This is a genomic window from Citrobacter werkmanii, assembly GCF_008693645.1.
Lineage (GTDB): Bacteria > Pseudomonadota > Gammaproteobacteria > Enterobacterales > Enterobacteriaceae > Citrobacter > Citrobacter werkmanii.
Genome location: NZ_CP044101.1, coordinates 459,400 through 574,742 on the forward strand (window position 1 = coordinate 459,400; position 115,343 = coordinate 574,742).

Genomic DNA, 115,343 nt, shown 5'->3' on the forward strand with positions numbered 1-115,343 from the left:
TCTCAGGACGTTGTATTGGGTCTGTACTACATGACCCGTGACTGTGTTAACGCCAAAGGCGAAGGCATGGTGCTGACTGGCCCGAAAGAAGCTGAGCGTATCTATCGCGCTGGCCTGGCCTCTCTGCATGCGCGCGTTAAAGTGCGTATCACTGAATATGAAAAAGATGAAAACGGCGAATTCGTTGCGCACACCAGCCTGAAAGACACGACCATTGGTCGCGCCATTCTGTGGATGATCGTACCGAAAGGTCTGCCTTTCTCCATCGTCAACCAGGCGCTGGGTAAGAAAGCCATCTCCAAAATGCTGAACACCTGTTACCGCATTCTGGGCCTGAAGCCGACCGTTATCTTCGCTGACCAGACAATGTACACCGGCTTTGCTTATGCAGCGCGTTCAGGTGCATCTGTTGGTATTGATGACATGGTCATCCCGGAGAAGAAACACGAGATCATCTCTGAAGCGGAAGCTGAAGTTGCTGAGATCCAGGAGCAGTTCCAGTCTGGTCTGGTAACCGCAGGCGAACGCTATAACAAAGTTATCGATATCTGGGCTGCGGCGAACGATCGTGTATCCAAAGCGATGATGGATAACCTGCAGACTGAAACCGTTATTAACCGTGACGGCGTAGAAGAGCAGCAGGTTTCCTTCAACAGCATTTACATGATGGCCGACTCCGGTGCGCGTGGTTCAGCAGCACAGATTCGTCAGCTGGCTGGTATGCGTGGTCTGATGGCGAAGCCAGATGGCTCCATCATCGAAACGCCAATCACCGCGAACTTCCGTGAAGGTCTGAACGTACTCCAGTACTTCATCTCTACTCACGGTGCGCGTAAAGGTCTGGCGGATACCGCACTGAAAACAGCGAACTCCGGTTATCTGACGCGTCGTCTGGTTGACGTTGCGCAGGACCTGGTTGTTACTGAGGACGATTGCGGCACGCTGGAAGGCATCACCATGACCCCGGTTATCGAGGGTGGTGACGTTAAAGAGCCGCTGCGCGATCGCGTTCTGGGTCGTGTGACTGCTGAAGACGTTCTGAAGCCGGGTACCGCGGATATTCTGGTTCCACGTAACACGCTGCTGCACGAACAGTGGTGTGACCTGCTGGAAGAGAACTCCGTTGACTCCGTGAAAGTCCGTTCCGTTGTATCCTGTGACACCGACTTTGGTGTATGTGCGCACTGCTATGGTCGTGACCTGGCGCGTGGCCACATCATCAACAAAGGTGAAGCAATCGGCGTTATCGCGGCACAGTCCATCGGTGAACCGGGTACACAGCTGACGATGCGTACGTTCCACATCGGTGGTGCGGCATCTCGTGCGGCTGCTGAATCCAGCATCCAGGTGAAAAACAAAGGTAGCATCCGTCTGAGCAATGCGAAGTCGGTTGTTAACTCCAGCGGTAAACTGGTTATCACCTCACGTAACACCGAACTGAAACTGATCGACGAATTCGGTCGTACCAAAGAAAGCTATAAAGTGCCTTACGGCTCCGTTATGGCGAAAGGTGATGGCGAACAGGTTGCTGGCGGCGAAACCGTAGCGAACTGGGATCCGCACACCATGCCGGTTATCACCGAAGTGAGTGGTTTCGTCCGCTTCACTGACATGATCGACGGCCAGACCATTACTCGTCAGACCGACGAGCTGACCGGTCTGTCTTCTCTGGTCGTTCTGGATTCTGCAGAGCGTACGTCGGGTGGTAAAGACCTGCGTCCGGCACTGAAAATTGTTGATGCTCAGGGCAACGACGTTCTGATCCCAGGCACCGATATGCCTGCTCAGTACTTCCTGCCAGGTAAAGCGATTGTTCAGCTGGAAGATGGCGTACAGATCAGCTCTGGTGACACCCTGGCCCGTGTTCCGCAGGAATCCGGCGGTACCAAGGACATCACCGGTGGTCTGCCGCGCGTTGCGGACCTGTTCGAAGCTCGTCGTCCGAAAGAGCCGGCAATCCTGGCTGAAATCAGCGGCATCATTTCCTTCGGTAAAGAAACCAAAGGGAAACGTCGCCTGGTTATCACCCCGGTAGACGGTAGCGAACCTTACGAAGAGATGATTCCGAAATGGCGTCAGCTCAACGTGTTCGAAGGTGAACGTGTAGAACGTGGTGACGTGGTTTCCGACGGTCCGGAAGCGCCGCACGACATCCTGCGTCTGCGTGGTGTGCATGCTGTAACTCGTTACATCGTTAACGAAGTTCAGGACGTATACCGTCTGCAGGGTGTTAAGATTAACGATAAACACATCGAAGTTATCGTTCGTCAGATGCTGCGTAAAGCCACCATCGAAAGCGCTGGTAGCTCCGACTTCCTGGAAGGCGAGCAGGTTGAATACTCCCGCGTCAAGATCGCTAACCGCGAGCTGGAAGCGAACGGCAAAGTGGGCGCAACCTTCTCCCGCGATCTGCTGGGTATCACCAAAGCGTCTCTGGCAACTGAGTCGTTCATCTCCGCGGCATCGTTCCAGGAGACCACTCGCGTGCTGACCGAAGCAGCCGTTGCGGGCAAACGCGACGAACTGCGCGGTCTGAAAGAGAACGTCATCGTGGGTCGTCTGATCCCGGCCGGTACCGGTTACGCGTACCACCAGGATCGTATGCGCCGTCGCGCAGCGGGCGAACTGCCAGCTGCTCCGCAGGTGACTGCTGAAGATGCGTCTGCCAGCCTGGCAGAACTGCTGAACGCAGGCCTGGGCGGTTCTGACAACGATTAATCGTTGCTGACCATAATAAAAAACCCGCTTCGGCGGGTTTTTTTATGTCTATGTTATGCCTGATGGCGCTGCTCTTATACGGTCTGTGAGGTTACGAAGCCGCCATCCGGCAGTGTTATTAATTTACCGGCGGCAACCGCCGATAAAGCTCAATCATGTCGCCCGCCAAATCCTGAATCACCATCGCGTTCATCAGGTGATCCTGCGAATGGACTGTGATGAGATTAACCGGTAGCTTGCCGGTACCTTCGTCAATGCCGATTAGCTGGGTCTGGATTTTATGTGCCTGTTTGACGTACTCGCGTGATTCCACCATTGCTTGTTCCGCACCAGTAAAGTCACCTTTACGCGCCAGTTGTAGCGCTGTCAGGGCCTGACTGCGGGCGGCTCCGGCGTTGACCAATAATTCCATGATGATCGTTTCTAACTCTTCCATGTCATCACTCCAGTAGCTTCAGCGCTTTTTCCAGTACGGCATCACCTTTCATCATGCCGTAATCCATCATATCGATAACGGCGACTTTTTTGCCTAGCGGGTCGGCGAGCGCCTGCAGCTTGGCCTGCTCATATTTAACCTGTGGACCAAGCAACACGATATCTGCAGTGACGATATTCTCTTCAAACTCAGCTACCGGGACAGCTTTGATCGTGACGTCGACACCTTTTTTCTGGGCGGCATCTTTCATCCTTTGTACCAGCATGCTGGTGGACATTCCGGCGGCACAGCATAAAACGATGTTTTTCATAAGCAGTCTCGCTCAACATGTGTGGGTTGATAATTATCGCGAGCCAGCTGTAGCAACAACTGCTTTGCAACGATTGTGTGCAAGGCATCACAAAGAAAACCACTTTTTCTGAAACCGGTTACAAAAAGAAGCAAAACTCAACGATCTGAACCGAGGCTGGCGGCTCTTTGGTACGCTTATCACATGCGGGAATATATAATTACTGGCAATAAAAACATGTTATAAAAAACAGTATTGACAGCGTTTTTTAAACCCGTATGTTAATGCTTAACAGCAGGGAAATAGTCGTTTGCTGTTAACGTAGTAAGTGTTAGTAAAGCTTTATTGGGGGTTGCGATAAAGGCCACGAAGTATTTTTTGTTTGGGGTAGTCGATGCTGAAAACGCTATTTTTTCACTTCGACAATGCTTTCAGGCCACGTAGTTGATTTATCTAATCGCAAAAAGTTAGTAAAGCGCGACGATGTAACGCCATGATTTAATAGTAAGTGTTTGTGATTTCTGTTTTTATGGTTATCGCAAGGGAAATAAGGCAACGCATCAAAGAGTATATGTCGCGAGGGGAAGTGTACTTGTTTAGGTCACCAGCCTTGAGTTTTATTATCAAGCCGGTGGAATGTGTTTAACGGTAAATAGAGGAAAGTTTTAGTTAGTATCAAAATCCAATATTATCTGTAGTAAACCTGTACATTTTAAAGTAGTACCATCAGCAGTACTAAATCGTTAAGTTTATTAATGTTAAATCTGAAGTTTGTAGTAACTTAAAGCCCTGACTGCACTAGTCGGGGCTTTTGTTTAATGCGATCGCTCCGGGCTTACGGCATCTGCGTAGCGCGCCCCAGATAGCTGTCCCAGTCTTTCCACACGGGCTGTAATCCCCGCGCCATGAGTGCTTCAGCAACGGCTTCAGGGCGACGGTCGTCGTGCGGGGAAAACTGCTCCAGTTCTGGATGGTTATCGGCATAACCGCCAGGCTGGGTTTTTGAGAAGGCGCTGACATTGTTGATCGCCAGTGGGATCACATGGTCACGAAACCAGGGTGATTCGCGGGTGGAGAGCGACAGCTCAATTTCTGGCGTCAGTAAACGAAACGCGCAAATGCTCTGGAGCAACTGTCGCTCGTCCATGATCGATGCGGGTTCAACGCCCCCGGTGCATGGGCGCAGACGAGGAAAGGAGATGGAGTAGCGGCTCTGCCAGTAATGCTGCTGCATCCACAGCAGATGTTCGGCGACCATATAACAATCCACCCGCCAGCTGTCAGACAAACCAATCAACGCGCCAAGACCGATTTTATCGATTCCAGCGCGGCCCAGCCTGTCCGGTGTTTCCAGCCGCCAGAAGAAATCCTGTTTTTTCCCCTTTAAATGATGATGGGCATAAGTCGCTTCATGATAGCTCTCCTGATACACCATCACCCCGTCCAGCCCCAGCCTCTTCAGCTCGGCATATTCCTCGGTTGCCAGCGGCTGCACTTCCATCTGTAACGAGGCGAACTGACGGCGAATGTCAGGTAAATGGCGGCGAAAGTAGTCCATGCCCACTTTGCTCTGGTGTTCACCGGTGACCAGCAGCAGGTGTTCAAAACCTAACTCGCGGATGGCGGCGCACTCGCGGGCGATTTCTGCCTCGTCCAGCGTCTTACGTTTGATGCGGTTGCTCATAGAAAAACCGCAGTAGGTACAGTCATTGGCGCAGAGGTTTGAGAGATAAAGCGGCACGTAAAAACTGACGGTGTTGCCGAAGCGCTGGCGAGTCAGCCTTTGCGCCCGTTGCGCCAGCGGTTCAAGGTAATCGGCGGCGGCGGGGGAGAGCAGTGCCATCAGGTTGTCACGACTTAGCTGTGGAGTGTTAAGCGCGCGTTCCACGTCAGCGGCGGTTTTACCGTTGATGCGCAGGCGAATGTCGTCCCACTCCAGTTGCCGCCAGCGGTCGGTGAAGGTTTTCATGCTAACGCCTCCAGAAAGCCGGTGAGCGGGCTGGTGGCGCTGGCCTGCGAACTTTTGCTTCCTGGCACAGCCTGCCGCGCCAGTAATCCGGCTTCCACCGCCAGACGAAAAGCGGTTGCCATCATCACCGGATCGTCCGCCACGGCAATCGCCGTGTTGACCAGCACCGCATCAGCGCCCATTTCCAGCGCCTGCGCCGCGTGGCTGGGCACGCCGATCCCGGCGTCGACCACCACTGGCACGGTGGCCTGCTGGATAATGATCTCCAGCATGGCTTTGGTTTCCAGCCCCTGGTTAGAGCCGATAGGCGCGCCGAGCGGCATCACCGCCGCGCAGCCGACCTCTTCCAGCCGCTTGCACAAAACCGGATCCGCGCCGCAGTAGGGCAGCACGACAAACCCCTGCTTCACCAGCGCCTCGGCGGCTTTTAGCGTTTCGATTGGATCCGGCAGCAGCCAACGGGCGTCCGGGTGGATTTCTAATTTCAGCCAGTGGGTGCCCAGCGCTTCACGCGCCAGTTGGGCGGCGAAGATCGCCTCTTCGGCGGTTTTCGCCCCAGAGGTATTGGGCAGCAGCGTGACGCCCGCTTCAATTAGCGGCGCCAGAATCGCATCGTTGTGCTGGCGCAGGTCCACGCGCTTCATCGCCAGCGTCACCAACTGGCTGCCGGAAGCGCGAATCGCCTCGACCATCAGCTGCGAAGAGGCAAACTTCCCGGTACCGGTGAACAGATGTGAATCAAACGTTTTGTCGGCAATACGTAACATCTCAACCCCCTGCAATAACCTGAAAAAGCAGGATCTGGTCGCCTTCCTGCACGATTTGCTGTTCCCACTGCTCGCGCGGCAGGATCTGTTGATTGAGCGCCAACGCTGCGCCCGGTTTGAGCTGGTTGAGCTGGATAAGCAGCCCGCTGACGGTTTGCCCTGCGGCGCACTGCATCGGCTCATCATTGAATTGAATTTGCATGCTGCCCTCCGCATACTGGACAGCCGTTGGCGCGACGCAGCGCGAGGCTGCGCCACTGGCTGGTTTTGCCGTCAAACAGACGTAGCTCCCCGCCCGGCGTCTCAATACCGCTAAGTAATTTAATCGCCTCCAGCGCCTGCAAGGTACCCATCACGCCAACCACCGGGCCGAGCACGCCAGCGGTGCGGCAGTTGCGTTCCGGCTCTACATCATCCGGCCACAGGCAGCGGTAACACCCTTGTTCCCACGGCGGCGTGAGCACCATCAACTGACCGCCAAAGCCGACAGCGCTGGCGGTGATGAGTGGGATATTGAGCGCTACGCAGGCGGCGTTGATTTCCTGGCGCGTGGCCATGTTATCGGTACAGTCGAGCACTACATCGGCCCGCGCGACCGTATGCCGGAGCGCATCGCATTTAAGTCGCTGCTGGAGTGATACCAGTTCGATATCCGGGTTGAGCCGTGTCAGGCGCTGCCGGGCAACCTGAGATTTTGAACGTGCGATATCATCGGTGGTAAATAGAATCTGGCGCTGCAAATTGCTCAGATGAATGTCGTCATCGTCTACCAGCGTCAGTTTGCCGATGCCTGCTCCCGCCAGATACAGCGCGGCAGGTGAACCTAACCCGCCTAAACCCACGATCAGCACATGACTCGCGAGCAGCTTTTGCTGGCCTTCAATGGCGATATCGCCGAGCAGGATTTGCCGGCTGTAGCGCATAAAATCGCGGTCATTCATCGCCAACTCCCGCAATATCCAGTAACTGCGCGGTAGCGGCGCGCCAGTCGGCGGCCTGAGTAATAGCGCTGACCACGGCAATACTGCCGACGCCAGTCGCCAGCACCGACGGGGCGCGTTCAAGGCTGATGCCGCCAATTGCCACGGTCGGGTAATCTGCCATGCGCGCAATATGGCTTGCCAGCTGCGCCAGCCCCTGCGGGGCGGAAGGCATCTGCTTGGTTTGCGTCGGGAAGACGTGGCCGAGTGCGATATAAGAAGGCTTAGCGGCGAGTGCGACGTTAATCTCCATATCATCGTGAGTGGATACGCCCAGGCGTAAGCCCGCCGCCTGAATGGCATTCAGGTCGGTGGTTTCGAGGTCTTCCTGGCCCAGATGCACGCCGTAGGCGTTGTGCTTAATCGCCAGCCGCCAGTAGTCGTTAATAAACAGGCGGGCGTCATAACGACGCCCCAGTGCGATGGCGGCGATAACGTCGGCTTCCACCTCTTCATCGCGTTTATCTTTGATACGCAACTGAATGGTGCGCACGCCCGCCTCCAGCAGACGTTCAATCCATTCAACGCTGTCTACCACCGGGTAAAGACCGAGGCGGAACGGGACGGTTGGGAAATCAGGCTGATACATCAGGCTTCCTCCCGTTTGAGATAAATTTCGCCGCCTTTGGCGCGGAAGTTTTCCGACATATCCGCCATCCCCACTTCAATGGTTTGCGCGGCGGCGTAATCACGCACTTCCTGGCTGATTTTCATCGAGCAGAATTTCGGCCCGCACATGGAACAGAAGTGGGCGACCTTGCCGGATTCTTGTGGCAGGGTTTCATCGTGATAAGCGCGGGCGGTGAACGGGTCGAGCGCGAGGTTAAACTGATCTTCCCAGCGGAATTCAAAGCGCGCTTTCGACATGGCGTTATCGCGGATCTGCGCGCCCGGATGTCCTTTGGCTAAATCCGCGGCGTGGGCGGCGATTTTGTAGGTGATCAGCCCCTGCTTCACATCTTCTTTGTTCGGCAGGCCGAGGTGCTCTTTCGGCGTCACGTAACACAGCATCGCACAGCCGAACCAGCCGATCATTGCGGCGCCAATGCCGGAGGTGAAGTGGTCATAGCCCGGCGCGATATCGGTGGTCAACGGCCCTAAGGTGTAAAACGGCGCTTCGTGGCAGCTCTCCAGCTCTTCGGTCATGTTGCGCTGAATCATATGCATCGGCACGTGGCCCGGGCCTTCAATCATCACCTGCACGTCGTATTCCCAGGCGATTTTGGTCAGCTCACCCAGCGTATGCAGCTCGGAGAACTGCGCTTCGTCGTTGGCGTCCTGGATGGAGCCGGGACGCAGGCCGTCGCCCAGCGACAGGGAAACGTCGTAGGCGGCGCAGATTTCGCAAATCTCGCGGAAATGTTCGAACAGGAAGTTCTCTTTGTGATGGGAGAGACACCATTTCGCCATAATTGAACCGCCGCGCGAGACAATACCGGTCAGGCGTTTGGCGGTCATTGGCACGTAGCGCAGCAATACGCCCGCATGAATGGTGAAGTAGTCGACGCCTTGTTCGGCCTGCTCCAGCAGCGTGTCGCGGAACGCTTCCCAGGTGAGATCTTCGGCGATCCCGTTGACCTTCTCCAGCGCCTGATAGATCGGCACGGTGCCGATCGGTACCGGGCTGTTACGCAGGATCCACTCGCGGGTTTCATGAATATAGCGGCCGGTGGAGAGGTCCATTACCGTGTCCGCGCCCCAGCGGGTCGACCAGACCAGTTTTTCCACCTCTTCTTCGATGGAGGAGGTGACCGCCGAGTTACCGATGTTGGCATTCACTTTGACCAGGAAGTTGCGGCCAATGATCATCGGCTCCGATTCCGGGTGGTTGATGTTGGCGGGGATAATCGCGCGGCCGGCAGCCACTTCATCACGCACGAACTCCGGGGTGATGTTTTCCGGCAGTCGTGCGCCGAAGCTCATCCCCGGATGCTGGTGGCGCAGCACTTCACTGCGAATGCGCTCGCGGCCCATATTTTCACGGATGGCGATAAACTCCATTTCGGGAGTGACGATCCCCTGGCGGGCGTAATGCAACTGGGTGACGCGCTTGCCTGCTTTGGCGCGTTTCGGCGTCAGCAGGCCGGTAAAACGCAGATCGTCCAGACCATCGTCGGCCAGACGTTCTTTGGTGTAAGCCGAGCTACGGTCGTCTAATTCTTCGCTATCATTGCGTGCGTCAATCCACGGCTGGCGCAGTTTCGCCAGACCCTGCTGGACGTTAATCGCCACCTCAGGATCGCCATACGGGCCGGAGGTGTCGTACACCGGTACGGCTTCGTTCGCCTCAAACTGCGGGTTATCTTTACTGCCGCCAATCAGCGTTGGGCTGAGCTGAATTTCGCGCATCGGGATGCGGATATCCGGCTGCGAACCGGTGATATAGATGCGTCTGGACTCAGGAAAGGCGGTCCCTTCCAGAGTATCGATAAAGTGTTGGGCCTGGGCGCGCTGTTCGCGGCGTGATGGTTTAGTAGTGGCAGACATAGCTCATTCCAAAAAAGTAAGGACGTGGCTTGTCAGACGACGGATGAAGCAAGAGAGACGATCGCCCAAGGCGATACGGCTGTAGATTGACTCTTGTTCCCTTCGCAGGTTTTAACCTGATCAGGTTCCGCGGATCCCGAATTAACGGTCTCAGCCTTTTCCACGTCATCCTTCGCGCTGCCTCTTTGTTGGCTTCGTCCGCTCACTCCAGTCACTTACTTAGGTAAGCTCCTGGAGATTCACTGACTTGCCGCCTTGACGCATCACGAATGCTTTTGTGGAAAATAAGCACTCCGACAAGAAGTAACCTCTATCTTAGAGGTAATGAATGTAAACTACGCGTTAATGCGGAAAATCTCAAGCCGGGCGTTTGAATTCGCTAAGCGTTTTAAAGGCCAGCATGATCAGCTGATCTTCCAGCCGGAAACGAGCCTCCAGCGCTTCGCCAATATCGGAAAGCGCCTGCTGGAGCTGGTGAACGTTATCCTCATCGATAGCGTTTTCCAGCGTTGAGTCATAGTAATCCATTATCAGCTGGGTATTGGCATCCAGCTGTGGCCAGATTTTACTGGCGTTTAAAAGCGGACTCTCACCTTCCATTTTATGGATAATGCGTTCATAAATACTGAAGTGACCGGCAGACAGATAGTCGACCAGACGCTGGCAAAAATTATCGAGCGCTTTCTCATTGAGGCGCATAAACGACTCTTTGCCCGGTTTCAGGCCAACCAGATCGTAGTAAGCCACGAGCAGGTGCTTACGAATATTCAGCCAACGGTCGACCAGTTTATGATGCCCATGGACACGCTCTTTCAGGTGTTCTAACTGGTTTAACATACGTTGACCCTCGTATCGATAAGTTTAAAATCTGCTCATGTCAATCTTGTAAAAATAATGTTAATAACATGCCTGTGAAGCAAAGGTAGCGCAAGAGATATGGATCGAATAATTGAAAAATGGGATCGCGGCTGGTGGATTGTGAGCCACGAACAAAAATTATGGTTGCCTGCTGGGGAATTACCCTATGGCGAGGCGATAAATTTCGATCTTGCGGGCCAGCGCGCACTTCAGATAGGTGAGTGGGAAGGCGATCCGGTCTGGCTGGTGCAGCAGCCGCGTCGCCACGACATGGGTTCGGTGCGCCAGGTTATCGACCAGGATGTAGGCCTGTTTCAGTTGGCGGGGCGCGGCGTACAGCTGGCCGAGTTCTACCGCTCGCATAAATTCTGCGGCTACTGCGGGCACACGATGCACCCGAGCAAAACCGAATGGGCGATGCTGTGTAGCCATTGCCGCGAACGCTATTATCCGCAAATCGCTCCCTGCATTATCGTCGCCATTCGCCGCGATGATTCGATCCTCCTTGCCCAGCATGTTCGCCATCGTAACGGTGTGCATACCGTGCTGGCCGGTTTTGTCGAAGTAGGCGAAACCCTGGAGCAGGCCGTGGCGCGCGAAGTCATGGAGGAAAGCGGGATCAAGGTGAAAAATCTGCGCTACGTGACCTCGCAGCCGTGGCCGTTCCCGCAATCGCTGATGACGGCGTTTATGGCAGAGTACGACAGCGGCGACATCGTCATTGACCCGAAAGAGCTACTCAATGCCAACTGGTATCGCTACGACGATTTACCACTCTTACCCCCGCCTGGCACCGTCGCGCGTCGTTTGATCGAAGATACGGTGGCAATGTGTCGGGCCGAGTACGAGTAAAGAACGAGTGGTGATACACTGTGGGACTGACGCAATAAGGAACTGCAAAAAATGACCGAACTGAAGAACGATCGTTATCTGCGTGCGCTGCTGCGCCAGCCCGTTGATGTCACCCCGGTATGGATGATGCGCCAGGCGGGCCGCTATCTACCGGAATATAAAGCCACGCGCGCCGAGGCGGGCGATTTTATGGCGCTGTGCAAAAACGCCGAGCTGGCCTGCGAAGTGACGCTGCAGCCGCTGCGTCGCTACAAGCTCGATGCGGCGATCCTCTTCTCGGATATTTTGACTATTCCGGATGCAATGGGGCTTGGGCTGTACTTTGAGGCCGGGGAAGGCCCGCGCTTCACCTCACCGATTACCAGCAAGGCCGACGTTGAAAAACTGCCGATTCCGGACCCGGAAGGCGAGCTGGGCTACGTGATGAACGCGGTGCGCACCATCCGCCGTGAGCTGAAGGGCGAGGTGCCGCTGATAGGTTTCTCCGGCAGCCCGTGGACGCTGGCGACCTACATGGTGGAAGGCGGCAGCAGTAAAGCCTTCACCGTGATTAAAAAGATGATGTATGCCGACCCTAAAGCGCTGCATCTGCTGCTCGATAAGCTGGCGCAGAGCGTCACGCTGTACCTGAACGCGCAGATTAAAGCGGGCGCGCAATCGGTAATGATTTTTGACACCTGGGGTGGCGTGCTGACCGGGCGCGACTATCAGCAGTTCTCGTTGTACTACATGCATAAAATCGTTGATGGTCTGCTGCGTGAAAACGAAGGCCGTCGCGTACCGGTGACGCTGTTTACCAAAGGCGGCGGTCAGTGGCTGGAAGCGATGGCGGAAACCGGCTGTGATGCGTTAGGTCTCGACTGGACGACAGATATCGCCGATGCGCGTCGTCGCGTTGGCCATAAAGTGGCGCTGCAGGGCAATATGGATCCATCCATGCTGTATGCGCCGCCGGCACGGATCGAAGACGAGGTAGCGACTATACTTGCAGGTTTCGGCCAGGGTGAAGGCCACGTCTTCAACCTCGGTCACGGCATCCATCAGGATGTACCGCCGGAACATGCAGGGGTGTTTGTGGAGGCGGTGCATCGGCTGTCCGAACAATACCACCGCTAAGGAGTCATTATGGATCTCGCGTCGCTACGCGCTCAGCAGCTTGAACTGGCCTCTTCAGTGATCCGCGAGGATCGCCTCGACAAGGATCCGCCGGATCTGATCGGGGGAGCGGATGTCGGGTTTGAGCAGGGTGGCGAAGTGACGCGGGCCGCGATGGTTCTGCTGAAGTATCCCTCTCTGGAACTGGTTGAATACACGGTGGCGCGGGTCGCCACCACCATGCCGTATATTCCCGGCTTTCTCTCCTTTCGTGAAACCCCCGCGCTGATGGCCGCCTGGCAACAGCTGTCGCAAAAACCGGATCTGCTGTTCGTCGACGGGCATGGTATTTCCCACCCACGTCGCCTGGGGGTCGCCAGCCATTTTGGTCTGCTGGTAGATGTCCCGACCATTGGCGTGGCGAAAAAACGTCTGTGCGGCAAGTTTGAGCCGCTCTCTGCCGAACCCGGTGCGCTCGCGCCGCTGCTGGATAAAGGCGAACAGCTGGCATGGGTCTGGCGCAGCAAAGCGCGCTGTAATCCGTTGTTTATCTCTACGGGTCACCGCGTGGGTATGGACAACGCGCTGGCGTGGGTGCAGCGCTGTATGAACGGTTATCGTTTGCCGGAACCGACCCGCTGGGCGGATGCGGTGGCATCAGAACGCCCGTCTTTTACGCGGCTTGCAGCAAAAACGCCCCATATCGGGTAAACTGCGGCTAATTTCCGTATTTGAGAACTCATCATGTTACAAAACCCGATTCACCTGCGTCTGGAGAAGCTGGAAAGCTGGCAGCACGTCACGTTTATGGCCTGCCTCTGTGAGCGCATGTACCCAAACTACGCCATGTTCTGCAAGCAAACTGAATTTGGCGATGGGCAGATTTATCGCCGAATTTTAGATTTAATTTGGGAAACGCTGACGGTAAAAGACGCGAAAATCAATTTCGACAGCCAGTTGGAAAAGTTTGAAGAGGCCATTCCTTCTGCGGATGATTACGATCTGTACGGCGTTTACCCGGCGATTGATGCCTGCGTGGCATTAAGCGAACTGATGCATTCTCGTCTTAGCGGTGAAACGCTGGAGCATGCGATTGAGGTCAGCAAGGCATCGATTACGACGGTTGCGATGCTGGAAATGACCCAGGCTGGTCGCGAAATGACCGATGAAGAGCTGAAAGAGAACCCTGCCGTTGAGCAAGAATGGGATATTCAGTGGGAAATTTTCCGACTTTTAGCCGACTGTGAAGAACGCGATATTGAGCTGATAAAAGGGCTTCGTGCAGACCTGCGCGAGGCTGGTGAGAGCAATATTGGTATAAATTTTCAGCAATGACACCATAAAACGTGATTTAACGCCTGATTTGTCGTGCCTGAAGGCTTCCCATCCGCCCCCGGTCTGGTCTACATTTGGGGGGCGAAAAAAAGTGGCTATCGGTGCGTGTATGCAGGAGAGTGCTTTTCTGGCATTTCCGTCGCACTCGATGCTTAGCAAGCGATAAACACATTGTAAGGATAACTTATGAACAAGACTCAACTGATTGATGTAATTGCAGACAAAGCAGAACTGTCTAAAACACAGGCTAAAGCTGCTCTGGAATCCACTCTGGCTGCTATTACTGAGTCTCTGAAAGAAGGCGATGCTGTACAACTGGTTGGTTTCGGTACCTTCAAAGTGAACCACCGTGCTGAGCGCACTGGCCGCAACCCGCAGACCGGTAAAGAAATCAAAATCGCCGCAGCTAACGTACCGGCATTTGTTTCTGGTAAAGCACTGAAAGACGCGGTTAAGTAATTCGCGTGGCAGTGAACAGTTTTATCGAAGGGGCGGTTTCGCCCCTTTTGTCCATCTGGCGTCATTCGCTTTGGCTTTCAGGTGTTCTGTTACTGTCAGCCTGTGGTAGCCATTCTGAGCTTCCTCCCTTCACGGCCAGCGGCTATGTTGGCGATCAGGGGGCGGTACGCATCTGGCGTAAAGATTCCAGCGACGATGTTCACTTGCTCTCGGTATTGAGTCCGTGGCGTAAAGGCGATACCACCACCAGTGAATACCGCTGGCAGGGTGATTCGCTCTCTCTGATAGAACTCAACGTATACAGTAAACCGTCGGAACATGTTCGGATACGCTTCGATGACCGGGGCGAACTGAGTTTCATGCAGCGTGAAGTCGACGGGCAAAAACAACAGCTTTCCAGCGATCAAATCGCGCTTTACCGCTATCGCGCCGATCAAATCCGCCAGACCAGCGATGCGCTGCGTCAGGGACGGGTGATATTGCGTCAGGGACGCTGGCATGCGAATAACACGGTGACGACCTGTGAAGGTGAAACGCTAAAGCCCGATCTGGAATCGTGGGCGATAAACCATATTGAGCGCCGCCAGCGCCATTCATCCGTAGAGGTGAGCGTGGCATGGCTGGAAGCGCCCGAAGGATCACAACTACTGCTGGTCGCCAATGAAGATTTTTGTCACTGGCAGCCGAAAGAGAAAACATTTTAACGCCGGATGGCGACGCACATGCGTCTTATCCATCCGTAGTCCGATTAGCGTAGCGCGATCAGGCATTAAGTCCTTTACCAGTGTCCCATTCCCATATGACCGCCACCGCGATAGTTACCGCCACCGCCGCATCCGCCGTAGCCCATTCCGGCACCACGTGGCACGCCTGCCTGCGCCAGCGCGACATCACGCTTAACGCGCTGCTCATCCAGAGACTGATTCAGAGCCTCCATTTCTTTTGCCACGGCATTAATTTTTGCCGTGTCTGGCGAACTGGCTGTTAACAAGGCGTTGTACTCATAACGTTTGGAGACCAACTGTTGGCGTAACGCGCTGGTCTGGGAGTAGTAATCATCATAAATTTTCTGCGCGGTAGCCTGCTGCTCGGTGGTCATTGGTATGCCGCCCCGTTGCTGCATACCATCCCCATATCCCCAATGATGTTGCGCCAGCGCCGGGGTGGAGCCCAGAGCGATAAGAGAGAGTGCAATCAGCGCCAGTTTGTTGTTCCGTTTCATTGTTCGTTCTCCTGTTGGTTAGCTTATATCCCCTTTTGCATCTTCCGTGCCAAAGCGGCAATCCAGGCCTTGCGGAGGTTGTTCTCGCCGTCTCGGGAGGAAAGCGAGTAAAAATGACTCGCCAGAATTCGCCTGTGAGTCATTTTTACCCGCTACTTTGTGTCTGAGGGCAGGGTTCTCAGGGAGAAAAAATGGCATGATTTCTGCTGTATACCGGCAACGAAGAAAGGAAACGGTGGGTAAAGGGAGAACGTATGCGTCTTTATAAGGACACGGTGGCAAAGTGGTTGAGCAGACTCTTGCTGGCGGCAATCCTGATGTTAGTCGGCTGGTTTTCGATTATGACCATACGAGACTATGGTCGGGAAAGTGATGCCGCCAGACAAACGCTCCTGGAAAAAGGCAGTGTGTTAATTCGCGCCCTGGAGTCCGGCACGCGGGTGGGTATGGGGATGCGCATGCATCATGCCCAGCAGCAGACGCTGCTGGAGGAAATGGCCGTACAACCGGGTGTGTTATGGTTTGCCGTCGTCGATGAGCATGGCGTCATTATTACCCACAGCAATTCGGCGATGGTGGGTAAATCACTTTATTCGCCCGATGTCCTGCAGCAGCTACACCCCGCGGAACAAGAACGCTGGCGGAAAATTGAGATACCAATGAGGGAGGGGGAAACAACGCCGGCTCTGGAAATTTACCGCCAGTTCCAGCCGATGTATGGGCCCGGACGCCATGGCATGGCGCGTTGCGCCAGCAATGACGGGCAGCTTATCACCCCAACGCAGACCATTTTTATCGCTTTCGATGCCAGCGACCTGGCCGCGACTCAGGCCAGAGAGTGGCGAAATACGCTGATTGTTTTGTCTGCGCTGGCGGCTGTGTTGCTGGCAACCGTGCTGACGTACTTCTGGTATCAGCGCTATCAGCGCTCGTATAAAGAACTACAGGATGCGATGAAGCGCAAAGAAAAACTGATGGCGCTCGGGCATCTGGCGGCTGGCGTTGCACATGAGATTCGTAACCCACTTTCATCCATCAAAGGTTTAGCAAAATATTTTGCCGAACGAACACCGGCAGGCGGTGAGTCTCACGAGCTGGCGCAGGTGATGGCGAAAGAGGCGGACCGTTTAAATCGGGTGGTGAGCGAACTGCTGGAACTGGTGAAACCCGCGCATCTGACGCTACAACACGTGGATCTCAACCAGGTCATCACTCATTCACTCCACCTGGTGAGTCAGGATGCGGCAAGCCGGGACATCCAGCTACGATTTGCGGCCAATGCCACGCTGCCTGCCATTGAGGCCGATCCCGATCGGCTCACCCAGGTTCTGCTGAATCTTTATCTGAACGCCATTCATGCAATAGGCCGTCAGGGCACGATTACGGTTGAAGCGAGTGAAAGCAGCGCCGATCGCGTTAAAATCGTGGTGACCGATAGCGGGAAGGGGATTGCGCCGGAACAGCTGGAGGCTATTTTTACGCCTTACTATACGACCAAAGCTGATGGTACTGGTCTGGGACTGGCGGTAGTGCAGAACATTATCGAACAGCACGGCGGCACTATCCAGGTGGCAAGTATTGAGGGCAAAGGTACGGTCTTTACTCTCTGGCTCCCGACGAAAGCGAAACGACAGGATTAACAAGGATGACGCGCGGAAAAATCGATATTCTGGTAGTGGATGACGATATCAGCCACTGCACTATTTTACAGGCGCTGCTGCGTGGCTGGGGTTATGACGTCGCACTGGCTCATAGCGGGCGAGCGGCGCTGGAACAGGTGCGTGAACGCGTATTTGATCTGGTGCTGTGTGATGTTCGCATGGCGGAGATGGACGGTATCGCAACGCTAAAAGAGATTAAAGCCCTGAATCCAGCCATTCCGGTACTGATTATGACGGCTTTCTCCAGCGTGGAGACCGCCGTAGAGGCGCTGAAAACCGGGGCGCTGGACTACTTAATCAAACCGCTGGATTTTGACCGCTTGCAGGAAACACTGGAAAAGGCGCTGGCGCATACGCGGGATACGAGCGCTGAAGTGTTGTCAGCGTCGGCTGCGCAGTTTGGCATGATTGGCAGCAGTCCGGCGATGCAGCTGTTGCTCAATGAAATTGCGATGGTAGCGCCCTCGGACGCCACGGTGCTTATCCACGGTGATTCCGGGACAGGGAAAGAGCTGGTTGCCCGCGCGCTACACGCCAGCAGCGCGCGCAGTGATAAGCCGCTGGTGACGCTGAACTGCGCGGCGCTGAATGAGTCGCTGCTGGAGTCCGAACTTTTTGGCCACGAGAAAGGGGCGTTTACCGGGGCGGATAAACGGCGGGAAGGGCGTTTTGTGGAAGCGGACGGCGGCACGTTATTTCTTGATGAAATTGGCGATATCTCACCGCTGATGCAGGTGCGTCTGCTGCGGGCTATCCAGGAGCGAGAGGTGCAACGGGTTGGCAGTAACCAGACAATTGATGTTGATGTCCGGCTGATCGCCGCCACGCACCGTAATCTGGCCGAGGAGGTCAGTGCCGGACGTTTTCGCCAGGATCTCTACTACCGTCTGAACGTCGTCACCATAGAAATGCCCGCATTATGTCAACGTCGGGAAGATATCCCGCTGCTGGCCGAACATTTTCTCCAACGTTTTGCCGCGCGTAACCGCAAAGCGGTGAAAGGCTTTACGCCGCAGGCGATGGATCTGCTTATCCATTACGACTGGCCGGGCAATATCCGTGAACTGGAAAACGCGGTGGAGCGGGCGGTGGTGCTGCTGACGGGCGAGTATATTACCGAGCGCGAGCTGCCGCTGGCTATTGCCGCGACGCCAATAAAAACGGAATACAGTGGCGAGATCCAGCCGCTGGTGGAAGTGGAGAAAGAGGTCATTCTGGCGGCGCTGGAAAAAACGGGCGGCAACAAAACGGAAGCCGCCCGTCAGTTAGGCATTACGCGTAAAACGCTGCTGGCGAAAATTTCGCGTTAGCGCTGTTCGCGTTCGATGGCGCGCCAGCCGATGTCGTTACGGCTGAAGCTACCGTCCCAGCGGATGTCGGTCATCAGGGCGTAAGCGCGTTTCTGCGCTTCGGCGACGGTGTGGCCCAGCGCGGTGGCGCACAGTACACGGCCGCCGCTGGTCAACACGCGGTCGTCATCGGCGAGTTTGGTGCCCGCGTGGAAAACCTTACCGTCAGCCACTTCTTCCAGCGGCAGACCGTGGATCTCGTCGCCGGTGCTGTAGCTGCCCGGATAACCGCCCGCGGCGATCACCACGCCTAATGAAGCGCGTTCGTCCCACTCGGAGGTTTTCTCATCCAGCTTGCCGTCGCAGGCGGCCAGGCACAGATCCACCAGATCCGACTTCATGCGCAGCATGATCGGCTGGGTTTCCGGATCGCCAAAGCGACAGTTGAACTCGATTACCTTCGGGTTGCCCTGCTTGTCGATCATCAGGCCCGCATACAGGAAGCCGGTGTAGGTATTCCCTTCCGCCGCCATGCCTTTCACGGTTGGCCAGATGATGCGTTCCATGGTGCGCTGGTGCACTTCATCAGTGACTACCGGCGCCGGGGAGTAAGCCCCCATCCCGCCGGTGTTCGGGCCGGTATCGCCGTTACCCACGCGTTTGTGGTCCTGGCTGGTGGCCATCGGCAGCACGTGTTCGCCGTCGACCATCACGATAAAGCTCGCTTCTTCACCGTCGAGGAACTCTTCAATCACGATGCGGTGGCCTGCATCGCCAAAGGCGTTACCCGCCAGCATGTCCTGCACGGCGGCTTCCGCTTCTTCAAGCGTCATCGCGACGATAACGCCTTTACCGGCGGCCAGACCGTCGGCTTTGATGACGATCGGTGCGCCTTTCTCGCGCAGGTAAGCCAGCGCTGGCTCAACCTCGGTAAAGTTCTGATACTCCGCCGTCGGAATCTGGTGACGGGCGAGGAAATCTTTGGTGAAGGCTTTGGAGCCTTCCAATTGTGCGGCGCCTTCGGTTGGGCCGAAGATCTTCAGACCTGCGGCGCGAAACGCATCGACCACGCCAATCACCAGCGGCGCTTCCGGGCCAACGATGGTCAGGTCAATCTTCTCGTTCTGGGCAAAGCTCAGCAGCGCCGGGATATCGGTTACGCCGATAGCCACGTTTTGCAGCGCGGGTTCCAGCGCGGTGCCCGCGTTGCCCGGTGCGACAAAAACGGTATCAACCAGCGGCGACTGCGCCGCTTTCCACGCCAGCGCGTGCTCGCGCCCGCCGTTGCCAATCACTAATACTTTCATCGTCTGCTCCGTGGATTAATGGCGGAAGTGGCGCATGTCGGTAAAGATCATCGCGATACCGTGTTCATCGGCAGCGGCAATGACTTCATCATCACGGATAGAACCGCCAGGCTGGATAACGCAGCTCACGCCCACGGCGGCAGCGGCATCGATACCATCGCGGAACGGGAAGAAAGCGTCGGAGGCCATCGCGGAGCCTTTCACTTCCAGACCTTCGTCAGCCGCTTTGATCCCGGCGATTTTCGCGGAGTAGACACGGCTCATCTGGCCTGCGCCTATGCCGATGGTCATGTTCTCTTTGGCGTAGACAATAGCGTTGGACTTCACAAACTTGGCTACCTTCCAGCAGAACAGCGCGTCACGCAGCTCTTGCTCGGTCGGCTGACGTTTAGACACCACGCGCAGTTCACCTTCGGTCACCATACCCAGGTCACGGTCCTGAACCAGCAGACCGCCGTTAACGCGTTTGAAGTCCAGACCCGGCACACGCTGTGCCCACTGACCACAGGTCAGTACGCGCACATTCTGCTTGGCAGCCGTGATTTTCAGCGCATCTTCGGTCGCGGACGGGGCGATAATCACTTCCACGAACTGGCGGGAGATAATCGCCTGAGCGGTTTCGGCATCCAGTTCGCGGTTGAAGGCGATAATGCCGCCGAATGCGGAAGTTGGGTCGGTTTTGTACGCACGGTCGTAAGCGTCGAGAATAGTGGAGCTCACCGCCACGCCGCACGGGTTGGCATGCTTGACGATCACGCAGGCCGGCTCGTTGAACTCTTTCACGCACTCCAGCGCTGCGTCGGTATCGGCGATGTTGTTGTAGGAGAGCGCTTTGCCCTGCACCTGCTGCGCGGTGGCAACGGACGCTTCTTTCACATTCTCTTCTATATAGAAGGCAGCCTGCTGGTGGCTGTTCTCGCCGTAGCGCATATCCTGCTTCTTAATGAAGGTCAGGTTCAGCGTACGCGGGAAGCGACCGGCGGCTTCTTTGCTTTCACTGTGGTAGGCCGGAACCATGCTGCCGAAGTAGTTGGCAATCATGCTGTCGTAGGCGGCGGTGTGTTCGAAGGCTTTAATCGCCAGATCGAAACGGGTGTCGAGGGTCAGAGAACCTTCATTAGCATCCATCTCTTTAATAATGGCGTCGTAGTCGCTGCTCTTCACCACGATTGCCACGTCTTTATGGTTCTTCGCGGCGGAGCGCACCATGGTCGGGCCGCCGATATCAATGTTCTCTACCGCATCTTCCAGCGAGCAGCCTTCACGGGCTACGGTTTCGGCGAAGGGGTACAGGTTAACGACCACCATATCGATAGGGGCGATGTGATGCTGTTCCATGATCGCATCGTCCTGGCCGCGACGGCCGAGGATGCCGCCGTGTACTTTTGGATGCAGGGTCTTCACGCGTCCATCCATCATTTCCGGGAAACCGGTGTAATCGGAAACTTCGGTCACTGCCAAGCCTTTTTCTGCTAACAGGCGGGCGGTACCCCCCGTAGACAGCAGCTCCACACCGCGTGCGGAAAGTGCCTGAGCGAATTCGATGATACCGGCCTTGTCAGAAACACTGAGCAGAGCGCGGCGGACTGGACGACGTTGTTGCATGGTAAATCCCCTGGATTTGACTATTACAGAGAGCGTTAGGTGAATTCTTGGCTAAAAACTCAGCTAACGCCCCTCACGGGGCATCCTTGTTGTGCGGTGGCATTGTAACGAAAACGTTTGCGCAACGCTCGCGAATTTTTCTCTTTCCTTTAATTCGACTATTTCAGCTGTATAGATGAGGGATGAATCGAAGTGATGATCGCAAGAGAACCTTATTTTTGTGGATAACTCTGTGTGTAAATGGGTATAAGGCGGGGTTCTGCTGTGGAATGCAGCAGTCAGTCATTTTTCTGTCATTTAGGGGTTGCGGGCTGAAGGAAACTCCCTATAATGCGCCTCCATCGACACGGCGGATGTGAATCACTTCACACAAACAGCCCGGTCGGTTGAAGAGAAAAACCTGAAAATGAGGGTTGACTCTGAAAGAGGAAAGCGTAATATACGCCACCTCGCGACAGAGCGCCAAGGCGCGTCGCAACTGCTCTTTAACAATTTATCAGACAATCTGTGTGGGCACTCGAGGATACGGATTCTTAACGTCGCAAGACGAAAAATGAATACCAAGTCTCTGAGTGAACACGTAATTCATTACGAAGTTTAATTCACGAGCATCAAACTTAAATTGAAGAGTTTGATCATGGCTCAGATTGAACGCTGGCGGCAGGCCTAACACATGCAAGTCGAACGGTAGCACAGAGAGCTTGCTCTCGGGTGACGAGTGGCGGACGGGTGAGTAATGTCTGGGAAACTGCCCGATGGAGGGGGATAACTACTGGAAACGGTAGCTAATACCGCATAATGTCGCAAGACCAAAGAGGGGGACCTTCGGGCCTCTTGCCATCGGATGTGCCCAGATGGGATTAGCTAGTAGGTGGGGTAACGGCTCACCTAGGCGACGATCCCTAGCTGGTCTGAGAGGATGACCAGCCACACTGGAACTGAGACACGGTCCAGACTCCTACGGGAGGCAGCAGTGGGGAATATTGCACAATGGGCGCAAGCCTGATGCAGCCATGCCGCGTGTATGAAGAAGGCCTTCGGGTTGTAAAGTACTTTCAGCGAGGAGGAAGGCGTTGTGGTTAATAACCACAGCGATTGACGTTACTCGCAGAAGAAGCACCGGCTAACTCCGTGCCAGCAGCCGCGGTAATACGGAGGGTGCAAGCGTTAATCGGAATTACTGGGCGTAAAGCGCACGCAGGCGGTCTGTCAAGTCGGATGTGAAATCCCCGGGCTCAACCTGGGAACTGCATCCGAAACTGGCAGGCTAGAGTCTTGTAGAGGGGGGTAGAATTCCAGGTGTAGCGGTGAAATGCGTAGAGATCTGGAGGAATACCGGTGGCGAAGGCGGCCCCCTGGACAAAGACTGACGCTCAGGTGCGAAAGCGTGGGGAGCAAACAGGATTAGATACCCTGGTAGTCCACGCCGTAAACGATGTCGACTTGGAGGTTGTGCCCTTGAGGCGTGGCTTCCGGAGCTAACGCGTTAAGTCGACCGCCTGGGGAGTACGGCCGCAAGGTTAAAACTCAAATGAATTGACGGGGGCCCGCACAAGCGGTGGAGCATGTGGTTTAATTCGATGCAACGCGAAGAACCTTACCTACTCTTGACATCCAGAGAACTTAGCAGAGATGCTTTGGTGCCTTCGGGAACTCTGAGACAGGTGCTGCATGGCTGTCGTCAGCTCGTGTTGTGAAATGTTGGGTTAAGTCCCGCAACGAGCGCAACCCTTATCCTTTGTTGCCAGCGATTCGGTCGGGAACTCAAAGGAGACTGCCAGTGATAAACTGGAGGAAGGTGGGGATGACGTCAAGTCATCATGGCCCTTACGAGTAGGGCTACACACGTGCTACAATGGCATATACAAAGAGAAGCGACCTCGCGAGAGCAAGCGGACCTCATAAAGTATGTCGTAGTCCGGATTGGAGTCTGCAACTCGACTCCATGAAGTCGGAATCGCTAGTAATCGTGGATCAGAATGCCACGGTGAATACGTTCCCGGGCCTTGTACACACCGCCCGTCACACCATGGGAGTGGGTTGCAAAAGAAGTAGGTAGCTTAACCTTCGGGAGGGCGCTTACCACTTTGTGATTCATGACTGGGGTGAAGTCGTAACAAGGTAACCGTAGGGGAACCTGCGGTTGGATCACCTCCTTACCTTAAAGAACCGACCTTTGCAGTGCTCACACAGATTGTCTGATGAATGATGAACTTCTGAATGTACTTTCGAGTGCATTAAGAAGTTTTGCTCTTTAAAAATCTGGATCAAGCTGAAAATTGAAACGACACACTGTTTCATTTCTCCGTAAACAAGAAATGAAAAGCGGTGTGTTCGAGTCTCTCAAATTTTCGCAATCAGAAGTGAAACATCTTCGGGTTGTGAGGTTAAGCGACTAAGCGTACACGGTGGATGCCCTGGCAGTCAGAGGCGATGAAGGACGTGCTAATCTGCGATAAGCGCCGGTAAGGTGATATGAACCGTTATAACCGGCGATTTCCGAATGGGGAAACCCAGTGTGATTCGTCACACTATCGTTAACTGAATACATAGGTTAACGAAGCGAACCGGGGGAACTGAAACATCTAAGTACCCCGAGGAAAAGAAATCAACCGAGATTCCCCCAGTAGCGGCGAGCGAACGGGGAGCAGCCCAGAGTCTGAATCAGCATGTGTGTTAGTGGAACGGTCTGGAAAGTCCGACGGTACAGGGTGATAGTCCCGTACACAAAAATGCACCTGTTGTGAACTCGAAGAGTAGGGCGGGACACGTGGTATCCTGTCTGAATATGGGGGGACCATCCTCCAAGGCTAAATACTCCTGACTGACCGATAGTGAACCAGTACCGTGAGGGAAAGGCGAAAAGAACCCCGGCGAGGGGAGTGAAAAAGAACCTGAAACCGTGTACGTACAAGCAGTGGGAGCACCTTCGGGTGTGACTGCGTACCTTTTGTATAATGGGTCAGCGACTTATATTCTGTAGCAAGGTTAACCGTATAGGGGAGCCGAAGGGAAACCGAGTCTTAACTGGGCGTTAAGTTGCAGGGTATAGACCCGAAACCCGGTGATCTAGCCATGGGCAGGTTGAAGGTTGGGTAACACTAACTGGAGGACCGAACCGACTAATGTTGAAAAATTAGCGGATGACTTGTGGCTGGGGGTGAAAGGCCAATCAAACCGGGAGATAGCTGGTTCTCCCCGAAAGCTATTTAGGTAGCGCCTCGTGAACTCATCTTCGGGGGTAGAGCACTGTTTCGGCTAGGGGGTCATCCCGACTTACCAACCCGATGCAAACTGCGAATACCGAAGAATGTTATCACGGGAGACACACGGCGGGTGCTAACGTCCGTCGTGAAGAGGGAAACAACCCAGACCGCCAGCTAAGGTCCCAAAGTCATGGTTAAGTGGGAAACGATGTGGGAAGGCACAGACAGCCAGGATGTTGGCTTAGAAGCAGCCATCATTTAAAGAAAGCGTAATAGCTCACTGGTCGAGTCGGCCTGCGCGGAAGATGTAACGGGGCTAAACCATGCACCGAAGCTGCGGCAGCGACACTATGTGTTGTTGGGTAGGGGAGCGTTCTGTAAGCCGTTGAAGGTGGCCTGTGAGGGTTGCTGGAGGTATCAGAAGTGCGAATGCTGACATAAGTAACGATAATGCGGGTGAAAAACCCGCACGCCGGAAGACCAAGGGTTCCTGTCCAACGTTAATCGGGGCAGGGTGAGTCGACCCCTAAGGCGAGGCCGAAAGGCGTAGTCGATGGGAAACAGGTTAATATTCCTGTACTTGGTGTTACTGCGAAGGGGGGACGGAGAAGGCTATGTCGGCCGGGCGACGGTTGTCCCGGTTTAAGCATGTAGGCGGAGGTTCCAGGTAAATCCGGTACCTTTTAACGCTGAGGTGTGATGACGAGGCACTACGGTGCTGAAGTGACAAATGCCCTGCTTCCAGGAAAAGCCTCTAAGCATCAGGTAACACGAAATCGTACCCCAAACCGACACAGGTGGTCAGGTAGAGAATACCAAGGCGCTTGAGAGAACTCGGGTGAAGGAACTAGGCAAAATGGTGCCGTAACTTCGGGAGAAGGCACGCTGATAGGTAGGTGAAGTGATTTACTCATGGAGCTGAAATCAGTCGAAGATACCAGCTGGCTGCAACTGTTTATTAAAAACACAGCACTGTGCAAACACGAAAGTGGACGTATACGGTGTGACGCCTGCCCGGTGCCGGAAGGTTAATTGATGGGGTTATCCGTAAGGAGAAGCTCTTGATCGAAGCCCCGGTAAACGGCGGCCGTAACTATAACGGTCCTAAGGTAGCGAAATTCCTTGTCGGGTAAGTTCCGACCTGCACGAATGGCGTAATGATGGCCAGGCTGTCTCCACCCGAGACTCAGTGAAATTGAACTCGCTGTGAAGATGCAGTGTACCCGCGGCAAGACGGAAAGACCCCGTGAACCTTTACTATAGCTTGACACTGAACACTGGTCCTTGATGTGTAGGATAGGTGGGAGGCTTTGAAGTGTGGACGCCAGTCTGCATGGAGCCATCCTTGAAATACCACCCTTTAATGGCTGGTGTTCTAACGTGGGCCCGTAATCCGGGTTGCGGACAGTGTCTGGTGGGTAGTTTGACTGGGGCGGTCTCCTCCCAAAGAGTAACGGAGGAGCACGAAGGTTAGCTAATCCTGGTCGGACATCAGGAGGTTAGTGCAAAGGCATAAGCTAGCTTGACTGCGAGAGTGACGGCTCGAGCAGGTGCGAAAGCAGGTCTTAGTGATCCGGTGGTTCTGAATGGAAGGGCCATCGCTCAACGGATAAAAGGTACTCCGGGGATAACAGGCTGATACCGCCCAAGAGTTCATATCGACGGCGGTGTTTGGCACCTCGATGTCGGCTCATCACATCCTGGGGCTGAAGTAGGTCCCAAGGGTATGGCTGTTCGCCATTTAAAGTGGTACGCGAGCTGGGTTTAGAACGTCGTGAGACAGTTCGGTCCCTATCTGCCGTGGGCGCTGGAGAATTGAGGGGGGCTGCTCCTAGTACGAGAGGACCGGAGTGGACGCATCACTGGTGTTCGGGTTGTCATGCCAATGGCACTGCCCGGTAGCTAAATGCGGAAGAGATAAGTGCTGAAAGCATCTAAGCACGAAACTTGCCCCGAGATGAGTTCTCCCTGAGACTTTGAGTCTCCTGAAGGAACGTTGAAGACGACGACGTTGATAGGTCGGGTGTGTAAGTGTAGCGATACATTGAGCTAACCGATACTAATGAACCGTGAGGCTTAACCTTACAACGCCGAAGATGTTTTGGCGGATTTGAGAAGACAGATTTTCAGCCTGATACAGATAAGATTAACCGGCGAAAAGCGGGTTAATAAACAGAATTTGCCTGGCGGCTGTAGCGCGGTGGTCCCACCTGACCCCATGCCGAACTCAGAAGTGAAACGCCGTAGCGCCGATGGTAGTGTGGGGTCTCCCCATGCGAGAGTAGGGAACTGCCAGGCATCAAATAAAAGCGGAAGGCCCGGTCGAAAGACCGGGCCTTTTGTTTTATCTGTTGTCTGCCGGATGGGCTTTTTTGCGTCTGTACGAAATGAAACCTGCCGGATGCAGCGTCCCGCCTTATCCGGCCTACGTTGTACTGAACGTATTTTGTAGGCCTGATAAGCGCAGCGCATCAGGCAATCCCGCACCACGTAAAAACTTGCCCTGCTACCCGCGCACGAGATTGAGCAACGGGTAGGGGCGCCCAAGATCGTCCACCTCTGTACGTCCCGTCACGCTAAATCCCATCTTCTTATAGAATCCAACCGCTTGTTCATTCTGTTCGTTAACGTTAGTTGTTAGCGTGGAACTCATTGATAAAGCATGTTCAATCAGTAGCTTACCAACGCCACTACCACGCACATCCGGATCGACAAACAGGGCATCTATATGCTGATCGGTCAGGAGCATAAAGGCGACTGGCTCATCCTGCTTTGTCACTGCAACCCATAGAGGGGCTTCTGGTAAAAAAGAACGTACCAATTGTTCCAGTTCAACCCGATAATCTGCAGAGAGGAAATGGTGCGTGGCATCCACTGAGCGACACCAAATAGAAACTAACTTGTCTCCTTCGTCCTGACGCGAACGACGGATGGTAAAGGTCATAGCATTCTCCTTTTTTCTTTACTGCACTATTCTACAGCAAGGAACCGTGAAACTTTCTCAACTTGAGGATGCAGACTCGACATTCTGCTGATTCCTGGGTATCTTCAGCTATCTGGATGTCTAAACGTTTAAACGTATGTAGTGAGGTTATCAGGTTATGCCAATTCGCGTGCAGGACGAACTACCCGCCGTCAATTTCTTGCGTGAGGAAAACGTCTTTGTCATGACGACATCCCGCGCTTCCGGTCAGGAAATCCGTCCACTGAAGGTACTTATCCTCAACCTGATGCCGAAGAAGATTGAAACGGAAAACCAGTTCCTGCGTTTATTGTCTAACTCACCGCTACAGGTAGATGTTCAGCTATTGCGCATCGATGCCCGCGAGTCACGCAACACCCCAACGGAGCATCTGAATAACTTTTACTGTAATTTCGAGGATATCTGCGATCAGAACTTTGATGGACTGATCGTTACAGGGGCGCCGCTGGGTCTGGTTGAGTTTAATGACGTGGCTTACTGGCCGCAGATAAAACAGGTTCTTGAGTGGGCTAAAGATCACGTTACCTCGACGCTGTTTGTCTGCTGGGCGGTACAGGCTGCATTGAATATCCTTTATGGCATTCCCAAGCAAACTCGCACGGATAAACTCTCCGGCGTCTATGAGCATCATATTCTGCATCCTCATGCGTTGCTGACACGCGGATTTGATGATGCATTTTTGGCCCCTCATTCGCGCTATGCCGACTTCCCTGCCGCACTTATCCGCGACTATACCGATCTCGAGATTTTTGCCGAAACGGAAGAGGGCGATGCCTATCTGTTCGCCAGCAAAGATAAACGCATTGCCTTTGTGACGGGTCATCCCGAGTATGACGCGCACACGCTCGGTAGCGAATATTTTCGTGACGTTGAAGCGGGCTTATCCCCGGAAGTACCCTATAACTACTTCCCGAAAGATGACCCGCAAAACAAACCGCGCGCAACCTGGCGTAGCCATGGCAATCTGTTGTTTACCAACTGGCTCAACTATTACGTCTACCAGATCACGCCATATGATCTGCGTCACATGAATCCAACGCTGGATTAATCTTCTGTAGCAGACGATCCTTAAGCGTTTCAGCATGTTGAATCAGGCACCTTCGGGTGCCTTTTTTATTTCCGAAACGCACCTCACTGTGTAATTAAATTTTATTCATATTGTTATCAATAGGTTAATCGATAATTAATTTAAAAATGGAAATTGTTTTTGATTTTGAAATTTAAATGAGTAGTCTTAGTTGTGCTGAACGAAAACCGCACAACGATCCTTCGTTCGCATTGGGGATGTGTTTGGATCACTGACGAGGAACTACGCAATGAATCAACAGGCAACGACAACCGATGAACTGGTCTTCACCAGGCCGCGTGGCGAACAGGAGCAGCAAATCCTGACCGGAGAAGCGGTGGAGTTTCTGACTGAACTGGTGACAAGATTTACGCCTAAGCGGAATAAGCTTCTGGCTGCGCGGATCCAGCAGCAGCAGGATATTGATAACGGTAAGTTGCCTGATTTTATTTCGGAAACAGCTTCCATTCGTGAGGGCGACTGGAAAATTCGCGGTATTCCTGATGATTTACTGGATCGCCGCGTAGAGATTACCGGACCGGTTGAGCGCAAGATGGTCATCAACGCGCTGAACGCGAACGTCAAAGTCTTTATGGCTGACTTTGAAGATTCGCTGGCCCCTGAGTGGAGCAAAGTTATCGACGGGCAGATCAACCTACGCGATGCGGTCAATGGCACCATTAGTTACACCAACGAAGCGGGTAAAATTTATCAACTTAAACCCAATCCAGCTTTATTGGTGTGTCGTGTGCGTGGTCTGCATCTGCCGGAAAAACACGTCACCTGGCGTGGCGAATCCATCCCTGGCAGCCTGTTCGATTTTGCACTCTACTTCTTCCACAACTACAAAGCATTGCTGGCAAAAGGCAGTGGCCCGTATTTCTATCTGCCAAAAACGCAGGCCTGGCAAGAAGCAGCCTGGTGGAGTGAAGTGTTTAGCTATGCAGAGGACCGCTTTAACCTGCCGCGGGGCACCATCAAAGCGACCCTGCTGATTGAAACGTTGCCCGCTGTTTTCCAGATGGACGAAATTCTGCACGCGTTGCGTGATCACATTGTGGGCCTGAACTGTGGCCGCTGGGATTACATTTTCAGCTATATCAAAACCCTGAAGAATCATCCGGATCGCGTGCTGCCAGACCGTCAGGTGGTGACGATGGATAAGCCATTCCTTAGCGCCTACTCGCGTCTGTTGATTAAAACCTGTCATAAACGCGGCGCGTTCGCGATGGGCGGCATGGCTGCGTTCATTCCCAGTAAAGATGCCGAGCGTAACAACCAGGTTCTGACCAAGGTAAAAGCGGATAAAGCGCTGGAAGCGAATAACGGTCATGACGGTACATGGATTGCCCATCCGGGCCTGGCAGATACCGCAATGACGGTATTCAACGACGTGCTCGGAGAAAACAAAAATCAGCTGTTTGTAACGCGTGAAGAAGATGCACCAATTACCGCCGAACAGCTGCTGGCACCGTGCGACGGTGAGCGTACCGAAGAGGGTATGCGCGCCAATATCCGTGTCGCGGTGCAGTATATCGAGGCGTGGATCTCCGGTAACGGCTGCGTGCCGATTTACGGTCTGATGGAAGATGCGGCCACCGCCGAAATCTCCCGCACCTCCATCTGGCAGTGGATCCACCACCAGAAAACGCTCAGCAACGGCAAGCCGGTGACCAAACCGCTGTTCCGCCAGATGCTGGCCGAAGAGATGCTGGTGATTCAGGACGAACTGGGCGAGCACCGCTACAGCAGCGGGCGTTTTGACGATGCCGCGCGTCTGATGGAGCAAATCACTACCTCTGATGAACTGATCGATTTCTTGACCCTGCCAGGTTACCGCCTGCTGGCTTAACTCACCACATAACAATATGGAGCATCTGCACATGAAAACCCGTAATCAACAAATCGAAGAATTACAGAAAGAGTGGACTCAACCGCGCTGGGAAGGCATCACCCGTCCATATAGCGCGGAGGATGTGGTGAAATTACGTGGCTCGGTCAACCCGGAATGCACGCTGGCGCAGCTTGGTGCGGCGAAAATGTGGCGTCTGCTGCACGGTGAGTCGAAGAAAGGGTATATCAACAGCCTCGGCGCGCTGACCGGCGGCCAGGCGCTGCAACAGGCGAAAGCCGGTATTGAAGCGGTTTACCTTTCTGGCTGGCAGGTGGCGGCAGATGCCAACCTGGCCTCCAGCATGTATCCGGATCAATCGCTGTATCCGGCGAACTCCGTCCCGGCAGTGGTGGATCGGATCAACAACACTTTCCGTCGTGCGGATCAGATCCAATGGTCAAGCGGTATTGAGCCGAACGATCCGCGCTACGTGGATTACTTCTTGCCGATCGTTGCCGATGCGGAAGCGGGCTTTGGCGGGGTTCTGAACGCGTTTGAACTGATGAAATCGATGATTGAGGCTGGTGCAGCAGCCGTTCACTTCGAAGATCAGCTCGCATCAGTGAAAAAATGCGGTCACATGGGCGGTAAGGTGCTGGTGCCGACTCAGGAAGCTATTCAGAAACTGGTGGCGGCCCGTCTGGCTGCCGACGTGATGGGCGTGCCGACGCTGGTGATTGCGCGTACCGATGCTGACGCAGCTGATTTGATTACCTCTGACTGCGACGCCTACGACAGCGAGTTCATTACTGGCGAACGTACCTGCGAAGGCTTCTTCCGTACACATGCTGGTATTGAGCAGGCGATCAGCCGCGGTCTGGCCTACGCGCCATATGCGGATCTGGTGTGGTGTGAAACTTCCACACCAGACCTCGAACTGGCGAAGCGCTTTGCCGATGCCATTCATGCGAAATTCCCAGGTAAACTGCTGGCCTACAACTGTTCGCCGTCGTTTAACTGGCAGAAAAACCTGGATGATAAAACCATTGCCAGCTTCCAGCAGCAGTTGTCGGACATGGGCTATAAATACCAGTTCATTACCCTGGCAGGTATTCACAGCATGTGGTTCAACATGTTCGACCTCGCGCACTCCTATGCGCAGGGTGAAGGCATGCGCCACTATGTTGAGAAGGTGCAGCAGCCAGAATTTGCGGCGGCAAAAGACGGTTACACCTTCGTGTCCCACCAGCAGGAAGTGGGTACCGGCTACTTCGATAAAGTTACCACCATCATTCAGGGCGGCGCCTCTTCCGTTACCGCGTTAACGGGTTCCACCGAAGAATCGCAGTTCTGATCAATGCCCGGTGGCGCTGCGCTTGCCGGGCCTACGAAGGGATGTAGGCCGGAAAAGCGCATGCGCCATCCGGCATGACGTTGTGCCGGATGGGAGATATCGATGACGCGTGGCCTGGAATTACTGATTGCTCAGACAATTTTACAAGGTTTCGACGCCCAGTACGGGCGTTTTCTGGAAGTCACCTCCGGCGCGCAGCAGCGTTTTGAACATGCCGACTGGCATGCGGTTCAGCAGGCGATGAAAAGCCGTATTCACCTTTACGATCATCATGTGGGTCTGGTGGTGGAACAGCTGCGCTGCATTACTGACGGCAAAAGTACCGACGCGGATTTTTTGCTCCGCGTGAAAGATCATTACACCCGGCTCTTGCCGGATTATCCGCGCTTCGAGATTGCGGAGAGCTTCTTTAACTCCGTTTACTGCCGGTTATTTGACCACCGCTCGCTGACTCCCGAGCGGCTGTTTATTTTTAGCTCTCAGCCAGAGCGCCGTTTTCGCACGATCCCCCGCCCGCTGGCGAAAGACTTTTTTCCCGATACCGGCTGGGAGTGGCTGCTCACCCGCGTTCTCAGCGATCTGCCTCTGCGTCTACCGTGGCAGAACAAACATCGTGATATCCACTACATCATTGAACACCTGACCGAAACTCTGGGTGCGGATGTGTTGCCGCGCTGTCATTTACAGGTGGCGAACGAACTGTTTTATCGCAATAAGGCCGCCTGGCTGGTCGGTAAGCTGATTACCCCTTCCGGGACGCTGCCGTTTTTATTGCCAATCCACCGGACTGACGAAGGCGAACTGTTTGTCGATACCTGTCTGACCACGACGGCGGAAGCGAGCATTGTGTTTGGTTTTGCCCGCTCCTACTTTATGGTTTACGCTCCGCTGCCCGCGGCGTTAGTGGAGTGGTTGCGCGAGATCCTGCCCGGTAAAACCACCGCTGAATTGTATATGGTGATTGGTTGTCAGAAACACGCGAAGACCGAAAGCTACCGCGAGTATCTGCTTTATCTCGCTGATTGCGATGAGCAATTTATCGAAGCGCCGGGGATCCGCGGCATGGTGATGCTGGTGTTTACCCTACCGGGCTTCGACCGGGTGTTTAAAATCATCAAAGACAAATTTGCGCCGCAAAAGGAGATGTCCGCCGCGCACGTCCGCGCCTGCTACCAGCTGGTGAAAGAGCACGATCGCGTCGGGCGCATGGCCGATACCCAGGAGTTTGAAAACTTTGTGCTGGATAAACGGCAAATCGACCCGGCGCTGATGGCGCTGCTACTACAGGAAGCGCCGGAAAAAATTACCGATCTCGGCGATCAGATTGTTATTCGCCATCTGTATATCGAACGGCGCATGGTGCCGCTGAATATCTGGCTGGAGCAGGTCGAAGGCCAGCAGCTGCGCGACGCGATAGAAGAGTACGGCAACGCCATTCGTCAGCTGGCCGCCGCCAATATTTTCCCGGGAGATATGCTGTTTAAGAACTTCGGCGTGACCCGCCACGGGCGCGTGGTGTTCTACGACTACGATGAAATTTGCTATATGACGGAGGTGAATTTCCGCCATATCCCACCGCCGCGCTACCCGGAAGATGAGATGAGCGCTGAACCGTGGTACAGCGTGTCGCCGGGGGATGTCTTCCCGGAAGAGTTTCGTCACTGGCTATGTGCCGACCCGCGCATCGGGCCGTTGTTTGAGGAGATGCACGCCGACCTGTTCAGCGCCGACTACTGGCGAGGGCTGCAAACGCGGATCCGGGAAGGTCACGTGGAAGATGTTTACGCTTACCGTCGTCGGCAGCGGTTTAGCGTACGTTATGAAACCGACCGTAGGCCGGATAAGGCCCTTGCGCCGCCATCCGGCAATGTACGCCGCGCCTGATGGCGCTGCGCTTATCAGGTCTACAAATCAGTCCCAACCCTTGCTTATCTAAACCCGCCGTACGCCAGCGTGACTTCTTTCGCTGCTTTGATCGCCATTGCGCCAAACTCGGTCACGCGGTCATCGGTAATACGTGAAATTGGCCCGGAAATGGAGATGGCGGCGAACGGCTCACGGTGTTCATCATAAATGCACGACGCCACGCAGCGCAGGCCCAGCGCGTGTTCTTCATCATCAAAGGAATAGCCGCGCTTACGTGTCTGCGCCAAATCCTCTTTCAGATGGACCGGCGACACCAGCGTGGCATGGGTATACGCATGCAGCCCTTTGCGGTGTAGCAGGCCGGTAACCTGTTCTTCACTCAATTGAGATAAAAATGCCTTGCCCGCGCCGGAGGCGTGCATCGGCAGCTTGCCGCCGATAGGCGCAGACATGCGCATCAACTGGGTGCACTGCACCTGGTCGATAATAATGGCCTGATGGTCGCTTTGATCCAGTACGGCGAGATTTACCGTCTCACCCGAGTCTTCCATTAGTTTGCGCAGAATCGGATGCACAATCGCCAGCAGATTGCGGCTTTGCAAAAAGCTGCTGCCGACGATAAACGCATGCGCGCCCACGGCCCAGTGGCCTAATTCGCCCACCTGGCGGACAAAACCTTGCTGCTGCATGGTAGTCAACAGACGGTGGGTTGTTGAGTTCGGCAGACCGGCCTGCTGCGCCAGCTCGGTTAGCGCCACGCTGCCGTTGGATTCCGCAATCCACTCCAGTAGCTTCAGACCCCGGGTCAAAGACTGAACCTGCCCGGTTGCAGGCGTAGTGGCAGCGGCGGGTTTTCTACCGCGTTTCGCGGGGACAGGGGCAACCATGGCGGACTCCTTTTCTGTATCGTGGAAATCATTTTCGTTTTATTCGATTATAATGCAAGAATTCCTGTACTGATCGGATGAGTGAAGCTGAACATGTCTCATGTTGGCCGTTGTTCTCTTTTCCGCCTCTCAGGTTTGTGCCAGTATGGCCTGTTGAGTTTTTTTCGGTCTGGTTGAGCGTTGTCGGGAGCGAGTGTGAGCAGCAAAGTAGAACAATTACGTCAGCAGTTAAATGAACGTATTCTGGTGCTGGACGGCGGGATGGGCACCATGATCCAGGGATATCGTCTGAGCGAAGAGGATTTCCGCGGCGAGCGCTTCGCCGACTGGCCTTGCGACCTGAAGGGCAACAACGACCTGCTGGTTCTCAGCAAGCCGGAGGTGATTGCCGCGATCCATAACGCCTACTTTGAGGCGGGTGCGGATATCATCGAAACCAACACCTTTAACTCCACGACTATCGCTATGGCGGATTACCAGATGGAATCCCTGTCGGCGGAAATCAACTTTGCGGCGGCGAAGCTGGCGCGCGCGGCGGCAGACGAATGGACGGCGCGCACGCCGAACAAACCGCGCTATGTCGCGGGCGTGCTTGGCCCAACCAACCGTACCGCCTCCATCTCGCCCGACGTCAACGACCCGGCATACCGCAACATTACCTTTGACCAGCTGGTGGCCGCCTATCGCGAATCCACCAAAGCGCTGGTGGAAGGCGGCAGCGACCTGATTCTGATTGAAACCGTCTTCGATACCCTCAATGCTAAAGCCGCTATTTTCGCGGTAAAAACCGAGTTCGAAGCGCTGGGCGTCGAGCTGCCGATTATGCTTTCCGGCACCATTACCGATGCATCCGGACGTACGCTTTCCGGCCAGACCACCGAAGCGTTCTATAACTCATTGCGCCACGCCGATGCGCTGACCTTCGGTCTGAACTGCGCCTTAGGCCCGGACGAGCTGCGCCAGTACGTGCAGGAGCTGTCACGCATTGCCGAATGCTACGTCACCGCGCACCCGAACGCCGGGCTGCCGAACGCCTTCGGCGAGTACGACCTCGACGCCGACACCATGGCGACACAGATTCGCGAATGGGCCGAGGCCGGTTTCCTCAATGTGGTTGGCGGCTGTTGCGGCACCACGCCGGAACATATCGCCGCGATGAGCCGGGCGGTAGAAGGTTTACCGCCGCGCAAGTTGCCAGAAATCCCGGTGGCCTGCCGGCTGTCCGGCCTTGAACCGCTGAACATTGGCGACGATAGCCTGTTTGTTAACGTCGGCGAACGTACCAACGTCACCGGTTCAGCGAAATTTAAGCGTCTGATCAAAGAAGAGAAATACAGCGAAGCGCTGGACGTCGCCCGCCAGCAGGTGGAAAGCGGCGCGCAGATTATCGACATCAACATGGATGAGGGGATGCTCGACGCCGAAGCGGCGATGGTGCGCTTCCTCAACCTGATTGCCGGCGAGCCGGACATCGCCCGCGTGCCGATTATGATCGACTCCTCGAAATGGGAAGTCATCGAAAAAGGACTGAAGTGCATTCAGGGTAAAGGCATCGTTAACTCCATCTCGATGAAAGAGGGGGTGGAGACCTTTATCCATCACGCGAAGCTGCTGCGTCGCTACGGTGCTGCGGTGGTGGTGATGGCCTTTGACGAACAGGGCCAGGCGGATACCCGCGAACGTAAAATTGAGATTTGCCGCCGGGCGTACAAAATTCTCACCGAAGAAGTGGGCTTCCCGCCGGAAGACATCATCTTCGACCCAAACATTTTCGCCGTGGCAACCGGGATTGAAGAGCACAACAACTACGCGCAGGACTTTATCGGTGCCTGTGAAGATATTAAACGCGAGCTGCCGCACGCGCTGATTTCCGGCGGCGTCTCTAACGTTTCCTTCTCGTTCCGCGGCAACGACCCGGTACGTGAGGCTATTCACGCGGTATTCCTCTACTATGCGATTCGCAATGGGATGGACATGGGCATCGTCAACGCCGGACAGCTGGCTATCTATGACGACCTCCCGACCGAACTGCGCGACGCGGTCGAGGATGTGATCCTCAACCGACGTGAAGATGGTACCGAGCGTTTGCTGGAGCTGGCCGAGAAGTATCGCGGCAGTAAAACCGACGACACCGCGAATGCCCAGATGGCGGAGTGGCGTAGTTGGGACGTGAAAAAGCGCCTTGAATACTCGCTGGTGAAAGGCATTACCGAATTTATCGAGCTCGACACAGAAGAAGCGCGCCAGCAGGCCGAACGCCCGATTGAGGTGATCGAAGGGCCGCTGATGGACGGCATGAACGTGGTCGGTGACCTGTTCGGCGAGGGCAAAATGTTCCTGCCGCAGGTGGTGAAATCAGCCCGCGTGATGAAGCAGGCGGTGGCTTACCTCGAACCGTATATCGAAGCCAGTAAAGAGAAAGGCTCCAGCAACGGCAAGATGGTCATCGCCACCGTGAAGGGCGATGTGCACGACATCGGCAAGAACATCGTTGGCGTGGTGCTGCAATGTAACAACTACGAAATCGTCGATCTTGGCGTGATGGTGCCCGCGGAGAAAATCCTCAAGACCGCCAAAGAGGTGAATGCCGATCTGATTGGCCTTTCCGGGCTTATCACCCCGTCGCTGGACGAAATGGTCAACGTGGCGAAAGAGATGGAGCGTCAGGGCTTCACCATCCCACTGCTGATTGGCGGCGCGACCACCTCAAAAGCGCACACCGCGGTGAAAATTGAGCAGAATTACAGCGGCCCGACGGTTTACGTGCAGAACGCCTCGCGTACCGTGGGGGTTGTTGCCGCGCTGCTCTCCGACACCCAGCGCGATGACTTTGTTGCCCGTACGCGTAAAGAGTATGAAACCGTGCGCATCCAGCATGCGCGTAAGAAACCTCGCACGCCGCCGGTAACGTTACAGGCTGCACGTGATAACGATCTGGCCTTCGACTGGGAAAGTTACACGCCGCCGGTCGCGCATCGGTTAGGCGTGCAGGAAGTCGAGGCCAGCATCGAAACGCTGCGCAATTACATCGACTGGACGCCGTTCTTTATGACCTGGTCGCTGGCCGGGAAGTATCCGCGCATCCTCGAAGATGAAGTGGTGGGTGAAGAGGCGAAGCGCCTGTTCAAAGACGCCAACGACATGCTGGATAAACTCAGCGCTGAGAAAACCCTGAACCCGCGCGGCGTGGTGGGGTTGTTCCCGGCTAACCGCGTGGGTGACGACATCGAGATTTACCGTGACGAGACGCGTACGCACGTTATCAGCGTGAGTCATCACCTGCGCCAGCAGACGGAAAAAGTCGGCTTCGCCAACTACTGCCTGTCTGACTTTGTCGCGCCGAAACTGAGCGGCAAAGCGGATTACATCGGTGCTTTCGCGGTGACCGGCGGTCTGGAGGAGGATGCGCTGGCGGACGCCTTCGAAGCGCAGCATGACGACTACAACAAGATTATGGTGAAAGCCATCGCTGACCGTCTGGCGGAAGCATTCGCGGAATATCTGCATGAGCGCGTGCGTAAAGTCTACTGGGGCTATGCGGCGAATGAGAACCTCAGTAACGAAGAGCTGATCCGCGAAAACTACCAGGGCATTCGCCCGGCGCCGGGCTACCCGGCGTGCCCGGAACATACCGAAAAGGCCACCATCTGGGAGCTGCTGGACGTCGAAGCACATACCGGGATGAAGCTCACCGAATCCTTCGCCATGTGGCCAGGCGCCTCGGTTTCCGGCTGGTATTTCAGTCATCCTGACAGCAAGTATTACGCCGTGGCGCAAATTCAGCGCGATCAGGTTGAAGATTATGCCTTCCGCAAAGGCATGAGCGTGGCAGAAGTTGAACGTTGGTTAGCGCCTAATCTGGGCTACGACGCCGATTGATTCACAAAACTGTCATCTTTCTTTACAACAAACAGGGCACTCAATGAGTGCCCTGTCTCTTTCTTACGTTTAAACCCTTATACTGAAAGAACGTTCATCGGCACTGCTTGCCGGATGGCTCATTTTTGTAGACCTGATAAGCGTAGCGCCGTCAGGCGGTATGTCATTGCGATGAACCTCAGGAACATATAACGATAAGGAGAACCTGATTCCGTGCTAACTCTGTTACACCTGCTTTCTGCTGTCTCTATGCTGGTTTGGGGCACACATATTGTGCGTACCGGCGTGATGCGCGTCTTTGGCGCCCGTTTGCGTACCGTACTCAGCCGTAGCGTTGAAAAGAAGCCGCTCGCCTTTTGTGCGGGTATCGGCGTGACGGCGCTGGTACAAAGCAGCAACGCCACCACCATGCTGGTGACCTCGTTTGTCGCCCAGGACCTCGTGGCGCTTACCCCGGCGCTGGTCATTGTGCTGGGCGCCGACGTGGGGACCGCGTTGATGGCGCGTATCCTGACTTTCGATCTCTCATGGCTATCGCCACTGCTGATTTTCATCGGCGTGATCTTTTTTCTCGGGCGTAAGCAGTCCCGCGTGGGGCAACTGGGGCGGGTTGGCATCGGGCTGGGGTTGATTTTACTGGCGCTGGAGCTGATTGTGCAGGCGGTCACGCCGATAACCCAGGCTAACGGCGTACAGGTTATTTTCGCCTCGCTGACCGGCGATATTATGCTGGATGCGCTGATTGGCGCTATGTTCGCGGTGATCAGTTACTCCAGCCTGGCGGCGGTTTTGCTGACGGCAACCCTGACCGCTGCCAGCATTATCTCGTTTCCTGTCGCGTTGTGCCTGGTGATTGGCGCCAACCTTGGTTCCGGCCTGCTGGCGATGCTCAACAATAGCGCGGCTAATGCTGCTGCTCGTCGCGTGGCGCTTGGCAGCCTGCTGTTTAAGCTGGTGGGGAGTCTGATTATCCTGCCGTTTGTGCATCCGTTGGCGAATCTGATGGATGAGCTGCCGCTGCCGAAATCTGAACTGGTCATTTATTTCCATGTTTTCTACAACCTGGTACGTTGCATAGCGATGGTGCCGTTCGCCGAACCGATGGCGCGTTTTTGCAAACGTATTATCCGTGATGAGCCGGAACTGGACGCCCACCTGAAGCCTAAGCATCTGGACATCAGCGCACTGGATACCCCAACCCTGGCTCTGGCCAATGCCGCCCGTGAGGCCCTACGTATTGGCGATGCGATGGAGCAGATGATGGATGGGCTAAAGAAGGTGATGCACGGCGAACCGCGTGAAGAGAAAGAGTTGCGCAGGATGGCGGACGATATCAATGTACTGTACACGGCGATTAAGCTCTATCTGGCGAGGATGCCAAAGGATGAACTGGCAGAAGAAGAGTCGCGCCGTTGGGCTGAGATTATCGAAATGTCGCTCAACCTTGAACAGGCGTCGGATATTGTTGAGCGTATGGGCAGCGAGATTGCCGACAAGTCGCTGGCAGCGCGTCGGGCATTCTCTGTCGAAGGGCTGAAAGAACTTGATGCACTGTACGATCAACTGCTCAGTAATCTGCAACTGGCGATGTCGGTATTCTTCTCTGGCGACGTGACCAGCGCCCGTCGTCTGCGCCGCAGCAAGCACCGTTTCCGCATCCTTAACCGTCGTTATTCGCATGCGCACGTGGATCGTCTGCATCAGCAGAACGTGCAGAGCATTGAGACCAGTTCCCTGCACCTGGCGCTGCTGGGCGATATGCAGCGTCTGAACTCACTGTTTTGCTCTGTGGCTTACAGTGTGCTGGAACAGCCGGATGAAGACGACGAGCGTGAGTACTAACGAGGACAGATGAAAGGTTGCCCGGTGGCGCTGATGCTTACCGGGCCTACGGATAACCGTCAATGTTGTCGTCTACCTTGTAGGCCGGATAAGGCGAAGCTACCATCCGGCATCAGACAACAAACCAACTAAAAGCAGTGACCCGCCTCAACGGCAACCGCCTCTTCACCCGCTTTAAAGATATACGTGGTGTTCGGGCCGCCAAGCACGGATTGACCGTTGCTCACTTTGATCCAGTTCCCTTCTGGCAGACCAATCACCGTCAGTTCCGGCGCCACAACCAACAGCTCGCGAATACGCTGTTCACGCGTTTCGCCTTTATGGCCTTCCGGCAGCGCGTTGGTGAAGTGCGGATTAATTTGCAGTGGGAACAGACCCAGGGCATCAAAGCCTTTTGGATCGACAATCGGCATGTCGTTGGTGGTGCGGATGGTCTGGCAGGCAAGGTTGGAACCCGCGCTCCAGCCGATGTACAGCGCGCCGCGTTTGACGACATCGACAATCGGCGCCAGCAGTCCGCGCTCGCGGCTCTCTTTCAGCAACTGGAAGGTGTTACCCCCACCGACAATCACCAGTTCGGCGTTTTCAACGGCTGCAATCGGATCGGCAACGGTATGAATGCCAGTAACGTTAACGCCCATTGGCGCAAAGATGGCTGCCGTTTTCGCCGTGTACTCATCCCAGGTTTGCGTCACGCCGGCAAATGGAATAAACACCGCCGTGCGGCGACCGTTCAGTTGCTCTGCGATCAGCGGCAGCGCATGTTCCATCCAGCCTTTGCCCGGCAGCGTCGAGTTACTCAATAAAAGCAGTTCCATCATTTCTCCATGTAATCAGAAAATTACAAACCGCGGTCATGCTACCACTATCGATCTAACGCCTTCCTGATATGGCTCACGATGTTGAAAGAGGAGACAGATGCTGAGACTATTTTTTAAGCGTCAATTCAATACCGAGCGCCTTCATCACTGCAAGCGTAGTTTTCAGCGTTGGGTTACCTTTCTCACTAAAAGAGCGATAAAGTTGTTCGCGGGATAATCCCGTTTCTGCCGCGATGTTCGCCATTCCCTTAGCGCGAGCCACCACGCCCAATGCTTTTGCAATGTACGCTGCATCGCCTGTTTCGAGGGCATCGGCCATAAAAACGGCAATTTCTTCATCATCGACCAGCGCAGTTGCGGGATCGTACTGCGTAAGTTTATTCATGGTGGAAGATCTCTTGATAATCCAGTGAACGGGCGAGCATTCTCCAACAGGTTTGACATCACCAGCTAAACCATGAGCCAAACGAAAAAGGCGTGTAGCAATGAGCGTTTTAGCTCTCCTGTCCCGTAAGTTTTGCTCCCAACGCTGGAAAACCATTGTCTGAAGAATTTCCATGAGTACGTTCCATGTATTTTATAAACTACATTCTGAATTGACAAGTTGAGACTAGAGAATAAAAAAATGGGGAGTATGGGGAAATGTTGGGTGGAGGAAACAGGAAAGCGCCTCGCAATAATACGTAGTTTTTCAGGACGCTGCGGTTGATACGAGAAACGATAACAGGGGATAGGGGCAGCTTTGTGCCAAAAGCGGAAGTTAACTACGGATAAAATTCAGCGCCTCACACCCAGAGCCGCTGCATAACGGCAATAAGCTACACTTGTTCATTATTTCCAAAACAGGAAAGCCTTCCGCTGCTTCAACTGTGTGTGTTTGACATCGCGCAGTTTGGGCATTTTGATCAACAACGAGCATGGCCCGCTAACGATGAAATTGATACTTGTTCGACACGCAGAAACAGAGTGGAATTTGGAAGGAATTATTCAGGGGCACAGCGATAGCCCCTTGACCTGTCGGGGTTTGCATGAAACATCCGTCCTACTAGCAGCGTTTAGTGCAAGTGAGTATCAAATAGAGCGTGTTTACGCTTCTCCGCTTGGACGTGCCTGGCAAATGGGGCAAAGCCTGGCTGAACACTTTCGCTGTTCACTGACGGCTGAACCGGCCCTTAAAGAGCAGGCCTTTGGTCAGTTTGAAGGTATGCCGTTAGAACTACTCAGACAAAAACATCCGAACGATGCAAATGCGTTATTCAGGCTTGATGCAGAGTATTTTCCACCTGGGGGGGAGTCACTGGCGCATGCTTCTCAGCGAGTTATGCGTTTTTTACAAAACCTGGAAGATACTTCATCACATCAACAAACAATATGTATTGTGTCTCACGGGCATGTCAGTCAGGGCACTCTGGCAATTCTTAAAGAAGGGACTGTCAATAGTTTCCCTCGCTATGCTCACCCCAATGCAAGTTATTCTGTTATCGACCTGGTTAATGGAAAATGTATCGGCCTAAAGTGGGGGATTGCTACACATTTACGTCACCTGAATTAGTGGTCACCTTGCAATCATTGAACTCCCATCCTGCCAGAGCCATCATTATTTAAGCACAATGTCTGCTCTTCGCTCACAGCGGACCTTCATCTCAGTTAGCTCGTCCGCTTCGTGCCAGGAGCGGACGTTTGAGCTCAATAAGTAAGGACGTTATATTTTGTCCTGATTGACACGGGATGAAAGCTCCTGATGGCTCTCTTTTCGCTCGCTGTAACGATCTGCAAGGTAACCGGTTTGTCCCTTAAGCAGCAGCGTGATTTTAAACAGCTCCTCGGCGACATCGACGATACGGTCATACCATGACGAAGGTTTCATTCGTCCGTTTTCGTCGAACTCTTGCCATGCCTTGGCTACAGAGGACTGGTTGGGGATCGTAAACATCCGCATCCAGCGCCCCAGAATACGCATCTGGTTCACGGCATTGAAGGACTGTGAACCGCCGCAGACCTGCATTACCGCAAGTGTTTTGCCCTGCGAAGGACGAACCGCGCCTTCACTTAAGGGTATCCAGTCAATCTGCGCCTTCATCACCGCGCTCATAGCACCGTGCCGTTCCGGAGAACTCCACACCATCCCGTCACACCATCTGACCAGACCGCGCAGCTCGGTGACTTTGGGATGCGTGTCCGGCGCATCATCCGGCAGGGGTAAACCGGAGGGGTTAAAGAGTTTCACCTCCGCGCCCATCGCCGTCAGCAGGCGACCCACTTCCTCCGCGGCAAAGCGGCTGTAGGAGCGCTCTCTTACTGAACCATACAGGATCAGAATTCTTGGTGGCTCCTGCAGATGCAGGCGTTCAGCGATGTCTTGATCAAAGCATTCCGTATTCAGGGCAGGAAATTGTTCCATTTTTCTCCTCCAGAGAGAGCAGATGATTTCAAAGTTAATATATATGATTTATCATATATATATTCTAAAGGGAACGGAGAGGAAAATGCTACAACCTGTTCAGCTTTTCAAAATCCTGTCGGATGAAACACGGCTCGCCATTGTCATGCTTCTGCGGGAGTCCGGAGAACTGTGCGTGTGCGATATCTGTGCAGCTACCGCCGAATCACAGCCCAAAATATCACGTCATATGGCTATCCTTCGCGAGTCTGGGCTAGTTCTGGATCGTCGGGAAGGCAAATGGATTCACTATCGTCTGTCACCTCATATTCCTGCGTGGGCCGCTGAGACAATCACGACGTCCTGGCAGTGCCTTCGGGAAGATGTGCGGGAATGGTTGGCAAAGTCGGCCTGCACCTCTTGCTGAGGAAGGAAAACATATTCACATAATCATATATAACGGGGTTTGAAATGTTTTTGGCAGGGAGTATATTTTTACTGACGCTGGTACTGGTGATCTGGCAACCCAGAGGTCTGAGTATTGGCTGGAGCGCGAGTATCGGAGCTGCGCTGGCGCTGGGTACCGGAGTCATCCATATCGCTGATATTCCCGTTGTCTGGAATATCGTCTGGAACGCGACAGCGGCATTTATTGCGGTCATCATCATCAGCCTGCTGCTCGATGAGTCCGGCTTCTTTGAATGGGCCGCACTGCACGTCTCCCGCTGGGGTAACGGACGTGGCCGCCTTTTGTTTACCTGGATAGTCTTGCTTGGGGCCGCTGTTGCTGCGTTGTTTGCCAATGACGGCGCCGCACTGATCCTGACGCCGATTGTAATTGCGATGCTGCTCGCACTGGGATTCAGCCAGGGCACGACATTGGCCTTTGTCATGGCCGCAGGATTTATTGCAGATACGGCCAGCCTGCCGCTGATAGTTTCCAATCTGGTGAATATCGTCTCGGCGGACTTTTTCGGTCTGGGCTTTACGCAGTATGCCTCCGTTATGATCCCCGTAGATGTGGCCGCGATTGCGGCCACTCTGGTCATGCTGCATCTCTTCTTCCGCAAGGACATTCCGGAGACGTATGACGTTTCGCTGCTGAAGACGCCTGCCAGTGTGATAAAGGATCCGGCAACGTTCAGGGCGGGCTGGATTGTCCTGTTATTGCTGCTTGTCGGTTTCTTTGTGCTGGAACCTCTGGGGATCCCGGTCAGTGCGATAGCGGCTACTGGCGCAGCAGTACTGTTTATAGTGGCGAAAAGAGGTCATGCCATCAACACCGGAAAAGTCCTGCGCGGTGCGCCATGGCAGATTGTTATTTTTTCGCTGGGCATGTACCTGGTGGTCTATGGCCTGCGCAATGCAGGACTCACGGAGTATCTGTCTGACGTGCTGAACCTGCTGGCAGAAAAGGGGTTATGGGCAGCAACGTTCGGCACCGGTTTCCTGACCGCGTTCCTGTCATCGGTGATGAACAATATGCCGACGGTGCTGATTGGCGCACTGTCGATTGACGGGAGTACGGCGACTGGCGTCGTCAAAGAGGCTATGATTTATGCCAATGTGATTGGCTGCGATTTAGGCCCGAAAATCACCCCGATTGGCAGTCTGGCAACCTTGCTTTGGCTGCATGTGCTTGCCCAGAAAAATATAACGATTACATGGGGATATTACTTCCGCACTGGCATTATCATGACTCTGCCCGTGCTGTTTGTCACTCTGGCCGCGCTGGCGTTGCGCTTCTCCATCACTTTGTAATGAGATAAAGATATGAGCAACATTACCATCTATCACAACCCTGCCTGCGGCACTTCTCGTAACACGCTGGAGATGATCCGTAACAGCGGCAACGAACCGACGATAATTTATTATCTCGATACGCCACCGACCCGTGATGAGCTGATTAAACTTATTTCAGAAATGGGAATTACGGTGCGTGCATTACTGCGTAAGAATGTTGAGCCTTATGAACACCTGGGTCTTGATGAAGAGAAATTTAGTGATGAGCAGTTGATTGATTTCATGCTTCAACATCCGATCCTGATTAATCGGCCGATAGTCGTTACGCCGCTTGGCACTCGTCTTTGCCGCCCTTCAGAAATAGTGTTGGATATTCTACCGGAAGGTCAGAAACGAGCGTTTACCAAAGAGGATGGTGAGAAGGTCATTGACGAAACGGGGAAGCGGGTTAAGTAATCTGCCCACTTCGAGCCAGGAGCGGGCGCTGCGGTATATTACGCTTTCTGCTCGAATCGGACTGAGGTAACGTAGCGGAAATATTTTTCCGGATTCAACCAAGATGCCTTCGATCGAAACGTTTATGACCTTCCTTCTTGCGCTGACTCTACTGGAGATTTCTCCGGGGCCAGACATGATGCTAACTATCGCCAGAGGAGTCGGTCAGGGAAGACGTATTGCACTGCTTACGGTACTGGGTAATGTATTTGTAGCTGGTTTTGTACAAGTTTCTTTTCTTGTCCTGGGGCTGGTAACCGTTGTTCATGCCTGGCCGGTGGCGCTAGATCTGCTAAGGTGGGCTGGCGCAGCTTATCTGATATGGCTGGGCATAAAAATGATTGCGACTTCAGGCACTGATACACGTCTGCGAAAAACTGCAAAAATTTCTGACTGGAATGCCGTTAAGGAAGGCGCCCTGAATAGCCTGACTAACCCAAAATCCCTGTTGTTCATGTTTGCTTTTCTTCCTCAGTTTGTCGATCCCACCGCGGGTCCTGTCTGGCTGCAATTACTTGTTCTGGGTAGTATCCAAAAGCTGGCAGGAATCGTTTCCCTGGGGTCGGTCGCGATGGCATCAGGGACATTTGGAAACTGGCTGGGTAAACACCCAGGCTTTATCAAATGGCAGGAACGGTTTACCGGAGTTGTCATGATAGGCCTCGGTATCCGCATGTTGTTTAGCGGGTCTGGTGTCGTATCGAAATCTGCCAGAGAAGCTTAACCCAAACGGTAAACCCTGTGTCCGCTTCGTTCACAGCAGACCTTCCGCCCGCAAAAGCTCGAGTTATTTCTCTTTGCTGTAACTGGAGAGGCGGCGCTCAAGGTTAGTCCGAACCTGCGGCCACTCATCATCAATTATGCTATACCGTATAGAAGTACGTTTTCGGCCATCAGGCATAATTCGTTCATTTCTGATGATGCTTTCCTGGACTGCGCCAATACGGAGAATGGCAGCTTGAGAGCGCTCATTCAATACATCAGTCGTAAACTGAACGCGAACACACTTCAGTTGCTCAAAGGCGTATCGCAGCAGTAACAGTTTACTCTCGGTATTTGCAGCTGTTTTTTGCCAGCTTTGTGAATACCAGGTATGACCAATTTCGAGCTTTCGGTTTTCTTTATCAATCTTCCAGAAACGTGTTGACCCAATGACGCGTTGGTCTGATGAGAGCGTTACAGCAAACGGCATGACTGTGCCTTCAGTTTGCCCCTGCAGGGCTTTCTGAATGTACGACTCAGCTGTGTCAGCAGACGGAACTACCGTAAATGGCAGGGACCAGAGTTCCCCATCCGCAGCAGCATCAATCAATAGCTGAGCATCTGTCTTAAGCAGAGGACGGAGCGTGACAAGAGATCCTTGCAATGTAGGCGTCATATTTGTGACCTTACAGTTATTTTGTGTCGATGGATTGGACTGCATAATCCTGTACCGAATGACTTACTATGCTCCGTTTACATTTAATAATCGACTAATCAAGAGGTGATTATCTGCTTACTGCTCATGATGGCAGCTTGTCCGCTCCGTGCCTGGAATGGACTTTCCTCTTTTGTTAAACAAAGATATTGAAACGAAACCGTTTCATGATAAATCTATAAATATAATAAGACGAAAAGGAAGAACAAATGAAAATCAGACTTGCAGTACCTGAAGAGGCAGAGGAATGCTGGAATATAAGGAATCTTTCTATTCGGGAAGGATGTAAGCCAAGTTATTGTGCCAGGGTGCTTGAGGCCTGGACGCCTGAAGCTATGCCTGAACATTACAGGGCGGTTATTACGGAAAATCCTTTCTTTGTTGTCGAGCTGCCTGATGCAGGATTGGTAGCAACGGGATATCTGGATCTTACCCAAGGTAGCGTAGAAGCTATTTTTACATTGCCGGATTATTTTGGTAAAGGTTTTGCTAGCCTGATTATTGAAACGATTAAAGCTGAAGCGATTAAAAGAGGGTTGAAACAGTTAACCTTGACCTCAACGCCAAACGCGCAAACTTTCTACGAAAAACATGGATTTATGTTTATCAAGGAAACTACATCCCCATCAAGACTTGCCCAAACAGATCTGCGTTGCATGGATATGTCCATCGCATTATCAGCCTGAGTTTTCTTTTGCTCTGGCAGGAAAGCTCACCAACGGAAATCTAATCGCTACGAGTTCAGTACAGCAGCTTCGAAGCCTTGAGCTGACTATAACTCATATGTTCAATGTCCGCTCCCCGCTCTAAACAGACCTTCAGAAAACGATACATAATGCCGACCACTAGACTTCGATCCCTTTCTGTTTCAGCTCTTTTCTAATCACACGCTTAATCCAGGCAGCCAACGATTCATCGCCATCCTGCCGTTGTGCTTCTTCCATCGCTTTGCGAAGTTCCGGATCCAGACGGAATTGAAACGGAGGATTGCCTCTTCTTTCGTTCATGTGTGTTGACACCTTAATTACACAAGAGTAGTGTGAGTATGTGTGATGACACATTACTCTCACACACCCAAAATGACAACGCCCCGAAAGTGCGGGAACACGATCAGGGCGTCTAACCACAACATTATACGAGGTAATGCTATGGCTGATGCTAATAGTACCACTAACGCCTGTTTTGCGTCTTCTTCTCCCATTCCGCAAGCCGATCTGCTTTATTTTCCACTCGCCGAGGCGTTCCGCCATCTTGATTGTAGCTTTCTCTCCACCGAAGAAAATCTGGCGCTATCGTTTGGCTGTGAAGAGGCGCTGGCAGGGTTGTACCAGACGCTGAATTTTATGGGCGAAAGCCTGCTGACCATGGCGGGTGAAGGTCAGGAACATTTTGCGTATGAGAGCATATGCCAGTTAGGACACAGCCTGGTCAACATCAGCCAGTTGATTCCCGCGCTGGCGCAATTGGAAGCGAAAGCTGACCAGCAATTGTTCGCTGTTGCATAGTACCTAAAATAAACAGAGCGCCCATCCCAGGCGCTCAGTTCCTGCTTCTTTACCCCGCCCGCGCAAATTCTGCCGCTTCGGCGATTAGCGCGTCATCCGGGCGTACGCCGGTATACAAGGCGAACTGCTCTACGGCCTGTAAGGCAATCACCTCTGCACCGCTGATGGTCTTTTTACCTAATTGTTGTGCCAGTTTGATTACCGGTGTTTCCGGCGGCAGGGCGACCACGTCAAACACCACGCTGGCGGCAGCGACCATCGCTTCGCTGTAGGCCAGTTCATCGCTCTCTTTACCGCCAGCCATACCGACGGGCGTCACGTTGACCAGAATATCGCAGGCAATCCCTTCCGGCTGAGGTTGCCACTGGAAACCGTACTGTTTTGCCAGCGCCGGGCCGCTCTCACGATTGCGGGCGGCGACGATCACATCGTGAAAACCGGCATCGCGAAACGCGGCGATAACCGCTTTACCCATTCCACCGCTGCCGCGGATCATGACGCGTGCGTGGTTATCAAGCTGGTGGCTGGTAATCAGGCTTTTTACCGCAATGTAGTCGGTGTTAAATCCTGTCAGCGTACCGTTGTCATTGACGATGGTGTTGACGGAGTCAATGACTTTTGCGGAAGGATCGATGGCATCCAGAAACGGCATGCAACTCTCTTTAAACGGCATAGAGACCGCACAGCCGCGAATCCCGAGTGCGCGAACGCCTTTCACTGCGGCCTCAATATCCTGCGTAGTAAAGGCTTTGTAGATAAAATTTAACCCCAACTTTTCATACAAATAGTTGTGAAAACGTGTGCCGAAGTTGCCGGGTCGGCCGGCAAGCGACATGCACAGCTGGGTGTCGCGGTTAATCATGTTAAATCTCCTCGGCGTGAGACAATATGTACTGTTCGGCTTCCTGCGACCAAATCCCCTGATGACGCTTCAGGATATCGCGCAAGGCTGGATCATCAATCTGAGTGAGCGCGGTTAATGGTAAGGCTTTGCCGGTGTAAACCAGTTTTTTACCGCCACCGACCTGCGGCAGCTCCAGCGTTGTTTCACCTGCCGCATTCAATCCCAGAATGTGCGTCACCACTTTTGCGGCCTGAATCTTCTTCTCTTCGATCAGTTTTACCGCCGTGCGCATATCGTCGGTATTGCCGCCAGATGTCCCAACATAATGGGTGAAGGCGTAGTGCACGTCGTAGAAGTTAATCGGCGCGCTAAACTGCTTATCCTGTGGACCGGCAAAGAAGTTCATGCAGCCATCGGCAGCCAGCAGGGAAGAGGCCAGCGTGACCAGCCCTTCGTTGGGCACAAACACAAAGATGTCATCAAATCCATGCCCGCCGCTCAACGCCATCAAGGTGTCATAAGCCGCATCCTGGGCGTGGAGATAGTGGATTAACGTTTGTGGTTCTGATGGATAGTGCTTACGGGCGTAGCTCAACTTGTCGTTATTGGTGTCGGTTACCACCAGCAGCGCAGGGTTAACCGGGCCATGCAGTGCATAGTCGATCGCCAGTAGTCCCATTGGCCCGGTGCCGCCGAGGATTAACGTGCGCCCCTGCGGACGAATGCCCATCTTATGGTTATAAGTGCCTTCCTGCAGGTGATAGTTGGCGTTGAATGCGCCAATCACGCAGGATAGCGGCTCAACCAGCGAGCCTTCAAAATAGGTTTCGCCTTCGTAGGCCAACAAGCAGTCCTGCTCCATGACTTCATCAGGAATAATGACGTGCGTGGCTTCACCGCCTACCCACGGGAAGGAGTAGCCGGGACAGTCCGGGCGATCCGGCAGTTGCAGGTTGGCCTGAATGACATAGCGTTGGCCGGGCTGAAACTTATGCTGCCATTTTTTCCCTACGGCGAGAATATCGCCGCAGAACTCGTGGCCGATGATGATCGGGTTGGTGGCCACATCGTCCGGCACTTTTTTGTGGTTCTCGCCCTGGTTAGCCTCTTTCCAGGAAGAAAGGCACAGGCTGTCGGTCACGACCGAAGCCAGAATTTCATCGTCCTGCATTTCGGGAAGGTCGAAGGTTTCCAGGCGCAGATCGCGTTTACCATAAAGGCGTAAAGCTGTTGTTGTTTGCATTGTTACCACCTCTTCCTCTTTCGAGGACAATTTATTGAAGGTGCCCCAGCATCGCCGGGGCGGAAAAATCAGGACAGGAAGCCCAGTGCGTTACCAATAATCCCCAGCGCAAACAGGGCGAAGATCAGCCATACTGGATTAATTTTTTTGTTGAGTAGCCGTACCATCAGCAGCGTCAGACCCAGCGCCAGCAGGCCAGGACAGAGTTGGTCGAGGATGTTCTGCACGGTCATGGTGACGGTGGCGCCGTCTGCGCCAGGCGTTTGCGATACCACCAGCGGCACGTTGATGCTGGTCCATTTGGTGACCAGTACCCCCATGACAAACAGGCCAAGAATTGATGCGCCTTCGGTCAGTTTTTGCAGCAGGTTGCCGCCCATGTCGCTGACGATATTGACCCCTTTACGAAAGCCAAGCTGTAAGCCGTACCACTTCATGGCAAGACGTACTGCATTGAAAATAAAGAAGAACAACAATGGGCCGAGAATGTTACCGGACAGTGCGAGCGAGGCGCCGAGCGCGGCGGTAATCGGGCGCAGCGTTCCCCATACCAGCGGATCGCCGACGCCGGCCAGCGGACCCATCAGCCCAACTTTGATGCCATTGATTGCGCCGTCGTCAATTTCAGCGCCGTTGGCGCGGGCTTCTTCCATCGCGGCGGTCACGCCAATCACCGGGCCGCAAACGGCAGGTGTGGTATTGAAGAACACCAGGTGACGTTTGAGTGCTGCAACCTGGTCCTCTTTCAGTGGATACAGCCGCTTGATGGCAGGGATCATGTCGTAGCAAAAGCCCAACCCATGAATGCGTTCAAAGTTGAATGATGCCTGTTGCAGGTTGGAGCGAACAAACATGCTAAACAGGTCGGATTTGGTCAGTTTTTTCTGTTCCATGGCTGGCTCCATTAGTCATCAAGCTGATCGAGAGCTTGAGAAGAGGCGGGTTGCGCCTGCGGTTCGGCTTTACGCCACTGTGGGTTCAACTGGATGTAGACCAGCGCGATAATCACGCCCACGCCACCGAAAGCCAGCAGGCTCAAATCGAGATACCCTCCGGCAATAAATCCGAGGAAGAAGAAGGGCATCAGGTACTTCACGCCCATCATGCGCAGCACCATGGCGTAACCGACCACCACGATAAAGCCACCGGCAATCTGCAATCCGCGGGTGACGAATTCTGGAATGGCGTTGAGCATATTGCTGACCATATCGGCGCTGACAAACAGCGAGACGATTAATGCAGGGATGGCAACGCGCAGCGCCTGTACGCCGAGAGCGGAAACGTGCAGCATGTCGATGGTGCGAAAGCGGGCCTCTTCGGCTGCTTTATCCGCCGCGTGCTGGAACACCACGGTGATGGTACGGGCAAAGACAGTTAGTACCTGACCTGCCGCCGCGACGGGCAGGGCGATGGCGATACCGGTAGCAATACTTTGCTGACCGACGATAACCAGAATGGCGGAGATAATACTGGCGAGCGCCGAATCGGGAGACTGCGCTGCGCCGACGTTCATCCAGCCAAGAGCGATTAACTCCAGCGTACCGCCGAGCATAATCCCGGTTTTTAAATCACCGAGGATCAGGCCGATAACGGTACAAGCAATTAGCGGGCGGTGGGTCTGGAACTCATCCAGCACGCTGCCCATTCCGGCAATACAGGAAAATAGGAATATGGCGATAATTTGTAGGGTACTTATTTCCATAATATGTCACCTTGTGAATGTGATCATCCCTGCCTGTTAAAGCATAAGTGCACAGGCATTTTTATTTATTCAGCGAAAGATTGTTCTTCTATTTTTTCGAGAATATTAATAGATGGATCGGATGCGACGACGCGTAAATCCAGCGTGACACCTAGTTTATCTAACTCACGAAACGCATTAATGTCGTCGCTGTCTAAAGAAACGGCTTTGGTTAATTGTTTTTTACCCGGTCGCCAGGCCATGCCGCCAATATTTAACGTGGCAATTTTTACCCCTTGTTTTACCATTGCTAATGCATCCTGTGGGCGGGTAAACAGATAAAAAACAGTTTCGCTCTGATATTGCGGGTTATGGTAAACAGCGACCGCCTTTTCGATATTAACGACGTTAACCTTCATTCCTGGCGGGGCGGCCTGACGTAATAATGTTCGACGTACTTCATCGTTATAAACGTCGTCATTGCAGATAATAATTCGTTGGGCATTCGCCACCTTCGACCAGACGGTGGTGACCTGACCGTGAATCAAGCGGTCATCGATACGAGCAAGGGTAATGTTCATCAGAAATCCTCTTCGGTCGTTTCCAGATGTTGCCAGACGACACAGGTTTGTTGAGCAATGGTCGTCAGGTGTTCGCACAGTTCATCCACATTCATACAGCTTTGGTTGTCTACCAGTTCCAGCGCTAATGGCAGCGACAACCCGCTAATGACGCGAATGGTGGGGTTTTGCATTGCCAGCGAAGCGGCAGCATTCCAGGGACTGCCACACTGCAGATCGACGGCAATCAGCCATTCATTACTGGTGTGAGTGCTTACTAACTTTTCCAGCTTTTCCACGATGTTGCTGGCGTTCTCTCCTGGGACAAATGCCACCGCTTCGACGTTGATATCGCCGTAGACCATCTGTACCGATTCCAGCATGGCGCAGGCCAGATTGCCGTGAGCACAGAAGATTGCATTGACCATAAAACCTCCTTAGCCGCGCGTTTTTCCGCCCGCAATGTTAGTGGTTACTCCGGTGATATAACTGGCGCGATCTGAGAGGAGATAACAAACAAAATCAGCGACTTCACTTAAACGTCCTGAACGACCGATCGGGATCGCGTTCCTGGTATAACCCTCACGCAGCTGTTCGACGGTGATGTTGCGGGTCCAGGCCAGCGCTTCTTCATACTCGGGGGTGCGCAGACCGGTTTTTTCCAGAATGCCAGGCGCAATTCCCACCACACGAATACCGTGTTTGCCCAACTCTTTCGACCAGGAGCGGGTAAAGCTATTCAACGCGGCTTTGGTGGCGGCATAGCAGCTTTGGCCCTCTGAACCTTCCAGCCCGCTTTCGGAAGAGACATTCACGATCACGCCGTTATGCTGTTTTACCATTTGGCGTGCCGTTGCTTGCGACATTAAGAACACACCTTTCTGGTTGATATTAACCATTTTTTCAAAAGCAGCTTCGTTGAGTTCGTATTGCCCGGCGGGTGCTTTTTCATCAACCAGCAGCCGTGGGAAGTTAACGCCAGCATTATTTACCAGTCCATCAATACGTCCGTAGCGTTGGATTATTTCAGCAACAGTATGATTAACCTCTTTGGCACTGGAAATATCCGTTGGCCAGAAATGATATCCGCTATGGCTGTCATATTTACCTTCTCCGCCATGAATATCCGCCATTTGTACATTAGCGCCTTGCGCTAATAGCTCCTCGACAATGGCCAGGCCAATTCCGGATGCACCACCGGTAACAATAATGACTTTGTCCTGCAGATTTAACCACGTTTGCATAATAAACTCCCGATTTCAGATAAGGGGATCCCACATAAAATTAATTATGGCAGGACCAATTAGAATTTATTTACTTCAACAATAATTCAGCGGTATGACTGTTGGTGACTAAACAGTTAATATAATTCCCACGTAATGCGCCTAATATCCCACTGTATTTTTCTTCACCCATCGCAATACCAATGGAGTAACGTGCCTGTTTTAATTTATCGGTTTCGATGGCGAGCGTCTTTTCACTCATCCTGGTCTCTACGGTCACACCGTTGATATCGTAAAAGCGCGAGCAAATGTCTCCGGCGACATGGCGGGCATGCAGGTCATCACTCTCTTCGCTGCCGTAAAAAGCGTGCCAGTTGGCGCCATCGCGTATTGCCGGAGACCCAATTCCAACCAGCGCGACATCCAGATTATCCCAGTAAGCGGAAATCGATTTGAAGTGCCGGGACTGCATAATGCCGTTACGGATCAGCGGGTTTTCCAGCAGCGCCGGGAAATCGGCCAGGTGTGATTCCCCTTTCAGCTTTGCCGCGGCGCCGTAGGTCAGCGTATTGACGTGGTAGCGGCTTTCAAGTTTACCGGACGGTCCGCCGATAATCGGTACGCAGATCAGCTGGCGTGACTGGCTGGCCGGGGATAATCCTTCAACCAATCCTCGCACCGCGCGACCCCATGAAAAACCAATAATGTCGCCGGGTTCCAGTAAGCGTTCCAGCAGCTGTGCGCCGTGCACGCCCATCATAGTGAGTTGTTCATCTTCCTGTTCGCTGTCGCAGGAGACTACGACCGCTTCTTTCAGGCCAAATTTCTGTTTTAGCTGCTGTTCCAGCCACAGATTTTCGTTGTAGTCGTAATTAATAGCGATGGTGACGATACCCTGCTCGCGGCCACGTTTTAGTAATCGGCTGATCGTGGTGCGGTAAATCCCCAGCTCGCGGGCGATTTGCGCTTGTGTCATATCCTGCTCGTAATAAAGCTGCGCTATTTTTACGATCAGGCGGATATCATCGCTGTTTTCCATCGCCATTTTTGGACTCCTGCACATTTGTGCAAATCACGAAATTGCCTTCTTGATCTGATATAACCCCATCCTTTCCACATCTCAAAGCTATTTTCACTTATTTCAGCGCGTTAAACTGGCTGATTATGTTGCACATTTGATGTGGCGATAGCACGCTGTCGGCACAGATGTGCATGTTGCTCTAATGTATTGATTCTGCTTGTTTTCACTCAGCAAAATTGCAGGTATGCATTACTAACACTTTTGTGTCAAAAGCTGGGACAGATCACAAATAGTGCGGAGGCAGTCGGACACGATTATTTTTTATCGCCCGCAAGGTAGGGTATATTTCGCTTTTAATACACAAAATCATTCAAGTTGTATCAAGGCGGCAAGGGAACGAATCCCTGGGAGCATAGATTGCTATGCGACCTGGGTGAGTGAGGGCAGCCAACGCAGAGACAGCTTAAAGGATGAAGTGTATACAGGAGAAACTATGCTGCCCGACTCATCTATCCGATTAAACAAATACATCAGTGAAAGCGGAATCTGCTCGCGTCGCGAGGCGGATCGCTTTATCGAACAAGGGAATGTCTTCCTGAATGGCAAACGCGCCACCATTGGCGATCAGGTAAAGCCTGGCGACGTCGTAAAAGTGAATGGTCGGTTGATTGAGCCGCGTGAAGCGGAAGATCTGGTCTTTATCGCGCTGAATAAGCCGGTTGGGATTGTGAGTACCACCGAAGACAGTGAACGCGACAACATTGTTGATTTCGTGAATCACAGCAAGCGTGTATTCCCAATCGGTCGTCTGGACAAAGATTCCCAGGGACTTATCTTTCTAACCAACCACGGCGATCTGGTGAATAAAATCCTGCGTGCCGGTAACGATCACGAAAAAGAGTATCTGGTGACAGTAGATAAGCCGGTCACTGATGACTTTATCCGTGGAATGGGGGCTGGTGTGCCAATCCTCGGCACCGTCACCAAAAAATGTAAGGTGAAGAAAGAAGCGCCGTTTGTGTTTCGTATCACGCTGATTCAGGGGCTGAACCGCCAGATCCGCCGCATGTGCGAGCACTTTGGCTATGAAGTTACCAAACTTGAGCGTACGCGTATCATGAACGTTGGTTTATCCGGCCTGCCGCTTGGCGAATGGCGCGACCTGACGGATGACGAACTGATCGAACTCTTTAAGCTGATCGAGAACTCGTCCTCGGAAGCCAAACCGAAGGCGAAAGCGAAGCCAAAAACCGCAGGCATTAAGCGCCCGGTAGTGAAAATCGAAAAATCTGCGGAGAAAGAGAAATCGCGCCCGGCAGCAAACGGCAAACGCTTTACCTCGCCGGGGCGTAAGAAGAAAGGGCGTTAACGTCTGCCGCGCGTTGGCGTATTCGCTGACCAGGAAAACGATGCTTCCGCATCCGGTTTATAAGCCTGCTTTTTCTTTAACTGGCGGGCTTTTTTTGCTTCCGCTTCGCGCAAGGCCATCAGTTTATCAATGTACTCTTTCTTGATGCTGTTGGTCTCTGCGTTGGTCAGCAGCCGACCATGCGCTATGCGCGCGCGGTCGAGCAGCGTTTTCAGTTCACGCTGCTCGCGCTCGGTCATCTCTTTTTGGGTAATGCGGGGGAGTGCCATAGGGGTGCCCTCTGTTAGCCGATATCCTCAGTGTACGGCAAAGTGCAGAGGCTGGGTAGGCCGGATAAGGCGTTAGCCGCCATCCGGCGACGTGTACGCACTATGCTTGATAGCGCTACACTTATCAGGCCTACAGCCGACAATTAGCGGCGTGCTTTCTCTTTAATCGGTTTACCGGACCAGTAGCCTGCCAATAGCGAACCAGAAAGGTTGTGCCAGACGGAGAACAGCGCACCGGGCAGGGCGGCGAGAGGGCCAAAGTAGATTTTGCCCAGCGCAGCGGCCAGCCCTGAATTCTGCATGCCCACTTCGATAGCTAACGTACGACAGGTCGACTCGTCGAAACCAAACAGTTTTCCGCCCCAGTAGCCGCCGAGCAGGCCAATGGTGTTATGCAGGATAACGGCGATAATCACCACAAAGCCGACGGACGCAATGTGCGAAGCGGAGCCTGCCACGACGGCGCTGATGATCGCCAGGATGCACACCATAGAAAACGCGGGCAGATACGGCTCGACGGCTTTTACGACGCGTGGGAACAGATGGTGAATGACCAGTCCCAGGGCAATCGGAATGACCACGATTTGCAGAATACTCAGCAGCATACCCATCACATCCACCTGAATATGCGCATCGACATACAGCCGTGTCAGCAGCGGTGTGGCGACAACGCCGACCAACGTTGAAACGGATGAAATAGTCACGGAGAGCGCCACATCGCCTTTGGCCAGATAGATCATGACGTTAGACGCTGTTCCGCTGGCGACACTCCCGACCAGCACCATGCCTGCGGACAGTTCCGGCGGCATATTAAAAGCCAGCGCCAAAATCCAGGCGGCGAGCGGCATCACCAGATAATGCAGGAAAATACCCGCGGCGACCGGCGCAGGACGTGAGAGTACACGTTTAAAGTCATCCACCTTCAAATGGACGCCCATGCCGAACATAATCAGCATCAGTAACGACGGCACAAATGGCCCGACAGGTGTAAAGGTGGAGGGCGTGTAATACGCAATAACAGAGAGCAGCAGCGCCCATAATGGGAACAGCCGCGTCAGAGTAGCGAGCATGTTATATTCCTTGCGATTGAAATGTGTTGTGTTGTTATAAAAAAGCCGGGTTCGAGCCCGGCTATAGTTATTGTTTATCGCGTGATGAAATATTATTCAAACAAATTATGGTGCAGCTTCTGTACCACCTGTTCGGCTTCGGTACCTGGCACCAGGAAGCACAGGTTATGGCTGGACGCGCCGTAGCAAATCATGCGGATGTTGAATGGCTCCAGTACGCCGAACACCTCTTTACCCACGCCGCAGGCTTTGGACAGGTCGTTACCAATCAGCGCTACCAGCGCCAGGTCTTCTTCCACTTCAACCCGACACAGGGCAGACAGTTCCATCAGCAGAGACTGTGTTAACAGCGTATCGCCGGTAGACGTTGAACCGGTGGTATCCAGCGTCAGCGCCACGCTGACTTCCGATGTGGTAATTAAATCTACCGAGATGTTGTGGCGCGCCAGGATGCCGAACACTTCCGCTAAAAAGCCGCGAGAGTGCAGCATATTCAGGCTATGCAGCGTTAGCAGCGTTTGCTTACGGCGTAGGGCCAGGGCGCGGAACAACGGTGGATTTTGGGTTTTATTGCATACCAGCGTACCGCCTGCTTTTGGATCCTTACTGGAGCCAACAAACACCGGGATATCGCTACGTACGGCAGGTAACAGGGTTGCCGGGTGCAGCACTTTCGCGCCGAAGGTCGCCATTTCCGCGGCTTCTTCGAAGGCGATTTCATCAATACGTTTAGCGGCTGGAACGACGCGCGGATCGGTGGTGTAAATGCCGGGAACATCGGTCCAGATATCGACGCGCGTTGCGTGCAGCGCTTCAGCCAGCAGGGCGGCCGTATAATCACTGCCGCCGCGTCCCAGCGTGGTGGTGCGGCCTTTGCTTTCGCTGCCGATAAAGCCTTGGGTAATCACCAGACCTTCACTCAGACGTGGGGCTAACTGAAGCGTTGCCAGTTCGGCCAGCGCCGCGACGTCGGGTTCTGCACGACCGAAACGATCGTTAGTGCGCATCACTTTACGCACGTCAAACCACTGCGCTTGCACGTTGCGCTCACGCAGGATCTCAACAAACAGGAGGGTAGACATCAGCTCACCGTGGCTGACCAGTTCGTCGGTCAGCGCGGTTGAGGTCGCCAGTGACGCCGCCTCTGCCAGCGTGGTGATGTTTTCCAGCAGGCGTTCGATCTCTTCACGAATCACGTTTGGATAACGCAGGCGTTCCAGAATATTGAACTGAATTTGGCGAATGGCGTCGAGTTTTTCGAAGCGCTCGGTTGGCTCCAGCCCTTCCGCCAGAGCAACCAGCAGGTTGGTAATACCTGCCGATGCGGAGAGCACCACTAACCGGACGTTCGCATCAGAAAGCACCACATCAGCGCTGCGATTCATGGCATCAAAGTCCGCCACGCTGGTACCGCCAAACTTGGAGACAACTACATCAGTCATAACTACCTCGTGTCAGGGAGTGAATAGAGCGACCATGGCACATAAGGCAGAACGGAAACCGGTGCAGGCGCAAATGCAAATACCGTATTTATAAATAAAATGTGTAGCTTGCACTGTCAACGCTGGGATTATGCGGATTTTTCATGCTGCAACTGCGTTGAGTAACGGTACTAATAACAATGCTGATAACGGCTATACTTTGTAGCCTCGTTTGGCGGATGCCCTGGCAATGGCATTAAAACAATCACACTTTTCTGTGACTGGCGTTACAATCGATCTCAGTCACAATTCTCAAAATCAGAAGAGTATTGCTAATGAAAAACATCAATCCAACGCAGACCTCAGCCTGGCAGGCACTACAAAAACACTTTGAAGAGATAAAAGACGTTACTATCGCCGATCTGTTCGCGAAAGATAGCGATCGTTTCACCAAATTTTCCGCGACGTTTGACGATCTGATGCTGGTGGATTTCTCCAAAAACCGCATCACTGAAGAGACGCTGGCCAAACTGCAGGATCTGGCGAAAGAGACCGATTTGGCAGGCGCCATCAAGTCCATGTTCTCCGGTGAGAAAATCAACCGTACCGAAGACCGTGCCGTGCTGCACGTGGCGCTGCGTAACCGTAGCAATACCCCAATCATCGTTGACGGCAAAGATGTGATGCCGGAAGTGAACGCGGTGCTGGAGAAGATGAAATCCTTCTCTGAAGCGATCATCTCCGGAAGCTGGAAAGGCTATACCGGCAAAGCCATTACTGATGTAGTGAACATCGGTATCGGCGGTTCCGACCTTGGTCCGTTCATGGTGACCGAAGCGCTGCGTCCGTACAAAAACCATCTGAACATGCACTTTGTGTCTAACGTCGATGGGACGCACATCGCTGAAGTGCTGAAGAAAGTGAACCCGGAAACCACGCTGTTCCTGGTCGCATCTAAAACCTTCACCACTCAGGAAACCATGACTAACGCCCACAGCGCGCGTGACTGGTTCCTGGCGACCGCGGGCGACAACAAGCACGTTGCCAAACACTTCGCGGCGCTCTCCACCAACGGTAAAGCGGTTGGCGAATTTGGTATTGATACCGCCAATATGTTCGAATTCTGGGATTGGGTTGGCGGCCGTTACTCCCTGTGGTCAGCGATTGGTCTGTCGATCATCCTGTCCGTCGGTTTCGACAACTTCGTTGAGCTGCTGTCCGGCGCGCACGCGATGGACAAACACTTCTCCACTACCCCGGCGGAGAAAAACCTGCCGGTGCTGCTGGCGCTGATCGGTATCTGGTACAACAACTTCTTCGGCGCTGAAACCGAAGCGATCCTGCCGTATGACCAGTATATGCACCGTTTCGCGGCCTACTTCCAGCAGGGCAATATGGAATCCAACGGTAAATACGTGGACCGTAACGGCAATGCGGTGGATTACCAGACCGGCCCAATCATTTGGGGTGAGCCGGGGACTAACGGCCAGCATGCGTTCTACCAGCTGATCCACCAGGGTACAAAAATGGTGCCGTGCGATTTCATCGCCCCGGCTATCACCCACAACCCGCTGTCGGATCACCATCCGAAACTGTTGTCTAACTTCTTTGCTCAGACTGAAGCGCTGGCGTTCGGTAAATCTCGTGAAGTGGTTGAGCAGGAATACCGCGACCAGGGTAAAGATCCGGCAACGCTGGAACACGTGGTGCCGTTCAAAGTGTTCGAAGGCAACCGCCCGACCAACTCCATCCTGCTGCGTGAAATCACGCCGTTCAGCCTGGGGGCGCTAATTGCGCTGTATGAGCACAAAATCTTTACTCAGGGCGCAATCCTGAACATCTTCACTTTCGACCAGTGGGGCGTGGAGCTGGGCAAACAGCTGGCAAATCGCATCCTGCCGGAGCTGAATGATGATAAAGAGATTACCAGCCATGATTGCTCGACTAACGGTTTGATTAACCGTTATAAGTCCTGGCGCGCCTGATGACACTGCGCTTATCCGGCCTACAGGCACACATTTGTAGGCCGGATAAGGCGTTTAGCCGCCATCCGGCATTAATGAAATAAAAAAGCCGATATTAATATCGGCTTTTTTTATAAGATTGCTCCAGGATATCTACGTTTTTGCTTCACACCCTAATTGAGCTTAATCCTAAAATAATTAACTTAACGGAATTTCATTTCTGTTATTTTCAGAATTTACGGATATTGTATTTCTGGTGTGTATATTTTAACTGATTGATTTTGCTGTTTAATGTTATTAACTAATAATAGCAATCTACTTTCATTTCTCATTATCCTAAATTCCCGCCAGTCGTAATTTGCACACTTTGGCTTGTGTATACTCGATCTCGCCCGAAATTCTTTTGGGTAAATCTCCATTCATTAAATGAAGGGAATTTGTGATGAAAAAAGTTCTGTATGGCCTTTGGGCTATATCTGCGCTTGCGGCGACCTCTGTCTATGCTGCCCCCGTTCAGGTGGGTGAAGCTGCAGGGTCGGCTGCCGCGTCGGTTTCGGCAGGAAGTTCCTCTGCCACCAGCGTGAGCACCGTAAGTTCTGCGGTGGGGGTGGCCCTTGCGGCGACCGGTGGTGGTGATGGTTCTAATACCGGAACGACAACCACGACAACCACCAGTACCCAGTAATACCGGTACGTTTAATTCTAACCACACTTCGGTGTGGTTATTTTGAATTGCCAAAAGCCTGCGGGATTTGTAGGCCGGGTAAGCGTTGCGCACCCGGCAATAATGCGGAGAAGTGTCGTGAAGCGACCAGCGCTCATATTGGTTTGCCTGTTACTACAGGCGTGCTCGGCCACCACCGAAGGGCTGGGCCATTCGCTGTGGGAGAGTGTGTTTGGTACTCCCGGCGTTCAGATGACGGATGATGAAATCCAAAACATGCCCTACGCCAGCCAGTATATGCAGCTCAATGGTGGTCCACAGCTGTTTGTCGTACTCGCGTTTGCAGAAAACGGACAACAGAAATGGGTGACTCAGGATCAGGCCATTCTCGTCACGCAGCATGGGCGCATTGTGAAAACGCAGCTCGGCGGTGACAACCTGATTGAGGTGAATAATCTGGCAGCGGACCCGCTCATCAAACCCAATCAGATAGCCGATGGCGCAACATGGACCCGCACGATGGGCTGGACTGAACATCAGCAGGTGCGCTATGCCACCGCCCGCTCTGTTTTCACATGGGATGGCACTGACAGCATTCAGGTCGGCAGCGATGAAACGCCAGTACGCATCCTTGATGAAGAGATAACGACCGATCAAACGCGCTGGCATAACCGCTACTGGATCGATAGCGAAGGGCAAATCCGTCAGTCGGAACAGTATCTGGGAGCTAACTTCTTCCCGGTGAAAACCACCCTGATTAAGGCGGCAAAATCATGATGAAACGAGCCGTAATGGCGCTGGTTTTTAGCCTGAGCGCACCCTCTGTTTTTGCTGCGGGCAATGTCAAAGTCATGATTGCAGGCAGCGCTGAACCCAAAATATTGACCGGTGCGGAGCGTCTGATCGATCTGGTTGGACAGCCGCGGCTGAGTAATAGCTGGTGGCCCGGAGCGGTCATCAGCGAAGAGCGGGCAACGGCAGCGGCAGAACGCCAGCAGCAGACACTACTGGCTCGTCTGGCAGCGCTGAGTGCTGAAGAAAGCGGTGACGATGCGGCGGCTATCAACGCATTACGCCAGCAAATTCAGGCGATGAAGGTGACCGGCAGACAGAACATTAACCTTGACCCGGATGTGGTGCGCGTCAGCGAGCGAGGCAACCCGCCGTTGCAGGGCAACTACACGCTATGGGTTGGATCGCAGCCAACGGATATCACATTGTTTGGTTTGCTAAGCCGTCCGGGTAAACAACCGTTTGTGCCCGGGCGTGATGTCGCCAGCTATCTCGATGGGCAAAGTCGGCTCAGCGGAGCGGATCGCAGCTACGCGTGGGTCATCTATCCCGATGGACGCTCGCAAAAAGTTCCTATCGCTTACTGGAACAAATGTCACGTTGAGCCGATGCCCGGCAGCATCATTTTTGTCGGACTCTCTGATGCCTTCTGGAGCAGTACCCCGGATGAAATCAATGCCGATATTCTTCACACCCTGACCCAGCGGATACCTGAATAATGAGAAAAACTTATCTGCTCAGCTTACTGGCGCTGGGCGTAAGCGTTGCCTGTCACGGTGAAACATGGCCTGCGCCCATTGGTCCATCCCAGTCCGATTTTGGCGGCGTAGGTCTGCTGCAAACCCCGACTGCACGGATGGCGCGTGAAGGGGAAATGAGCCTCAACTACCGGGACAACGATCAGTACCGCTACTACTCTGCATCGGTACAACTTTTCCCCTGGCTGGAAACCACGCTGCGCTATACCGATGTGCGTACCAAAAAATACAGCAGCGTGGAGTCATTTTCTGGCGATCAGACATACAAGGATAAAGCGTTTGATCTCAAACTGCGGCTGTGGGAAGAGAGCTACTGGATGCCGCAGGTGGCCGTTGGCGCGCGGGATATCGGCGGGACGGGTCTGTTTGATGCGGAGTATATTGTGGCGAATAAAGCCTGGGGTCCGTTTGATTTCTCGCTCGGTCTGGGCTGGGGGTATCTTGGCACCAGCGGCAACGTCAGCAATCCGTTTTGCTCATACAGCGATAAATTCTGTCATCGCGATAACAGCTACAAGCAGGCTGGTTCTATTGACGGCAGTCAGATGTTTCATGGTCCGGCATCGTTATTTGGCGGCGTGGAATATCAGACACCCTGGCAGCCGCTGCGCCTGAAACTGGAGTATGAAGGCAATAATTACCAGCAGGATTTTGCGGGCAAGCTGGATCAAAAGAGCAAGTTTAACGTCGGCGCTATCTATCGCGTCACCGATTGGGCCGACGTTAACCTCAGCTATGAGCGCGGGAACACCTTTATGTTTGGGTTCACGCTGCGGACTAACTTCAACGACTTGCGACCAAACTATAACGATAACGCCCGTCCGAAGTATCAACCACAGCCGCAGGATGCGATTCTGCAACATTCGGTAGTGGCGAATCAGTTAACGCTGCTGAAATATAACGCCGGGCTGGCGGATCCCAAAATCCAGGTGCAGGGCGATACGCTGTATGTGACCGGCGAACAGGTGAAATACCGTGATTCGCGAGAAGGGATCGAACGCGCCAATCGGATCGTGATGAACGATCTTCCCGACGGGATCCGCACGATCCGGATTACCGAAAATCGCCTTAACTTGCCGCAGGTGACGACCGAAACGGATGTTTCCAGCCTTAAGCGACACCTGGAAGGTGAGCCGCTGGGTCATGAAACACAACTGGCGCAAAAACGCGTTGAGCCCGTGGTGCCGAAAACGACCGAGCAGGGTTGGTATATTGATAAGTCTCGCTTTGATTTTCATATCGATCCGGTGCTCAATCAGTCGGTGGGCGGCCCGGAAAACTTCTATATGTACCAGTTGGGCGTAATGGGAACTGCGGATTGGTGGGTGACCGATCATCTGCTGACCACCGGGAGTTTGTTCGCCAACCTCGCCAATAACTATGACAAATTTAACTACACCAACCCGCCGCAGGATTCGCATTTACCACGCGTGCGTACTCATGTGCGCGAGTATGTGCAAAACGATGTCTACGTGAATAACCTGCAGGCCAACTACTTCCAGTCACTCGGAAACGGGTTCTACGGACAGGTTTACGCTGGTTACCTGGAGACCATGTACGGCGGGGCGGGGGCAGAAGTGTTGTATCGTCCGTTAGACAGCAACTGGGCGTTTGGCATTGACGCCAACTATGTGAAACAGCGTGACTGGCGTAGCGCGCAGGATATGATGAAATTCACCGACTACAGCGTGAAGACCGGGCATTTGACGGCTTACTGGAATCCTTCATTCGCCCAGGATGTACTGGTGAAAGCCAGCGTCGGCCAGTATCTGGCGGGTGATAAGGGGGGCACGCTGGAAATTGCCAAACGCTTCGACAGCGGTGTGGTGGTGGGCGGCTATGCGACCATCACCGACGCCTCGCCGGATGAGTACGGAGAGGGCGATTTTACCAAAGGCGTGTACGTTTCCGTGCCGCTGGATCTCTTCTCTTCAGGTCCAACCCGCAGTCGTGCGGCGATTGGCTGGACGCCGTTGACGCGTGACGGTGGGCAGCAGTTGGGACGTAAGTTTGGTCTGTATGATATGACCAGCGACAGAAGCGAGAACTTCCGTTAATGTTTGATCAACCGGTGCGCTGCGCTTATCCGGCCTACATTGTCGGTCGGATAAGGCATTTATGCCGCCACCCGGCAACTTACAAACGACGCAATAATTTTGCCGGGTTGCCCGCGTACACGCCTTTCTCGGTAATCGATTTTGTCACCACGCTTCCCGCGCCGATGACTGCGCCATCGCAGATTGTGACTGCCAGAATGGTCGCCCCACTGCCGATCGAGACATCATTACCAATCGTAATTCTTCCCCAACTGGTGCGGTCGGCATTGGGTTTTCCTTGCCGAAACATATCGTTAGCGAACATCACGCCATGACCGATAAAACAGCGGGAACCGATGGTGACATATTCGCAGATGAAGGTGTGCGACTGAATTTTGCTATCTGCGCCAATCTGCGTGTTGCCCTGGATTTCAACAAATGGTCCGACAAAAACGTTGTCTTCCAGTATGCAGTCGTACAGGTTCGCCGGTTCATAAACCACCACATTCTCACCGCACGTGACGTTGCGGACAGCGGATTGACGAATATTCATCATTTATATCCTCTTAAATCTGCTTTTCCATAACGTACAAAATACTGGTCTGGGAGGCGGTAGTGAAAGCAGTTTCCTTCACAAGCGTCATCCCTTGCCGTTCATAGAACTGCCGTGCCTTAGGATTATCAGCCAGTACCTCAAGCCAGAGCCATTTTTCATCCTGCTCTTTGGCCTGGCGAATAACTTCGGCAAAAAGCTGCTCACCGTACTGTTTGCCCGTTGCATCTGGCATCAGGTAGATCTTATGTAGCAATGCCCCTGAACGCCCTTCTGGATCAATAGAGTGGCGGAGACTGTATTTGGCAAAGCCAACCGGCGCGTCGGCAAAGGCGATAAGCCAGAAGGTTCCGGGCTCGGCCAGACTGCTGGATATCGCTGGTAAGGAATATTCCTGCTCAAGATAAGCGTCGAGCTCGCTCGGGTTTTTCCACAAAGGCGCAAAGTGATGTCGATAGCTGATATAGCCCATTGCGCTTAGCAAGCTGGCATCGTCGACGGTTGCCATTTCAATCTTAAGCATTTCTATTCCGTTCAAGATGTTAGTGTCAGAAGCATTGTTGCACTATTATTGAGCTGCACAAAACATAAACAAAAAATGTAGATCTCTGTCACATTTCTGCGTTATACAGGAACCTTGTTACTGAACAGGAGGGGCCGTTATGACGTCGTTATCTCGTCCGCGCGTGGAGTTTATCTCCACCATCTTACAGACCGTGTTGAATCTGGGGCTGTTGAGTCTGGGCCTGATCCTGGTTGTATTCCTTGGGAAAGAAACGCTACACTTGGCGGATGTACTGTTCGCGCCGGAACAAACCAGCAAGTATGAGCTGGTGGAAGGGCTGGTGGTTTACTTTCTCTATTTTGAATTTATCGCGCTGATTGTGAAGTACTTTCAGTCAGGGTTTCACTTTCCGCTGCGCTACTTTGTTTATATCGGGATCACCGCAATTGTGCGGTTGATCATTGTCGATCATAAAGCGCCGATGGATGTATTGATCTATTCTGCGGCGATCCTGCTGTTGGTGATTACGCTGTGGCTGTGTAACTCTAAACGGCTGAAGCGAGAGTAAAAGACAACACGCCGCAATCCGGCTGCGGCGTGTTGTATGTCAGGGTTACTGCGCAGAGGCTGGCTGGGTTTTCTCTGCTGCGGGTTCCCACAGTTCTTCAAGTTCTTCCAGCGTTTTGCCTTTGGTTTCCGGCACGAACTTCCACATAAACAGCGCCGCCAGAATACCCATACAACCGTAAATCCAGTAGGAGAAACCGTTGTGGAAATGGGAAACCAGCCACGAATTTTTGTCCATCATCGGGAAGGTCCAGGAGACGAAGTAGTTCGCCAGCCACTGAGCGGCGACGGCAATGGCGAGCGCTTTGCCACGAATCGCGTTCGGGAAGATTTCTGCCAACAGCACCCAACAAACCGGTCCCCAGGACATGGCGAATGCGGCGACGTAAAACAGCATCGACAGCAGCGCTATCAGCCCGGAAGCCTGGGTGTAAAACGCGGTGCCAAGGCTGAACATCCCAAGAGCCATACCCAATGCGCCAATTATTTGCAGCGGTTTGCGACCAAATTTGTCCACCGTCATGATTGCCAGCACGGTGAAGCTCAGGTTGATTACGCCGACAATAATAGTCTGCAAGAGCGCCACATCGGTGCTGGCCCCTAACGTTTTAAACACTTCCGGCGCGTAGTACAGCACGACGTTAATACCGACAAACTGCTGGAAGATGGAGAGCATCACGCCGATGACGATAACGCCCACACCAAACATCAACAGGCGTCCGCCGGTCTTACGGCCATGCTCCAGTGACTGATTGATCTCCTGCATGGCCTGGGTGGCGAGGCTGTTGCCCATAATTTTGCGCAGAATGCCCTCCGCCTGCTCGTGTCTGCCACGCGCCATCAGCCAGCGCGGGCTTTCCGGTACGGTGTACAGCAGCAGTAAAAACAGCAGGGCGGGAATACTTTCGGAAGCAAACATATATCGCCAGCCATCGGTATTCAGCCAGTTAGCGTCACCGGAACGGGCAATAAAATAGTTAACGCAATACACCAGCAGTTGACCAAAAATAATGGCGAATTGGTTAAAGGAAACCAGTTTCCCACGAATATGCGCTGGAGCCAGTTCTGCAATATACATCGGTGAGAGCATTGAGGCTAAACCAACGCCAATACCACCAATGATGCGATAAATAACAAATTCGGGGACGTATCCGGCCAAATAAACAGGCACGGCATTATCTGGGTTAATCGTGGTAAATCCTAATTCTGGCCACGCAGAACCAATACCGGAAATAAAGAACAGCAGGGCGGCGATTTTCAGCGAGTCCCGGCGACCGAAGCGGTTACTGCAATAACCGCCCAGCGCACCGCCGATGATGCAGCCAATCAACGCGCTGGCAACGCAAAAGCCTAACAGCGAGTTGGCGGCGGATTCACTTAAATGTTGCGGGGCGATAAACACGGTATTTAAGGATTCTACCGTTCCGGATATGACGGCGGTGTCATAGCCGAATAATAGCCCTCCTAATGTTGCTACTAATGTAATCGAAAAAACATAACTGGAATTATATTGGGTGTTCATTCAGACCTGCCTTAGAGGATACAGCTCTTTTGATCAGTGTCGTGATGGTGGATTTAACAGGCAGGGAAGACAATTATCATTTTTTACATTGCAATTATGTTTTGTCTTTTCTGTGATCTTAATTCTGTTTAATTTGTCTGTTTTCAGGTGGTAAATATAATTGCAGTGATGGGGGCCACGAAAGGAAATAATCGTAACAGCAATGCAAAATAACATAAAAAAGGGCGCTCCGTAGAGCGCCGAATAACAGTCACAGGTTGGGATAACATAAGTTGAGGGTTGCAGTGGCATTGCCCGTTGCCGGGCAGGTACTTCGATAAAACTTAACCTTTCACACCACCCGCCGTCAGGCCGTTGACCAGCCAGCGCTGTGCCAGCAGGAACACCAGAGTGATCGGAATAGCGGAAAGTACAGCTGCGGCGGCAAAGTCGCCCCACAAGTAGTTCTGTGGATTGAGGTACTGCTGCATACCAACCGCAAGGGTGTAGCTGTTCACATCACGCAGCAGCAGTGACGCGACCGGTACTTCAGTAATAGCGGCAATGAATGACAGAATAAACACGACCGCCAGAATTGGTACGGAAAGCGGCAGCAGTACCAGGCGGAATGCCTGCCACGGCGTGGCGCCATCCAGCGCGGCCGCTTCTTCCAGCGAACCGTCGATGGTTTCAAAATAGCCCTTAATTGTCCACACATGCAGCGCGATACCGCCGAGATAGGCGAAGATCACGCCGCCGTGAGTGTTCAGGCCGATAAATGGAATGTACTGGCCCAGGCGGTCAAACAAGGCGTACAACGCGACCAGAGACAGCACCGCCGGGAACATCTGGAAGATTAGCATCCCTTTCAGCAGGGTCGCTTTACCCGGGAAGCGCATACGGGCAAAGGCGTAAGCACAAGTCGTGGAAAGCGTCACAATACCAATCGCGGTAATGGTGGCGACCTTCACCGAGTTCCACAACCACAGCAGTACCGGGAACGGCGGCGGAGTGACGCGGCCATCCGCATGTTCTACGCTAAAGCCCAGCGCCAGTTTCCAGTGTTCCCAGGAAATATTATCCGGGATCAGGCTGCCGGTAGCGAAGTTACCTTCACGCAGCGAAATGGCGATGACCATCAGCAGCGGGAACATGATCGCCGCGATAAAAATCAGCAGCCCTAAGTGCGTTGCGAATAAACGTAACTTTTGTGATTTCGGTTGGACCATAGCCATTGTCGTTATCTCCCTTAATCAAACTTCATACGCGTGGCTTTCAGGTTCACGATGGCCAGTGCGCCTACCAGCAGGAAGATCAGCGTGGCAATCGCCGCCGCCAGACCGAAGTCCTGACCGCCGCCGCCTTCAAAGGCGATACGGTAGGTGTAGCTGACGAGCAGGTCGGTGTAACCGGCAGGCGTGGTGGTACCGAGGCGATCCGGGCCGCCGTTGGTTAACAGTTGAATCAGCACGAAGTTATTAAAGTTAAAGGCGAAGCTGGCGATCATCAGCGGCGTCAGCGGCTTAATCAGCAGCGGTAATGTAATTTTAAAGAAGTTCTGGAACGGACCCGCGCCGTCCATTGCCGAGGCTTCATACAGATCGTCAGGAATCGCTTTCAGCAGCCCCATGCACAGGATCATCATGTACGGATAACCCAGCCAGGTGTTAACGATGATAATCATCGAACGCGCGGTGGTTGGATCGCTAAACCAGGCCGGCTTGATACCAAACAGCGCGCTGAGCATCATGTTGATTTCACCAAAACTCTGGTTGAACAGCCCTTTGAAAATCAGAATCGAGATAAACGACGGTACGGCGTAGGGCAGAATCAGCAGGACGCGGTAAATCGCTTTGCCCTTCAGAGATTCCCACTGCACCAGACAGGCCAGCACCATACCTACAGCCACGGTCAGAATCACCGTCAGGACTGAGAACACTACCGTCCAGACAAAGATGGCGAAGAACGGTTTCTGGATGCCCTCGTCGGTAAATACGCGGGTGAAATTGTCCCAGCCGATGGTGACGGTATAGCCCGGGCTGAGTTTTTCAGTACCCCAGCTACCGTCTGCGTTAATGGCCTGATAATAACCAATATCGTTATTAGCGCGGTACTTCACGCCGCTTTGGTTGTTGGTGAGCGTCCCATCATCGGCCAGGGAGTAGAGCGGCTGCGTACCGGAGAACTGACGCAGTGAACTCATGATGACTTTGCTTTCGTCCGGCAGAATGGCTGTTAGCTGAGTCAGCGCCTGACGATTTTGGGTGATGATGCGCAGCGTCGCACGTTCGCCCGCTGGCAGCGCCTCGGTTTCTTTTAACTGCAGCTTCTGTTCGCCGCCAAATTTAAAGGCGTCGGAAACATAATTTTTTCCCGTTTCACCGTCGGTGAGGGCCAGTTGCCACTCATCACCCGCCGGATACAGGCCAAAGTTGTAAGTTTTACCTGCCTGATAAGAACGATCCATCAGGACTTGTTGAGCACGTTCAAAGGTCAGTTGGTTGGTGCTGCTGTAGTTGGTAAAAGCAATGGCGATGGTACAAATGAGCGGAAACAGGACAAACAGCCCCATACCGGCCACGCCAGGATAAACATAGCGCCAGGCATAGGCTTTACGGTTAGCGAAAATATACAGGCCAACAGAGCTTAAAATGAGCGTCATGATGGCAAACAGATACTCCCCCTGAGCGTACATCAAAACAACAAGGTAACCGACCAGCAGACCAAGCAGACCCATTACTGACCATTTCAGCATGTCGCTTTGCCACCAGTGTTTCTTTTTAATGACATCCATGGGGTTCAATCCTCAACAACAATGAAAACCTGTTGGTCAGCGTGCCTGATGGCGCTGCGCTTATCAGGCCTACATACGTTGTAGGCCGGATAAGGCATGTATGCCGCCATCCGGCACGTTCACAACTGTATTACTTGGTGATACGACCCTGCGCGTCTTTCAGCGCGGCATCGACGGTCTGACGACCGCTGGCGGCGTTGATCACTGCGGTACGCACGGCATACCAGAATGCGGACATCTGCGGGATGTTCGGCATGATTTCGCCTTTCTGGGCGTTATCCATGGTGGCCGCGATACGCGGGTCTTTCGCTAACTGTTCCTGGAAGGATTTCAGCGCAACCGCGCCCAGTGGTTTGTCCTTGTTCACTTCATCCAGACCCTGGTCGGTCAACAGGTAGTTTTCGAGGAACTCTTTCGCCAGTTCTTTGTTCGGGCTGGCGGCGTTGATACCCGCGCTCAGTACGCCAACGAACGGTTTAGACGGCTTGCCTTTGAAGGTTGGCAGCAGCGTAACGCCGTAGTTCACCTTGCTCTTATCGATGTTGGACCACGCCCACGGACCGTTGATGGTCATCGCGGTATCGCCTTTGTTAAAGGCCGCTTCGGCGATGGAGTAGTCGGTATCCGCATTCATGTGTTTGTTTTTGATCAGGTCGACCAGGAAGGTCAGGCCCGCTTTCGCGCCAGCGCTATCCACGCCCACGTCTTTCACGTCGTACTTGCCGTTTTCAAACTTGAACGCGTAACCGCCGTCGGCGGCAATCAGCGGCCAGGTGAAGTACGGTTCTTGCAGGTTGAACATCAGCGCGGATTTACCTTTCGCTTTCAGCTCTTTATCCAGCGCCGGAATTTCTTCCCAGGTTTTCGGTGGGTTCGGAACGAGGTCTTTGTTGTAAATCAGCGACAGCGCTTCCACGGCGATCGGGTACGCAATCAGTTTGCCGTTATAGCGTACGGCATCCCAGGTGAACGGATAGAGCTTGTCCTGGAACGCTTTGTCTGGGGTGATTTCAGCCAGCAGGCCAGATTGTGCGTAGCCGCCAAAACGGTCATGCGCCCAGAAGATGATGTCCGGGCCGTCGCCAGTCGCGGCAACCTGCGGGAACTTCTCTTCCAGCTTGTCCGGGTGCTCAATGGTAACTTTGATACCCGTGTCTTTCTCGAATTTTTTACCCACTTCAGCGAGGCCGTTATAGCCTTTGTCGCCGTTAATCCAGATGACCAACTTACCTTCTTCAATCTTGGCGAGAGCCGAGGCGGAAAACATCATCGTCGTTAATGCAGACAATGCGAGGATGCGTGCGCCAGTTTTGATATTCATAGTTCCCATCCTGTTTGGTGATTTTGCAGAGGTGGCTTAACGGGTACTAGTTTCTTTATACGGCAACCTCTTTCCATCCTCCTTACACCTACGCCCCACCCGTTCTTTATGTGATCTGTGTTACATAAATGTGAGTATTGCGCACTGGCGCACATAAAACCCCACCCATTTTTGCAAGCTGCATCACGAAATTCCTCTGAGGCTGGTGGTCCGGGTCTCAGACGCTGCGCTCTCATCCTCCCGCCTCCTCCCCCATAAAAAAGCTGGGGGGTGGAGGATTCACGCCCGTGAGGGATAACGCATAGTCAGTCCATCATGAATGTTGCTGTCGATGACAGGTTGTAACGAAGGGAGAAGGGCATGGCGAGCGTACAGCTGCGAAATGTAACGAAAGCCTGGGGTGACGTGGTGGTATCGAAGGATATCAATCTCGACATTCACGAAGGGGAGTTCGTGGTGTTTGTCGGACCGTCAGGCTGTGGTAAGTCGACCTTGCTGCGTATGATCGCCGGACTTGAAACCATCACCAGCGGCGACCTGTTTATCGGGGAGACCCGGATGAACGACATTCCACCCGCCGAACGCGGTGTGGGCATGGTCTTCCAGTCCTATGCGTTATACCCCCATTTATCCGTCGCGGAAAACATGTCGTTCGGCCTCAAACTGGCCGGCGCGAAAAAAGAGGTAATGAACCAGCGCGTTAATCAGGTAGCTGAAGTTCTGCAACTGGCGCACCTGCTGGACCGTAAACCGAAAGCGCTTTCCGGCGGCCAACGTCAGCGTGTGGCGATTGGCCGTACGTTGGTTGCCGAGCCGCGAGTATTCCTGCTGGACGAACCGTTGTCGAACCTTGACGCCGCGCTGCGCGTCCAGATGCGTATTGAAATCTCCCGCCTGCATAAACGTCTTGGCCGCACGATGATTTACGTCACCCACGATCAGGTCGAAGCGATGACCCTGGCAGACAAAATTGTGGTGTTGGATGCCGGTCGTGTGGCGCAGGTCGGTAAACCCCTGGAGCTGTACCACTATCCTGCCGACCGCTTTGTCGCGGGCTTTATCGGTTCGCCAAAGATGAACTTCCTGCCGGTGAAAGTTACCGCAACGGCAATTGATCAGGTGCAGGTTGAATTACCAAACCGCCAGCAAGTCTGGTTACCCGTCGACAGTGCCCGCGTTCAGGTGGGTGCCAATATGTCTTTAGGTATCCGCCCGGAACATCTGCTGCCCAGCGAAATCGCCGATGTCACCCTTGAAGGTGAAGTCCAGGTGGTCGAACAACTTGGTCACGAAACACAAATTCATATCCAGATCCCCGCCATCCGTCAAAACCTGGTTTACCGCCAGAACGACGTGGTGTTGGTAGAAGAGGGTGCCACATTCGCTATCGGCCTGCCGCCAGAGCGTTGCCATCTGTTCCGTGAGGATGGCACTGCATGTCGTCGGTTGCACCAAGAGCCGGGCGTTTAAGGTCCCCATAAAAAAACGAAACGCAAAACCATTCGCAGTTTCAGAAGGTGGCAGCGTTTAAAGAAAAGCAATGATCTCAGGAGATAGAACGATGATTACTCTGCGCAAACTTCCTCTGGCGGTTGCTGTGGCAGCAGGCATTATGTCTGTTCAGGCAATGGCTGTGGATTTCCATGGTTATGCTCGTTCCGGTATCGGCTGGACGGGTAGCGGCGGCGAACAACAATGTTTCCAGGCAACAGGTGCACAAAGTAAATACCGTCTCGGTAACGAATGTGAAACCTATGCGGAAATCAAATTAGGTCAGGAAGTGTGGAAAGAAGGCGATAAGAGCTTCTACTTCGACACCAACGTCGCCTACTCCGTAGCACAGCAGAATGACTGGGAAGGAACTGATCCAGCCTTCCGTGAAGCCAACGTGCAGGGTAAAAACCTGATTGAATGGCTGCCAGGCTCTACTATCTGGGCCGGTAAGCGCTTCTACCAACGTCATGACGTGCACATGATCGACTTCTACTACTGGGATATTTCAGGTCCTGGCGCCGGTATTGAAAACATCGATCTGGGCTTCGGTAAACTGTCTCTGGCCGCGAGCCGTTCTCAGGAAGCGGGTGGTTCATACGCGTTCAGCAGCCAGAATATCTATGATCGTACCAAAGATACCGCCAACGACGTATTTGACGTTCGTTTAGCGCAGTTGGCAACGAACACTGACGGTATGTTGGAACTGGGTGTTGACTACGGTCGTGCGAATACGACAGATGATTACAGCCTGGCAGACGGCGCATCAAAAGATGGCTGGATGTTCACCGCTGAACATACTCAGAGCATGCTGAAGGGCTACAACAAGTTTGTTGTTCAGTACGCGACAGACTCCATGACCACGCAGGGTAAAGGTTTGAACCAGGGGTCTTACGGTTCTTCTTCCTTCACCATTACTAATCCAGATGGTAGTAAAACCAATTACGCCAATAACGTGATTAATAACAACGGTAGCCTGGTGCGTATTCTCGACCACGGCGCCATCTCCCTGGGCGACAAATGGGATCTGATGTACGTCGGTATGTACCAGAACCTCGATATGGATAACGATCTGGGTACCGAATGGTACACCGTCGGTATCCGCCCGATGTACAAATGGACGCCAATCATGAGCACCCTGATGGAAGTCGGCTACGACAACGTCAAATCTCAGCAGACTGGCGATCGCAACAGCCAGTACAAAATCACCCTCGCGCAACAGTGGCAGGCTGGCGACAGCATCTGGTCCCGCCCGGCAATTCGTGTCTTCGCAACCTATGCCAAGTGGGATGAGGAGTGGGGCTACGTCAAAAATGGTAACGACGTAACCAAATACGCAGCTGCAACGAACTCTGGTATCAGCACCACCAGCCGTGGCGACAGCGATGAGTGGTCCTTCGGTGCTCAGATGGAAATCTGGTGGTAATTCAGCACTAACCTGACGTAAAGACCGAAAGAGGGGCGTAAGCCCCTCTTGATTACGGTTTAGCGCGCTATTGCCTGGCCACCGCTGAACCCATGCTATCTGAGGTGATAACAATGAAAATGAAGAAAAGTCTCGTTGCCCTTTGTTTATCTGCAGGGTTATTTGCCAGCGCGCCTGGCATCAGCCTGGCCGATGTGAATATTGTTCCGCAGAACACTACCGCGGCGCCTGCTATTCCCACTGCAGCGTTGCAACAGCTAACCTGGACGCCTGTTGATCAATCCAAAACTCAGTCCACGCAGCTTGCGAGCGCGGGCCAGCGTTTGGATGTTGCTGGAATTACCGGTCCGGTCGCGGCCTGGAGCGTACCGGCCAATATTGGCGAGCTAACTCTGACGCTAACCAGTGAAGTAAACAAACAAACCAGCGTATTTGCGCCAAACGTCTTAATTCTTGATCAGAACATGACGCCATCTGCGTTCTTCCCCAGCAGCTATTTCACCTACCAGGAGCCCGGCGTAATGAGTGCCGATCGCTTGGAAGGCGTAATGCGTCTGACGCCAGCGCTGGGCCAGCAAAAGCTTTATGTTCTGGTCTTTACGACGGATAAAGACCTCCAGCAGACCACGACCCTGCTTGATCCGGCAAAAGCCTATGCCAAGGGCGTCGGTAACGCCGTTCCCGATATTCCGGACCCGATCGCGCGTCATACCACCGATGGTCTGTTGAAATTGAAAGTCAAAACCAGCTCGTCCTCCAGTGTGTTGGTCGGGCCGCTGTTCGGTTCTTCCGGCCCTGGCCCTGTCACTGTCGGCAATACCGCAGCGCCTGCAGTGACTTATGCTGCTCCGGCAGCAGCGGTTGCCGCTCCTGCGCCGCAGCCGGTGAAGAAAAGTGAGCCGATGCTGAACGACACCGAAAGCTATTTTAATCAGGCGATTAAGGATGCCGTGGCGAAAGGCGATGTCGATAAAGCGCTGAAGCTGCTTGATGAAGCTGAACGTCTGGGATCCAAATCAGCCCGATCCACCTTTATCAGCAGTGTAAAAGGCAAGGGGTAAACATCACCCCACATTGTTGATTTTGCAACAACTGGTGCGTCTCCTGGCGCACCTTTTTTTATCCTTCAGTGCGAATTGTTACGCTTATGTTGCTCTGCCGATCACTTAATTGTGTTTGCTCACCCCGTAATGCCTTTTCTGCGATACAATGCCTTTAGGTTATAAATCGGAGAGTAAGGCATGCCACACCCTGCGTTAACGCAACTGCGTGCGCTGCGTTATTTTGATGCGATCCCGGCGCTGGACCCGCAACTGCTCGACTGGTTGTTACTGGAAGATTCCATGACCAAACGTTTTGAGCAGCAGGGCAAAGAAGTCACCGTCACGTTGATTCGCGAAGCGTTCGTTGGGCAAAATGAGGTGGCTGAAGAACTGACGCTGCTGCCTAAAGAGTCCCGCTATTGGTTACGCGAAATCCTGTTATGCGCGGATGGTGAACCCTGGCTTGCCGGGCGTACCGTGGTGCCTGAATCCACCCTGTGTGGCCCTGAACTGGCCTTACAAAACCTGGGGAAAACCCCGCTCGGACGCTACCTGTTTACGTCATCGACATTGACCCGAGATTTTATTGAGATTGGCCGCGATGCAGCGCTGTGGGGGCGTCGTTCCCGCCTGCGGCTGAGCGGTAAGCCGTTGATGCTTACCGAGCTTTTTCTGCCTGCATCGCCGTTGTACTGAGAGGAAGATAAAGATGGAGTGGAGTCTGACGCAGAATAAGCTGCTGGCGTTTCACCGCTTGATGCGTACGGATAAGCCAATCGGCGCCTTACTGCTGCTCTGGCCTACGCTGTGGGCATTATGGGTAGCAACCCCTGGCATGCCGCAACTGTGGATCCTGGCGGTTTTTGTCGCCGGCGTATGGTTAATGCGCGCTGCCGGATGCGTGGTGAATGACTATGCCGACAGGAAGTTTGACGGCCACGTTAAGCGTACTGCGAATCGACCGCTGCCGAGCGGGGCTGTCACCGAGAAAGAAGCCCGAACGCTGTTTGTCGTACTGGTATTGCTGGCCTTCCTGCTGGTATTGACGCTTAATACGATGACCATTTTGTTGTCCGTTGCGGCATTAGCGCTGGCGTGGGTTTACCCGTTTATGAAGCGCTATACGCATCTGCCGCAGGTGGTGCTGGGGGCGGCGTTTGGCTGGTCGATCCCGATGGCGTTCGCCGCCGTGAGCGAGTCCGTACCGCTGAGCTGCTGGCTGATGTTCCTCGCCAATATCCTCTGGGCGGTGGCCTATGATACGCAGTATGCAATGGTTGACCGCGATGATGACCTGAAGATCGGTATTAAATCGACCGCGATTCTGTTCGGCCAGAACGACAAGCTGATTATTGGTATTCTGCAGGTGGGCGTGCTGGTGCTGATGGCGCTGGTGGGCTGGTTAAACGGGTTGGGGCTGGGCTATTACTGGTCTCTGTTAGTGGCTGGGGCGCTGTTTGTGTATCAGCAGAAACTGATCGTCAACCGTGAACGTGACGCCTGCTTTAAAGCGTTTATGAACAATAACTATGTTGGTCTGGTGCTGTTCTTAGGCCTGGCAATGAGCTACTGGCATTTTTGAGTTTGGCTTAGCCTGCAAAATAAAAACCGGTCATTTCGACCGGTTTTTTTATGCTTACTCGCCTTGTGTGGCGCTCTCGATGGTCAGACGCACATCCGACGTGACCAGTTCGGCCAGCATCTGATAGATCTTCATCGTCTCTTCCGGTTCGGCATCTCCGGTATCGCTGATATATCCCTCGTCACGCAGCGTCAGCACCAGAGAGCTGAACACGGCCTTGTCGAAGAATTCCGGCGCGTTAATGCCGTGCAGGACAGAAAGACGCTGAGCCACGGTGCGGCTCTCTTTCTCCAGCGTACCACGGTTGATAGATGGGTTAGCGCTCAGTAGCCAGAAGGTAATAGCGTAGCGCTGCAACGTCTCACGAGCACCCGCCGCCAGCAGTTGTAGCGTACGGGAGCGGGCCGGATTGATATGCAGTTCGTCATCGTCCAGGGTGATGAGTCCCTGGCGCTGCATTTCGCTGGCCAGTTCGTCGATCACGCCAGCGAGTTCGTCACGCTCCCAGCGCAGAAACAGCTCCGCTTTCAGCATTGGGTATAGCGCTTCAATATGCTGCAGCAGCGCAGCGCGTGAAATATGACGATGCTGGGTTACGATGGCCGCCATTAACGAAGGCAGAACCAGCATATGCGCAATGTTGTTGCGGTAGTACGTCATCAATACCGCCTGCTCGCGCGGCAGAATGATGATGTCGCCAATGGTGTCTTTCTCGACCTCAAACTTGTTCATCTGCAAGGCATGGTCAATTAGTTCACTGGCGCTCTGCGCAGGAACCGTCGCATCCGGGGCATACGGTACGTTGCGCAGCAGACTCAGATAGCAATCGAGTTGTTCAGTCAACTGCTCACGGGTCAGAGAGCGCTGGCGGGAAGCCAGTAACGCGGTACAGCACAGGTTCATGGCGTTGGCCGCGCCTGCGTTGTTAATGCGTACCATCAGATCGGCGGCAATGTTATTTACCGTCGGCGTCAGCCAGGCAGGACGGATAGACTCGATAGGATCGATAGATTCACGCCACTCCGGCACGTGCTGGTTGAGGTAAGTCATCAACGGCATCGGCTCGCCAAAGTTAACGTAACCCTGACCCAGATTACGCAGCTTGCTTAAGCCACGCAGCATTTGCGGCAGGCTCTCTTTCTCTTTCGTCGCGCCCCGCAGTTCTTTCGCATACGTGCCCACTTCCATGACGTGCTCGTAGCCGATGTAGATCGGTACGAGGGTAATCGGACGCGTACCGCCGCGCAGCATCGCCTGAATGGTCATCGACAGCGTGCCGGTTTTCGGGTCGAGCAAACGACCAGTACGTGAACGACCGCCTTCGACAAAGTACTCAACCGAGTAGCCGCGGCTGAACAACTCGCCCAGGTATTCGCGGAAAACGGTGGAATAAAGCTTGTTGCCCTTGAAGGTACGACGAATAAAGAACGCGCCCAGGCGGCGGAAGATCGGACCTGCTGGCCAGAAATTCAGGTTGATGCCTGCCGCGATGTGCGGCGGAACCAGACCCTGATGATACAGCACGTACGACAGCAGCATATAGTCCATATGGCTGCGGTGGCACGGAACATAGACGATTTCGTGGCCATCGTGCGCCAACTGGCGTACACGCTCTGCATTATGAACGTTAATCCCCTGATACAGACGGTTCCAGGTAAAGCCCAGAATACGGTCTGTCAGACGGATCATCTCGTAGGAGAAGTTGGCGGCAATCTCTTCCATCAGCGCTATCGCATTTTGCTGCGCTTTTTCGTGGGAGATTTTTTTACTGCGCGCTTCATCTTCTACCGCGCGCGCGATAGCTTTTGAGGCCAACAGCTTGTTAAACAGATCCTGACGGGCAGGGAGGCGCGGACCGACTGCGGCCAGGCGCTGGCGAGCAAAGTGCATACGCGCTACGCGCGCCAGCTTCTGGGCGATAATTTTATCTGTACCGTGTTCATCCGCCATGCGACGCAGGGAAACCGACGGGGAGAAGCGGACAAAGCTGTCGCGACCCAGCCAGGACACAGCAAAGAATTTTTGTACGCCGTTCAGCATACGCAGCGGCGGGTTGACCTCGCCTTTTTCACGTCCAGGCGCACGGCCAAACATTACCGAAACCGGCACCATCTGCACATCCAGGTCTGGATTGCTGCGATGCAAGTCGAGGTAGTTATGGAACAGCTTAATAGACTCTTCTTTTGGCGTGTAATAGGTGAAGACACGTGGGCCGCCGTGAATAAACACGTAGCGCGGCAGTAGAGTTCCGTCTATCTCCAGCGGTTCCAGGGGATCCGGGAGATCGTGCGCCAGACATTGGGCGCGCAGCGTCAGCAAGTCTGCTTTGGAGTTGTACGGTAGGACGTACATAATGGGGCGAGAAGTATCGAGCCCCAATTCCGGTGCGGGTTCCGCCGGAATAGACTTGCTTTTTACCAGTACGCTTAATGGTAAATTCAGTAATTTGTAGTAAATTCGTGGCCAGCCGGACATAAACGATGTAAAGCCTCTGGTTAATAATGCAAATGCGCTGCAAGGATATCAGAAAGTTTAGTGAATTTCTGGTGTATCCGGTCATACTTCGCGCTGCTTTGCCACACCCTGAAACAAACGGGGTAACGTTACAATGACATTGACGCTAATAATGTAAAAAGGTTCTTTTTGATGGCCAATAATACCACTGGATTCACCCGAATTATCAAAGCTGCAGGCTATTCCTGGAAAGGTTTTCGCGCCGCATGGATTAATGAGGCGGCATTTCGTCAGGAAAGCGTTGCCGTTCTGCTAGGCGTTGCCATCGCCTGCTGGCTGGACGTCGACGCCATTACGCGCGTGTTGCTGATTGGTTCCGTGATGCTGGTGATGATCGTTGAAATCCTCAATAGTGCGATTGAGGCGGTGGTTGATCGTATCGGTTCCGAGTACCACGAACTGTCTGGTCGTGCGAAAGACATGGGGTCGGCGGCGGTATTGCTGTCGATTTTTGTCGCCTTGATCACCTGGGGCATCCTGTTGTGGTCGCATTTGCGATAAAGATTCCACAACTTCATCATTCTCCTGTTTTTTTGCGCAGTTTGCGGTTCCAAAATCACCTTTAGCTGTATATACTCACAGCATAACTGTATATACACCCAGGGGGCGGAATGAAAGCGTTAACGGCCAGGCAGCAAGAGGTGTTTGATCTTATTAGAGATCACATTAGCCAGACAGGTATGCCACCGACGCGTGCGGAGATCGCGCAGCGTTTGGGGTTCCGTTCCCCAAACGCTGCTGAAGAACATCTGAAAGCGCTGGCGCGTAAAGGCGTGCTGGAAATTGTATCCGGCGCATCGCGTGGTATTCGTCTGTTGCAGGAAGAAGAAGAAGGTTTACCGCTTGTCGGTCGCGTTGCGGCAGGTGAGCCACTTCTGGCGCAGCAACACATCGAAGGCCATTATCAGGTCGATCCTTCACTGTTCAAACCGAACGCCGATTTTCTGCTGCGCGTCAGCGGTATGTCGATGAAAGACATCGGGATTATGGACGGTGATTTGCTGGCCGTGCATAAAACACAGGATGTGCGTAACGGTCAGGTTGTTGTCGCACGCATTGACGACGAAGTGACGGTGAAGCGCCTGAAAAAACAGGGCAACAAGGTTGAACTCCTGCCAGAAAACAGCGAATTCAAACCCATTGTGGTCGACCTGCGCGAGCAAAACTTCACTATTGAAGGGCTGGCGGTAGGCGTCATTCGTAACGGGGAATGGCTGTAATACTCTGTTGAGTCCCTGTAGGCCGGATAAGACGTTTGCGTCGCCATCCGGCAACTCGCCCGGTGGCGCTGCGCTTACCGGGCCAGGGCAACATCTTCCAGTACCTCTAACTTCTTTTCAGGCTCCATTTCATGCCTTTCTTTACCTCCTCCGACAAAGCACTCTGGCGTCTTGCCTTACCGATGATCTTCTCCAATATCACCGTTCCCTTGCTGGGATTGGTCGATACCGCGGTCATTGGTCATCTGGATAGTCCGGTCTATCTTGGCGGCGTTGCCGTTGGCGCCACCGCGACCAGTTTTCTCTTTATGCTGCTGCTTTTTTTACGTATGAGCACCACAGGTCTTACCGCCCAGGCATTTGGCGCGAAAGATCCGCAGGCACTGGCGCGTGCGCTGGTGCAACCGCTAATGCTGGCGCTGGGGGCGGGGCTGCTTATCGCACTGTTTCGTACGCCGATTATCGATCTGGCTCTGCATATTGTCGGGGGAAGTGAAGCGGTACTGGAGCAGGCCCGACGTTTCCTGGAAATCCGTTGGTTAAGCGCACCCGCGTCTCTGGCGAATCTGGTGCTGCTCGGCTGGCTGCTTGGCGTTCAGTATGCGCGGGCGCCGGTTATCCTGCTGATTGTCGGTAATGTTCTCAATATTGTGCTCGACTTATGGCTGGTGATGGGCCTGCATATGAACGTGCAGGGCGCGGCGCTGGCGACGGTCACCGCCGAATATGCCACCTTGCTGATCGGTCTGTTAATGGTACGCAAAGTCCTGCATATGCGCGGAATTTCGCTGGCAATGTTGAAACAGGCCTGGCGTGGCAATTTCCGCCGCTTACTGGCGCTTAACCGTGACATTATGCTGCGCTCGCTGTTGCTGCAGCTCTGTTTTGGTGCCATTACGGTGCTGGGCGCGCGCCTGGGGAGCGATATCATTGCGGTAAATGCCGTTCTGATGACCCTGCTGACCTTTACCGCCTACGCGCTGGACGGGTTTGCCTACGCCGTTGAAGCGCATTCTGGTCAGGCCTATGGCGCACGGGATGGCAGCCAGTTACTGGATGTCTGGCGCGCAGCCTGTCGACAGTCCGGTCTTGTGGCGATTCTGTTTTCGCTGGTTTATGCCCTGTTTGGCGAGCACATTATAGCGTTGCTAACCTCGCTCCCGCAGATTCAACTGCTGGCCGATCGCTATCTTATCTGGCAGGTGATTTTGCCGCTGGTTGGCGTCTGGTGTTATTTGCTGGACGGTATGTTTATTGGCGCAACACGGGCTGCAGAAATGCGCAACAGCATGGCCGTTGCCGCCGTGGGATTCGCATTAACGTTACTGGCTTTACCGCTGCTGGGTAACCACGGTTTGTGGCTGGCACTCACCGTGTTTCTCGCCCTGCGCGGGCTTTCACTGGCCTTTATCTGGAGGCGTCACTGGCGCAACGGGACGTGGTTTGTTGAAGCCTGACGGTTAAAAATTCTGAATAGTGAATCGAATGCCGAATCAGTGACTACACTTATTCTCACGTCCAGCAGAAAAGATAGCGGAGTTGGACGAGATACTCTGGCTATTCACAACCTAACGATGAGGATTTGATGATGAATAAAGACGAAGTCGGCGGCAACTGGAAACAGTTCAAAGGTAAAGTGAAAGAGCAATGGGGCAAACTGACCGACGATGATATGACGGTCATTGAAGGCAAACGTGACCAACTGGTCGGTAAAGTCCAGGAGCGTTACGGTTATGCAAAAGATCAGGCGGAGAAAGAAGTCACTGACTGGGAAACCCGCAATGATTACCGCTGGTAATTAGTCCCCTCCTGAGAGTACAAGGATGTACGCTCTCTGGCTTAGCGACCGACTTTCTTTTTCACCAGAATTGAGTGGTCATGCTGACATTCGCCTGGATGGCGACAGGCTTCAACCTCCACGCATGCCGGGCACAGCCCGTGAGCTTCAATCACGTTATGCCGCAGAGCAAAACCCATTTTTGCCGCCAGCATATGCATGATGTCTTCCACACCTTCCGCACACTCTTCTTTTACCACGCCACAGCGATCGCAAATAAACATCGCAGAACTGTGGGTCGGTTGATCGAACAGGTGACACAGCACGTAGCTGTTGGTCGATTCCACTTTATGTACAAAACCTTGTTCCAGCAGAAAATCGAGCGCACGATAAACGGTCGGTGGCTTGGCCTGCGGCTCGGTTTCCCGTAGCAGGTCGAGCAGGTCATAAGCGCTAATAGCGCCTTCCTGCAGGCTCATCAGGCGCAGCACTTCGAGGCGCTGTGGCGTTAGCCGCACGTTGCGTTGCGCACAGAGTTTTTCAGCTTGAGCCAATAACTCCTGCGTGGTGGTTTTGTCCATTTGGCGCCTCGATTTGTGTGAAAGGTTAATCCCTTACTTTATCATGTTCTGCTTAAAACGCCGAGATCCGCCGCCGTGTGCTATACCTGACGCATCGTATTCTGGAGAATCCACATGAAAAGACCCGACTGTATTCGCCACTGGCGAGAGGTGGAGGGGGCTGATGACTCCACCTACCCCGACAGCAATGAACTTTTTGCTATTGGCGCGCCGCTTGCCCGTAAACTGGGGTTAGGAAGACTAGGTATTCATCATGAACGCCTGCCGCCGGGGCGTCGCACATCTTATCCTCATGCCGAAAGCGATGAAGAAGAGTTTATCTATGTGCTGGAAGGTTATCCGGAAGCCTGGATTAACGGCTATTTATGGAAGCTCGAACCTGGCGACAGCGTCGGTTTTCCGGCAGGAACCGGGGTATGCCACACCTTTATCAATAACACCAGTGAAGAGGTGCGCTTGCTGGTCGTGGGTGAGGCAAACAAAAAATATAATCGCATTTATTACCCGCTTAACCCGGTCTATGCCGCCACGCGCGAGGATCGCTGGGTTGACCATCCGCCGCAGTTTTTTGGCCCACATGACGGCAAGCCGGGGCGCAAATAACGCTCTGTGAGAATATGCTGTGCGAGCCACGATGATGGGGCGCACTATCGCATCGGTCTATGCTATAGTAGCGCCCCTTTTTTAACCGGATGCTTGAATATTCGCCATGCTGCCTGAATCTCAGTCTACCGCTTTTCCCGCTCATCGTTTTTCTATCGCGCCGATGCTCGACTGGACGGACAGACATTGCCGCTACTTTTTGCGCTTACTGTCCCGCCAGACGCTGCTGTATACGGAGATGGTGACTACCGGCGCGATCATTCATGGTAAAGGCGATTATCTGGCGTATAGCGAAGAAGAACATCCGGTCGCGTTGCAACTGGGCGGGAGCGATCCGGCTGCGCTGGCGCAGTGTGCGAAGCTCGCTGAACAGCGGGGCTATGACGAAATTAACCTCAACGTGGGTTGTCCTTCCGACCGCGTACAGAATGGCATGTTTGGCGCCTGTCTGATGGGGAATGCGCAACTGGTCGCCGATTGCGTCAAGGCGATGCGCGATGTGGTGTCGATTCCGGTGACGGTGAAGACCCGAATCGGCATTGATGATCAAGACAGCTACGAATTCCTGTGCGATTTCATCAACACGGTATCTGGCAACGGCGAATGCGAGATGTTCATCATTCACGCCCGCAAGGCCTGGCTGTCCGGGTTAAGCCCGAAGGAAAACCGCGAGATCCCACCGCTGGATTATGACCGTGTTTATCAGTTAAAGCGTGATTTCCCGCATCTGACGATGTCGATCAACGGCGGTATTAAATCGCTGGAAGAAGCGAAAAAGCATCTGCAACATATGGATGGCGTGATGGTGGGGCGTGAAGCCTATCAAAATCCCGGAATTCTGGCGTCGGTCGACCGCGAAATTTTTGCTGCCGCTACTCATGATGCCGATCCGGTCGCCGTTGTGCGTGCCATGTACCCATATATTGAGCGTGAACTGAGTCAGGGCACTTATCTGGGGCATGTGACGCGCCATATGCTGGGACTGTTTCAGGGAATCCCCGGCGCACGTCAGTGGCGTCGTTACCTGAGTGAGAACGCGCATAAAGCCGGAGCCGATATTAACGTCCTGGAACATGCTTTGAAGCTGGTGGCTGATAAGCGTTAGTTTCTCACTAAAAGTTAGTTAATTTCACCACACCCTGTGCGTTGTCACAGGGTGTTTTGTTTTATAAATCAGTAGATTAACTTTGGCATGTTTCTTGTAAAGGAATGGAGAGTATTTTATTTCGGGAGAGAGTCATGCTGGAACTACTTTTTGTGATTGGATTTTTTATCATGCTGATGGTCACCGGCGTCTCGTTGCTGGGGGTGCTGGCCGCGCTGGTGGTAGCCACCGTCGTCATGTTTTTGGGCGGGCTATTTGCCTTGATGATTAAACTGTTGCCCTGGCTGTTACTGGCCGTTGCCGTGGTGTGGGTGATCAAGGCGATAAAAGCGCCAAAAGTCCCACAGTATCAGCGCAATAACCGCCGATTTTACTAAGGTATTGAGTGGTCCGTCACAACCTGAAACATTGCCTTTAGAACCAAATAGGAATTGATTATCAAATCTGTCACTATTGCCTGGTTAACGAATTCATCGAGCTGTACCCTACATACAGCCGAACTAAAAAAAAGAAAGGGCTTCCTGCGGGAAGCCCTAATTCTTTACGGGATCAGCAGACTCGATCCCTGCGTGGCGCGACTTTCCAGCACTTCATGGGCCCGTTGCGCGTCGTGTAGCGCAAATGTCTGACCAGGTGCGACATCCACTTTGATCACCCCGCTGGCAATCAGCGAGAACAGCTCATTGCTGGCTTCGGTTAATTCATGGTGGTTGGTGATGTAACCCTGGAGCGAAGGGCGGGTCACGTACAGCGAACCTTTCTGATTAAGAATCCCTAAATTTACACCAGTCACGGGTCCGGACGCGTTGCCAAAACTGACCATCAGTCCGCGGCGCTGCAGACAATCGAGAGACGCCTCCCAGGTATCTTTCCCCACCGAGTCATACACCACCCGCACTTTTTTACCGCCGGTGATCTCTTTTACCCGCTCAACAATGCTTTCTTCACGATAGTTAATTACCTGCCACGCGCCGGCCTGCTGCGCAATTTGCGCTTTTTGCGCATTGCCGACGGTGCCAATCAGTTTCGCTCCCAACGCTTTCGCCCACTGACAAGCGATCAGACCGACGCCACCTGCGGCTGCGTGGAATAAAAACGGTTCGTCAGGCTGGATTTCATAGGTTTTGCGCAACAGGTAAAAAACGGTCAGCCCCTTCAGAAACGAGGCGGCTGCCTGTTCAAACGAGATAGCGTTAGGCAGAATAGCGGCTTTATCAGCCGGCACGTTATGCACTGAGCTGTAAGCGCCAAGCGCAGACTGAGCATACACCACGCGATCGCCAGCTTTGATGTGCGTCACTTTGCTGCCAACTTTGCTGACCACGCCTGCGGCTTCGGTACCCAGACCGCTGGGCAGAGAAGGCGGCGGATAAAGACCAGTGCGGATGTAGGTGTCGATGTAGTTGATCCCTATCGCTTTATTCTCGACCTGGATTTCGTTTTCCGCCGGGTCAACCGGCGTAAACTCCACAGCCTTGAGTACATCAGGCCCACCATGCTTGTGAAATTCAATACGTGTTGCCATGCTTCCTCCAAAAGAAATGTGGTAATCTTTCGACCCAATCATTATCTCGGTAACTCCATTCACTATGGCAGGAAATAAACCCTTCAACAAACAACAGACTGATGCTCGTGAGCGCGATCCCCAGGTCGCCGGGCTGAAAGTACCGCCGCACTCGATTGAAGCGGAACAGTCGGTGTTGGGCGGTTTAATGCTGGATAACGAACGCTGGGATGACGTGGCCGAACGCGTGGTCGCGGAGGATTTTTATACCCGCCCGCACCGGCATATCTTTACGGAAATGCATCGCCTGCAGGAGATGGGAAAACCCATCGATCTGATTACCCTGGCAGAGTCGCTGGAGGTTCAGGGCCAGCTGGACAGCGTCGGCGGTTTTGCGTACCTGGCTGAGTTATCGAAAAATACGCCAAGTGCGGCCAACATTAGCGCTTATGCGGATATCGTCCGCGAACGTGCCGTTGTCCGTGACATGATTTCGGTCGCGAACGAAATTGCGGAAGCCGGATTCGATCCGCAAGGACGTTCCAGTGAAGACCTGCTGGATCTCGCGGAGTCTCGCGTCTTTAAAATCGCTGAAAGCCGCGCCAACAAAGACGAAGGCCCGAAAAACATTACCGATGTGCTCGACGCTACCGTCGCGCGTATCGAGCAGCTATTCCAGCAGCCGCACGACGGCGTCACCGGGGTGAATACCGGTTATGACGACCTCAACAAAAAAACCGCTGGTTTGCAGCCGTCAGACCTCATCATCGTCGCCGCGCGTCCGTCGATGGGTAAAACGACATTTGCAATGAACCTCGTCGAAAATGCGGCGATGTTGCAGGATAAGCCGGTTCTTATCTTTAGTCTTGAAATGCCCTCAGAGCAGATCATGATGCGTTCCCTGGCCTCGCTTTCACGCGTAGACCAAACAAAAATTCGTACTGGTCAACTGGATGACGAAGACTGGGCGCGAATTTCCGGAACAATGGGTATTTTGCTGGAGAAACGAAACATCTATATTGATGACTCCTCCGGCCTGACGCCAACGGAAGTGCGCTCGCGTGCCCGTCGTATCGCCCGTGAACACGGCGGTATCGGACTTATCATGATCGACTACCTGCAGCTGATGCGCGTGCCGTCGCTTTCCGACAACCGTACGCTGGAAATTGCTGAAATTTCCCGCTCGCTGAAAGCGTTAGCGAAAGAACTGCATGTGCCGGTGGTGGCGCTGTCGCAGCTTAACCGCTCTCTGGAACAACGCGCCGACAAGCGTCCGGTCAACTCAGATCTGCGTGAATCCGGCTCCATCGAGCAGGATGCCGACTTAATCATGTTTATCTATCGTGATGAGGTTTATCACGAAAACAGCGACTTAAAAGGCATCGCCGAAATTATTATTGGTAAGCAGCGTAACGGTCCGATCGGAACGGTTCGCCTGACGTTTAACGGACAGTGGTCGCGATTCGACAACTATGCGGGCCCACAATACGACGACGAATAAATCTCCGTCATCCTTCATGCTGCAGATGCGTTGACTTCGCCCGTTCACCCCGGTCACTTAGTTTACTAAGCTTCCGGGGATTCTCAGGCTTGTCGCCTTTCTGCAACACGAATGATTTAGGAGATTCTTTTATTAAGGAATACAAATGCAAGCGGCAACTGTAGTTATTAACCGCCGCGCTCTGCGACACAACCTGCAACGTCTGCGTGAACTGGCTCCGGCCAGTAAACTGGTTGCGGTCGTGAAAGCGAACGCTTACGGCCATGGTCTGTTAGAGACCGCGCGAACGCTCCCCGATGCGGACGCTTTTGGTGTCGCTCGTCTTGAAGAAGCCCTGCGGCTGCGCGCGGGGGGCATCACGCAGCCTATCCTGCTACTGGAGGGATTTTTCGATGCCACCGATCTGCCGACTATCTCCGCGCAGCGTCTGCATACCGCCGTACACAACCTGGAGCAGCTCGAGGCCCTGGAGGCCGCAAAACTGGCTGAGCCGGTCACCGTCTGGATGAAACTCGACACGGGCATGCACCGCCTGGGCGTGCGTCCTGAGCAGGCCGAGGCGTTTTATCAGCGCCTGACGCAATGTGAAAATGTGCGCCAGCCGGTCAATATCGTCAGCCACTTTGCACGCGCGGACGAGCCTGAGTGTGGCGCGACTGAAAAGCAGCTCGATATCTTTAATAGCTTCTGTGAAGGCAAACCGGGGCAGCGTTCGATTGCCGCATCCGGTGGTATTCTGCTGTGGCCGCAATCTCACTTCGACTGGGCGCGTCCGGGGCTGATTCTGTACGGTGTATCACCGCTGGAAAACCACTCTATCGGTGCCGATTTTGGCTGCCAGCCGGTGATGTCGCTAACCTCCAGCCTGATTGCGGTGCGTGAGCACAAAGCGGGCGAACCGGTCGGCTATGGCGGTACCTGGCAGAGCGAGCGCGACACGCGTTTAGGCGTGGTGGCGATGGGTTATGGTGATGGTTACCCGCGTGCGGCGCCGTCTGGAACACCGGTGCTGGTCAATGGTCGTGAAGTGCCGATCGTTGGTCGCGTCGCGATGGATATGATCTGCGTCGATTTAGGCCCTGGGGCACAGGATAAGGCCGGTGATTCAGTGATTCTTTGGGGTGAAGGTTTGCCCGTGGAACGCATTGCTGAAATGACGAAAGTAAGTGCTTACGAACTTATCACGCGCCTGACCTCAAGGGTGGCGATGAAGTATATCGACTAAGTTCATGATATGCCGGACAGGCGGAACGCCGCCATCCGGCAATATGCTCGCCAACTGCAACATCCTCTCGATCTTCTTCCGCTTCCGGTTTATTGTGTTCTTATCCTCTGCCTGTAAACCTGGAGAACCACCTCGTGTTTCAAAAAGTTGACGCCTACGCTGGCGACCCGATTTTATCGCTCATGGAGCGATTCAAAGAAGATTCACGTAGCGACAAAGTGAACCTCAGCATTGGTCTGTACTACAATGAAGACGGCATTATTCCTCAGCTTAAAGCGGTGGCGGAGGCGGAAGCCCGACTCAATGCCCAACCGCATGGCGCTTCGCTGTATCTACCGATGGAAGGTCTGAACACGTATCGTAATACCATTGCGCCGCTGCTGTTTGGCGCAGATCATCCGGTTCTCCTGCAACAGCGTGTCGCAACCATTCAGACGCTGGGTGGTTCCGGGGCGCTAAAAATTGGCGCAGACTTCCTGAAACGCTATTTCCCTGACTCTGGCGTATGGGTCAGCGATCCAACATGGGAAAACCATATCGCGATTTTTGAAGGGGCTGGATTCGAAGTGAGTACTTACCCCTGGTATGACAATGAAACCAACGGGGTACGTTTCAATGACCTGCTGGCCACGCTGAATACCTTACCTGCGCGCAGCATCGTGCTGCTGCATCCGTGCTGCCATAACCCGACCGGTGCAGATTTAACCCCTGCGCAATGGGATGCCGTTATTGAGATTCTGAAATCGCGAGATCTGATCCCGTTCCTCGACATTGCCTATCAGGGCTTTGGCGGCGGAATGCAAGATGATGCTTACGCGATCCGCTCTATAGCCAGCGCCGGATTACCCGCTCTGGTCAGCAACTCATTTTCTAAAATTTTCTCTTTATACGGCGAGCGCGTCGGTGGGCTGTCTGTGGTATGTGAAGACGCCGATGCGGCAAGCCGCGTTCTCGGGCAATTAAAAGCGACCGTACGTCGTAACTACTCCAGCCCGCCGAACTTTGGTGCGCAGGTGGTCGCTACGGTACTGGGTGATGACGCGCTGAAAGCCAGCTGGCTGGCGGAAGTCGAAGAGATGCGTACCCGCATTCTGGCAATGCGCCAGGAGCTGGTTAACGTGCTGAGCGCTGAAATCCCTGGTCGTAACTTTGACTATCTGCTGCAACAGCGCGGAATGTTCAGCTATACGGGGCTTAGCGCCGCTCAGGTCGATCGCCTGCGTGATGAGTTTGGTGTGTACCTGATTGCCAGTGGTCGTATGTGCGTGGCCGGATTGAATCACGCTAACGTGCAGCGCGTGGCGAAGGCCTTTGCTGCCGTTATGTAACAATCTGGTTTGCCGGATGGCGGCGTCAACGCTTTACCCGGCCTACAAGAGCATTGGTTTTTATCGTTTGTAGGCCGGATAAGCGTAGCGCCATCAGGCACGCTTTTCTGTGTGATCGTGCTCTTTTTCTGTAACAAAACCAGAGAAAATCCTTCCTTTCCCTTCCCTCAGGGGGTAAGGTCAGATAGTTTTTTGACCAGTTGTTAATAAAAAAATGATAACTAACTGACTACTTAGGGAAAAATATGCGCAAGTTTACGTTGGCACTGAGTGCCGTTTGTTTATTGTTCACGTTAAATCAGCCTGCTCAGGCATTAGTTTCTTCTCCCTCGCAGCTCAATCCAGGCACCAACGTTGCAAAACTCGCCGAGCAGGCCCCCATTCACTGGGTTTCCGTGGCGCAAATTGAAAACAGTCTGACTGGACGCCCGCCGATGGCCGTCGGGTTTGATATCGATGATACCGTCCTTTTTTCCAGTCCGGGCTTCTGGCGCGGTAAGAAAACGTACTCTCCGGACAGTGAAGATTACCTGAAGAATCCGGCTTTCTGGGAGAAAATGAACAACGGCTGGGACGAGTTCAGTATTCCAAAAGAAGTGGCGCGCCAGTTAATTGATATGCATGTGCGTCGTGGCGATAGCATTTTCTTTGTCACCGGACGTAGCCCGACGAAGACTGAAACGGTATCGAAAACGCTGGCTGATAACTTTCACATCCCGGCCGCCAATATGAATCCGGTCATTTTTGCCGGCGACAAGCCGGGCCAGAACACCAAAACGCAGTGGTTACAGGATAAAAACGTGCGCATGTTCTACGGCGATTCTGACAATGACATCACCGCCGCTCGCGACGTGGGTATTCGCGGTATTCGTATTTTACGTGCTTCCAACTCCACCTATAAACCGCTACCCCAGGCCGGCGCGTTTGGTGAAGAGGTGATCGTAAATTCTGAGTATTAAAGGCGCAGGCTGCTGTTTGGTGGTTTTTTAAACAAATTTGCGTTACCGGCTTTTACCTTTTGCGGACTTGCTGCACACTGAATAAACGATGTTCTCATTAGGCGAGTGCTGGTAAGGGGAATAAAGATGACGAATTCGGAGTTGCTGCAATACTGCATGGCAAAAACGGGCGCGGAGCAGAGCGTGCACAGTGACTGGAAAGCCACACAAATCAAAGTCGAAGATGTACTCTTTGCCATGGTAAAAGAGGTAGAAGAACGCCCGGCGGTCTCTCTGAAAACCAGCCCTGAACTGGCGGAATTACTGCGTCAGCAGCATAGCGATGTACGACCAAGCAGGCATCTGAATAAAGCGCACTGGAGCACGGTGTATCTGGACGGCTCGCTGCCGGATTCGCAGATTTATTATCTGGTTGATGCCTCTTATCAGTTGGCGGTAAACACGCTGCCGGAAGATAAACGTCGGATATTGGCGCAGCCCTGATCTGTTTCGCCGGATGCGGCGCAAGCGCCTTATCCGGCCTACAAGAAATTATGCATATTCTGTAGGCCAGATAAGTGTTGCGCAATTACAACAGCGGTTTGAGGAAGCGGGCCGTGTGTGAAGCTTCACACTCAGCGACCGTTTCTGGCGTGCCGGAGACCAGAATTTCCCCGCCGCCGCTACCGCCTTCCGGACCGAGATCGACAATCCAGTCAGCGGTTTTGATTACGTCCAGATTGTGCTCAATCACCACGATGGTGTTGCCCTGATCGCGCAACTGATGCAGCACGTCCAGTAACTGCTGAATATCCGCAAAATGCAGACCGGTGGTCGGTTCATCAAGGATATACAACGTCTGCCCGGTGCCGCGTTTTGACAGTTCGCGCGCCAGCTTCACGCGCTGCGCTTCGCCGCCGGAGAGCGTAGTGGCCGACTGGCCGAGACGGATATACGTCAGGCCCACGTCCATCAGCGTTTGTAGCTTACGCGCCAGCGCCGGGACGGCATCGAAGAACTCGCGTGCTTCTTCAATGGTCATATCCAGCACTTCGTGGATGGTCTTGCCCTTGTACTTAATCTCCAGCGTTTCGCGGTTATAGCGCTTGCCTTTACACTGGTCGCACGGCACGTAGATATCCGGCAGGAAGTGCATTTCAACTTTGATCACGCCGTCGCCCTGACAGGCTTCACAGCGTCCGCCGCGAACGTTAAAGCTGAAACGACCCGGCGTGTAACCGCGCGCGCGGGATTCTGGTACGCCAGCAAACAGTTCGCGCACCGGCGTAAACACACCGGTGTAGGTTGCCGGGTTGGATCGCGGAGTACGACCAATCGGGCTTTGGTCAATGTCGATCACTTTGTCGAAATGTTCCAGGCCCTGAACATCGCGGTACGGCGCAGGTTCAGCCAGCGTGGCGCCGTTCAGCGCTGTCTGCGCAATCGGGAACAGCGTGTCGTTGATCAGCGTCGATTTACCGGAACCGGAAACCCCGGTAATGCAGGTGAACAGGCCAACCGGCAGCGTCAGGGTGACATCTTTCAGGTTGTTGCCGCGCGCGCCGGTAAGCTTCAGCACTTTTTCCGGATCGGCCGCCACGCGCTGTTTCGGTACTTCAATTTTACGCTTACCGCTCATGTACTGGCCGGTCAGCGACTCAGGCACCGCCATGATGTCGTCGAGCGTCCCTTCGGCAACCACCTGGCCGCCGTGAACGCCAGCGCCCGGGCCGATATCGATAACGTGGTCAGCGGCGCGGATCGCATCTTCATCGTGCTCGACCACAATCACGGTATTACCCAGATTACGCAGATGGATGAGCGTGCCCAACAGACGTTCGTTATCGCGCTGATGCAGACCAATAGACGGTTCATCCAGGACGTACATCACACCGACCAGACCCGCGCCGATCTGGCTTGCCAGACGAATACGCTGGGCTTCGCCGCCGGAGAGCGTTTCCGCTGAACGCGACAGCGTCAGGTAGTTGAGGCCGACGTTGACCAGGAATTTCAGACGATCGCCAATCTCTTTAAGAATTTTCTCTGCAATCTTCGCTCGCTGACCGGCAAGCTTCAGGTTGTTGAAGAAATCCATCGCATGACCGATGCTCATGTCGGAAATTGCGGGCAGCGGCGTATTTTCAACAAATACGTGGCGGGCTTCCCGGCGCAAACGCGTCCCTTCACAGCTGGCGCACGGGCGGTTGCTGATGAATTTGGCTAATTCCTCGCGTACCGCGCTGGATTCCGTCTCTTTATAACGGCGCTCCATATTGTGCAATACGCCTTCGAACGGATGGCGACGTACGGACGTATCGCCGCGATCGTTCATGTATTTAAATTCGATATTCTCTTTACCGGAACCGTACAGCACCACTTTATGCACGGCGGGGTTCAGGCTGGCCCATGGGGCTTCGACGTCGAATTTATAGTGTTCCGCCAGTGACTTAAGCATCTGGAAGTAGTAGAAGTTGCGGCGATCCCAGCCGCGGATAGCGCCACCGGCCAGCGACAGTTCCGGGTTTTGAATCACCCGGTCAGGATCGAAATACTGTTGTACGCCGAGGCCGTCACAGGTCGGGCATGCGCCCGCCGGGTTGTTGAATGAAAACAGACGCGGTTCCAGTTCGCGCATGCTGTAGCCGCAGATCGGGCAGGCGAAGTTGGCAGAGAACAGCAGCTCTTCCGCTTTCGGGTCGTCCATATCGGCAACCACTGCCGTACCGCCGGACAGTTCCAGCGCGGTTTCAAACGATTCCGCCAGGCGCTGGGTGAGATCGTCACGTACTTTAAAGCGGTCAATCACCACTTCAATGGTGTGTTTCTTTTGCAGCTCAAGCTTGGGCGGATCGGACAGGTCGCACACTTCCCCGTCGATACGGGCACGGATATAGCCCTGACCCGCCAGGTTTTCCAGCGTTTTGGTGTGCTCGCCTTTACGCTCTTTAATTATCGGCGCCAGCAGCATCAGACGCTTGCCTTCCGGCTGCGACAGGACGTTGTCCACCATCTGACTCACGGTCTGCGCCGCCAGGGGAACGTCGTGATCCGGGCAGCGCGGTTCGCCAACGCGGGCAAACAGCAGGCGCAGATAGTCGTGAATTTCGGTAATCGTACCTACCGTGGATCGCGGGTTATGGGATGTCGATTTTTGCTCGATTGAGATGGCGGGAGACAGCCCCTCAATGTGGTCGACATCCGGCTTTTCCATCAGTGACAGAAACTGACGCGCGTACGCGGAAAGGGATTCAACGTAACGACGCTGTCCTTCGGCATACAAGGTGTCGAAAGCGAGCGAAGATTTGCCTGAGCCCGAAAGCCCGGTGACGACAATCAGCTTGTCGCGCGGGATGACGAGGTTGATGTTTTTGAGATTATGGGTGCGGGCGCCCCGAACTTCGATCTTATCCATTCATCTTTCCCGGATTAAACGCTTTTTTGCCTGGCTGCATGGTGCTACCGGCGATCACAAACGGTTAATTATGACACAACCTGACCTGAATGGATATACAGTATTGGAATGCAAAACGCAGGTGTCTGTGCAACAATGTCTATCCGGGGTTGTTTACTGGAATCGATCTCGCAACGTAGTAAAAGCGCTATTGGAAATGCTACAATCCCGCGCTTACACTTATTCAGTAACGTTTTTCAGGAGACACGATCATGGCCAGCAGAGGCGTAAACAAGGTGATTCTCGTCGGTAATCTGGGCCAGGACCCGGAAGTACGCTATATGCCGAATGGTGGCGCAGTTGCCAACATTACGCTGGCTACTTCCGAATCCTGGCGTGACAAAGCGACCGGCGAAATGAAAGAGCAGACTGAATGGCACCGTGTCGTGCTGTTCGGCAAACTGGCGGAAGTAGCCAGCGAATATCTGCGTAAAGGTTCTCAGGTCTATATCGAAGGCCAGCTGCGTACCCGCAAATGGACCGATCAGTCCGGCGTAGAAAAGTACACCACTGAAGTTGTGGTTAACGTTGGCGGCACCATGCAAATGCTGGGTGGCCGTCAGGGTGGTGGTGCTCCGGCAGGCGGCGGTCAGCAGCAGGGCGGTTGGGGTCAGCCTCAGCAGCCGCAGGGTGGCAATCAGTTCAGCGGTGGCGCGCAGTCTCGCCCGCAGCAGTCAGCTCCGGCAGCGCCGTCTAACGAGCCGCCGATGGATTTTGACGACGATATTCCGTTCTAATTTTTCTGCTTTATACGAAAAATTATGGCTACCTCAAAACAGGGGTAGCCATATGTGATTTTTTATCAGTTCAACACCATCGGCCAGTCTGGCGGTGTGTGGCTCATCACTTCAACCATCACATTTTCAATGTTCTTCCAGATTGCGGACATATCCACCAGGGTTATGCCGAGCAGCCCGGTTGCAAACCAGCAGGCGAAAACCAGTCCCAAACCACTACTAATGACGGCCAGGCCAATATAATCTGATTTACGAAAACGGATATTGAGCGTGCTGGCTAAAAACATCAGCACCGCGCTGAGTAGCTGCCATCGCAGAAGAACCACGCCAGTTGTTATCGTTGCCATGAAAAAACGTCCTCAGAAAGTCTTGATGCCCATGACAGCGCGGGGGTGTTCACCGAGGGTGTAGTACTCTGGCTCTCGACGGGCAATAACACGAATGAAACATTGTTTCTGTTACATGAATTGTGTGAACTATATCACATTTGCTCGTTTGTTCACCAGTGTTAGAGGTTATTTTTGCAGGATAATAACCATGTTATTTACATGGTTATTTTTAATAAAAAAATCGATAACAAATAATCTAATAAAAAGATGCATATGGATTACCTGTTATGTTTATCCTAAATTATTCGTTAAGAAATTTAATGAATTTCTTAAACACGACCAGGATAATGCTCATAAAAAATTACTACTTGTTGATAATAATGTTATGAAATAAGCATAACTTTAAGTTTGCCTTACGGAAAAATAATATCATCATCAACTATTATCAGACTTTTACATAGAGAAGTCTGTTGCTAATAATGATAGATTCATGCAACTTAATCAGTCAGTGTTTATAGCATCCCGCCTAATGGGTTCTGGCATATACGAAACAGGGAAATAGGGCTGACATGAATCACAGTGCGCGACGCAAGATGCTGAAGTTCTTCGGAACATTCATGGTGGTATTGCTCCCCGTGGTGCTGGCGTTATGGTTTGCTCACATCCGGGCGATGTCCGAAACCCGTAATCAACTCAGCTCTTTTGCTCAACTGGTGTTAAATAAAACGGAATTGGTGATCCTCCAGGCTGATTTAGCGCGTGATATGGCCCAGTTGTATCAGGGTAAGATGTGTACCCCTGCCCATCAGAAAAGTATGCTGAATATTATTCGTGGTCGTTTATATATCAGTGAGCTAATTTATGCGCAGGGCGATCATTTTTTGTGCTCTACGTCAATGATGCCGCGAGTCCCATATATTATGGCGACAGCCGACTATAAACGCGCGCCAGACGTCTTCATCTATTACTACCGCGATACCCCCTTTTTCGCTGGCTACAAAATGACGTACATGCAACGAGGAAACTACGTTGTCGTCATCAATCCATTATCTTACAGCGAAGTCATGTCTGATGATCCGGATCTGTCCTGGGGAGTGTATGACACAGTAACGGACACCTTTTTCTCTGCCAGCGAAGGGGCGAATATTGCGCAGTTCTCGCCGCTGATAAGCGGTGAATCCTCAACATTCCAGCAGGGCGAGCGATTCTATACCATCGTACATTCAGAAAAACGCCCCATCGCGATTATTGTTTCGACCTCCGACGCTCGTGTGAATCAGATTTTCTATCATGAGGCGGCGTTAACGATCCCCTTTGGGATTATCTGCAGCATCCTGATACTGCTCATGTGGTGGCGTACGCGTCAGGAATACCTCTCTCCCCGCCGCTTATTAAAACGTGCGATCAAGAAACGTCAGCTTTGTCTGTACTATCAGCCGATCATTGACATCAAAAATGGACAATGTGTCGGTGCCGAGGCTTTGCTACGCTGGCCAGGCTGTAACGGTGAGGTGATGAGCCCGACGGAGTTTATTCCGCTGGCGGAAAAAGAGGGGATGATTGAGCAGATCACGGATTATGTTGTTGAGGAGGTCTTCAAAGATTTAGGGGCTTTTCTTTCGGCGAATCCTCAGTTGTATATCTCGATTAACCTCTCGGCCTCTGACTTTCATTCATCCCGACTGATTGCTCTGATTGCCGAAAAAAACCATGAGTACTCCGTGGCGGCCCAGCAAATTAAAGTTGAGGTGACGGAGCGCGGCTTTATCGATGTACATAAAATGACACCCATCATCCAGGCGTTTCGGCAGGCCGGTTTTGAAGTGGCGTTTGACGATTTTGGCACGGGATATTCCAACCTCCATAATTTGTCAGCGTTGAATATCGATATCCTGAAGATCGACAAATCGTTTATTAGTACACTGGCCACTAACAGCACCAGTCACTTGATAGCCGAACATATCATCGAGATGGCGCAAAGCTTAAACCTGAAGACGATTGCGGAAGGGGTGGAAACGGCGGAGCAAATCGGGTGGTTGCTTGAACACGGCGTACAGTATTGCCAGGGCTGGTATTTTGCGAAGGCGCTGCCGCCGCAGGAGTTCATGCGTTGGATAAAACGCTCGCCCGCCATACTGACGCAGAGCGGGCAATAATTTTACAGGCGGTGGCGGTAATCGCTGGGAGTACGATCAAACTCTCGGCGAAATACGCGCGAGAAGGTTTGCTGCGATACATAGCCAAGATCCATCGCAATATCGAATATAGGCCGTTCGGTCGTCCGTAGTTCAACGGCGGCCAGCAGAAGCCGACGTTGGCGGATGTAGTCACCCAGCGTCTGACGCATCACCGTGCGGAACATTCTCTGCAAATACCACTTTGAGTAACCTGATTTTTTCGCAACCGCCTCAATGTTCAGCGGTTGATCGATATGTTCATCAATCCATTCAATAAGGGTCTGAATAATCTGCTGATGGGACATAGAGTTGCCTCTTTCTCAGTGTTCGATTCGTCGTTTTGTCTGTGGGCGAGTATAATTCCTCAAGTTAACTTGAGGTAAAGCGATTTATGGAAAAGAAATTACCCCGGATAAAAGCGTTGCTCACGCCAGGTGAAGTTGCAAAGCGTAGCGGTGTGGCGGTATCGACCCTGCATTTCTATGAAAGCAAAGGATTAATCAGCAGTATGCGCAACAGCGGCAATCAGCGTCGATACAAACGCGATGTGTTGCGTTATGTCGCGATTATCAAGATTGCCCAACGTATCGGCATTCCACTGGCCACGATCGGCGACGCGTTAGGTGTATTACCTGAAGGGCATTCGCTCAGCGCCAAAGAGTGGAAGCAGCTCTCTTCGCAATGGCGCGAGGAGTTAGACCGACGCATTCATACTCTGGTGGCGTTACGCGATGAGCTGGATGGGTGTATTGGCTGCGGCTGTTTATCCCGCAGTGATTGCCCGTTGCGTAACCCTGGCGATCAGCTTGGCGAGCAGGGGACCGGGGCGCGCCTGCTGGAAGATGATTGATTGGTTTAAAGTATGTGGCGGATATAACGGGTATAAAACTAAAGCGCCACAGAGGGCGCTTTAGTTTGGTTCCGGTCTTTGTCTTTCACTCTATCCCGTTGGTTCACGGGAGGGTTTCCCCCGACATCAACACCCCTCAGTCGAGCACGTTTGGGGAGGTTCCGGTCTGTGTTGATAATGTAAGTGTAAGCCACCCCTCTCTATTTGCCAGTGAATTGATTGCTTTTTAGCCAAAAATTTTTCTGCATCTTCATGCATTTTTTTGTGCGAGCAGGCGTGAAAAATAAATGCAAATCTTGTAATAACTCAGCGAAATTTGTTGCCAGATTGCGCATTGACGATAACGTTTGCGCATCGTCTGGCTATTTCTTGCGCATTATAAGAAGAAATGAGTAAAAAGCGGCAAAGTTCAGTTGAAAACCAACGTATGATCGCTGGATAATCGTTTGCTTTTTTTTATCACCCGTTTTTTATGCGCGGAGCTAAACGTTTGCTTTTTTGCGACACCCCTATTGACGCAAAGCTGGCACATGGAGAAATCGTTTAGCAGGCAGTGGATTGTCCACCACGCATAATGACGAAAAAATAAACTCTCAGGGGATGTTTTCTATGTCTACGCCTTCAGCGCGTACCGGCGGTTCACTCGACGCCTGGTTTAAAATTTCGCATCGCGGCAGTACCGTTCGTCAAGAAGTCGTTGCCGGATTAACGACGTTCCTGGCCATGGTCTACTCCGTTATCGTGGTTCCGGGGATGCTGGGTAAAGCCGGATTCCCGCCTGCCGCTGTGTTTGTGGCAACCTGTCTGGTTGCGGGCGTCGGTTCTATTGTGATGGGCCTGTGGGCGAACCTGCCGTTGGCGATTGGCTGCGCCATTTCGCTGACCGCGTTTACCGCATTCAGCCTGGTACTGGGACAACATATTAGCGTGCCCGTAGCGCTGGGCGCGGTGTTCCTGATGGGGGTTCTGTTTACCATCATTTCTGCGACCGGTATCCGTAGCTGGATCCTGCGCAATCTGCCGCAGGGCGTTGCGCACGGTACGGGGATTGGTATCGGCCTGTTCCTGCTATTGATTGCGGCCAATGGCGTTGGTCTGGTGATTAAGAACCCGCTGGACGGCCTGCCGGTTGCGCTGGGCGACTTCGATACCTTCCCGGTGATTATGTCGCTGGTTGGTCTGGCGGTGATTATTGGTCTCGAAAAACTGAAAGTACCGGGCGGCATCCTGCTGACCATTATCGGTATCTCCATCGTCGGCCTGATTTTCGATCCGGCCGTGCATTTCTCCGGTATTTTTGCCATGCCGTCGCTGAGCGATGAAAACGGCAACTCGCTGATCGGCAGCCTGGATATTATGGGCGCACTGAACCCGATCGTTCTGCCGAGCGTGCTGGCGCTGGTTATGACCGCGGTCTTCGATGCGACCGGAACCATCCGCGCGGTAGCCGGACAGGCGAATCTGTTGGATAAAGACGGACAAATTATCGATGGCGGCAAAGCGCTGACCACCGACTCCCTGAGCAGCGTGTTCTCTGGTCTGGTAGGGGCTGCACCGGCGGCGGTTTACATTGAATCCGCAGCGGGTACGGCGGCAGGCGGCAAGACCGGTCTGACGGCGATCACCGTTGGCGTATTGTTCCTGCTGATCCTGTTCCTTTCTCCGCTCTCTTATCTTGTTCCTGTTTACGCAACGGCGCCTGCGCTGATGTATGTGGGGCTGCTGATGCTGAGCAACGTGGCGAAAATCGACTTTGCTGACTTTGTCGACGCGATGGCGGGTCTGGTCACTGCTGTATTTATCGTCCTGACCTGTAACATCGTTACCGGCATTATGATTGGTTTTGCTACCCTGGTCATTGGTCGCATTGTCTCTGGCGAATGGCGCAAACTGAACATCGGTACGGTGGTGATTGCTATCGCGCTGGTGGCCTTTTACGCGGGTGGTTGGGCTATTTGATTTTGCTTCGATGACGCTCCTGAAAACGGGTGGCCCAGGCCGCCCGTTTTTATTTTCAGAACACACTCGTTGTCTTTTGCGATACTCTCAAGTAGATAGAATTAAGGCACGACGCCTTTATCATCAATCATAAGAAACATCGCAAACAGGGAACGCATGGAAATCTTTTTCACCATACTCATCATGACCCTTGTGGTCTCGCTGTCGGGGGTATTTACTCGCGTATTGCCCTTCCAACTCCCATTACCCCTTATGCAGATCGCCATCGGCGCCTTGCTGGCGTGGCCGACGTTTGGTTTGCATGTGGAATTCGATCCAGAGCTGTTTCTGGTGCTGTTTATCCCGCCGCTGCTGTTTGCCGATGGCTGGAAGACGCCGACGCGTGAGTTTCTGGAGCACGGGCGAGAGATTTTCGGCCTTGCGCTGGCGCTGGTTCTGGTCACGGTGGTCGGGATTGGCTTTATGATTTACTGGCTGGTGCCGGGGATCCCTCTCATCCCTGCTTTTGCGCTGGCTGCCGTGCTGTCGCCAACCGATGCCGTCGCCCTTTCCGGTATTGTGGGTGAGGGGCGCATCCCGAAGAAAATCATGGGTATCCTGCAGGGCGAAGCGTTGATGAACGACGCGTCCGGCCTGGTCTCGCTGAAATTTGCCGTTGCCGTGGCGATGGGCACGATGGTGTTTACCGTCGGCGGCGCGACGCTTGAGTTCTTCAAAGTGGCGGTTGGCGGCATCCTGGCCGGTTTTGTCGTCAGTTGGTTATACGGACGCTCCCTGCGTTTTCTTAGCCGTTGGGGCGGTGATGAGCCGGCAACGCAAATCGTCCTGCTGTTCCTGCTGCCGTTTGCGTCTTATCTGATTGCGGAACACATCGGTGTTTCAGGCATTCTCGCGGCGGTTGCTGCCGGGATGACGATTACCCGCTCTGGCGTGATGCGCCGCGCGCCGTTGGCGATGCGTTTACGTGCTAACAGCACCTGGGCGATGCTGGAGTTTGTGTTTAACGGCATGGTCTTCTTGTTGTTAGGACTGCAGTTGCCGGGCATTCTGGAGTCATCTTTGGCGGCGGCGGAAGTCGATCCGAACGTTGAAATCTGGATGCTGTTTACCGATATCGTGCTGATTTATGCCGCGCTGATGTTGGTACGTTTTGGCTGGCTGTGGACCATGAAGAAGTTCAGCCTGCGCTTCCTGAAGAAAAAGCCGATGGAGTTTGGCTCCTGGACGACGCGTGAAATCCTGATTGCCTCCTTTGCGGGAGTTCGCGGGGCCATTACCCTCGCCGGTGTGCTCTCCATTCCTCTGTTGTTACCGGACGGGAGCGGCTTCCCGGCGCGTTATGAGCTGATCTTCCTCGCCGCGGGCGTGATTCTGTTCTCGCTGTTTGTCGGCGTGGTGATGCTGCCGATTCTGCTACAACATCTGGAAGTTGCAGACCACTCGCAACAGCAAAAAGAGGAGCGCATTGCCCGCGCTGCCACGGCGGAAGTCGCGATTGTCGCGATCCAGAAAATGGAGGAGCGTCTGGCTGCGGATAGCGAAGAGAACATTGATAATCAGCTACTGACTGAGGTGAGTTCCCGTGTCATTGGTAACCTGCGTCGTCGCGCCGATGGGCGAAACGATGTAGAAAGCTCAATGCAGGAAGAGAACCTGGAGCGACGGTTCCGTCTGGCGGCGCTGCGTTCAGAACGCGCCGAGCTTTATCATCTGCGCGCCACGCGTGAAATCAGCAATGAAACGCTGCAAAAGCTATTGCACGATCTGGATTTGCTGGAAGCGCTGTTGATTGAGAACCAATAAAAGGAAGCTCGTTGTAGGCCGGATAAGGCGTTTAGCCGCATCCGGCATTTTACGACTCCTGCGTTAACCAAAACCCTTCGCAACATTTCAGCCATGCCTGGGCGCTGTGCGACAGATACACACCTTCGCGCCAAATCATGCCCAACTGCCAGCGTAAGTCGCTTTCCAGAGGGATCCAGCGCAGCGTTTGCTTATCCAACCGCTGGCAAATCGGCTCCGGTAAAATGGCGATCCCGACGCCGGCTTGCACCATTGCCGCCAGAAAATCCCACTGCCCGCTGCGCACAGCGATACGCGGTTTTACGTTGTGCTGGTTAAACAACTCAAGCAGTTGACGGCTCAACGCGAAATCTTCGTTGTAGATAAGCAGCGGATGCTCCGCCAGCGCTTCGGGGGAAATGGAGTCGCACGTTGTCCATTGACCGGAGCGGGGGACCAGCACGCAGAGCGGATGACTGAAAAGTGGTAAGGTCGCCAGACCGCTCTCTTCTTCAACCGGCAACGCGGTCATCGCAACATCCAGATCGCCGTTCATCACCGCCTGCTGGACGGTTAAACCGCCAAATTCAGACACTTTCAGTTCCACGCCGGGATAACGCTGGCGAAAAAGGCTGATGGGGCCAGCCATCAACATACCCACCATGGGCGGGATACCGAGGCGCAGTATTCCCTTGTTGAGGTGATTAATGTCGCTGAGTTCTGCTTCGAGCTGGCGGAACTCGGCGAGGATCGCCAGGCCGCGTTCGAACACGACCTGGCCGGTATCGGTCAACAACAGTCGCCGTCCGTCGCGGATGAGCAACGTGCAATTAAGCTCGTCTTCAAGGTTCTTCAACATTTTGCTGATAGTGGGCTGGGTGACAAAGAGTTTCTCCGCTGCGCGGGTAAAGCTCTGCTGACGCACCACCTCAACAAAATATCGCAGCGTTCTGATATCCATGATTATTCCTTAAGACTATGCCTGCAATGATTTTAATTCATTTCAGTCCTGGACGGGGGCTCTCTATACTGGCGCTCTCTATTTTTTAAGGACATACCCTCATGGCTGTGGCGATAAGCCGCGTGACGCCTGCCGTTATTCATCGACTCCAGATCCCCGTTCAGGTTCTGTTGTACGCAGGTCTCTTTGTTTTTGCTCAATATCTTGTCTCCTGGCTGCATCTGCCGCTTCCTGCCAACCTGGTTGGGATGGTGCTGATGCTGGCGTTGATTGTCTGCCGGGTTATCCCGCTGAACTGGATCCGCGCAGGCGCTCGCTGGTTACTGGCTGAAATGCTGTTGTTTTTTGTCCCGGCGGTGGTCGCCGTCGTTAACTATACGCAACTGCTACTGGTTGATGGATGGCGTATTTTTGCCGTTATTGCGATAAGTACGATGATGGTGCTCGGCGCAACGGCATGGGTCGTGGATAAAGTGTATCGCTATGAAATGAGCAGGTTAAACCGTGAGTAATTTCCAGTTAAGCGTGCTGTGTCTGGTGATTACGCTGGGCATCTATTTTGCCAACAAGCGCCTGTATCGCCGCTTTCGTAAATTACCGCTGATGCCGTTAGTGCTTACTCCGGCGCTGTTGGTGCTGATGTTGGTCTTTGGACATATCTCCTGGCAAAACTATATTGGTGAATCGCACTGGCTGCTATGGCTGCTAGGTCCCGCAACCATTGCCTTCGCCGTTCCGGTTTATGACAACCTTGCCGTGATTAAACGTCACTGGATGTCGCTGACGGCGGGTGTGGTGACGGCGACACTGGTGGCGGTCACCAGTTCCGTCTGGTTGGCGCGCCTGTTTATGCTGCCTGATGAAATTCAGCGCAGTCTGGCGGTGCGGTCCGTTACTACGCCATTTGCGCTGGCGGCGGCAGAGCCATTGGGCGGTCAGCCGGATCTGGTGGCATTGTTCGTGGTCGTGACGGGCGTATTCGGGATGGCGGTCGGCGATGTGCTGTTTTTGCGGCTCTCTATTCGCGAAGGGATGGCGAAAGGTGCAGGTTTTGGCGCAGCATCGCACGGCGCAGGCACGGCTCGCTCATATGAGCTCGGCCAACAGGAGGGCGTAGTGGCTAGCCTGGTGATGATGCTTTCCGGCGTGGTGATGGTGCTGGTATCGCCGCTGGTCGCAAGGCTGATGTTCTGAGAAAGGCAGTAATCCTCCGGCCCGGAAGCCGGAGGAGAGGGAATATTAGTGCGCGCGACCTTGTTCAACGCCATACCCGGTCTGGGAACGGATGAACTGAGCACGGAACTGCTCGCGTTCGCGGTTACCTTCTTCTGAGTTATCGGTGGCAGAGAAGAACCAGATCCCGAGGAACGCTACGCTGATGGAGAACAGCGCCGGATATTCATACGGGAATATGGCTTTTTCGTGACCCAGGATTTGTACCCAAATTGTTGGGCCAAGCACCATCAGCACGACGGCCGTCAGCAGACCTAACCAGCCGCCCATCATTGCGCCACGCGTGGTCAGTTTTGACCAGTACATGGAGAGCAGAATGATGGGGAAGTTACAGCTGGCTGCGATAGCAAATGCCAGTCCCACCATGAAGGCGATGTTCTGGTTTTCGAACAGCACGCCGAGCACGATGGCAATCACACCCAGCACCAGTACGGTAATTTTCGACACCTTCAACTCTTCGCGCTCGGTTGCGCCTTTGCGGAATACGTTGGCGTACAGGTCGTGAGAAACTGCCGATGCGCCCGCCAGCGTCAAACCAGCAACCACTGCCAGAATGGTGGCAAACGCCACTGCCGAGATGAAACCGAGGAACAGGTTCCCGCCCACCGCATTCGCCAGATGTACCGCCGCCATGTTGTTACCGCCGATAAGCGCGCCAGCAGCGTCTTTATACACAGGGTTCGCGCCAACGAGCATGATCGCGCCAAAGCCGATGATAAAGGTCAGGATGTAGAAATAACCCATCAAACCGGTGGCATAGAACACGCTCTTACGCGCTTCGCGGGCATCGCTGACCGTGAAGAAACGCATCAGGATGTGCGGCAAGCCCGCCGTACCAAACATCAGGCCGAGACCTAACGACAGCGCGGAGATTGGATCTTTCACCAGTCCGCCCGGACTCATAATGGCGGAACCTTTCGGGTGTACCGCCATCGCTTCGGTGAACAGATTGTTGAAACTAAAGCCGACGTGCTTCATCACCATAAAGGCCATAAAGCTGGCGCCGAACAGCAACAGAACGGCTTTGATGATCTGTACCCAGGTGGTTGCCAGCATGCCGCCAAACAGGACGTACATCATCATCAATACGCCAACCAGCACGACGGCAATGTGGTAGTTCAGGCCAAACAGCAGCTCAATCAGTTTACCCGCGCCGACCATCTGCGCGATCAGATACAGCGCGACCACCACCAGGGAACCACACGCCGAGAGAATACGAATCGGACCTTGTTTCAGGCGATAAGAGGCCACGTCGGCAAAGGTGTAGCGACCAAGGTTACGCAGGCGTTCAGCAATCAGGAACAGGATAATCGGCCAGCCGACCAGGAAGCCGAGCGAGTAAATCAGTCCGTCATAACCGGAGGTAAAGACCAGCGCGGAAATCCCGAGGAACGATGCAGCAGACATATAGTCGCCTGCAATCGCCAGCCCGTTCTGGAAGCCGGTGATGTTACCGCCAGCGGTGTAGTAGTCATTACGCGAACGCACGCGTTTAGACGCCCAGTAGGTAATACCAAGCGTAAAGATGACGAAAATCAGGAACATGATAATCGCCTGCCAGTTGGTTGGCTGGCGTTGGACTGCTCCGCTTATAGCATCCGCCGCGTTTGCGGCGAAGGGCAGCGTGGCGGCAAGCGCCGTCAGGACTCTCTTCATGATGCTTTAACCTCGTGCAGAACCGCATTGTTCAGGCGATCGAATTCACCGTTTGCCCGCCAGATATAGATCCCGGTCAGGATGAAGGAGATAAGTATCACGCCGACCCCAATCGGAATACCCCGGGTGACGCTGGTTCCCGCGTGCAGCGGAGTACCCAGCCAACCAGGCGCAAAGGCAATCAGTAAAATAAAGCTGATGTAAACTGCCAGCATGATGATGGACAGAATGGTGGCAAACCGTTGCCGTTTTTCAACTAACTCCCTGAAACGCGCACTGTCTTCTATCCGCTGATAAATATTGTCATTCATCACAGAGCTCTCCAGAGGTCCCCTGCGTCTTTCGCGCTACAGGTTCGTTGGCCGCACTCGCCCACCCCAGTCACATAGTGAACTATGCTCCTGGGGATGTGCTCGCTTGCCGCCTTCCTGTAACACGAAATCCTTTGGGGGAGGGTTTTTATATTTCCCTCCCGCTCAGGGGAGGGGTAGGGATAGGATTTGTAGGCCCGATAAGCAGCGCGCCATCGGGCATTTCACGGTTATGGTTATGATGGCATCGCGATGGCCTGCTTCTCTTCGAGCAGTTTCTCAACGACGCCTGGATCGGCGAGGGTTGAGGTATCGCCCAGATTGCTGGTATCGCCCGCCGCGATTTTGCGCAGAATGCGGCGCATAATTTTGCCGGAGCGGGTTTTCGGCAGTGAATCGGTCCAGTGCAGCACATCTGGCGTTGCCAGCGGGCCAATTTCTTTACGCACCCAGTTGCGAACTTCGGCATACAACTCAGGCGACGGTTCTTCGCCGTGATTCAGCGTGACGTAGGCGTAGATCGCCTGGCCTTTAATATTATGCGGAATACCGACCACCGCGGCTTCGGCAATCTTCGGATGCGACACCAGCGCCGATTCGATTTCTGCCGTGCCCAGACGGTGACCAGAGACGTTTAGCACATCGTCCACACGTCCGGTGATCCAGTAATAACCATCTTCATCACGGCGTGCGCCGTCGCCGCTGAAGTACATATTTTTGAAGGTAGAGAAGTAGGTCTGTTCAAAACGTTCATGATCGCCAAACAGCGTTCTCGCCTGGCCTGGCCACGAGTCAATAATCACCAGGTTGCCCTCGGTTGCGCCTTCCAGCGGATTACCTTCGTTATCGACAATCGCAGGCTGCACGCCAAAGAACGGACGGGTTGCGGAACCGGCTTTCAGCTCGGTGGCGCCCGGCAGCGGGGTGATCATGAATCCACCGGTTTCGGTCTGCCACCAGGTATCGACGACCGGACATTTTTCGTTGCCGATCTTCTTCCAGTACCACTCCCACGCTTCCGGGTTGATTGGCTCGCCAACGGAACCCAGGATGCGCAGCGACGAACGGTCAGTACCTTCAATCGCTTTATCGCCTTCTGCCATCAGAGCGCGGATGGCGGTCGGCGCGGTATACAGAATATTGACCTGGTGCTTATCCACAACCTGCGCCATACGCGCCGGGGTAGGCCAGTTGGGCACGCCTTCGAACATCAGCGTGGTTGCGCCGCAGGCCAGCGGACCGTACAGCAGGTAGCTGTGCCCGGTTACCCAACCTACGTCAGCGGTACACCAATAGATATCGCCCTGATGATAGTCAAACACGTACTTAAAGGTGGTTGCGGCGTAGACCAGATATCCGCCGGTGGTGTGCAGCACGCCCTTCGGCTTGCCGGTTGACCCGGAGGTATACAGGATAAACAGTGGATCTTCGGCGTTCATCTCTTCCGGCTGATGTTCCGGGCTGGCTTTCTCGATAAGATCGGACCACCACAGGTCACGACCTTCCTGCCATTCTGTTTTTCCACCGGTACGTTTGAGAACGATAACGTGTTCGACGCTTTTCACGTTCGGGTTTTTCAACGCATCATCGACGTTCTTTTTCAACGGGATAGCGCGTCCGGCGCGCACGCCTTCATCGGCGGTGATCACCAGGCGAGAATTGGAGTCGATGATACGTCCGGCGACGGCTTCCGGGGAGAAACCACCGAAGATGACCGAATGCACCGCGCCAATACGGGCGCAGGCCAGCATGGCGACCGCCGCTTCCGGCACCATCGGCATATATATGGCCACCACATCACCTTTTTTAATGCCTAAATCCAGTAAAGTATTGGCAAAACGACAGACATCGCGATGCAGCTCGCGGTAGGTAATATGTTTGCTTTGGCTGGCGTCGTCGCCTTCCCAGATGATGGCGGTACGATCGCCATTTGCCTGCAGGTGACGGTCAAGGCAGTTCGCCGCCAGGTTTAGCGTGCCATCCTCATACCATTTAATAGAGACGTTGCCTGGCGCAAACGAGGTGTTCTTCACCTGGCTGTACGGCTTGATCCAATCAAGAATCTTTCCCTGCTCGCCCCAAAATGTGTCGGGTTCGTTAACAGATTGCTGGTACTTCGCTTCGTACTGCTCCGGATTTATCAGGCAACGATCCGCAATGTTTGCGGGAATAGCGTGTTTATGTATTTGGCTCATGGCTTTTGTTCTCCTTGTAGGATGTTAATAATATGTCGCATAAACGTTAAATGTAGGGGCTTTGCGAGTTTTGTTTAGTATTTGGGCGGCAGATCACGCAATAAACGAATTGTGCAAATTAGCGACAAACTGAATTTTGAAGAGAACTAGCAAAAATTGATTAATTCTCGCGATAACATGGGGTTATCTGAGAATTGTTGAAAAGGTGATCTGTCTCAGAATTAAACAAAAGAGTGAGTGGTTTGAGGGGGTAACTAACTCTAAAGTGGTATTTTACATACACTTACAATTGATTAAAGACAACATTTTCAGTGTGGTTTCTTGTTACAAATTGGGGGGAGCAATGTCATGACAGTATTCGTGTGGTTGCTGTTATGGAAAACAATAAAAGAACCGCCATTGCAGATAATGGCGTCATCTGGATGAGACCCCTATGGCAAGGACAAAATCACGCGTACGCCGTTTCTTCAGCCTGTTATTACCTTTATTATTTATCTCTGCTGTTCACGCTGAACAAACTCCTGTACCCGCAAAGACCGTCACCGTTGAAGCGAAGAATGAAACCTTCGCCCCTCAGCATCCCGATCAATACCTCTCCTGGAAAGCCACGTCTGAGCAATCAGCCCGTGAAGATGCGCTGGCAGAAGATCCGCGTCTGGTGATCCTGTGGGCGGGATATCCATTCTCGCGCGATTACAACAAACCGCGCGGGCACGCGTATGCGGTGACCGATGTACGTGAAACCTTACGTACCGGCGCACCTAAAACGGCAGAAGACGGCCCGCTGCCGATGGCTTGCTGGAGCTGTAAAAGCCCGGATGTGGCGCGTCTGATCCAGAAAGACGGTGAGGATGGTTACTTCCACGGTAAATGGGCGCGCGGCGGTCCGGAAATTGTTAACAACCTCGGTTGTGCAGATTGCCATAACACCGCGTCGCCGGACTTCGCCAAAGGCAAGCCTGAGCTGACGCTGTCGCGTCCTTACGCTGAGCGCGCGATGGAAGCCATCGGCAAACCGTTTGAGAAAGCCGGTCGCTTTGATCAGCAATCCATGGTCTGCGGCCAGTGCCACGTGGAGTACTACTTCGACGGTAAGAACAAAGCCGTTAAGTTCCCGTGGGATGAGGGCATGAAAGTCGAGAACATGGAGAAATACTACGACACCATCGCCTTCTCTGACTGGACTAACTCTCTGTCCAAAACCCCGATGCTGAAAGCGCAGCACCCAGAATATGAAACCTGGAGCGCGGGCATTCACGGTAAGAACAACGTGACCTGTATCGACTGCCACATGCCGAAAGTGCAAAACGCGGAAGGTAAGATCTATACCGATCACAAGATTGGTAATCCGTTCGATAACTTCGCCCAGACCTGTGCGAACTGCCATACCCAGGACAAAGTGTCCCTGCAAAAAGTGGTCGCCGAGCGTAAACAGGCCATTCATGACCTGAAAATCAAGGTTGAAGATCAACTGGTACATGCGCACTTCGAAGCGAAAGCCGCATGGGATGCGGGTGCGACCGAAGCGGAAATGAAGCCGATTCTGGAAGATATCCGTCATGCACAATGGCGCTGGGACCTGTCTATCGCCTCACACGGTATTCACATGCATGCGCCGGAAGAAGGTCTGCGGATGCTGGGTAGCGCAATGGATAAAGCCGCCGACGCACGTACCAAACTGGTTCGTCTGCTGGCGACCAAAGGCATCACGCATGAAATCCCGTTACCGGATATCTCTACCAAAGAGAAAGCCCAGGCGGCGATTGGTCTGAACATGCAGCAAATCAATGCTGAGAAGCAGGACTTCATCAAAACGGTGATTCCGCAGTGGGAAGAGCAGGCGCGTAAAAACGGTCTGTTAAGCCAATAACCCCATTTCGCCCCGTAAGGGGCGGATAACTCAACGGAGTGAATATGAGCGTATTACGTTCGTTATTAACTGCTGGGGTGCTGGCGTCAGGCCTGTTCTGGAGCCTGAGTGGAATCACTGCCACGCCAACGCCGCAGGAGTCGGATCAACGCTGGACGGTTACTCAGCAGCGTAATCCGGATGCTGCCTGTCTGGATTGTCACAAGCCGGATACCGAAGGCATGCATGGTAAACATGCGCAAGTCATTAACCCGAACAACAAACTGCCGGTCACCTGCACCAACTGTCACGGCCAGCCGTCACCGAACCACCGCGAAGGGGTGAAGGATGTGATGCGCTTTAATGAGCCAATGTACAATGTGGAGCAGCAGAACAGCGTCTGTATGTCCTGTCACCTGCCTGAGCAGTTGCAAAAAGCGTTCTGGCCGCACGATGTCCACGTCACAAAAGTGGCGTGCGCCAGCTGTCACTCACTGCATCCGAAGCAAGACACGATGCAGACGCTAAGCGATAAAGGACGGATCAAGATTTGCGTCGATTGCCACAGCGATCAGCGTAACAATCCGAACTTTAACCCGGCGTCGGTTCCGTTGCTTAAGGAGCATCCATGAGTTGCTCTCGTCGCCAGTTTATCACCGGCGTCGGCGCGCTGGTGGCAGTGAGCGGGACGGCGGGACGCGTTGTGGCGAAGACGCTGAATATCAACGGCGTGCGTTACGGAATGGTACACGATGAGTCATTATGCATCGGCTGCACGGCCTGCATGGATGCTTGTCGGGAAGTCAACAACGTACCGGAAGGCGTATCGCGTCTGACGATTATTCGCAGCGAGCCGCAGGGGACGTTTCCTGATGTGAAATATCGCTTTTTCCGCCACTCGTGCCAGCATTGCGACCATGCCCCCTGCGTTGACGTCTGCCCGACGGGGGCATCGTATCGCGATGCCGCCAACGGCATTGTGGATGTGAACCCTGATCTTTGCGTTGGCTGTCAGTACTGTATCGCCGCGTGTCCTTATCGCGTGCGCTTTATCCATCCGGTGAGCAAAACGGCGGATAAATGCGATTTCTGCCGGAAAACCAACCTGAAAGCGGGCAAACAGCCCGCCTGCGTTGAGTCATGCCCGACGAAGGCGCTGATGTTTGGTAATCTGGACGATCCCAACAGCGATATCTCCCGTTTGTTGCAGCAGAAAAACACCTACCGTTACAAGCTGGCGCTGGGCACAAAACCGAAGGTCTACCGCGTTCCCTTTAAATATGGGGAGGTGAGCCAATGACACCCGCTTCTGCATTTCATTTTGAATCACTGGTGTGGGACTGGCCCATCGCCATCTATCTGTTTCTGATTGGCATCTCCGCCGGACTGGTTACGTTGGCGATTCTGCTGCGTCGCTTCCATCCTGAGGCGGGCGGTTCGGACAGCACGCTGCTGCGCACCACGCTGGTGTTGGGGCCGGGGGCGATTATCTTCGGTCTGCTGATTCTGGTATTCCACCTGACGCGGCCATGGACCTTCTGGAAACTGATGTTCCACTACAGCTTCACCTCGGTGATGTCGATGGGGGTCATGCTGTTCCAGTTTTATATGGTGGTACTGGTGCTGTGGCTGGCAAAAATCTTTGAAAAAGAGGTGATTGCCCTGCAACAACGCTGGCTGCCGCGGTTAGGGATCGTGCAGAAAGCGCTGACGCTGATAACGCCGTTTCATCGTGCGCTGGAGACGTTAATGCTGGTGCTGGCGGTTCTGCTCGGGGCGTACACCGGGTTTTTGCTCTCGGCGCTGAAGTCCTACCCGTTCCTGAATAACCCGATCCTGCCGGTACTGTTCCTGTTCTCCGGGATCTCCTCCGGCGCGGCGGTGGCGCTGATCGCCATGGCGTTACGCCATCGTAGCAACCCGCACAGCACTGAAGCGCACTTTGTACATCGCATGGAAGTCCCGGTGGTATGGCTGGAGATCTTCCTGCTGGCGGCGTTCTTCGTCGGCCTGGCGCTGGGCGATGACGGCAAAATGCGCGCGCTGGCGGCGGCGCTGGGCGGCGGATTCTGGACCTGGTGGTTCTGGCTTGGCGTAGCTGGGCTTGGGCTGATACTGCCGATGCTGCTAAAACCCTGGGCCAACCGCAGTTCGACGTTTCATGGCGTGCTGGCAGTCTGCGGCGCCAGCCTGACCGGCGTACTGTTGCTGCGCTTTTTCATTCTCTATGCGGGTCAGCTAACCGTTGCGTAAGGTGATATCTGGACGTTCTCCTTCCTGAAGCCGGTTTTCTGGCACTGTTATTAAGCCTCGGGGTCAACGTGTTGACCCCGCTTGCCGTGTTGGTGGGTGTCCGCCAGCGCTGGCAGGGCGTGATGCGCCTGGCAAGCGTCGGCGTATGGACGCAGTTTGCGCTGCTGCTGCTGGCTTTTGCCATTCTGGTATTCTGTTTTCTGACCAGCGACTTTTCGGTGGTCTATGTTGCTCAGCACAGCTACAGCCTGCTGCCGTGGGGATTAAAACTGGCGGCGGTGTGGGGCGGCCATGAAGGGTCGCTGCTGTTGTGGGTGCTCTTTCTTTCCGGCTGGAGCGCGCTGTTCGCTCTGTGCTATCGGCGTGATTCTGATCCACTGTTTCCGCTGACGCTCAGCGTCCTGTCAATGGTGACGGCCCTGTTGCTGCTGTTTGTGGTGGTCTGGTCCGATCCCTTCGTGCGTATTTTCCCGCCTGCTATAGAAGGACGGGACCTTAACCCGATGCTGCAACATCTTGGGTTAATCCTCCACCCGCCGCTGCTGTACCTGGGTTACGGTGGTTTGATGGTAGCCGCGGGCGTGGCGCTGGCCTCACTGCTGCGCGGTGACTTTAACGCGCAGAGCGCCTGGGTGTGCTGGCGCTGGGCGTTGCCCGGCTGGTGCGCGCTGACGCTGGGGATAATCCTCGGTTCCTGGTGGGCCTACTGCGAGCTGGGCTGGGGGGGGTGGTGGTTCTGGGACCCGGTCGAAAATGCCTCCTTATTACCCTGGCTCTCCGCCAGCGCGCTGCTGCATAGCCTGTTTGTCACGCGTCAGCGTGGGATCTTCCGCCACTGGTCGCTGCTGCTGGCGATCGTCACACTGATCTTATCGCTGCTGGGGACGCTGATTGTGCGTTCCGGCATTCTTGTTTCGGTACATGCCTTTGCGTTGGATAACGTGCGCGCCGCGCCGCTGTTTGCGCTGTTTAGCGTATTGAGCCTGGCGTCGCTGGGGT

Annotated in this window: 104 protein-coding genes and 3 rRNA genes (2 of these 107 only partly in view); 61 read left to right on the plus strand and 46 right to left on the minus strand. The window is 53.6% G+C overall.

All coding sequences use genetic code 11. From position 1 onward, the window contains the following. Positions 1 to 2,718, plus strand: the 3' portion of a protein-coding gene (gene rpoC / locus FOB24_RS02895) for a DNA-directed RNA polymerase subunit beta' (RefSeq protein ID WP_038636118.1). It extends 1,506 nt beyond the left edge of the window; 2,718 of the gene's 4,224 nt are visible here — the last part of the coding sequence; its start codon lies beyond the left edge, outside the window; the stop codon is at positions 2,716 to 2,718. A gap of 118 nt (positions 2,719 to 2,836) precedes the next feature. On the opposite strand, the gene FOB24_RS02900 is transcribed toward rpoC, so the two are convergent. The 9 genes from FOB24_RS02900 to FOB24_RS02940 all read right to left on the minus strand — a co-directional run bounded on the left by FOB24_RS02900 (position 2,837) and on the right by FOB24_RS02940 (position 10,483). Continuing rightward, positions 2,837 to 3,154 carry a PTS lactose/cellobiose transporter subunit IIA gene (locus FOB24_RS02900; RefSeq protein WP_038636121.1) on the minus strand — a complete coding sequence of 106 codons (318 nt, stop codon included), beginning with the start codon at positions 3,152 to 3,154 and terminating at the stop codon, positions 2,837 to 2,839. A 4-nt stretch (positions 3,155 to 3,158) separates the two neighbouring features. Then, positions 3,159 to 3,464, minus strand: coding sequence for a PTS sugar transporter subunit IIB (locus FOB24_RS02905; protein WP_085049794.1), 306 nt, complete (start codon positions 3,462 to 3,464; stop codon positions 3,159 to 3,161). Positions 3,465 to 4,278: 814 nt separating this feature from the next. After that, positions 4,279 to 5,412 (minus strand): 2-iminoacetate synthase ThiH, encoded by a 1,134-nt coding sequence (gene thiH / locus FOB24_RS02910; RefSeq protein WP_150344489.1) that lies wholly within the window; start codon positions 5,410 to 5,412, stop codon positions 4,279 to 4,281. Next, positions 5,409 to 6,179 (minus strand): thiazole synthase, encoded by a 771-nt coding sequence (gene thiG / locus FOB24_RS02915; protein ID WP_045344040.1) that lies wholly within the window; start codon positions 6,177 to 6,179, stop codon positions 5,409 to 5,411. Before thiG ends, thiH begins: the two co-directional genes overlap by 4 nt. Before the next feature lies 1 nt (position 6,180). Then, entirely contained in the window at positions 6,181 to 6,381 is a 201-nt protein-coding gene (thiS, locus tag FOB24_RS02920) for a sulfur carrier protein ThiS (protein ID WP_001166833.1), read from the minus strand. Beyond that, positions 6,362 to 7,120, minus strand: coding sequence for a HesA/MoeB/ThiF family protein (locus FOB24_RS02925; RefSeq protein WP_150344490.1), 759 nt, complete (start codon positions 7,118 to 7,120; stop codon positions 6,362 to 6,364). Before FOB24_RS02925 ends, thiS begins: the two co-directional genes overlap by 20 nt. Then, positions 7,113 to 7,748 carry a thiamine phosphate synthase gene (thiE, locus tag FOB24_RS02930; protein ID WP_150344491.1) on the minus strand — a complete coding sequence of 212 codons (636 nt, stop codon included), beginning with the start codon at positions 7,746 to 7,748 and terminating at the stop codon, positions 7,113 to 7,115. Before thiE ends, FOB24_RS02925 begins: the two co-directional genes overlap by 8 nt. Beyond that, complete coding sequence (gene thiC / locus FOB24_RS02935; protein ID WP_038636137.1) at positions 7,748 to 9,646, minus strand: phosphomethylpyrimidine synthase ThiC; 1,899 nt, start codon at positions 9,644 to 9,646, stop codon at positions 7,748 to 7,750. The genes thiE and thiC overlap by 1 nt, the downstream gene beginning before the upstream one ends. A 357-nt stretch (positions 9,647 to 10,003) precedes the next feature. Next, the gene (locus FOB24_RS02940; RefSeq protein ID WP_032940921.1) at positions 10,004 to 10,483 is read right to left on the minus strand and encodes an Rsd/AlgQ family anti-sigma factor; all 480 of its coding nucleotides are present in this window, start codon (positions 10,481 to 10,483) and stop codon (positions 10,004 to 10,006) included. 99 nt (positions 10,484 to 10,582) lie between these two features. Between FOB24_RS02940 and nudC the strand changes: the two genes are divergently transcribed. The 6 genes from nudC to FOB24_RS02970 all read left to right on the plus strand — a co-directional run bounded on the left by nudC (position 10,583) and on the right by FOB24_RS02970 (position 14,949). Continuing rightward, a complete protein-coding gene (nudC, locus tag FOB24_RS02945) occupies positions 10,583 to 11,356 on the plus strand; it encodes an NAD(+) diphosphatase (protein WP_038636141.1) in 774 nt (257 codons plus the stop codon). Positions 11,357 to 11,407: 51 nt separating this feature from the next. Next, the gene (hemE, locus tag FOB24_RS02950; RefSeq protein WP_042314226.1) at positions 11,408 to 12,472 is read left to right on the plus strand and encodes a uroporphyrinogen decarboxylase; all 1,065 of its coding nucleotides are present in this window, start codon (positions 11,408 to 11,410) and stop codon (positions 12,470 to 12,472) included. Positions 12,473 to 12,481: 9 nt separating this feature from the next. Next, the gene (gene nfi / locus FOB24_RS02955) at positions 12,482 to 13,162 is read left to right on the plus strand and encodes a deoxyribonuclease V (protein WP_038636148.1); all 681 of its coding nucleotides are present in this window, start codon (positions 12,482 to 12,484) and stop codon (positions 13,160 to 13,162) included. Between the two features lie 33 nt (positions 13,163 to 13,195). Continuing rightward, a complete protein-coding gene (locus FOB24_RS02960; protein WP_042314221.1) occupies positions 13,196 to 13,786 on the plus strand; it encodes a YjaG family protein in 591 nt (196 codons plus the stop codon). A gap of 186 nt (positions 13,787 to 13,972) precedes the next feature. Next, positions 13,973 to 14,245, plus strand: coding sequence for a nucleoid-associated protein HU-alpha (gene hupA, locus FOB24_RS02965; protein ID WP_001044509.1), 273 nt, complete (start codon positions 13,973 to 13,975; stop codon positions 14,243 to 14,245). Positions 14,246 to 14,256: 11 nt separating this feature from the next. Next, positions 14,257 to 14,949: a DUF1481 domain-containing protein gene (locus FOB24_RS02970; RefSeq protein WP_150345554.1), complete on the plus strand. Its 693-nt coding sequence runs from the start codon at positions 14,257 to 14,259 to the stop codon at positions 14,947 to 14,949. Between the two features lie 74 nt (positions 14,950 to 15,023). Here the strand turns inward: FOB24_RS02970 and zraP are convergent, their stop codons facing one another. Beyond that, entirely contained in the window at positions 15,024 to 15,467 is a 444-nt protein-coding gene (gene zraP, locus FOB24_RS02975; protein ID WP_085049790.1) for a zinc resistance sensor/chaperone ZraP, read from the minus strand. A 254-nt stretch (positions 15,468 to 15,721) separates the two neighbouring features. Here zraP and zraS point away from each other — a divergent pair, with 254 nt between their 5' ends. Together zraS and zraR are read left to right on the plus strand one after the other, a co-directional pair. Next, complete coding sequence (zraS, locus tag FOB24_RS02980) at positions 15,722 to 17,107, plus strand: two-component system sensor histidine kinase ZraS (RefSeq protein ID WP_150344492.1); 1,386 nt, start codon at positions 15,722 to 15,724, stop codon at positions 17,105 to 17,107. Between the two features lie 5 nt (positions 17,108 to 17,112). Further along, positions 17,113 to 18,438: a sigma-54-dependent response regulator transcription factor ZraR gene (gene zraR, locus FOB24_RS02985; RefSeq protein WP_150344493.1), complete on the plus strand. Its 1,326-nt coding sequence runs from the start codon at positions 17,113 to 17,115 to the stop codon at positions 18,436 to 18,438. On the opposite strand, the gene purD is transcribed toward zraR, so the two are convergent. Both purD and purH read right to left on the minus strand, forming a co-directional pair. Then, entirely contained in the window at positions 18,435 to 19,724 is a 1,290-nt protein-coding gene (gene purD / locus FOB24_RS02990) for a phosphoribosylamine--glycine ligase (protein ID WP_150344494.1), read from the minus strand. The genes zraR and purD overlap by 4 nt on opposite strands. A gap of 15 nt (positions 19,725 to 19,739) precedes the next feature. After that, positions 19,740 to 21,329, minus strand: coding sequence for a bifunctional phosphoribosylaminoimidazolecarboxamide formyltransferase/IMP cyclohydrolase (gene purH, locus FOB24_RS02995; protein ID WP_150344495.1), 1,590 nt, complete (start codon positions 21,327 to 21,329; stop codon positions 19,740 to 19,742). A 619-nt stretch (positions 21,330 to 21,948) separates the two neighbouring features. On the opposite strand from purH, the gene FOB24_RS03000 reads away from it, so the two are divergent. The 3 genes from FOB24_RS03000 to rrf all read left to right on the plus strand — a co-directional run bounded on the left by FOB24_RS03000 (position 21,949) and on the right by rrf (position 26,833). After that, a 16S ribosomal RNA gene (locus FOB24_RS03000) occupies positions 21,949 to 23,488 on the plus strand. 226 nt (positions 23,489 to 23,714) lie between these two features. Beyond that, positions 23,715 to 26,619: ribosomal RNA gene (locus FOB24_RS03005) — 23S ribosomal RNA — on the plus strand. Between the two features lie 98 nt (positions 26,620 to 26,717). Beyond that, positions 26,718 to 26,833, plus strand: a 5S ribosomal RNA gene (gene rrf, locus FOB24_RS03010). Together the 16S, 23S and 5S rRNA genes form the textbook arrangement of a ribosomal RNA operon. A 208-nt stretch (positions 26,834 to 27,041) precedes the next feature. Here rrf and FOB24_RS03015 read toward each other — a convergent pair. After that, complete coding sequence (locus tag FOB24_RS03015) at positions 27,042 to 27,479, minus strand: acetyltransferase (protein WP_069325399.1); 438 nt, start codon at positions 27,477 to 27,479, stop codon at positions 27,042 to 27,044. Between the two features lie 157 nt (positions 27,480 to 27,636). Between FOB24_RS03015 and metA the strand changes: the two genes are divergently transcribed. The 4 genes from metA to aceK all read left to right on the plus strand — a co-directional run bounded on the left by metA (position 27,637) and on the right by aceK (position 33,656). Continuing rightward, positions 27,637 to 28,566, plus strand: coding sequence for a homoserine O-acetyltransferase MetA (metA, locus tag FOB24_RS03020; RefSeq protein WP_042313076.1), 930 nt, complete (start codon positions 27,637 to 27,639; stop codon positions 28,564 to 28,566). A 268-nt stretch (positions 28,567 to 28,834) separates the two neighbouring features. Beyond that, positions 28,835 to 30,436: a malate synthase A gene (aceB, locus tag FOB24_RS03025; RefSeq protein ID WP_042313075.1), complete on the plus strand. Its 1,602-nt coding sequence runs from the start codon at positions 28,835 to 28,837 to the stop codon at positions 30,434 to 30,436. A gap of 31 nt (positions 30,437 to 30,467) precedes the next feature. Next, a complete protein-coding gene (gene aceA, locus FOB24_RS03030) occupies positions 30,468 to 31,772 on the plus strand; it encodes an isocitrate lyase (RefSeq protein ID WP_038636179.1) in 1,305 nt (434 codons plus the stop codon). Between the two features lie 102 nt (positions 31,773 to 31,874). After that, positions 31,875 to 33,656, plus strand: coding sequence for a bifunctional isocitrate dehydrogenase kinase/phosphatase (aceK, locus tag FOB24_RS03035; RefSeq protein ID WP_150344496.1), 1,782 nt, complete (start codon positions 31,875 to 31,877; stop codon positions 33,654 to 33,656). 44 nt (positions 33,657 to 33,700) lie between these two features. Here the strand turns inward: aceK and iclR are convergent, their stop codons facing one another. Further along, a complete protein-coding gene (gene iclR, locus FOB24_RS03040) occupies positions 33,701 to 34,525 on the minus strand; it encodes a glyoxylate bypass operon transcriptional repressor IclR (RefSeq protein WP_038636184.1) in 825 nt (274 codons plus the stop codon). 195 nt (positions 34,526 to 34,720) lie between these two features. Here iclR and metH point away from each other — a divergent pair, with 195 nt between their 5' ends. Continuing rightward, positions 34,721 to 38,404 carry a methionine synthase gene (metH, locus tag FOB24_RS03045; RefSeq protein ID WP_150344497.1) on the plus strand — a complete coding sequence of 1,228 codons (3,684 nt, stop codon included), beginning with the start codon at positions 34,721 to 34,723 and terminating at the stop codon, positions 38,402 to 38,404. A 213-nt stretch (positions 38,405 to 38,617) separates the two neighbouring features. Next, entirely contained in the window at positions 38,618 to 40,246 is a 1,629-nt protein-coding gene (locus FOB24_RS03050) for a Na/Pi cotransporter family protein (protein WP_038636190.1), read from the plus strand. A 128-nt stretch (positions 40,247 to 40,374) separates the two neighbouring features. On the opposite strand, the gene pepE is transcribed toward FOB24_RS03050, so the two are convergent. Together pepE and FOB24_RS03060 are read right to left on the minus strand one after the other, a co-directional pair. Further along, positions 40,375 to 41,064, minus strand: coding sequence for a dipeptidase PepE (gene pepE, locus FOB24_RS03055; RefSeq protein ID WP_121529814.1), 690 nt, complete (start codon positions 41,062 to 41,064; stop codon positions 40,375 to 40,377). 109 nt (positions 41,065 to 41,173) lie between these two features. Then, complete coding sequence (locus tag FOB24_RS03060; RefSeq protein WP_085049570.1) at positions 41,174 to 41,452, minus strand: addiction module antidote protein; 279 nt, start codon at positions 41,450 to 41,452, stop codon at positions 41,174 to 41,176. Between the two features lie 546 nt (positions 41,453 to 41,998). Here FOB24_RS03060 and FOB24_RS03065 point away from each other — a divergent pair. Continuing rightward, complete coding sequence (locus FOB24_RS03065) at positions 41,999 to 42,619, plus strand: histidine phosphatase family protein (RefSeq protein WP_085049571.1); 621 nt, start codon at positions 41,999 to 42,001, stop codon at positions 42,617 to 42,619. Positions 42,620 to 42,769: 150 nt separating this feature from the next. On the opposite strand, the gene arsH is transcribed toward FOB24_RS03065, so the two are convergent. After that, positions 42,770 to 43,468: an arsenical resistance protein ArsH gene (gene arsH, locus FOB24_RS03070; RefSeq protein ID WP_085049572.1), complete on the minus strand. Its 699-nt coding sequence runs from the start codon at positions 43,466 to 43,468 to the stop codon at positions 42,770 to 42,772. An 85-nt stretch (positions 43,469 to 43,553) separates the two neighbouring features. On the opposite strand from arsH, the gene FOB24_RS03075 reads away from it, so the two are divergent. The 4 genes from FOB24_RS03075 to FOB24_RS03090 all read left to right on the plus strand — a co-directional run bounded on the left by FOB24_RS03075 (position 43,554) and on the right by FOB24_RS03090 (position 46,409). Continuing rightward, entirely contained in the window at positions 43,554 to 43,874 is a 321-nt protein-coding gene (locus FOB24_RS03075) for a transcriptional regulator (RefSeq protein ID WP_038636209.1), read from the plus strand. Between the two features lie 44 nt (positions 43,875 to 43,918). After that, positions 43,919 to 45,208: an arsenic transporter gene (locus FOB24_RS03080; RefSeq protein WP_038636211.1), complete on the plus strand. Its 1,290-nt coding sequence runs from the start codon at positions 43,919 to 43,921 to the stop codon at positions 45,206 to 45,208. A 12-nt stretch (positions 45,209 to 45,220) separates the two neighbouring features. Next, positions 45,221 to 45,646 carry a glutaredoxin-dependent arsenate reductase gene (gene arsC, locus FOB24_RS03085; protein WP_069325169.1) on the plus strand — a complete coding sequence of 142 codons (426 nt, stop codon included), beginning with the start codon at positions 45,221 to 45,223 and terminating at the stop codon, positions 45,644 to 45,646. A gap of 103 nt (positions 45,647 to 45,749) precedes the next feature. Continuing rightward, on the plus strand, positions 45,750 to 46,409 hold the full coding sequence (locus tag FOB24_RS03090; RefSeq protein WP_121529819.1) for a LysE family translocator: 660 nt from the start codon (positions 45,750 to 45,752) through the stop codon (positions 46,407 to 46,409). A gap of 63 nt (positions 46,410 to 46,472) precedes the next feature. On the opposite strand, the gene FOB24_RS03095 is transcribed toward FOB24_RS03090, so the two are convergent. Further along, positions 46,473 to 47,063 (minus strand): GNAT family N-acetyltransferase, encoded by a 591-nt coding sequence (locus FOB24_RS03095; protein ID WP_150344498.1) that lies wholly within the window; start codon positions 47,061 to 47,063, stop codon positions 46,473 to 46,475. 248 nt (positions 47,064 to 47,311) lie between these two features. Here FOB24_RS03095 and FOB24_RS03100 point away from each other — a divergent pair, with 248 nt between their 5' ends. Beyond that, positions 47,312 to 47,788, plus strand: coding sequence for a GNAT family N-acetyltransferase (locus FOB24_RS03100; RefSeq protein WP_150344499.1), 477 nt, complete (start codon positions 47,312 to 47,314; stop codon positions 47,786 to 47,788). A gap of 159 nt (positions 47,789 to 47,947) precedes the next feature. Here the strand turns inward: FOB24_RS03100 and FOB24_RS03105 are convergent, their stop codons facing one another. Further along, positions 47,948 to 48,109 carry a phage protein gene (locus FOB24_RS03105; RefSeq protein WP_003841416.1) on the minus strand — a complete coding sequence of 54 codons (162 nt, stop codon included), beginning with the start codon at positions 48,107 to 48,109 and terminating at the stop codon, positions 47,948 to 47,950. Positions 48,110 to 48,250: 141 nt separating this feature from the next. Here FOB24_RS03105 and FOB24_RS03110 point away from each other — a divergent pair, with 141 nt between their 5' ends. Then, positions 48,251 to 48,607, plus strand: a complete 357-nt coding sequence (locus FOB24_RS03110) for a hypothetical protein (protein WP_087856549.1) — start codon at positions 48,251 to 48,253, stop codon at positions 48,605 to 48,607. 49 nt (positions 48,608 to 48,656) lie between these two features. On the opposite strand, the gene FOB24_RS03115 is transcribed toward FOB24_RS03110, so the two are convergent. The 8 genes from FOB24_RS03115 to FOB24_RS03150 all read right to left on the minus strand — a co-directional run bounded on the left by FOB24_RS03115 (position 48,657) and on the right by FOB24_RS03150 (position 55,197). Then, the gene (locus FOB24_RS03115; protein ID WP_150344500.1) at positions 48,657 to 49,469 is read right to left on the minus strand and encodes a shikimate 5-dehydrogenase; all 813 of its coding nucleotides are present in this window, start codon (positions 49,467 to 49,469) and stop codon (positions 48,657 to 48,659) included. A 1-nt stretch (position 49,470) separates the two neighbouring features. Further along, positions 49,471 to 50,694 carry an L-sorbose 1-phosphate reductase gene (gene sorE / locus FOB24_RS03120; protein WP_150344501.1) on the minus strand — a complete coding sequence of 408 codons (1,224 nt, stop codon included), beginning with the start codon at positions 50,692 to 50,694 and terminating at the stop codon, positions 49,471 to 49,473. A gap of 68 nt (positions 50,695 to 50,762) precedes the next feature. Then, the gene (locus tag FOB24_RS03125; RefSeq protein ID WP_048216971.1) at positions 50,763 to 51,587 is read right to left on the minus strand and encodes a PTS system mannose/fructose/sorbose family transporter subunit IID; all 825 of its coding nucleotides are present in this window, start codon (positions 51,585 to 51,587) and stop codon (positions 50,763 to 50,765) included. Between the two features lie 11 nt (positions 51,588 to 51,598). Then, positions 51,599 to 52,396: a PTS mannose/fructose/sorbose transporter subunit IIC gene (locus FOB24_RS03130; protein ID WP_042313048.1), complete on the minus strand. Its 798-nt coding sequence runs from the start codon at positions 52,394 to 52,396 to the stop codon at positions 51,599 to 51,601. Positions 52,397 to 52,461: 65 nt separating this feature from the next. After that, positions 52,462 to 52,956: a mannose/fructose/sorbose PTS transporter subunit IIB gene (locus tag FOB24_RS03135; protein WP_032942075.1), complete on the minus strand. Its 495-nt coding sequence runs from the start codon at positions 52,954 to 52,956 to the stop codon at positions 52,462 to 52,464. Then, entirely contained in the window at positions 52,956 to 53,363 is a 408-nt protein-coding gene (locus FOB24_RS03140; protein ID WP_150344502.1) for a mannose/fructose/sorbose PTS transporter subunit IIA, read from the minus strand. Before FOB24_RS03140 ends, FOB24_RS03135 begins: the two co-directional genes overlap by 1 nt. A gap of 9 nt (positions 53,364 to 53,372) precedes the next feature. Continuing rightward, positions 53,373 to 54,179, minus strand: coding sequence for an SDR family oxidoreductase (locus FOB24_RS03145; RefSeq protein WP_150344503.1), 807 nt, complete (start codon positions 54,177 to 54,179; stop codon positions 53,373 to 53,375). 70 nt (positions 54,180 to 54,249) lie between these two features. Then, positions 54,250 to 55,197: a sugar-binding transcriptional regulator gene (locus FOB24_RS03150; RefSeq protein WP_139815604.1), complete on the minus strand. Its 948-nt coding sequence runs from the start codon at positions 55,195 to 55,197 to the stop codon at positions 54,250 to 54,252. 475 nt (positions 55,198 to 55,672) lie between these two features. Between FOB24_RS03150 and rluF the strand changes: the two genes are divergently transcribed. Next, complete coding sequence (gene rluF, locus FOB24_RS03155) at positions 55,673 to 56,548, plus strand: 23S rRNA pseudouridine(2604) synthase RluF (RefSeq protein ID WP_110496247.1); 876 nt, start codon at positions 55,673 to 55,675, stop codon at positions 56,546 to 56,548. Here the strand turns inward: rluF and FOB24_RS03160 are convergent. The 3 genes from FOB24_RS03160 to lysC all read right to left on the minus strand — a co-directional run bounded on the left by FOB24_RS03160 (position 56,545) and on the right by lysC (position 59,329). After that, entirely contained in the window at positions 56,545 to 56,817 is a 273-nt protein-coding gene (locus tag FOB24_RS03160; protein ID WP_003826541.1) for a DUF3811 domain-containing protein, read from the minus strand. The two genes, rluF and FOB24_RS03160, sit on opposite strands and share 4 nt — an antisense overlap. Before the next feature lie 143 nt (positions 56,818 to 56,960). Beyond that, positions 56,961 to 57,887, minus strand: a complete 927-nt coding sequence (gene panS, locus FOB24_RS03165; RefSeq protein ID WP_087856543.1) for a ketopantoate/pantoate/pantothenate transporter PanS — start codon at positions 57,885 to 57,887, stop codon at positions 56,961 to 56,963. Between the two features lie 92 nt (positions 57,888 to 57,979). Continuing rightward, a complete protein-coding gene (lysC, locus tag FOB24_RS03170; protein WP_038636225.1) occupies positions 57,980 to 59,329 on the minus strand; it encodes a lysine-sensitive aspartokinase 3 in 1,350 nt (449 codons plus the stop codon). Positions 59,330 to 59,643: 314 nt separating this feature from the next. On the opposite strand from lysC, the gene pgi reads away from it, so the two are divergent. From pgi to FOB24_RS03195, 5 genes are all read left to right on the plus strand, one after another. Then, positions 59,644 to 61,293, plus strand: a complete 1,650-nt coding sequence (gene pgi, locus FOB24_RS03175; RefSeq protein ID WP_085049586.1) for a glucose-6-phosphate isomerase — start codon at positions 59,644 to 59,646, stop codon at positions 61,291 to 61,293. A gap of 421 nt (positions 61,294 to 61,714) precedes the next feature. After that, positions 61,715 to 61,957, plus strand: coding sequence for an exopolysaccharide production protein YjbE (gene yjbE / locus FOB24_RS03180; RefSeq protein WP_003826562.1), 243 nt, complete (start codon positions 61,715 to 61,717; stop codon positions 61,955 to 61,957). A gap of 117 nt (positions 61,958 to 62,074) precedes the next feature. Beyond that, positions 62,075 to 62,713, plus strand: a complete 639-nt coding sequence (locus FOB24_RS03185) for a YjbF family lipoprotein (protein WP_137347428.1) — start codon at positions 62,075 to 62,077, stop codon at positions 62,711 to 62,713. After that, on the plus strand, positions 62,710 to 63,447 hold the full coding sequence (locus FOB24_RS03190; RefSeq protein ID WP_087856541.1) for a capsule biosynthesis GfcC family protein: 738 nt from the start codon (positions 62,710 to 62,712) through the stop codon (positions 63,445 to 63,447). The genes FOB24_RS03185 and FOB24_RS03190 overlap by 4 nt, the downstream gene beginning before the upstream one ends. Then, entirely contained in the window at positions 63,447 to 65,543 is a 2,097-nt protein-coding gene (locus tag FOB24_RS03195) for a YjbH domain-containing protein (protein WP_038636233.1), read from the plus strand. Before FOB24_RS03190 ends, FOB24_RS03195 begins: the two co-directional genes overlap by 1 nt. Before the next feature lie 79 nt (positions 65,544 to 65,622). Here FOB24_RS03195 and FOB24_RS03200 read toward each other — a convergent pair whose 3' ends face one another. Next, complete coding sequence (locus FOB24_RS03200) at positions 65,623 to 66,075, minus strand: acyltransferase (protein WP_069325179.1); 453 nt, start codon at positions 66,073 to 66,075, stop codon at positions 65,623 to 65,625. A 13-nt stretch (positions 66,076 to 66,088) separates the two neighbouring features. Next, a complete protein-coding gene (locus tag FOB24_RS03205; RefSeq protein ID WP_038636237.1) occupies positions 66,089 to 66,598 on the minus strand; it encodes a GNAT family N-acetyltransferase in 510 nt (169 codons plus the stop codon). 139 nt (positions 66,599 to 66,737) lie between these two features. Between FOB24_RS03205 and psiE the strand changes: the two genes are divergently transcribed. Then, positions 66,738 to 67,148 carry a phosphate-starvation-inducible protein PsiE gene (psiE, locus tag FOB24_RS03210; RefSeq protein WP_003031674.1) on the plus strand — a complete coding sequence of 137 codons (411 nt, stop codon included), beginning with the start codon at positions 66,738 to 66,740 and terminating at the stop codon, positions 67,146 to 67,148. 45 nt (positions 67,149 to 67,193) lie between these two features. On the opposite strand, the gene xylE is transcribed toward psiE, so the two are convergent. The 4 genes from xylE to malE all read right to left on the minus strand — a co-directional run bounded on the left by xylE (position 67,194) and on the right by malE (position 72,763). After that, a complete protein-coding gene (gene xylE, locus FOB24_RS03215) occupies positions 67,194 to 68,669 on the minus strand; it encodes a D-xylose transporter XylE (RefSeq protein WP_150344504.1) in 1,476 nt (491 codons plus the stop codon). Positions 68,670 to 68,992: 323 nt separating this feature from the next. After that, complete coding sequence (gene malG, locus FOB24_RS03220) at positions 68,993 to 69,883, minus strand: maltose ABC transporter permease MalG (protein WP_038636242.1); 891 nt, start codon at positions 69,881 to 69,883, stop codon at positions 68,993 to 68,995. Between the two features lie 14 nt (positions 69,884 to 69,897). After that, on the minus strand, positions 69,898 to 71,442 hold the full coding sequence (gene malF, locus FOB24_RS03225) for a maltose ABC transporter permease MalF (protein WP_038636244.1): 1,545 nt from the start codon (positions 71,440 to 71,442) through the stop codon (positions 69,898 to 69,900). A 130-nt stretch (positions 71,443 to 71,572) separates the two neighbouring features. Further along, positions 71,573 to 72,763 carry a maltose/maltodextrin ABC transporter substrate-binding protein MalE gene (gene malE / locus FOB24_RS03230; RefSeq protein ID WP_032940895.1) on the minus strand — a complete coding sequence of 397 codons (1,191 nt, stop codon included), beginning with the start codon at positions 72,761 to 72,763 and terminating at the stop codon, positions 71,573 to 71,575. 360 nt (positions 72,764 to 73,123) lie between these two features. On the opposite strand from malE, the gene malK reads away from it, so the two are divergent. From malK to ubiA, 5 genes are all read left to right on the plus strand, one after another. Next, entirely contained in the window at positions 73,124 to 74,233 is a 1,110-nt protein-coding gene (gene malK / locus FOB24_RS03235; RefSeq protein ID WP_038636246.1) for a maltose/maltodextrin ABC transporter ATP-binding protein MalK, read from the plus strand. A 91-nt stretch (positions 74,234 to 74,324) separates the two neighbouring features. Beyond that, complete coding sequence (locus FOB24_RS03240) at positions 74,325 to 75,680, plus strand: maltoporin (protein ID WP_038636248.1); 1,356 nt, start codon at positions 74,325 to 74,327, stop codon at positions 75,678 to 75,680. A 113-nt stretch (positions 75,681 to 75,793) separates the two neighbouring features. Next, positions 75,794 to 76,741 carry a maltose operon protein MalM gene (malM, locus tag FOB24_RS03245; RefSeq protein ID WP_069325183.1) on the plus strand — a complete coding sequence of 316 codons (948 nt, stop codon included), beginning with the start codon at positions 75,794 to 75,796 and terminating at the stop codon, positions 76,739 to 76,741. Positions 76,742 to 76,921: 180 nt separating this feature from the next. Then, on the plus strand, positions 76,922 to 77,419 hold the full coding sequence (gene ubiC, locus FOB24_RS03250) for a chorismate lyase (RefSeq protein ID WP_038636252.1): 498 nt from the start codon (positions 76,922 to 76,924) through the stop codon (positions 77,417 to 77,419). Between the two features lie 13 nt (positions 77,420 to 77,432). Continuing rightward, positions 77,433 to 78,305 (plus strand): 4-hydroxybenzoate octaprenyltransferase, encoded by an 873-nt coding sequence (ubiA, locus tag FOB24_RS03255; RefSeq protein WP_003826589.1) that lies wholly within the window; start codon positions 77,433 to 77,435, stop codon positions 78,303 to 78,305. A 54-nt stretch (positions 78,306 to 78,359) separates the two neighbouring features. Here ubiA and plsB read toward each other — a convergent pair whose 3' ends face one another. Continuing rightward, entirely contained in the window at positions 78,360 to 80,780 is a 2,421-nt protein-coding gene (gene plsB, locus FOB24_RS03260; protein WP_038636254.1) for a glycerol-3-phosphate 1-O-acyltransferase PlsB, read from the minus strand. A gap of 171 nt (positions 80,781 to 80,951) precedes the next feature. Between plsB and FOB24_RS03265 the strand changes: the two genes are divergently transcribed. The 4 genes from FOB24_RS03265 (at position 80,952) to FOB24_RS03280 (ending at position 83,837) form a co-directional block, all read left to right on the plus strand. Beyond that, positions 80,952 to 81,320 (plus strand): diacylglycerol kinase, encoded by a 369-nt coding sequence (locus tag FOB24_RS03265; protein ID WP_003826594.1) that lies wholly within the window; start codon positions 80,952 to 80,954, stop codon positions 81,318 to 81,320. A gap of 110 nt (positions 81,321 to 81,430) precedes the next feature. Beyond that, positions 81,431 to 82,039: a transcriptional repressor LexA gene (lexA, locus tag FOB24_RS03270; protein ID WP_003826596.1), complete on the plus strand. Its 609-nt coding sequence runs from the start codon at positions 81,431 to 81,433 to the stop codon at positions 82,037 to 82,039. A gap of 131 nt (positions 82,040 to 82,170) precedes the next feature. Next, complete coding sequence (gene dinF, locus FOB24_RS03275) at positions 82,171 to 83,496, plus strand: MATE family efflux transporter DinF (RefSeq protein ID WP_150344505.1); 1,326 nt, start codon at positions 82,171 to 82,173, stop codon at positions 83,494 to 83,496. 131 nt (positions 83,497 to 83,627) lie between these two features. Next, the gene (locus FOB24_RS03280) at positions 83,628 to 83,837 is read left to right on the plus strand and encodes a CsbD family protein (protein WP_006688302.1); all 210 of its coding nucleotides are present in this window, start codon (positions 83,628 to 83,630) and stop codon (positions 83,835 to 83,837) included. A 41-nt stretch (positions 83,838 to 83,878) separates the two neighbouring features. Here FOB24_RS03280 and zur read toward each other — a convergent pair whose 3' ends face one another. Continuing rightward, positions 83,879 to 84,397, minus strand: coding sequence for a zinc uptake transcriptional repressor Zur (zur, locus tag FOB24_RS03285; protein ID WP_038636258.1), 519 nt, complete (start codon positions 84,395 to 84,397; stop codon positions 83,879 to 83,881). A 114-nt stretch (positions 84,398 to 84,511) separates the two neighbouring features. Between zur and FOB24_RS03290 the strand changes: the two genes are divergently transcribed. The 3 genes from FOB24_RS03290 to pspG all read left to right on the plus strand — a co-directional run bounded on the left by FOB24_RS03290 (position 84,512) and on the right by pspG (position 86,482). Continuing rightward, positions 84,512 to 85,000 carry a cupin domain-containing protein gene (locus tag FOB24_RS03290; protein ID WP_038636260.1) on the plus strand — a complete coding sequence of 163 codons (489 nt, stop codon included), beginning with the start codon at positions 84,512 to 84,514 and terminating at the stop codon, positions 84,998 to 85,000. Between the two features lie 106 nt (positions 85,001 to 85,106). After that, complete coding sequence (gene dusA / locus FOB24_RS03295; protein WP_038636262.1) at positions 85,107 to 86,105, plus strand: tRNA dihydrouridine(20/20a) synthase DusA; 999 nt, start codon at positions 85,107 to 85,109, stop codon at positions 86,103 to 86,105. Between the two features lie 134 nt (positions 86,106 to 86,239). Continuing rightward, complete coding sequence (gene pspG / locus FOB24_RS03300) at positions 86,240 to 86,482, plus strand: envelope stress response protein PspG (RefSeq protein WP_016155352.1); 243 nt, start codon at positions 86,240 to 86,242, stop codon at positions 86,480 to 86,482. 164 nt (positions 86,483 to 86,646) lie between these two features. Here pspG and FOB24_RS03305 read toward each other — a convergent pair whose 3' ends face one another. Further along, entirely contained in the window at positions 86,647 to 87,630 is a 984-nt protein-coding gene (locus FOB24_RS03305) for a quinone oxidoreductase (protein WP_150344506.1), read from the minus strand. A gap of 64 nt (positions 87,631 to 87,694) precedes the next feature. Between FOB24_RS03305 and dnaB the strand changes: the two genes are divergently transcribed. The 5 genes from dnaB to FOB24_RS03330 all read left to right on the plus strand — a co-directional run bounded on the left by dnaB (position 87,695) and on the right by FOB24_RS03330 (position 93,105). Further along, complete coding sequence (dnaB, locus tag FOB24_RS03310; RefSeq protein WP_003826610.1) at positions 87,695 to 89,110, plus strand: replicative DNA helicase; 1,416 nt, start codon at positions 87,695 to 87,697, stop codon at positions 89,108 to 89,110. Between the two features lie 145 nt (positions 89,111 to 89,255). Continuing rightward, positions 89,256 to 90,335: an alanine racemase gene (gene alr / locus FOB24_RS03315; protein ID WP_150344507.1), complete on the plus strand. Its 1,080-nt coding sequence runs from the start codon at positions 89,256 to 89,258 to the stop codon at positions 90,333 to 90,335. Between the two features lie 134 nt (positions 90,336 to 90,469). Continuing rightward, complete coding sequence (gene tyrB, locus FOB24_RS03320) at positions 90,470 to 91,663, plus strand: aromatic amino acid transaminase (RefSeq protein WP_038636267.1); 1,194 nt, start codon at positions 90,470 to 90,472, stop codon at positions 91,661 to 91,663. 245 nt (positions 91,664 to 91,908) lie between these two features. Further along, on the plus strand, positions 91,909 to 92,622 hold the full coding sequence (gene aphA / locus FOB24_RS03325; RefSeq protein WP_038636269.1) for an acid phosphatase AphA: 714 nt from the start codon (positions 91,909 to 91,911) through the stop codon (positions 92,620 to 92,622). A 126-nt stretch (positions 92,623 to 92,748) separates the two neighbouring features. Next, entirely contained in the window at positions 92,749 to 93,105 is a 357-nt protein-coding gene (locus tag FOB24_RS03330) for an MmcQ/YjbR family DNA-binding protein (RefSeq protein WP_038636271.1), read from the plus strand. 85 nt (positions 93,106 to 93,190) lie between these two features. Here the strand turns inward: FOB24_RS03330 and uvrA are convergent, their stop codons facing one another. After that, on the minus strand, positions 93,191 to 96,013 hold the full coding sequence (uvrA, locus tag FOB24_RS03335) for an excinuclease ABC subunit UvrA (protein ID WP_038636273.1): 2,823 nt from the start codon (positions 96,011 to 96,013) through the stop codon (positions 93,191 to 93,193). Positions 96,014 to 96,264: 251 nt separating this feature from the next. Here uvrA and ssb1 point away from each other — a divergent pair, with 251 nt between their 5' ends. Next, on the plus strand, positions 96,265 to 96,789 hold the full coding sequence (gene ssb1, locus FOB24_RS03345; RefSeq protein ID WP_003826621.1) for a single-stranded DNA-binding protein SSB1: 525 nt from the start codon (positions 96,265 to 96,267) through the stop codon (positions 96,787 to 96,789). Between the two features lie 65 nt (positions 96,790 to 96,854). Here ssb1 and FOB24_RS03350 read toward each other — a convergent pair whose 3' ends face one another. Next, on the minus strand, positions 96,855 to 97,136 hold the full coding sequence (locus FOB24_RS03350; protein ID WP_038636276.1) for a YjcB family protein: 282 nt from the start codon (positions 97,134 to 97,136) through the stop codon (positions 96,855 to 96,857). Positions 97,137 to 97,687: 551 nt separating this feature from the next. Here FOB24_RS03350 and FOB24_RS03355 point away from each other — a divergent pair. Then, positions 97,688 to 99,274: an EAL domain-containing protein gene (locus tag FOB24_RS03355; protein ID WP_038636279.1), complete on the plus strand. Its 1,587-nt coding sequence runs from the start codon at positions 97,688 to 97,690 to the stop codon at positions 99,272 to 99,274. Between the two features lie 2 nt (positions 99,275 to 99,276). On the opposite strand, the gene soxS is transcribed toward FOB24_RS03355, so the two are convergent. Then, a complete protein-coding gene (soxS, locus tag FOB24_RS03360) occupies positions 99,277 to 99,600 on the minus strand; it encodes a superoxide response transcriptional regulator SoxS (protein ID WP_005132611.1) in 324 nt (107 codons plus the stop codon). Positions 99,601 to 99,686: 86 nt separating this feature from the next. Between soxS and soxR the strand changes: the two genes are divergently transcribed. The 3 genes from soxR (at position 99,687) to FOB24_RS03375 (ending at position 103,907) form a co-directional block, all read left to right on the plus strand. Continuing rightward, positions 99,687 to 100,145 carry a redox-sensitive transcriptional activator SoxR gene (gene soxR, locus FOB24_RS03365; RefSeq protein ID WP_003826630.1) on the plus strand — a complete coding sequence of 153 codons (459 nt, stop codon included), beginning with the start codon at positions 99,687 to 99,689 and terminating at the stop codon, positions 100,143 to 100,145. A gap of 609 nt (positions 100,146 to 100,754) precedes the next feature. Beyond that, positions 100,755 to 102,104: a guanine/hypoxanthine transporter GhxP gene (gene ghxP, locus FOB24_RS03370; protein WP_038636284.1), complete on the plus strand. Its 1,350-nt coding sequence runs from the start codon at positions 100,755 to 100,757 to the stop codon at positions 102,102 to 102,104. Between the two features lie 156 nt (positions 102,105 to 102,260). Beyond that, positions 102,261 to 103,907, plus strand: a complete 1,647-nt coding sequence (locus FOB24_RS03375; protein WP_038636287.1) for a Na+/H+ antiporter — start codon at positions 102,261 to 102,263, stop codon at positions 103,905 to 103,907. Positions 103,908 to 103,956: 49 nt separating this feature from the next. Here the strand turns inward: FOB24_RS03375 and FOB24_RS03380 are convergent, their stop codons facing one another. Next, positions 103,957 to 104,847, minus strand: a complete 891-nt coding sequence (locus FOB24_RS03380; RefSeq protein WP_038636290.1) for a LysR family transcriptional regulator — start codon at positions 104,845 to 104,847, stop codon at positions 103,957 to 103,959. Positions 104,848 to 104,948: 101 nt separating this feature from the next. Here FOB24_RS03380 and FOB24_RS03385 point away from each other — a divergent pair, with 101 nt between their 5' ends. Together FOB24_RS03385 and FOB24_RS03390 are read left to right on the plus strand one after the other, a co-directional pair. Beyond that, positions 104,949 to 105,359, plus strand: coding sequence for a CidA/LrgA family protein (locus tag FOB24_RS03385; protein ID WP_038636293.1), 411 nt, complete (start codon positions 104,949 to 104,951; stop codon positions 105,357 to 105,359). Further along, entirely contained in the window at positions 105,352 to 106,041 is a 690-nt protein-coding gene (locus FOB24_RS03390; protein WP_038636296.1) for an LrgB family protein, read from the plus strand. Before FOB24_RS03385 ends, FOB24_RS03390 begins: the two co-directional genes overlap by 8 nt. A gap of 45 nt (positions 106,042 to 106,086) precedes the next feature. Here FOB24_RS03390 and actP read toward each other — a convergent pair whose 3' ends face one another. The 3 genes from actP to acs form a co-directional block, all read right to left on the minus strand. Beyond that, positions 106,087 to 107,736 carry a cation/acetate symporter ActP gene (actP, locus tag FOB24_RS03395; RefSeq protein WP_150344508.1) on the minus strand — a complete coding sequence of 550 codons (1,650 nt, stop codon included), beginning with the start codon at positions 107,734 to 107,736 and terminating at the stop codon, positions 106,087 to 106,089. Next, on the minus strand, positions 107,733 to 108,047 hold the full coding sequence (locus tag FOB24_RS03400; RefSeq protein ID WP_006688274.1) for a DUF485 domain-containing protein: 315 nt from the start codon (positions 108,045 to 108,047) through the stop codon (positions 107,733 to 107,735). The genes actP and FOB24_RS03400 overlap by 4 nt, the downstream gene beginning before the upstream one ends. Positions 108,048 to 108,283: 236 nt before the next feature. Beyond that, positions 108,284 to 110,242: an acetate--CoA ligase gene (gene acs / locus FOB24_RS03405; RefSeq protein ID WP_038636301.1), complete on the minus strand. Its 1,959-nt coding sequence runs from the start codon at positions 110,240 to 110,242 to the stop codon at positions 108,284 to 108,286. A gap of 433 nt (positions 110,243 to 110,675) precedes the next feature. Between acs and nrfA the strand changes: the two genes are divergently transcribed. The 5 genes in view from nrfA to nrfF are tightly spaced (at most 44 nt apart) and all read left to right on the plus strand, a layout consistent with a single transcriptional unit that may run on beyond the window. Then, a complete protein-coding gene (gene nrfA / locus FOB24_RS03410; protein ID WP_150344509.1) occupies positions 110,676 to 112,112 on the plus strand; it encodes an ammonia-forming nitrite reductase cytochrome c552 subunit in 1,437 nt (478 codons plus the stop codon). A gap of 44 nt (positions 112,113 to 112,156) precedes the next feature. Then, positions 112,157 to 112,723, plus strand: a complete 567-nt coding sequence (nrfB, locus tag FOB24_RS03415; RefSeq protein WP_038636307.1) for a cytochrome c nitrite reductase pentaheme subunit — start codon at positions 112,157 to 112,159, stop codon at positions 112,721 to 112,723. Further along, positions 112,720 to 113,391, plus strand: coding sequence for a cytochrome c nitrite reductase Fe-S protein (gene nrfC, locus FOB24_RS03420; protein WP_150344510.1), 672 nt, complete (start codon positions 112,720 to 112,722; stop codon positions 113,389 to 113,391). Before nrfB ends, nrfC begins: the two co-directional genes overlap by 4 nt. Next, positions 113,388 to 114,344, plus strand: a complete 957-nt coding sequence (nrfD, locus tag FOB24_RS03425; RefSeq protein ID WP_150344511.1) for a cytochrome c nitrite reductase subunit NrfD — start codon at positions 113,388 to 113,390, stop codon at positions 114,342 to 114,344. The genes nrfC and nrfD overlap by 4 nt, the downstream gene beginning before the upstream one ends. 8 nt (positions 114,345 to 114,352) lie before the next feature. Next, positions 114,353 to 115,343 carry the 5' end (the start) of a heme lyase NrfEFG subunit NrfF gene (gene nrfF, locus FOB24_RS03430; RefSeq protein ID WP_150344512.1) on the plus strand. The gene runs 1,223 nt beyond the window's last position, so only the first 991 of its 2,214 coding nucleotides appear in the window; its start codon is at positions 114,353 to 114,355; the stop codon falls past the right edge of the window.

Coding starts and splice junctions, on each gene's coding strand:
- FOB24_RS03200 (WP_069325179.1), bottom strand. CDS start 66,075: ATGAATATTCGTCAATCCGCTGTCCGCAACGTCACGTGCGGTGAGAAT.
- xylE (WP_150344504.1), bottom strand. CDS start 68,669: ATGAACACCCAATATAATTCCAGTTATGTTTTTTCGATTACATTAGTA.
- panS (WP_087856543.1), bottom strand. CDS start 57,887: ATGCTCGCTACTCTGACGCGGCTGTTCCCATTATGGGCGCTGCTGCTC.
- arsC (WP_069325169.1), top strand. CDS start 45,221: ATGAGCAACATTACCATCTATCACAACCCTGCCTGCGGCACTTCTCGT.
- thiE (WP_150344491.1), bottom strand. CDS start 7,748: ATGTATCAGCCTGATTTCCCAACCGTCCCGTTCCGCCTCGGTCTTTAC.
- nudC (WP_038636141.1), top strand. CDS start 10,583: ATGGATCGAATAATTGAAAAATGGGATCGCGGCTGGTGGATTGTGAGC.
- thiG (WP_045344040.1), bottom strand. CDS start 6,179: ATGTTACGTATTGCCGACAAAACGTTTGATTCACATCTGTTCACCGGT.
- aceA (WP_038636179.1), top strand. CDS start 30,468: ATGAAAACCCGTAATCAACAAATCGAAGAATTACAGAAAGAGTGGACT.
- sorE (WP_150344501.1), bottom strand. CDS start 50,694: ATGCAAACAACAACAGCTTTACGCCTTTATGGTAAACGCGATCTGCGC.
- soxR (WP_003826630.1), top strand. CDS start 99,687: ATGGAAAAGAAATTACCCCGGATAAAAGCGTTGCTCACGCCAGGTGAA.
- FOB24_RS03190 (WP_087856541.1), top strand. CDS start 62,710: ATGATGAAACGAGCCGTAATGGCGCTGGTTTTTAGCCTGAGCGCACCC.
- soxS (WP_005132611.1), bottom strand. CDS start 99,600: ATGTCCCATCAGCAGATTATTCAGACCCTTATTGAATGGATTGATGAA.
- nrfB (WP_038636307.1), top strand. CDS start 112,157: ATGAGCGTATTACGTTCGTTATTAACTGCTGGGGTGCTGGCGTCAGGC.
- FOB24_RS03375 (WP_038636287.1), top strand. CDS start 102,261: ATGGAAATCTTTTTCACCATACTCATCATGACCCTTGTGGTCTCGCTG.
- FOB24_RS03290 (WP_038636260.1), top strand. CDS start 84,512: ATGAAAAGACCCGACTGTATTCGCCACTGGCGAGAGGTGGAGGGGGCT.
- FOB24_RS03065 (WP_085049571.1), top strand. CDS start 41,999: ATGAAATTGATACTTGTTCGACACGCAGAAACAGAGTGGAATTTGGAA.
- FOB24_RS03100 (WP_150344499.1), top strand. CDS start 47,312: ATGAAAATCAGACTTGCAGTACCTGAAGAGGCAGAGGAATGCTGGAAT.
- zraP (WP_085049790.1), bottom strand. CDS start 15,467: ATGAAACGGAACAACAAACTGGCGCTGATTGCACTCTCTCTTATCGCT.
- FOB24_RS03330 (WP_038636271.1), top strand. CDS start 92,749: ATGACGAATTCGGAGTTGCTGCAATACTGCATGGCAAAAACGGGCGCG.
- ubiC (WP_038636252.1), top strand. CDS start 76,922: ATGCCACACCCTGCGTTAACGCAACTGCGTGCGCTGCGTTATTTTGAT.
- FOB24_RS02960 (WP_042314221.1), top strand. CDS start 13,196: ATGTTACAAAACCCGATTCACCTGCGTCTGGAGAAGCTGGAAAGCTGG.
- FOB24_RS03095 (WP_150344498.1), bottom strand. CDS start 47,063: ATGACGCCTACATTGCAAGGATCTCTTGTCACGCTCCGTCCTCTGCTT.
- FOB24_RS03150 (WP_139815604.1), bottom strand. CDS start 55,197: ATGGAAAACAGCGATGATATCCGCCTGATCGTAAAAATAGCGCAGCTT.
- dnaB (WP_003826610.1), top strand. CDS start 87,695: ATGGCAGGAAATAAACCCTTCAACAAACAACAGACTGATGCTCGTGAG.
- malE (WP_032940895.1), bottom strand. CDS start 72,763: ATGAATATCAAAACTGGCGCACGCATCCTCGCATTGTCTGCATTAACG.
- FOB24_RS03305 (WP_150344506.1), bottom strand. CDS start 87,630: ATGGCAACACGTATTGAATTTCACAAGCATGGTGGGCCTGATGTACTC.
- FOB24_RS03205 (WP_038636237.1), bottom strand. CDS start 66,598: ATGCTTAAGATTGAAATGGCAACCGTCGACGATGCCAGCTTGCTAAGC.
- FOB24_RS03105 (WP_003841416.1), bottom strand. CDS start 48,109: ATGAACGAAAGAAGAGGCAATCCTCCGTTTCAATTCCGTCTGGATCCG.
- nfi (WP_038636148.1), top strand. CDS start 12,482: ATGGATCTCGCGTCGCTACGCGCTCAGCAGCTTGAACTGGCCTCTTCA.
- FOB24_RS03400 (WP_006688274.1), bottom strand. CDS start 108,047: ATGAATGACAATATTTATCAGCGGATAGAAGACAGTGCGCGTTTCAGG.
- actP (WP_150344508.1), bottom strand. CDS start 107,736: ATGAAGAGAGTCCTGACGGCGCTTGCCGCCACGCTGCCCTTCGCCGCA.
- FOB24_RS03075 (WP_038636209.1), top strand. CDS start 43,554: ATGCTACAACCTGTTCAGCTTTTCAAAATCCTGTCGGATGAAACACGG.
- arsH (WP_085049572.1), bottom strand. CDS start 43,468: ATGGAACAATTTCCTGCCCTGAATACGGAATGCTTTGATCAAGACATC.
- FOB24_RS02900 (WP_038636121.1), bottom strand. CDS start 3,154: ATGGAAGAGTTAGAAACGATCATCATGGAATTATTGGTCAACGCCGGA.
- FOB24_RS03140 (WP_150344502.1), bottom strand. CDS start 53,363: ATGGTCAATGCAATCTTCTGTGCTCACGGCAATCTGGCCTGCGCCATG.
- malK (WP_038636246.1), top strand. CDS start 73,124: ATGGCGAGCGTACAGCTGCGAAATGTAACGAAAGCCTGGGGTGACGTG.
- FOB24_RS03115 (WP_150344500.1), bottom strand. CDS start 49,469: ATGATTAACCGCGACACCCAGCTGTGCATGTCGCTTGCCGGCCGACCC.
- zraS (WP_150344492.1), top strand. CDS start 15,722: ATGCGTCTTTATAAGGACACGGTGGCAAAGTGGTTGAGCAGACTCTTG.
- FOB24_RS03265 (WP_003826594.1), top strand. CDS start 80,952: ATGGCCAATAATACCACTGGATTCACCCGAATTATCAAAGCTGCAGGC.
- FOB24_RS03280 (WP_006688302.1), top strand. CDS start 83,628: ATGAATAAAGACGAAGTCGGCGGCAACTGGAAACAGTTCAAAGGTAAA.
- FOB24_RS02925 (WP_150344490.1), bottom strand. CDS start 7,120: ATGAATGACCGCGATTTTATGCGCTACAGCCGGCAAATCCTGCTCGGC.
- lexA (WP_003826596.1), top strand. CDS start 81,431: ATGAAAGCGTTAACGGCCAGGCAGCAAGAGGTGTTTGATCTTATTAGA.
- FOB24_RS03350 (WP_038636276.1), bottom strand. CDS start 97,136: ATGGCAACGATAACAACTGGCGTGGTTCTTCTGCGATGGCAGCTACTC.
- aphA (WP_038636269.1), top strand. CDS start 91,909: ATGCGCAAGTTTACGTTGGCACTGAGTGCCGTTTGTTTATTGTTCACG.
- nrfC (WP_150344510.1), top strand. CDS start 112,720: ATGAGTTGCTCTCGTCGCCAGTTTATCACCGGCGTCGGCGCGCTGGTG.
- plsB (WP_038636254.1), bottom strand. CDS start 80,780: ATGTCCGGCTGGCCACGAATTTACTACAAATTACTGAATTTACCATTA.
- nrfA (WP_150344509.1), top strand. CDS start 110,676: ATGGCAAGGACAAAATCACGCGTACGCCGTTTCTTCAGCCTGTTATTA.
- FOB24_RS03380 (WP_038636290.1), bottom strand. CDS start 104,847: ATGGATATCAGAACGCTGCGATATTTTGTTGAGGTGGTGCGTCAGCAG.
- ubiA (WP_003826589.1), top strand. CDS start 77,433: ATGGAGTGGAGTCTGACGCAGAATAAGCTGCTGGCGTTTCACCGCTTG.
- thiC (WP_038636137.1), bottom strand. CDS start 9,646: ATGTCTGCCACTACTAAACCATCACGCCGCGAACAGCGCGCCCAGGCC.
- malF (WP_038636244.1), bottom strand. CDS start 71,442: ATGGATGTCATTAAAAAGAAACACTGGTGGCAAAGCGACATGCTGAAA.
- lysC (WP_038636225.1), bottom strand. CDS start 59,329: ATGACTGATGTAGTTGTCTCCAAGTTTGGCGGTACCAGCGTGGCGGAC.
- FOB24_RS03080 (WP_038636211.1), top strand. CDS start 43,919: ATGTTTTTGGCAGGGAGTATATTTTTACTGACGCTGGTACTGGTGATC.
- FOB24_RS03125 (WP_048216971.1), bottom strand. CDS start 51,587: ATGGAACAGAAAAAACTGACCAAATCCGACCTGTTTAGCATGTTTGTT.
- rluF (WP_110496247.1), top strand. CDS start 55,673: ATGCTGCCCGACTCATCTATCCGATTAAACAAATACATCAGTGAAAGC.
- malM (WP_069325183.1), top strand. CDS start 75,794: ATGAAAATGAAGAAAAGTCTCGTTGCCCTTTGTTTATCTGCAGGGTTA.
- ghxP (WP_038636284.1), top strand. CDS start 100,755: ATGTCTACGCCTTCAGCGCGTACCGGCGGTTCACTCGACGCCTGGTTT.
- yjbE (WP_003826562.1), top strand. CDS start 61,715: ATGAAAAAAGTTCTGTATGGCCTTTGGGCTATATCTGCGCTTGCGGCG.
- FOB24_RS03060 (WP_085049570.1), bottom strand. CDS start 41,452: ATGAATAAACTTACGCAGTACGATCCCGCAACTGCGCTGGTCGATGAT.
- FOB24_RS03015 (WP_069325399.1), bottom strand. CDS start 27,479: ATGACCTTTACCATCCGTCGTTCGCGTCAGGACGAAGGAGACAAGTTA.
- FOB24_RS03130 (WP_042313048.1), bottom strand. CDS start 52,396: ATGGAAATAAGTACCCTACAAATTATCGCCATATTCCTATTTTCCTGT.
- hemE (WP_042314226.1), top strand. CDS start 11,408: ATGACCGAACTGAAGAACGATCGTTATCTGCGTGCGCTGCTGCGCCAG.
- FOB24_RS03240 (WP_038636248.1), top strand. CDS start 74,325: ATGATTACTCTGCGCAAACTTCCTCTGGCGGTTGCTGTGGCAGCAGGC.
- FOB24_RS03110 (WP_087856549.1), top strand. CDS start 48,251: ATGGCTGATGCTAATAGTACCACTAACGCCTGTTTTGCGTCTTCTTCT.
- thiS (WP_001166833.1), bottom strand. CDS start 6,381: ATGCAAATTCAATTCAATGATGAGCCGATGCAGTGCGCCGCAGGGCAA.
- FOB24_RS03135 (WP_032942075.1), bottom strand. CDS start 52,956: ATGAACATTACCCTTGCTCGTATCGATGACCGCTTGATTCACGGTCAG.
- dusA (WP_038636262.1), top strand. CDS start 85,107: ATGCTGCCTGAATCTCAGTCTACCGCTTTTCCCGCTCATCGTTTTTCT.
- FOB24_RS03160 (WP_003826541.1), bottom strand. CDS start 56,817: ATGGCACTCCCCCGCATTACCCAAAAAGAGATGACCGAGCGCGAGCAG.
- FOB24_RS02940 (WP_032940921.1), bottom strand. CDS start 10,483: ATGTTAAACCAGTTAGAACACCTGAAAGAGCGTGTCCATGGGCATCAT.
- purD (WP_150344494.1), bottom strand. CDS start 19,724: ATGAAAGTATTAGTGATTGGCAACGGCGGGCGCGAGCACGCGCTGGCG.
- metA (WP_042313076.1), top strand. CDS start 27,637: ATGCCAATTCGCGTGCAGGACGAACTACCCGCCGTCAATTTCTTGCGT.
- zur (WP_038636258.1), bottom strand. CDS start 84,397: ATGGACAAAACCACCACGCAGGAGTTATTGGCTCAAGCTGAAAAACTC.
- aceK (WP_150344496.1), top strand. CDS start 31,875: ATGACGCGTGGCCTGGAATTACTGATTGCTCAGACAATTTTACAAGGT.
- purH (WP_150344495.1), bottom strand. CDS start 21,329: ATGCAACAACGTCGTCCAGTCCGCCGCGCTCTGCTCAGTGTTTCTGAC.
- FOB24_RS03355 (WP_038636279.1), top strand. CDS start 97,688: ATGAATCACAGTGCGCGACGCAAGATGCTGAAGTTCTTCGGAACATTC.
- acs (WP_038636301.1), bottom strand. CDS start 110,242: ATGAGCCAAATACATAAACACGCTATTCCCGCAAACATTGCGGATCGT.
- ssb1 (WP_003826621.1), top strand. CDS start 96,265: ATGGCCAGCAGAGGCGTAAACAAGGTGATTCTCGTCGGTAATCTGGGC.
- hupA (WP_001044509.1), top strand. CDS start 13,973: ATGAACAAGACTCAACTGATTGATGTAATTGCAGACAAAGCAGAACTG.
- iclR (WP_038636184.1), bottom strand. CDS start 34,525: ATGGTTGCCCCTGTCCCCGCGAAACGCGGTAGAAAACCCGCCGCTGCC.
- FOB24_RS03145 (WP_150344503.1), bottom strand. CDS start 54,179: ATGCAAACGTGGTTAAATCTGCAGGACAAAGTCATTATTGTTACCGGT.
- pgi (WP_085049586.1), top strand. CDS start 59,644: ATGAAAAACATCAATCCAACGCAGACCTCAGCCTGGCAGGCACTACAA.
- alr (WP_150344507.1), top strand. CDS start 89,256: ATGCAAGCGGCAACTGTAGTTATTAACCGCCGCGCTCTGCGACACAAC.
- psiE (WP_003031674.1), top strand. CDS start 66,738: ATGACGTCGTTATCTCGTCCGCGCGTGGAGTTTATCTCCACCATCTTA.
- zraR (WP_150344493.1), top strand. CDS start 17,113: ATGACGCGCGGAAAAATCGATATTCTGGTAGTGGATGACGATATCAGC.
- FOB24_RS02905 (WP_085049794.1), bottom strand. CDS start 3,464: ATGAAAAACATCGTTTTATGCTGTGCCGCCGGAATGTCCACCAGCATG.
- thiH (WP_150344489.1), bottom strand. CDS start 5,412: ATGAAAACCTTCACCGACCGCTGGCGGCAACTGGAGTGGGACGACATT.
- FOB24_RS03195 (WP_038636233.1), top strand. CDS start 63,447: ATGAGAAAAACTTATCTGCTCAGCTTACTGGCGCTGGGCGTAAGCGTT.
- uvrA (WP_038636273.1), bottom strand. CDS start 96,013: ATGGATAAGATCGAAGTTCGGGGCGCCCGCACCCATAATCTCAAAAAC.
- FOB24_RS03090 (WP_121529819.1), top strand. CDS start 45,750: ATGCCTTCGATCGAAACGTTTATGACCTTCCTTCTTGCGCTGACTCTA.
- pepE (WP_121529814.1), bottom strand. CDS start 41,064: ATGGAACTGCTTTTATTGAGTAACTCGACGCTGCCGGGCAAAGGCTGG.
- malG (WP_038636242.1), bottom strand. CDS start 69,883: ATGGCTATGGTCCAACCGAAATCACAAAAGTTACGTTTATTCGCAACG.
- aceB (WP_042313075.1), top strand. CDS start 28,835: ATGAATCAACAGGCAACGACAACCGATGAACTGGTCTTCACCAGGCCG.
- nrfD (WP_150344511.1), top strand. CDS start 113,388: ATGACACCCGCTTCTGCATTTCATTTTGAATCACTGGTGTGGGACTGG.
- dinF (WP_150344505.1), top strand. CDS start 82,171: ATGCCTTTCTTTACCTCCTCCGACAAAGCACTCTGGCGTCTTGCCTTA.
- pspG (WP_016155352.1), top strand. CDS start 86,240: ATGCTGGAACTACTTTTTGTGATTGGATTTTTTATCATGCTGATGGTC.
- FOB24_RS03385 (WP_038636293.1), top strand. CDS start 104,949: ATGGCTGTGGCGATAAGCCGCGTGACGCCTGCCGTTATTCATCGACTC.